Genomic DNA, 115,343 nt, shown 5'->3' with positions numbered 1-115,343 from the left:
AGAAACCCTCTCATCGACCTCGTCGCAGAGTCTACGCCGGCGGATCGTTCCCATCCCAGATTGGGGTTGTGTCGATGCTGGGCACTTCGGTACCGGTACGAACTCGGCGAACAGTTCGTCGTCGAACCGATCGGTCGCGTTGCGACTCGTCGGGCTGCCGTCGACGGGATTCTCGAGTGTATGGAACTCATCAACGCGTCGATCGACGATATCGCCGATCCGGTGGCATTGCACGACCTGCTCTCTCGAGTTCGCCTTTCGGATGGCGTTCCGGAGCTATAGGCGCTCTCCAGTGACGCTACTGTGTCCGTGGCGACTCGACACCCTCGAATTTTGTATTGCAGTATATGGTTTATTAGGCCATATCGAGTGACTTCGAAACGAACGGGCCAGTGAGTGTGGACTTTCTACCGATCACGTTCGAAGCCGACAGGTTGCGTCGACGGCCGGTTCGACTGGCTTTGGTGACTACTCGTGTCCTGTTCGTACACCTGCGATGAGGGTGGTGTGTTCTGGAATCTCTCCTGGCCAAACGCGCGTTCCATCGTTGCTGGTCCCTTGATGTATCTGTTCACCACTGGTTCGAGTCCGCTCTCGTCCGGGATCGTGTTGTATGGCGTGTGCGAAGCGTTTCTTGACCGGGTTCTCGAACTCGAGTACTAAACCGGAGGATGAGACTCTCGGGGCGCGGACGATTCGCTCGGTTGAAGCCCGGCTACGAGACGCGAATTGTCCCTCCGGAGTTGTGACTCGAGTGTCGCGTACTCGTCGTCGCGTTCTGTGACAGATCGGATCATATTGTGGCCAGTCTCGAAACCGGAATCACCGCTGTCAGCAGTTACAGGTCGCCAGCAGAAGGTGTTGTGCGTTCGCCATGGTGTGAGTCAGAACTCCCGATTCCCGGGTGATAAACTCTATGCCGGGATATGGAATGCTCTAACTCGCCACACCGCGGCGCTCAACAGAGTGCTTATACGCTCGTCCGTGAATGGATGGTTCACGAAGTCCCCCAGTGGTCCCATGACAACGTTGCTCCCCTTCGCTATCGACTTTCACGTCCACTCAGACGATTCCTACGACGGTCACGAACCGATCGAACTCATTCTCGAGCACGCGGCCGACATCGGGCTCGACGGGGTCGTTATCACCGACCACGACGAGATCAGCGAGTCGCTCCGGGCCGCCGAAATTGCGCCCGAGTACGGCCTGATCGGCATTCCCGGCGTCGAAGTCTCGACTCGCCACGGTCACCTGTTGGCAATCGGTGTCGAAGAACGACCGGACCCCGGCCAGCCGTTTATGGATACCGTCGAAGCCGTCCGGGCGCGTGGCGGTATCGCGATCGTTCCCCACCCGTTTCAACGCAGTCGCCACGGCGTCCGTAAGCGACATATCGAGGATGCCGACGCGATCGAGACGTACAACTCGATGGTCTTTACCGGCTACCGAAATCGCCGCGCACGGACGTTCGCTCGCCGTCGCAACTATCCGGAGATCGGTGCGAGCGACGCTCACTATCTCCCGAACGTCGGGAAGGCCTACACCGAAATCATCGTCGCCTCCGAGGACGCTTCGGCGACGAAAGCAGACATCGACGGCGACGCCCTCGTCGACGCCATCCTCGAGGGTCGAACTCAAATCCGGGGCAAACGCACGCCGATTCACAAGAGCACGATTCAGTACACCAAGGGGGCGATCCGCAAGTCGTCGTATCTGGTGACCAAGCGAACGCCGCTCATCCCGACGATTCCGTCGTCGATGGATCGATCCGAACCTCGTCGGAGCTAACCGCCCGGTTCAGGAGAGTTGTTCGCCGACGATTTCGTCTGCACGCTCGAGAAACTCCATTTCGTCACCTTTCGGTACCGTCGCGCCGGCGGCCACGTCGTGACCACCGCCATCGCCGCCGACCGCTCGAGCGGCCTCACCGACGACGACGGAGAGATCGAGTCCCTGCCGGACGAGCGCGTGCGTCCCGCGCGCCGAGACTTTCAGTTTGCCCCCGTCGTTCTCTGTCGTGGCTTCGCCGCTTTGGTCCGCTGCCTGGGCGTCCGCACTTTTTCCCGCGGATCGTGGGTTCGCGCTCTTTTCCGCGAACGCGAGAATCGGTTTCGAGCGACTGATTCCCTGATTTCCCATCGCCATGCCGGCGACGATGCCGACGATGGTTTCGCGGATCTCGTCGCCCGCGTCGAACCACTGGAGGTTGTCCTCGTGGGTGACGCCTTTTTCGGTGACGAGGTCGATGCCGTTCGAGAGGTTTCGGCGGTGGTCCCGCAGGAGTTTTCGCGCGCGCTCGAGCGCCCCGTCTCGGTCGCCGAGGCAGACGCCGAGGCCGACGTCGGCACGTTCGTAGCGGGCGGTCGCGTTGAGCAGCGTCGAGAACTCGCTGGCGTCCCGGAGTTCGGTGCCGACGGGTTCCTCGGGGAGGACGTACGCCGTCCCGACGAGTTGGTCGATCTTCGAGGCTGGAACGCCCTTCGAGACGGCACGCTGGACGAGCGCGCTGGCGATCGTCTGCTTCTCGTCGCTCGAGAGGCCGGACCACCGTCGCCACTCGCCGTCGCGTTTCAACTCGAGGTCGAGTTCGTCCAAAAATCGTAGTGCGCCGCGTTCGCTGTTCGAGATTCCCGGAATCTGTACGTCGGTCGCGTACTCGAGGAGTTTCGGCAAGGGACGGGTCTGTTTGCCGTAGAGCGCGAGGTCGGTTCCGGTCTCGAGGACGCCGGCGTCGACGCCCTCCTCGACGATCTTCGCGTTCGCGCCGTGGAGTTCACCGCCCGAGGCTTGCATGTCGCCGACGGCACCGACGACGGCCAGTGCGGCGAGATCCCGATTGTCCGCACGTGGATTCGTCGCCGTCGTAGCTGTTTCGGCCGGCTTCGTGCCGCCGTCGGTCGCTGTTGTCGACGAGACATCGGCGAGCGCCCGCGCGAGGACGTAACTCGCACCCGCACCGGAGAGTTCCGAAGCACCGTTGATCCCGAAGAGGAGCGGATTGAGGTGGAACTCCGTGTCGCGATCTGCAGGCTGGTGGTGGTCCGCGATGACGGGTGTGAACGCCCCCGCGTCTTCGTGTTCGCCAATAACGTCGAGTTGGCCGCTGCCGAAGTCGGTGAACAGGACGGTGTCGTACTCGGTCGCCGCGACTCGGGCGATCGCCGCCTCGTCGAGTTGCTTCTCGAAGACGGTCTCGAATGGAATCTCAGCACGCTCGAGCGCCTGCGCGGCGACGGCGGCGCTGGTCAGGCCATCGGCGTCGATGTGCGAGGCGAGGAGGACGCTGTCGGCCTCGAGAAGTCGATTTGCACACGCGACGGCTCGATCCTCGAGTGCTGGCACCGGCCCGGTCATCGGTTCATCGCTCGATACTGGGGCGGCATCCGGGATAAACCTCTGGCCTCGAGGGCGGAGTGCGAGGCTGGGGGCAAAAATGAGTCATTTCGAACGTGAGACTCACACGCCGAGAAACTCCGGTAACGGCTCGTGGAACACCAGGAGGAGGACGTTGTTCGTGACGAAGACGATGTAAAGGAGGACGACAAGCCCCACGAATTTGATGTCCAACGGATCGGAGAGGATGTGACCGATGAAAACGACGAGCGCAGCGTAGCAGGCGGCTGCGAGGACGACGCCCGGTAGACCGAAGACGTGGTAAAAGAAGACGGTCACGGGATTCAATTCGGTTGCATGCGGGACGACGAAAAACAGCGTTGCGGCGATGGTGTCCATCGCCCAGAGGACGAAAAACGTGATGCGAAGCCCAACAGAGTTCGGCGGATCTGGAGCTCGCTTACGAAATGATCCAACTTCCATGCACACTACAAACCGCGGTTCTCTCGCGTGTAGCTATTGACCTTGCCAACTCCGGTTTGTAACACTCTCCCACGCTCGAGTGGCCCGAGTCTCGCAGTGTGGTTCAGGCTGCTCGTCGATCACTGACTGGCGCGACTAACGGCCGCGATCGTCTCCCGGGCGAGCGCGTCGAACATCGCGTCGTCGGGGATCACGTCGGCGTCGATCCCCAGCGATCGAGCGGTCTCGGCCGTCGGCTCGCCGATGACGCCGACGGTCGCGTCAGCGAGTCCTGCAAGCGCGTCCTCGCGAACGCCGCGTTCGTCGGCTGCCTCGAGGAAGTGCTCGACGGTCAGCGACGAGGTGAAACACGCGGCGTCGAGTGCTCCGTTGGCGGCCAGTTCGACCGATCTACCGCTTCCCTCGGGTCGAATCAGCCGGTAGAGGATCGTCTCGTGGACGTAGGCCCCGGCGTTCTCGAACCCCTCGAGCAGGACTGGGCTGCCGTGGTCGCTGCGGGCGACCTCGATACGAGCGCCGTCGATGTCGTCGGCTAACTCGGCGACGAGACCGCTCGAGGTGTACTCCTCGGGGACGACGTCGACGGCGTACCCCTCCGTACGGAGCGCGTCGGCCGTCGCGGGACCGATCGCACAGACGGTCTGTTCGCCGGGATCCCAGCCCGCTTGGGAGACGAGTTCCGCGCCGGTCTTGCTCGTGAGGACGACGTACTCCGCGTCGGTTCGTGGGGTCGCGTTGGTCGCCTCGACGGCGAGCATCGGATCTGTCACCGGGTCGGATCCGAGGTCATCGAGCAGGCTGACGGCGGCTTCGAGTCGCTCATCGTCGGGACGAAAGACGGCGACGGTTGGTGTTTCGCTCATCGTTTGGCTCACTTAGGTATCCTCACTCTCGACGCTGTACTCGTTTTGGAGCAATTCGACGACCGACTCGCGGGTGCCGGCGACGTCGCCGATGACAGTCACGGCAGGCGGCGAAATGTCGTGTTCGTCGCGAACGTCGACGATGGTCTCGAGGGTCCCGGTCGCGACGCGCTGGCCGGGCCAGGTGCCACGTTCGACGAGCGCGACGGGTGTTTCGGAGGCCATCCCGGCCTCGAGGAGTTCGGTCGTGTAGTCGGGCAGTCGACCGACGCCCATCAGGACGACGATGGTTCCACCCGTCGCCGCGAGCGCGTCCCAGTCGACCGACGACTCGTCTTTCGTCGGGTCCTCGTGTCCGGTGACGAACGAGACCGAGGAGGCGTGATCGCGGTGGGTGACCGGAACACCGGCGACGGCGGGGGCGGCGATAGCAGACGTGACGGCGGGGACGACCTCGAACGGCACGTCGTGGGCCGCGAGGTACTCCGCCTCTTCGCCGCCGCGGCCGAAGACGAACGAGTCGCCGCCTTTGAGTCGAACGACGCGCTTGCCTTCTCGGGCGAGTTCGACCAGTCGCTCGTTAATTTCTGGCTGGGACGTTCGCTCGCCGCCGGCGCGCTTGCCGACGTCTTCGCGTCGGTCCTCGGGGAGCATCTCGATGATTTTCGGGCCCGGGAGCTTGTCGTGAAGAACCACGTCGGCCGTCTCGAGCAGCCGCTTGGCCTTGACGGTCAACAGCTCCGGGTCGCCGGGGCCGCTGCCGACGAGGGAGACGGTACCGGTCTCGAGGTCGGCGCCGGAGGTGGCGTCGGCCTCCGAGGCGGCGGTCGCGTCGGATTCGGAGTCGGGGGACTGATCTGACATGTCCGTGTGTCCCCTCACTTCCCCTCCGGCTTATCTTGCTCGGAGACGGGTCCGTCACCGCCGTTCTCGCTGGCTTGTTCGATCAACGCAGCAGCGCCGCGGTCGGCGAGATCCTGTGCGAACTCGCGAGCAGCCACGGCGTGGTTATCGGCGGGGAGGTCTCGGCTGGCGGCGACCGACTCCTCGCCGTCGCGGTCGAAGACGCTGACGCTGGTGTGGACGTACTCGCCCTGCACGACGGCGTAGATTCCGACCGGGGCGATACAGCCGCCGCCGAGTTCGGCGAGAACCGTTCGCTCGACCGTCGTCTCGACGCGACTGCGCGGATGATCGATCGCGGACTGTATGTCGCGGGCGGTCTCGCCGTCGATCGCGGTCACCGCGAGTGCACCCTGGCCCGGTGCGGGGACGAACGTGTTCGTCGAGAGCGAGTGTGTATCGACGTAGTGAGCGAGGCCGCTTCGCTCGAGGCCCGCTTCCGCGAGTACGATCGCGTCGTACTCAGTTTCGATCTCGCGGCCGAGAGCTTGCTTCTCGAGTTCGGAGAGGCCGTCGAACCAGTCGTCGACGGTCTGGTCGAATTCGGGTTCGAAGTCTTCGTCACCCGTCTTTCCTTTGCGCTCCTTGTCTGCCTCCGTCCGCTCCTCGTGTTCCGCCTGCAGGGTGGGCGCGAGGAGTTTCTCGAGTCGCGTATCGACGTTTCCGCGCAGCGGTTCGACCGTGAGATCCGGCCGTTCGGAGAGCAGTTGCGCGCGACGGCGGAGACTCGAGGTGCCGACGGTCGCGCCGTCTGGGAGTTCCTCGAGCGACGATCCGTCGGGGGTCACGAGGAGGTCCCCCGGCCGGCCGCGCTCGGGAACGGCGGCCGTGACGAGTTCCTCGGGCTGTTCGGTCGGCATGTCTTTCATCGAGTGGATCGCGCCGTCGAGGTCGCCCTCGAGGACGCGTTCGTCGAGTTCGCGAACGAACGCGCCGGTCTTCCCCAATCGATGGATCAGTTCGTCTCTGATCTGATCGCCCGTCGTCTCGACGGAGACGAGTTCGACCTCGTACCGTCGATTCTCGAGGGCCTCTTTCACCAGCGAGGCCTGCCGCCGAGCGAGTGCGGACCCCCGTGTCGCCAGTCGTAGCGTCCCGCGCGTTCTCATGACTATGGGTCATCGCCTCGGGTATGAAAAGCGCACGCTTGACGCCCGCTGACTGGTCGTGTGGCTTATGCTGTTCGTCGGATACGTTCGAGCGATCGGTCGAACCTATCGTTCGCCGCTGGAGGGGGTGCTCGAGGTGGGTTTACGAATCTCCGTCGAGATATATGTTGTGTCACTTCCAACTCCGTTAGATGTCGATGGAGACTTATAGCGCATCTGTCCGTAGTCGCGTGTAGATGAGCGAAACACTGTACGACCGACTTGGAGGCGAAGACGCGATCGGTGCCGTCGTCGAGCGCTTCTACGAACGCGTGCTGGCAGACGAGCAGGTAGCCCACTACTTCGACGACGTGGACATGCAGAACCAACGCGCCCACCAGACCCAGTTCATCAGCGCCGTTGCCGGTGGTCCCGTCGACTACTCCGGCGAGGATATGGAGACAGCACACGAGGACCTCGGCATTACGACGGCCGATTTCAACGCGATCGCCGCTCACCTCGAGGCGACGCTCGAGGCGTTCGAGGTCGACGCAGACGACCGAGACGCCGTTCTCGCTGCAGTCGGTGAGTACGAAGACGACATCGTCACTGTCACGGCTTGACAGGGAAAACCCGACGGTCTTTTCATCCCGACCCTGCTATCGACACCCAATGGTCGCAGTTACGTTGGGTCCCGAAGGAACCTACTCGCATCGTGCGGCGACGGCTGTCGCGAACGGCGACGAGATTGACTTTCGCCAGTCGGTGACGGCCATCGTCGACGCCGTCGCCGGCGGCGAGTACGACCGTGGCGTCATCCCGATCGAGAACAGCATCGAGGGCAGCGTCACCGAGAGCCTCGACGCCCTCTCGGAGTACGACGTCGCCGTCGTTCGCGAGGTCGTCACCCCGATCAAACACGCGTTGCTCGCCCAATCCGACGAGTTCGACACCGTCGCCAGCCACTCTCAGGCGCTCGCGCAGTGTCGATCCTACCTCGAGCGAGAACACCCCGATGCCACCGTAGAGGCCGTCGCGAGCACCGCACAGGGCGTCGAATTCGCCCGTGGCGACGCCTCGATCGCCGGGATCGGCCACCCCGACAACGGCGGCGATGGCCTCGAGGTCCTCGCCGAAGACATTCAGGATCAGGACTCGAATGCGACGCGGTTCTTCGCGCTTGCACCGGCCGAGGAGCGCTCGAAGGGCGGCGGCAAGAGTTCGCTCGTCGTCTACCCCAACGCGAACTACCCCGGATTGCTCCTCGAACTCCTCGAGCCGTTCGCCGACCGCGACATCAACATGACGCGCGTCGAGTCCCGCCCCAGCGGCCAGCGACTGGGCGATTACGTCTTCCACATCGACATCGAAGCGGGCCTGTACGAGGCTCGGACGAAGGAAGCGATCGAGGACCTCGAGGGATTGACCGAGAAGGGCTGGGTGCGGCGACTGGGATCGTACGATACGGAACACGTAGTCGGGTAGGAACGGATGGACACCTGAACGAGTTCTTCAGTACTGTCCCGATCAGTGGCGACGACGCGACGCCCCCGTGTAACCCAGACGACTACCGTTCCACCACAAACGACGACCGGTCCACCACAAACGACTTTTCTCCCCCCTGCGGGAGTATACACGTATGCCACTCGAGGACGGAGCCGACGCGCCGACCGTGACCGCACAGAACCAGGACGCAGCGGAGGTAACCCTCGAGTTCGAGGAGCCGACGGTCGTCTATTTCTACCCGAAAGACGACACGCCCGGCTGTACGATCGAGGCGAACCAGTTCCAGCGCGAACGCGAGAGCTACGAGGACGCCGGCGTCGAGGTCTACGGCGTCTCGATCGACGACGTCGACTCGCACGAGGACTTCTGCGAGCAGGAGGGCCTCGAGTTCGATTTGCTGGCCGACCCCGACGCCGAGGTCGCCGAGGCGTTCGACGTGGCGTTGCGCGACAGCGGTGTGACGTCGCGGACGACGTTCGTCCTCGCCGACGGCGAGGTGAAGTCGGTCTACGAGAACGTCGATCCCGACGGCCACGCACGAGACGTCCTGTTCGACGCACTCGAGGACGGCCTCGTAACGCTTCCAGAGTAGCTCTCGTCTCTACGCTCGAAATCGACCGACTCGAGGCGCGGACGGGTTGCCGCCTCAAGGTCGTGTTCTGACCTTCCGTCGCGGGCAGAATTTATCCTGCTCGAACTCGTAGGTTCGCGTATGCGAGGAAATCCGTTCGACGAAATCGAGGAGATGCTCGACCGCGTCAGCAAACAGGTCGAATCGGGGATGACCAGCGGTGGGCTGCAGGTCCCGGGCTCCGTCCCGGCCGACGTCGTCGACACCGGCGAGGAGTACCTCGTGACGGCCGATCTGCCCGGCTATGATACGGACGATATCGAACTGACGCTCTCGGAGGGGACGCTTCGCCTCGAGGCCGACCGGGAGGACGAATCGGAAGCGTCAGTCGACGGCCGATTCCTCCGTCGCGAACGGACGCGAACGTCCGCGAGTCGGCGCATCCGTCTACCAGAGCCCGTCGAAGAAGACGAGGTCTCAGCCGGCTTCGAAAACGGCGTGCTGACCGTCCGACTCCCGAAAGTGACCGGCACCGAGACGTCGAAAGAGATCGATATCGAGTAATCGAGAGAGCGCCGCGTCCAGCGATCGACCTCGAGTCACTACCCTGCTCGAACTCGTAGGACGACGAGTCTTCGGACGTCTCGACTCAGTCGTGGCCGATCGGTGAGTCGTTTGCGCGGCGCATGAGGTCGGCTGCGTCCGCCGGAAGCAGATAGCCGTTCTCGACGGCTTTGTCGGTTGCTGTCGCCATTTTTGTCAGGTACTTATGAGGCGTCGGATACAGCTTTGAGAGCGTCTGCTCGTCGAATCGGTGCGTTTGCCCGAACAGCTCACAGCTCATCGCGTCGTACTCCGCGACGGGGACGTCGATCGGCGGCAGGCGAACGCCGCCCCTGGCGTTGCCGTACTCGTCGCGGGCGACGCCGTCGTCCGCTCGCTCGATTTTTGGCGTTCTCTCCGGCTTCTCGCCGGTCTTCACCCACTCGTTCAGGTGCTCGAGGGCCGACCGATAGGCGTAGCGCATCGGGAAGTAGTTGTACTCACACTCGCCGTAGACGCCGTCCTCGAGTTCGCCGTACTGGCCCGCGATGGCTGGCTCCCACGGGATCGCTTCGCCCTCGAGGTCGCGGGCGAGGGCGATCTCGACGTAGGCCGAGAGCCAGCGGTTGACGTGAGAGGCTCCGGCGACTTCCCAGAGCCGGAACTGGCCCTCGTCGGGTCGTTGCTCTGTGTCGGCCTCGTCCTCGGAGTTCAGCCACAACACGGGGGCGACGTCGTCGCGCACCGGCTGTTCGTCGATGATCGTGCCCGCCGTGGTGGGCAGGAAGCCGTCGATCAGGCCGAGGTGCTCCTGGAGCGCGTTGATGTAGGTGTGCAGGTAAACGGCCGACTGGGAGACGCCCGTCGCGAGCACTCGTTTCGGCTCGAGTCCGGCCATCGGATCCGGATCGCCCTTTCGGCGCTTCGGGTCGCCCCGCAGCGTCCGGATCGCCTGCGAAAAGATGTCGAACGCGTAGTCGTCGCCCGGATGGTGGAGGTCGCCGTAGCGTTCGGGATCCCACGTCATGAGGTCCATCTCCTCGGCGGAGTCCTGTACGCCGACTTCCTGTGCCGAGATCATCGCGACCGCGTAGCCCTCGCGCATGAGGTAGTCGTCGGCGTTGATCCAGGTGACGGGAACATCGACTTGCGTCGAGACGTTCGGCCAATCGGCCAGCAACGTGCCGTTGAACTTCGAGCGGTGGGCCGGCCGCCAGACGACGATTCGGGTCGTGTACGACGCGTCGTCTCGCTTCCCACCAGAAAGCGACTCGAGGCCGTGAGCACGGCCGGAGATGAAGTACTCCTCCTCGACGTAGCCATATTTCGACAGATCAGTGACAGCCGCCAGCTGTGGCTCGCCGGTCGCACTTCCACCACTGATCGGGCCATCGACCTTTGGCGCTGGTCCCTTCGGTGGTCCCTCGTTCGCACCTGATATGGATTCGTCGCTGGAGTCCGCACTCCCGGTACCCGTCATGAACGAAGTCGCCGAAAGTGTGCCCAGTGTCCCCAAGACATATCGTCGGGTAGACGAACTGACGGCTGCTCCGTCCGTCGCTATGGGGCTTGTCCGTTTCTCACTTGGACAGGACTGACACTCGCTTAATTCCACACTCTCTGAGTTTTTACCACCATTTGACATGGCGGGTAGAAACAAAATAGGTGTGTAGGCATGGTGATTACCCCGTCCCTCAGATTGTGAGTTTAAGGGGCAACTACTTGTCAAAATAAATTACTTTGGGACAGTCTCGACTCGAGTGAGGATGCTGAGACGGAACCCGTTCGTCGGATTTCACGAATTTCGAGCAGTCGCGACCTGCTGTGTCGATAGTGGTATGGAAAGCTATAGGGCGACGACGCCCGGACACGCATACAAGAATGAGCGACGCGGGATACGACCATGCGGCGGTCGAACGACGCTGGCAGGAGGCGTGGGACGACGAAGACGCCTATCGGACGCCGGACGACGTCGAGGATCCAACGTACGTCCTCGGCATGTACCCGTATCCGTCGGGCAAACTCCACATGGGTCACGTCCGAAATTACACGATTACGGACGCCTACGCCCGATACCGGCGGATGCAGGGCGAGGAGGTCCTCCACCCGATGGGCTGGGATGCCTTCGGCCTCCCCGCAGAGAACGCGGCCAAAGAGCGCGACACTAACCCCCGCGACTGGACGTTCGACTGTATCGACACGATGCGCGAGCAGATGACCGCGATGGGCTTTGGCTACGACTGGGAGCGCGAAATCGCGACCTGCACGCCCGAATACTATCAGTGGAACCAGTGGCTCTTCTCCCGGTTCCACGACGAAGGACTCGTCGAGCGTCGCGACGCCGAGGTCAACTGGTGTCCCCACTGTGAAACCGTGCTGGCCGACGAACAGGTCGAAGGCGAGGCCGAACTCTGCTGGCGCTGTGACACCCCTGTCGAACAGCGCGAACTCGAGCAGTGGTTCCTTCGGATCACCGAGTACGCCGACGAGTTGTTGGAAGCGATCGACGACCTGGAGGGCTGGCCGAACTCGGTTCGCCAGATGCAACGCAACTGGATCGGCCGCCAGTACGGCACGGAACTGGATTTCGATATTTCGGGTCACGGATCGGTGACGGCCTTCACCACCCGCGTCGACACGATCTACGGTGCGACCTTCTTCGCGCTCGCACCGGACCACCCGATCAGCGAGGCAGTCGCAGCCGAAGACGACGACGTTCGCCACTTCATCGAGGAAGAAGCCGACCCCGAGGGCGACGAGCCAAACGGCGTCGCGACCGACCTGACGGCGACGAACCCCGCGACGGGCGAGGAAATTCCCGTCTACGTCGCGGACTTCGTCCTCTCTGACGTCGGAACGGGCGCACTGATGGCCGTTCCGGGCCACGACGAGCGCGACCACGCCTTTGCCCAGAAGATGGACGAGAAGATCGTCCCCGTCATCGCACCCGAACCCGACGAGGGCGAGGAGCCAGAGAGTCCCGACGTCAGCGAGGCGGCGTTCACCGACGACGGCGTGCTCGTGAACTCCAGCGAGTACGACGGCCTCGAGAGCGAAACGGCTCGAGAGCGACTCACCGCGGACATCGAGAGCGCCGAGGAAGCGACTCAGTACCAGCTACGCGACTGGGGGATCTCCCGCCAGCGCTACTGGGGGACGCCGATTCCCGTCATCCACTGCCACGACGACTGTGGGGCCGTGATGGTTCCCGACGAGGACCTGCCGGTCGAGTTACCGGAGTTCATCAACACGACCGGCAATCCGCTGGACGCAGCCGACGAGTGGAAGCAAACGACCTGTCCGGACTGCGGCGGCGACGCCACCCGGGAAACCGACACGATGGACACCTTCGTCGACTCCTCGTGGTACCCGCTGCGGTTCGTCTCGCCGGACCTCGAGGACGCGCCGTTCGACCTCGAGCAGGCCAACGACTGGCTGCCAGTCGATCAGTACGTCGGCGGCATCGAACACGCCGTGATGCACCTGCTGTACTCGCGTTTCTTTACGAAGGTGCTCGCCGACCACGAGGGCTTAGCGCACCGCGAACCCTTCACGAACCTGCTGGCACAGGGGATGGTCCAACTCGAGGGCGAGAAGATGTCCAAGTCGAAGGGCAACGTCGTCTCGCCCCAGCGGATCGTCGAGGAGTACGGCGCTGACACGGCCCGGCTGTTCATGATGCAGGCCGCCCAGCCCGAACGCGACTTCGACTGGAGCGAGGAGGGCGTTCGGTCGACGTACGCCTACCTGAGCCGCCTGACGGAGATGGTCGCCGACATCACAGCGGACGAACCCGACGGCGAGGACGACGCCGTCGCGAGTTACGTCCGAGCCGAAATCGACGCGACCGTCGCCATCGCGAGCGCGGAGTACGACGAGTTGACGTTCAACCGAGCGCTGCGAGAGACCCAGGACCTGACGCGAACGCTCCGTCAGTACGCTGCCTACACCGACCCGCACGCCGAGACGTACCGCCGGGGCCTGTTGGCCGTCGTCCGTCTGCTCGCGCCCGTCGCTCCCCACCTCGCCGAGGAGCTGTGGGAGGACCTGGGCCAAGACGGACTCGTCGTCGACGCCGAGTGGCCTGCCGCCGAGATCGATCGCGAACACGTCACGAAGCGCCGACAGCTGGTCCAGAACACGCGCGAGGACATCCGCGACATCGTCGACGTGGCCGGTATCGAGGACCCCGAGGCGATCGAGGTCGTCGTCGCCCCCGAGTGGAAGTACGACGCCCTCGAGATCGCGATCGAGAGCGACGCCGACAACCTGATCGGCGAACTGATGCAAGAATCACACATCCGCGAGCAGGGCGACGCCGCCGCGAGCTACGGACAAGACCTGCAAGCCGAACGCGAGGCACTCTCGACGACGCTCGATTCCGAGGCCGAACACGCCACCCTCGAGTCGGCCGCGTGGCTGATCGAACGCGAGTTCGACGCGCCGGTATCCGTCGTTCACGCTGTGGAGGTCCCAGAGAGCGTTCACAAAAACGCCGAACCGGGCCGACCAGCGATCGAAATCGAGGACTGAGCGTTTTCCCCCGCCCGATCTCCACCGTTGTGTCACCCGCCGTCTTCCCTGTCTTCTCGCGCCCCGCCATCCCGGCCATCGCAAATAAACGATTTTCAACGAAATTCACCGGAACCTCCGGTTCGGTTACATGTGTGTCGGGTTCCCAATTGTACCGTGGACCCCGGCGACGACGCGTCCCGTCTCTGACCGACGGTCGACTATCTTCGACGGAGAGGGGTTCTCGAGTTCTATTTCTGGGTACGTGCCGATCGTTCATCTCTCTTATTGGTCCCATCTAATCGCGAATGCGACTCTCGATGCAGCGGTCGTTTACGATAATCGATACATTAACTTATCGTGACTGTCTAGTACAGATGATACGTTTCCGTATCGGGTTGATCGATACGGCCACGGACCACTATGGCACTCGAGGACTACACCCCAGACCGACTCAGACGATCGTACAGTGTGAAAATCGGCGTGATATTCGTCGCGGTAGCCGTGTTGACGATTTTCGTCTCCGCGCTCTTTTTCGCTCACGCGTCGGGCGCAGTCGGCGCGACGACCGAACAGCAGTTCACCGATCACGCAGCGGATCGAAGCGACGTCGCGGACGAGTGGCTCGAGACGAACGCCGCGACGGCCGACGGTCTCGCTGCGGACGCGAGCGTCGACGACGGTGATACTGACGCGATAGACGACCGCTTTGCAGACGTGCAAACCGATCGCGACGATCGAATCACCGAATTACATTATCTCGACGGCGACGGCGAGGTCCTCGCCAGCAGTGCAAGCGACGCGACCGGCGAGGATTTCGCCATTAGCGTCGACGGCGAAACGGACGGACCAACTGCGCCACACGACTCGCTCTCGAGTGACGAGGACGTCCTCTCACACGTCGTGAGTGCCCCCGCGGACGATGGTGAGGACCGATACGTCGCCCTCTCTGCACCGGCGAGTGGCCTCGAGTCCGTGATCGAACCGAACGACGACTACCGAACGGTCGTCACCGACGGAGACGGCGAGGTGCTCCTCACGGCCGGTACCGAAGCCGACGTGGGTGACGAGACCGTGCTCGCCGCACTCTCGGGTGACGACGCCGATATCGCCACTGGCATGCCCGACGACGCGACTCAGGAGTACGCTGGCACGACGGCGACCATCACAGACGGCGACACACCCCTTCAGCTCACGACCTACGGCGCTGAAGCGGACGTCTTCGGCGCGCACAACGTCGCGACGGCGAGCGTTGCGACGCTCGCGTTCATCTTCGTCATCAACCTCGGCTTCGTCGGCATCGTCCTCGGCGGCAACCTCTCGCTGAAACTCCGCCGCCTCGCAGACAAGGCCGAACAGATGGGTGATGGCAACCTCACAGTCGACCTCGAGACGAACCGGATCGACGAGGTCGGCAGTCTCTATGACTCCTTCGGCACGATGCGTGACGACCTCGACACGACGATGGCAGACCTCGAGGACGAACGCGAACGCGCACGCGAGGCCCAGCGCCAGACCGCGCGGCGAAACCGCGAACTCGAGGCCGAAGCCCAGCGCTTTGGCGACGTGATGTCCGCGTGCGCTGGCGGGGACCTTCAGCAGCGACTCGAGGCCGAAACGGACCACGAGGCGATGGTCGAGATCGCCGACTCGTTCAACGAGATGATTACGGATCTCGAACGGGCGGTGGCCCAGGTCGAGCGCATCTCCCAGGATGTCGCGCACACGAGCACCGAAGTTCAGACGAGTTCCGAGGAGATTAGCCGAGCCAGCGAGGAAGTCAGCGCGTCGATTCAGGAAATTTCGGACGGGTCCTCCGCGCAGGCTGAGGACCTCGAGACGGCGACGACGGAAGTCAAGGAGCTGTCGGCGACCGTCGAGGAAGTCGCCGCGGCGACGAGTACGATCGCAGACCAGTCGAGTCAGGTCGACGACCTGGCGACGGACGGCCAGGTGGCGGCGACGGAGCTCACCGACGAGATGCACGATGCCGGCGAGCGAACTGACACCGTCGCGTCGACGATTCACGACCTCGAGCGCGAGGCCGAGCAGATTCAACAGGTCGTCGAACTGATCGACGACATCGCGGCGCAGACGAACATGCTGGCGTTGAACGCGGCGATCGAATCCGCCCGCTCTGGGAGCGCGTCGGGAGACGGCGAGGGATTCCAGGCCGTCGCAGACGAGGTCAAGGAACTCGCAGAGCAGACCCAAGAAGCAGTCGACGACGTCGAAGCAATGATCGAATCGGTACAACAGCGGGCGACGACCAGTGTCGAACAGATCGAGGCGACCGAGGAAACGATCGGCGCTGCGACCCACCAGGTCGAAACGCTCGCGGACGGCCTCGATCGGATCGCCTTGGAGATCGAACAGGTGACTGCGGGTGTTCAGGAAATCGACCAGGCGACGGACGAACAGGCGACATCCACCGAGGAGCTCGCGACGATCGTTCAAGACGTCGCGAGCGTGGCCGCAGAGACGACCTCACAGGCCCAGCAAGTCGCTGCTGCGGCCGAAGAGACGACGGCGACGATCACCGACGTCTCCGCAGAAGCGACTCGACTCGACGACCGAGCAATGGAACTCGCCGACGCCGTCGACCAGTTCAGCGTTTCTGCAGACGAAGGCGACGACGACGGTTCACACCTCGTCTTTTCCGACGCCGGAGGTGAGGACCGATGATTCCCGAACTCGAGATGTACCGAATCGGTGCGGCAATCACGGCGCTCGCGACGGTCGCGTTCCTCGTGTGGGTCGCCCGCAAGCCGGCGGGCCTCCGTCGGTACTACCTGCCGGTGCCGATCATCTGTGGAACGCTCTCGCTCGCGTACCTCGGGATGTCACTCGAGTTGCTTCGGTTTACAACGCCTGACGGCGAGCCGGTCGCGTTGACGCGGTACGTCGAATACTACGTCGCGACGCCGATCATGGTCGTCCTCGCCGGTATGATCGCCGGCGCGAGTCGGCGACAACTCGTCACGCTCGTCGTTCTCGTGTTCGCGTGGATCAGCGTGACGATCGTCGGCGTCTTCCAGACGCCACCGGAGGCGCTGGTGCTGAACGGACTGACAGTCGTCGTCCTCGGAGTGCTCATCTACACGCTCGTCTGGCCGATAACGGCACGTTCGGGCCAGACGAGCGGCGAACGGGTATTGCTCTTCGGAAAGCTCCGCAACCTGTTGTTGTTGCTCTGGGTCGGCTACCTCGTGATCGGCGTCATCTCTCGGCAGGGAATTGGCTTGCTCGACGCCTTCGGCGGCATCTTCGTCGGTGCGTACCTCGACATCGCGACGCGGATCGGATTTGGCATCCTCGTCCTCCGGGCGACGGACGCGATGGTCGACCTGCGAGACGCCAGAACGGGTGGGGACTCCGACGGCACCGACGTCACGTTCTCGGACTCGAGTGCGACGGACACCGAGATTGGCTCCGGTAGCGACCCCGACATCGAACCGGCCGACTGAGGCGGACAGCGGACCGAATCCGCTCGTTCGACTCGAGTGGTCGGATTCGGTCGCGTGTCTACTCGAACTCCGCCACAAGAACTGACTGGTAGCTGGCTTCTTTATGCTCGTTCCCGTCGTAGTGTCGCTGACAGCACGTCTGTTCACACTCGAGGATGACATATCAAGAAGAGATACGGACACGACGACCGACACGGAAGCGAACCAGCCCGTTCCGATGGACGTTCGCAGACGGATCGTCACCGATCACACCGCACGTCGTCTCGATGACGTGGCGAAATGGATTGTTCGTCAACTGGCCCGTCGATCCCGACGCGTTGCGTCCACACGTCCCCGACGAGTTGACACTCGAGACGCGCGATGGCGAGGCCTGGGTGAGCGTCCTGCCGTTCGTCCTCACGAACGCAGGGATTCGTGGAACGCCGCCCGCGCTTCGGACGGCGGTCGCCGAACTCAACGTACGGACGTACGTTCGATATCGCGGCGACCCCGCGCTGTTTTTCTTCAGTATTGACGTTGGAACGCCACTCGTCGCGGGTGTGGTCGGTCGCACGACCAGACTCCCGGTCTTTCACGCGCACATGCGAGTCGGGGCGACCGAGGAGTCGGTCGCGTTCTCGAGCGTGCGGAGTCAACTCGCAGCGGGTGCTCGTCCACAGTTCGAGCGAACGACCGCCGCTCGGTTCTCGGCCAGCTACCGGCCCGAGGGGGACGTGTTCGAGCCAAAGCCGGGCTCGCTCGCACACTGGCTCGTCGAGCGCCGTCGGTTCTACGCCCCCGAAGCCGGTGGCGTGTTGGCCGGTGAAATCGCACACGACCCCTGGCCGTTACAGCCCGCACACGTGACGATCGAAGAAAACACGATGCTCGAGGCGAACGGACTGCCGGAGCCGACGGGTGAGCCGGTCGCTTACTACTGTGAGGAACTACCGATGACGGGATCGATTCCTCGACGACTTCGCGATCGCTGAGTGAGGGGAGAAGAACGGTTACGTCGAGGAACCGACGCCGACGAGGTCGAATGGGTGGCCGTCCGTCGCCTCGCTCGCATTCTCGTAGACGACGTGGGCGGCGGCGACGTCCTGAATCGCGAGCCCCGTCGAATCGAAGACGGTGACGCCGGTCTCATCGGTTCGACCCGGCTTCGAGCCGACGACGACTTCGCCGATCTCGCCGTGAAGATCGTTGTCGGTCAGCGCCCCCTCGCTGTAGGGGACGTTGATCTCGCCGGAGTGAGTGCACTGTTCGTGGTCGTCGATGACGATCGCCGCCTCGGACAGGAGGTCGTCGCTCAGTTCGTGTTTTCCCTCGGCGTCGGCACCGATCGCGTTGACGTGCGTGCGTTCGCCGATGTCGTCGAGGCCGACGATCGGGTCTTCGACCGGTGTCACTGTCGAGAGAACGTCACAGTGGCCAGCGTCTTCGATGGAGCCGGCTCGAACGTCAAATTGGTCCTCGAAGGTGTCGACGAATCGTTCGACACGCGCTTCGTCCGGATCGGAGACGACGACCGTCGAGATGTCCCGAATTTCGGTAATCGCTCGCAGTTGCGTGTAGGACTGAACGCCAGCGCCGACGAGGCCGAGACTCGAGGCGTCGTCGACGGCGAGGTAGTCGGTGGCGACGGCGGCCGCCGCGCCGGTTCGTTTCATCGTCAGCGTCGTGCCGTCCATCACCGCGAGCGGGAAGGCCGTCTCGGGATCTGAGTAGATCATCGTCCCCAGCACGGTCGGCAGGTCGTGATCCGTCGGGTTGTCGGGGTGGACGTTGACCCACTTCAACCCGGCGGCGTCCCACTCCCCAGTCTCGAGGTACGCCGGCATCGACCGAAAGTCGCCGTTGTACTGTGGCAAGTCGATGTAGGACTTCGCAGGCATCTGTGTATCACCGCGCTCGAAGGCCGCGAAGGCCTGCTCGACGGCGTCGATGACGTCCTCGAGGCGTGCGTACTCCTCGACGTCCTCGCTATCCAGCAGAAGCGTGTTCATGGTGGCGAATATTGCGGGAACCTACTTAATTCGTCCTGATTGGTCGGACAAATGGGTTCTGCGAGTGACAAACTGGTGTCGAACGCGTGTCTCGAGTCTAAATTTGGTCCAACTCGAGTGAGAACGAAAGATCGATAACGAATCTGCAGGTCCAACGTAGCGGTATTGGGCCGACTCGAGTCGTGAACGGGTGCTCGAGTGGTAGTGAACGAACCTCCCTCAGCCAGCGATCTGTAAATCACTCCACAGCGGTTTGTCGGCGAGTGAGCGGTTCGGAGAACCCGAACGAAGCCGTTCCCCGAGCGCGGCAGAGCCGCGCTCGGGCCGACGACTGATGTGAAGGGACGCTTTGCGTCCCGTAACGGACGGAGGAGGCTTTTATACTAAATTTTGCCGAGGGCCGCCGAAGGCGGCCTGCAGAGCAAAATTTAGTTTTACATCGCGGGTCACTACGTTCCCCGCTCGTGTTCGGAGGTTCTCGGTCTACGACCTCCGAACCTCCCTTACATCATGCCGCCCATGCCACCGCCCATACCGCCCATACCGCCGCCCATGCCACCGCCTGGTGGCATGTCTTCGCCGTCGTCGTCGTCGGCGACGGCGAGGTCGCCGGCAGCGATGACGTCGTCGATGCGAAGCAGCATGACTGCAGCTTCGGTTGCGGATTCGATGGCCTGTGTCTTCACGCGAAGCGGCTCGTAGACGCCTTCCTCACCCATGTCGATCGTGTCGCCGGTGTAGGCGTCGAGACCGGAGGCCGTGTCGCCGCCGTCGTGGTCGGCGCGCAGTTCGACGAGCGAGTCGATGGGATCGAGGCCAGCGTTCTCGGCGAGCGTTCGTGGGATGACTTCGAGTGCGTCCGCGAAGGCTTCGACGGCGAGTTGCTCGCGGCCGCCGACGGAGTCTGCGTAGTCACGAAGTGCGAGCGAGAGGTCGACCTCTGGGGCACCGCCGCCGGCGAGGACTTTGCCGTCCTCGAGGGTCGTGCGCACGACGCCCAGCGAGTCCTCGATGGCGCGGTCGACCTCGTCGATGACGTGCTCGGTGCCACCGCGGAGGATGAGGGTGACGGCCTTGGCGTCGTCGACGTCTTCGACGAAGATGCGCTGATCGCCAGCGATCTCCTTCTGGGCGACGCTACCGGCGAAGCCGAGGTCGTCCTCGCTGAGGTCGTCGACGCTGGTGACGGGCGTCGCGCCGGTCGCGCGTGCCAGCTGACTCTGGTCGCTGGATTTGACGCGGCGGACGGCGATGATTCCCTCCTGTGCGAGGTAGTGCTGGGCCATGTCGTCGATGCCGCCGTCGACGAAGACGACGTCGGCACCGGCGTCTGCGACCTGCTCGGCCATCTCGCGCAGTTGGGTCTCCTCTTGCTCTAAGAACTGCTCGAGTTGGTCGGGGTCGGTGACGTTGACTTCGGCGTCGATTTCGGTCTCTTTGATCTCGAGGTCGCCGTCGACGATGGCGACGGAGGCGTCTTCCGCGAAGTACGGCATGTTGTCGGAGACGCGCTCCTTGTCGACGATGACACCCTCGACGAGTTCGGACTCGTCGATGGAACTGCCGACGACCTTCTCGACTTTGATGTTGTCCGTGTCGATGTCGTCGCCGTCGGCGACCGACTGGACGGCCTCGACGACGAGTTCCGAGAGGAGGTCGCGGGCGTTCTCCGCGCCCTTGCCCGTCATCGCGGTCGCGGCGATCTGCTCGAGGATTTCGGTGTCGTCCTCGTCGACGTCGATGGCGATCTCTTCGAGGGCTTCAGTGGCTTCCTCGGCGGCCTGACGGTATCCCTGTGCGAGCGTGGTCGCGTGGATATCCTGCTCGAGGAGTTCTTCGGCCTGGCTGAGGAGTTCACCGGAGATGACGACGGCGCTCGTGGTGCCGTCGCCAACCTCGTCCTCCTGAGTCTCGGCGACTTCGACGATCATGTCGGCGGCTGGGTGATCGATCTCCATCTCCGAGAGGAGGGTGACACCGTCGTTCGTGACGATGACGTTGCCCGAGGAATCGACAAGCATCTTGTCCATTCCTTTCGGACCGAGTGTGGTCCGGACGGACTCGGCAACGGCCTTGCCGGCCTGTACGTTCATCGACTGTGCGTCTTTGCCGGACGTCCGCTGGCTATCCTCCGAGAGAACGATGAGAGGCTGGTTGCCCATCTGTTGTGCCATAGTCAGACGAAGGATTGTTTGGGGTTCTATAAAAAGCTTTCGTAACGTGTGGTTTCGTTTGCCTCCCTTCTGGCGGTCGCCCACGCTCGCTAACCGCTCGGTAACACTAATCAGTGTACTACGTTTGTGCTTGCCCAAGCAGTGCGTTTGTGCTCGCTCGAGTCGTCTCCGGTCGAGTTGGGGCTGTCGAGTCGCCGACAGCGGTGTGGAATCTGAGACCACGATTAGCAACTGCTGACAATTGCGCCGACTCCTCCGAGCTATGAACTTGTCCAGTGGGAGTTATATTTATAAAAAACCGATCGATAACTGCGGGACGCGTTCGCATTGTCGTTCGTTCCCCGTCAGCTGTGGGTATAGACGCATGCCTATCCTGGCTCTACGAATACTATATAATCTATTGTATATAGGACATTTCTTCTGCTTTCACCTTATATAATAATGAATGCTTTTATCTTGTGAGTGTATGTCTGACATACAGGAGTCTTCAGAGGCACAGATGACCCCGGTTCAACGGTTCGGGGAAGGGATCGCTGACAGGGTGGAACGATGGATGCCGAGTCCGTTTCTGTTCGCGATACTGCTCACGTACGTCGCGGCGGTGATCGCTTTCCTATCCGAGGGCGCAGGCGCGACGGAAATCGCACTCTCGTGGTACGGCGGATTCTGGGATCTGCTCGACTTCGCGATGCAGATGGTGTTGATTCTGGTAACCGCGTTCGTCGTCGCGTACCATCCGTGGGTAAAGGGAGTAATCGACCGAATCGTTCGGCTCCCCAACAACGGAAAACAGGCCGTCGTCGTGGTCGGCGTCGGCGCGATGATGGTCGGGTGGATCTCCTGGGGGCTCGGACTCATCTTCGGTGCGATTCTCGCTCGAGAGATGGGGAAGTACGCCGAACAGAACGGGATGCAACTGCACTACCCGCTCGTCGCCGTCGCCGGTTACCTTGGCATGAGCCTCACCTGGGGGTGGGGGATGTCCAGTTCGGCGGGACTGCTCCAGGCGACGGAGGGTAACGTCTTCATGGAACAGGGTGTCGTCGACACCGTCATCCCGGCGACGGAGTGGGTTTTCCACCCGTACCCGTTGATGTTGACCGTTCTCGCCATCGTTTACGCGTCGATCTGTCTCTACTTGCTCACTCCACCAGGGGAGTACGCACGAGGGATGAGCCAGTACCTCAGTCGCGAAGAGATGAACGATGGCGAGGAGGAGTCCTCGGACGACTCGAGTGCGGACGCTGACGGGGATGCCGACGTAGCGGCTGATGGCGGGAGCCAGCAGGCTGACCTCGCGGACAAAGAATCGCCGAATGAGGGCGACATGCGTCCGGAAGAGGAGTCGTCAGCGCCGGCGGACAAAATCAACAACAGCAAGGTAATCGGCGGGGTACTCGCGCTGACGGGTGTCGCGCTGTTCGTTCGAGCGTTCTTCGTGCAAGGACTCGACGCACTGGATCTGAACGTGCTCAACTTCGGATTCATTATGGTCGGACTCATCCTGTACACGAGTCCGATCGACTACCTCGAGGAGTTCTACGACGCGGTCCACTCGAGTTCCGGGATCATCCTGCAGTTCCCGTTCTACGCGGGGATCATCGGGATCATGGAAGGGACCGGGCTGGTGGATACGATGACGGAGTTCCTGCTGTCGATCGCGACGCCGGCGACGTTCCCGGTCATCGCCTGGATCACTGCCGGTATCCTCAACGTGTTCGTGCCGTCTGCGGGCGGCGAGTGGACCATCGTCGGCGGGCCAATGATGAGTGCAGGTGCGGAACTGGGCATTCCACACGGCCAGACGATCGCCGCCTACGGAGTGGGTGACGCTCACACGAACCTGCTGAACCCGTTCTGGGCGATTCCGCTGCTCGCGATCACCGGACTTCGTGCACGTGATATGTTCGGCTACGCGATCACGATGATGATCCTGCTGACGCCGTTCCTGGCGATCGCGCTGTACGTCGTCCCGTACTGATCACTCGAACACTGCCGTCGACCGAGGCGGCACCGCCGTTGCCGTTCACAACACTTCTTTCGCTGGCATCGTCTCGTCACCGCTCAGTTTCGACTCACACCTAACCGCTAACTGATCCTTTAAGAATACTGCGTGACATTCACACCTATGCCTAGCGAGAGCGACGAAGATGGGTTCTATTACGGTTGGATCGTCGTCGTCGCGTGTTTTATCGGAACGTTCGTCGTCTTCGGACTCTCGTACTCCTTCGGCGTGTTCTTCGAGCGAATACTCGCCGAGTTCGGCCACTCTCGAGGCGTCACGTCGATCGCGTTCGGTCTCCAGACGTTCACGCTCTACATCGGCGCGGTACTCGTCGGTGCGCTCGTCGATCGATACGGAACGCGTCAGATTCTGCTGGCTGGAACGGGACTCCTCTGCGTCGGACTCCTCGGAACCAGTCAGGCCGAGTCGTTGCTCGCACTGTTTCTCTTCTACGGTGTCATCACCGGTTTCGGCATGTGTGCAGTGTACGTCGTCTCGTACGCGACGGTTCCGCGCTGGTTCGATCGACACGTCGGCCTCGCCGGCGGTATCGCCTCCGCCGGCCTCGGTGCGGGAATGCTCTTCGTCGCGCCGGCGTCGACTGCGCTCATCGAAGAAACGGGCTGGCGAACGGCGTTTGTACTCCTCGCCGCGGGCGCGACCGCGTTACTGCTCGTCGCGGCCGTCTTAATCCGGGACGATCCACTCACTGCCGACGTGACGCCGCCGGAAGACGAGTTCGTCGGCGAGCCGACGCCGGCCACCGACGAGAGCTTACGTGAGCAACTCGAGGCCGTCCGGCGAATCGCGTTCACGCCGTCGTTCTTTTGCTTGTTCGTCGGCTGGGTCGCCATCTACACCACGTTGTACGTCGTGTTCTCGCACATCGTCGTGCACGTGACGGACCTAGGGATTTCGGCGGCCGTCGGCGCGATGGTGATCGCGATCATCGGCGGCGCGAGTGCCGTCGCTCGAGTCGGAATCGGTCACATCGCGGACGCAGTCGGCCGCACGGCGGTGTTCGGAATCTGCTCGGCGGTTATGGGTCTCGCGACGGTTGCACTGCCGTTCGCGACGAGTAGTTGGGCACTCCTCGCCTTCGCGTTCGTCTATGGCATCGGCTACGGTGGGAACGGAGCGCTGCTGTCGCCGTTGACCGCGGACCTGTTCGGTCGAGAAAACATCAACGCGGTGTTCGGCCTGATTTCCGGGTCGTTTGCCATTTCTGGCCTTATCGCACCGTATATCGCCGGACTCGGGTACGATTCGATCGGGACGTATAATCCGGTCTTCATCGCAGCCGGAATCGCCGCCGTTGGCGGAGCAGGATTGATCGTGCTCGCTGACCGACTCGCACAGAGTCGAACGCTAGAGACGGCCTACGATTCGCCGCCAGGGTAGCGGTGGTACTGCATCCCCTGGTGTTTCATCTCGTTGTGTCGCTCCTCTAAGAAGGAGTAGACGGTCCCGTGGGGTGCACCGTCGAGGAGCATCTCGGCAGCGGTTCGAACGGCGTCGACCTCCTGTGGTGCGCCGATGATGCCGAGCGTCGAGCCGTAGATGACGACGTCGGCACCTCCCAGCTCTTCCATGAGTTCTCGCGTGCGCCCGTCCTCGCCGATGAGTCGGCCCTTCTTGCGTTTCATATCGTTCGTGTTTCGGGCAACGCTGTCGATGTCGACGATGTCGAACATCATCATATCGTCGTCGAGCAAGCGAAGCGCCGCGTCGGGTGCAAAGCCGCGACCGACTGCGCGAACGATATCCGGCGCTTTGAGGCCGCGAACGGGGTCGCCGACAGTCTCGATCGCGACGGAGCCGTTCTCAGAGTCGATATCGAGTCGCACCTCGGCTTCAGCCTCGATTTCACGCATCGTCTCGCCACCCTCTCCGATGAGAACGCCGATGCGGTCCTGCGGAATCTTCACGTGTTGCATACTCCACGCTACTGGCTGGGTGAGGTTAAGACCTTTGTCCACCCGTCTGTGCCACGTCCCCACCCCACGCAACCCCTTCGTTTCCACTCGAGTTCGAGGGCCTTACTCGAGGACGGATCGGAACTGAACTGACTCCGTGCGGGTGTCGACGATGGCGACCGTTCGGTCCGCCTCGGACTTCGCGAGGACGTGCGCGCCGGGGTTGAGGACCGTCGTTCGCCCCTCCTCCGACAACTCGCGTTCGTGGTGGTGGCCGTAACAGACGAAGTCAAACGTCTCGCCGGCCGCAATCGCCTCGACCTCGTCTTTGTGCTCGCCGTGAAGCATCGCGAACGAGAGGCCGTCGAACTCGAGGCTGGCGAATCGGCCGTGGAGTTCGCTCTCGTCGCCGAGGTCGTCGAAGACCGACTGGAGGGTGGCGGCGTCGCCGTCGTTGTTCCCGAGGACGCCGTGGAGTTCGAACTGGCCGAAGTAGTTGAGCATCAAGGGGGCGACGAAATCCCCGCAGTGGAGGACGATTTCGACGCCTTCCTCCTCGAAAATCTCGATCGCGCGTTCGATTGCCTCGACGTTGTCGTGCGTGTCGGAGATGATTCCGATGTTCATGATGGATGACGCGACTGCGAGCACCAAAGGCGTTCGGGAGAGGGTGCTCGTCGAGACGGTCGACTGTGGCCGTCCCGTCCATACTCGAGCATCCCCTCGAGTTCGGCGATCCCCTCGAATTCGGACGTTCCACCGGCGACAGCCGGGGGTTCGAATTGTTTCAGGTCGTGGGAGAGTCTCGGTAGCGTTTGATCCAACCCGCACTTATATGTAACTTGTATAGAAGTGTGGAGCTATGTCGAAGGGGTTACCCAACGAAATCGACCGACGAGGAGTACTACAGTACGCGGGCGTGGCTGGCGTGGCCGCACTCGCCGGTTGTTCGGACGCGAGTTCCGACGACGAAAACGGCGACGGTGACGAGGAGACGACGAGTCTTCGAATCATCCACGATACGCACTTTCACGGCCTGCTCGGAGAGTCCGAGGAGCCACTGAACGTCGCGAACTACTTCGGCCTGATGGAGGAACTGTACGAGGACACAGAGAACGCGTTCGCGGTCGGCAACGGCGACGACCTGCACATGTCCGTCGAGTCCTCCGTCTTCGAGGGCGAACACATCACGAGCGTGCTCAACGAGAGCCCGGTCTCGCACAACGCCATCGGGAACCACGAGTTCGACAACGGCCCGGAGAGCCTACGCGAGAACATCGCGGACAGCGAGTTCACGTGGCTGAGCGCCAACGTCCTCGAGGACGAGACGGGCGAGGCGTTCGCCAGCGAGGAGGGCGCGGCCCGGTACGTCGTCGAAGCAATCGACGGCGTCGACGTCGGCTTCACCGGTCTCGCACCCGAAGACACGCCGGAGATCACGTCCGTCGGCGACGATGTCGAGGTGATCGATCCGGTGACCGCAGCCGAGGACGTCGTCGCTGACCTCGAGGAGGAGGGAGCTGACATCGTCATCTTGCTTTCACACCTCTCGAGTCCGGTCGCCGAGGATCTCGTCGCCGAAGTCGACGGCATCGACGCCGTCGTGGGCGACCACGCGGCGTTCGTCGAGGAGGAGCCACTCGAGGAGAACGAGACGATCATCTCGGTCGTCGGCGACGAGTTCGACTACGTCGGCCAACTCGACCTCGAGATCGCGGGCGACAAAATTTCGGAGTATGCGTTCGAGAAACACGACCTCGAGGAACTGGTCGACGCGGACGAAGTCGATCCCCACGATGAAATCGAGGACCGCCTCCTCGAGTACGAGGACGAACTCGACGACGAACTCGAGGAGGTCATCGGCGAGACGACGGAGGAGTTAGACGCCAGAAACGACACCGTCCGCAGCGAGGAGTCGAACCTCGGCAACTGGCTGACCGACGTGATTCGCGAGGACGTCGACGCGGAGATCGCTATCCAAAACGGCGGCGGCATCCGCAGCGACGAACTGTACGACGCCGGCGACTTGACCCGCGGCGTCGTCGTCGACATTCTGCCGTTCCCCAACGAGACGGTGAAGATCGAGATCACCGGCGAGAACCTCGAGGAGGCCATCGAAACCGGTGTGAGTTCGGTCGAAGACGGGCACGGTCGATTTCCGCAGGTCAGCGGAATGTCGTTCACCTACGACGCCGACGCCGAGGCGGGCGAGCGGGTCGAGGAGATCACGGTCGGCGGCGAGGACGTCGACCCCGAAGCGACGTACGAACTCGGAACGAACGACTTCCTCATGGAGGGTGGCGACGGATACGAGTCGCTCACGGAGGGCGAGGTCATCGTGCCGCCTGACGAAGGCACCGTCATCTCGGCGCTCGCCATGAACAGACTCGAGGACGAAGGTACGATCTCGCCCGAACTCGAGGGACGAATCGAGACGGTCTGAGTCGGTCGCAGGAGTCGTTTTTCGCCGTTAGTCTCGCGAGGGGTCCGGTTCGGGACTCGTGACGAACTCGAGTAACTCGTCCGCGTCGGTGTCGACGCCCTGTCGGGAGAAGAAACTCGCGACGTTCTCGCAGTCTCGCTCGAGGAAGTCGCGGCTGTTGGGGTGGTGGACGGTGACGGCCTGGCCGACGTCGATGACGACGAGTTGACCTTCGTCCTCGTCGAAGACGACGTTGTACTCGCTCAGGTCGCCGTGGATAATCCCGGCGGAGTAGAGTCGGCGCATGTACTCGCGCATGACTCCGTAGGCGGTCTCGGGATTCTCGATGTGGACCTCGCCGAGTCGCTTCGCGCGGCCGTCGTCGGTCCCGATGTACTCCATGACGAGGACGTTGCGCTCCGTTGCGAGTGGCTCCGGAACCCGGACGCCCGCCTTTCTCGCTCGCTCGAGGTTCGCGAGTTCCTTTTTCGTCCACGCGAGGACGACGTCTTTCTTCTTGCCGCCGAGGCCCTCGAAGCGCGGGTCGCCCTCGAGGTAGTCGCGCATCTGGCGGAAGTTCGAGGCGTTGATTCGGTAGATCTTCACGGCAACCTCGCGGTCGTCGCCGAGGGCGTGATAGACGTTGGCCTCCTTGCCCGTCGAGAGCGGGCCGCCGAAGGCCTCGACGTAGCCGTCTTGGACGAGTTTGTACAGCGCCGCCAGCGTCGCGTCGTCGAACACCGACTGCTCGACTTTGAACTGATCGGCGTCCTTGATCCGCTCTTCGAACTGCTCGAACTCGCGGTCACGCTTACGAGCGATCCGATCGGCCTCGGTCTCCGAGATGTCGATCTCCTCCCACTCGTCGCCGGGGGTTTCTGCCTCATCGAGGTCGACCAGTCCGAACTCCGAATCCGTTCCCTGTCCCATCTATCCGACCGTAGGCGGCCTGACGGGTAAAGTGCTGGGGCTGGTCGCTCGACGCGTCACTTTTCGTTCAGTTTTCGCCAGCGCTCCGGGTCGAACTCGTGACCGACGGCGCGACGGTAGCCTTGGACGACGAGGCCGCCGCCGAGGACGAAGCCGAGAACCGTCGCTCCGGACTCGAGCCAGAGCCACGGGCGCAGTTCTTCGCAGAACGATTCGTCGCTCCCGAGGGTGATTCCGCAGTCGGGTTCGGCGAGGGATCCGCTGTAGGAGTCGTTCTGTGCGAGCAGGTAGTACTCGTCGTCGGACTCGAGCAGTTGATTCTCCGACAGTCGATCGGTCGTTCGCGCCTGCCCGTCTTCGATGACCGATCGTTCGTCGTCGGTCAGTCGCGCCTCGTCGACTGCGAGGTCGTTGAAGACGGTTTCCGCGTCGACGGACTCGAGTGCCATCACCGTCTCGTCGTCGACCTCGTCGGTAGTGAGTACGACGAACTCCGACTCGTTCCAGTTGTACCCGTACTCCGTCGGTTCGGTGATGCCCATTCTCTCCGTTTCGATCTCCGCGCCGTCGTCGAGTGCGTGCACGAACGAACAGAGTTGTCCGTTTCCGTCTTGATAGTCGCCACACAGAACGCCGTCGATTCCTTCTGGCGGATCGATCTCGCTCTCGCGTTCAGCGTGTACGGTGCTCAACCCGTCCTCGTCGTGGTCGACCTCGATCGCGTCGTACTGATAGTAGTCGTCGGTGAGCGTGATACCCGGCGCGTAGAGGGCACTCGCGAGCAAGAGTGGGACACCGAGGCCGAGCAAGAGGTGGACGCGGTATGTTCGGTAGACGGTCCGGGCGGATCGCATTGAATCGGGTTTTGGGAGTCGCGTAATATGTTTTCCGATTGATCTGTTGTCCGCACCTCGAGGAGGTGGTAACCCTTTTTGAGCGAGAGTAGAAACGGTGGTACAATGCCTGCTGCCGACGAGAGCGCGGAGGAAGCCAACCCGTACGTGAGAGATCCCCCGACCGAGTTCGACCCGGTCGACGAACTCTCGGCGGCCGACGCCGAACGTCAGGTCGAACTGTTGCGCGAGGCGATCCGCGAGCACGACCGCCGGTACTACGTGGAGAACGACCCGATTATCGCCGATCGAACCTACGACACCCTCTTCGCACGGCTGCAGGACCTCGAGGACGCGTTCGACCTTTCCCATCCCGACAGCCCGACCAGAAGCGTCGGGGGCGAACCGATCGAGGCGTTCGAGACGGTCGAACACGTCGCGCCGATGCTCTCGATCGACCAGAGCGGCGAGGCCGCGGACGTACGGGAGTTCGACGAGCGCGTTCGCCGGGAAGTAGAATCCGTCGAATACGTTTGTGAACCCAAGTTCGACGGCGTCTCGATGGAATTCGTCTACGAGGACGGCTCGCTCGAGCGGGCGGTCACCCGCGGTGACGGGCGCGAGGGCGACGACGTGACGCGAAACGCCCGGACGATCGGGTCGGTTCCCCAACAGCTCCACGGCGACTATCCAGACTTTCTCGCCGTCCGCGGCGAGGTGTACATGCCCAAGGACGCCTTTCAGGCGCACAATCGCGAGCGAATCGAACGCGGCGAGGAGCCGTTCGCGAACCCCCGAAATGCGACCGCTGGGACGATCCGTCAGCTCGACCCCTCGATCGTCGCCGACCGGCCCCTCGAGGTGTTCTACTTCGACGTGCTCGAGGCCAGCGACCTCGAGGATAGCCACAGCGCGGAACTCGAGCGCTTCCCCGAGTGGGGGCTGCGGGTGACTGAGTACGTCGAATTTGCGGAGGGCGCGGAACCACGTTCCGCGAATCAGTCGAGCGGCGACGAGCCGCGAGACGCAATCGACGAGGCCATCGACTACCGCGACCGAATGCTCGAGTTGCGCGACGACCTCAACTACGAGATCGACGGCACCGTTATCAAGGTCGACGACCGCGAGGCCCGCGAAGAACTGGGTCGAACGGCCCGCCACGACCGCTACGCGTTCGCCTACAAGTTCCCCGCCCGCGCCGAAGTGACGCCGATCGTCGACGTGGCCGTTCAGGTGGGCCGAACTGGTCGGCTCACGCCCGTCGCTTTGCTCGAGCCGGTCGACGTGGGCGGAGTGACGGTCTCTCGAGCGAGTTTGCACAACCCCGAGGAGATCGCGGAGAAGAACGTCAACGTCGGAGATACCGTTCGCGTGCAGCGTGCGGGCGACGTGATCCCCTACGTCGAGGAAGTCGTCGAGAAGGGGAGCGAGGGTCACTACGAGTTCCCCGAGCACTGTCCCGTCTGTGACAGCGCTGTCGAACGAGACGGCCCGATGGCCTTCTGTACGGGCGGCTTAGCGTGTGACGCCCAACTCCGTCGATCCATCGAGTACTACGCGAGCGACGACGGGCTGGACCTCGAGGGGCTCGGAGAGAAGAGCGTTCGTCAACTCGTCGACGCCGAGTTGTTGGAATCCGTCGCGGACCTCTACGAACTCGAGCACGAGGACCTCACCGACCTCGAGGGGTGGGGTGAGACGAGTGCCCAGAACCTACGCTCGGAACTCGAGGCCGCCCGTGAGCCGCCCCTCGCCGACTTCTGTTCGGCGCTCGGTATTCCCCACGTCGGCCCGACGACGGCCCGCGAACTCGCCCGCGAGTTCGCCACGTTCGAAGCGTTTCGCGAGACGGCTGAAACCGACCCGGAGCGACTCGAGGGAGTCGACGACGTCGGCGAAACCGTCGCGACACAGATCCACGAATTCTTCACGAGCGAGGCGAACGCCGAGGCCGTAGACGACCTGCTCGAGCACGTCTCGCCACAGGAGGCGGACACCGACGCAGGTGGCACAGAACTCGAGGATCTGACGTTCGTCTTCACGGGGTCGCTCTCCGAGGTCACTCGCGGCGAGGCACAGGAGACGGTCGAAGCCCACGGCGCGAACGCGACGGGCAGCGTTTCGGGGAACACGGACTACCTCGTCGTCGGCGAGAGTCCCGGCCAGACGAAACGCGACGACGCCGACGCGAACGACGTCCCGATCGTCGACGAAGACGAGTTCCGCGAGCTATTAGCGGCGTACGGAATCGCTCTCGAATAGCGACTCGAGGCGTTAGAGCGCTACCGAAGCGTTCGAGCAACGAGCGAAAATAGTGGCTACGTTCTTAGAGATCGACGCGATCGAACCGATAGAGCGCGATGGCGGTCGGCACGACGATCCAGGCGAGCAGGATGATGATCGAGAACCAGTTCTCGAGGTAGAACGGCACGCCGTCGGCGAACCAGGTCGATGGGTAGGCCGTGCCCAGTTCGTCGCCGCCGGCGGAACTGAGCATGGTAATCACGTTCTGGAACGCGTTCCCCGGATCGATCATGTCGATGAACAGGACCCAGTCGGGCAGTCGCTCCATCGTCTGTTCGGTCATTCCATCGGGGCCGGGCACCTCTCCCGTATAGGTGACGCCGTCGATCGTGCCTCGATTCATCAGCATTCGGAACACTTCCTGAATCATGTTCCAGACGAGGTAGAAGGTGAGGAAGACGCCGAACATTGCGGCTCCGGCGACGGTCGTGGATCGAGTGATCGACGAGAGCGAGACCGCGATGCTCGTGTAAGCGATGCCGTAGACGATCGCCATGAGCAACAAGCTGCCGTAGTCGACGATGTCGAAGCCGCCGAGGAGGATTGCGACGATGGCGGCCGCGAGGACGAATCCGACGACGAGCGACAGCGAGAGGACCGCCGACCGTCCGATGAGTTTGCCGAGCAAGACGTCTTTTCGGGAGTGTGGCAACGAGAGCAGAATCTTGATGCTCCCCGTCTCTCGCTCGCCGGCGATCGCCTTCCAGCCGAGGAGCAACGCGATTAGCGGGATCGCGAGTCGCGTAATCTGACTGACGTACAGAACCAGAACCTCCGTTGTCACCCCTTCAGCGGCGATCTCTTCGTTGAAATACGAGATTCCCCCCGTTACCGAGACCAAGAGGAAGAAGAAAAAGAGGCTCAGGCCCCAGAACATCCACGAACGGACCGAATCCTGAAAGTCCTTCTTCGCGATCGCGCGGACGCTCTCGAGGTTGATCGAACTCGAGGGAGATCCACTTCCCGAACTCGCCGCTTCAGTATCGGTTCCGGTTCCCGTATCCGTGCTCATTGCGCTTCCACCTCCGTACCCGTGGTGTACGACTGGAAGACGTCCTCGAGGGAGGCCTCCCGCGTCGAGAAGTCACGAACCTCGATGCCTCGATCTTCGAGTTCACCGAGGACGGCGGTCTTCGAGCCGTCGACCTGGGCGACCAGCACCGGTGGGTCCTGGCCGTCGACGGTGGCGGTGGTGACGTCGGGGAGTGACTGAACTGCCTGCAACGCGTCGTCGTCGATCCGGTCGACGGTCACTCGCAGCGTCGTCGCACCGCCCGCGGAGTCGCGAAGCCCTTCGACGGTGTCGACGGCGACCATCTCGCCGTTCCGGAGAATGCCGACGCGGTCACAGACCGCTTCGACTTGCTCCATGATGTGACTCGAGAAGAAGACGGTCGCCCCGCGAGCGTTCTCCTCGCGGACGATTTCTCGCATTTCGCGGGCCCCGTTGGGGTCGAGCCCCGTCGACGGCTCGTCCAAGATGAGGAGGTCGGGTTCGCCGACGAGTGCCATCGCGAGCATGAGTCTCTGTGACATCCCTTTCGAGTAGCCGCCGGCCTTCTTGTCGATCGCATCGAGCAGGCCGACGCGCTCGAGGAGTGCTTCGGGATCGTCCGTCGTCCCCTTCGAGTCGATGGCGAACTCGAGGTGTTGGCGCGCGGTCAGGCGGTCGTACGTTTCGACGCCTTCGGGGAGGACGCCAGTTCGCGCGCGGATGTCGCGACTGTGTGCCTGTGCGTCCATCCCGAGGACCGTGACCTGCCCGTTCGTCGGGCGGATGAAGTCCAGAATGACGTTGATCGTCGTCGACTTGCCGGCTCCGTTAGGTCCCAGAAACCCGAAGACTTCGCCCTCTTCGACCTGAAACGAGAGGTCCTCGAGTGCGAGGGTTCGACCGTAGGATTTGCTCAAGCCATCGACTGTGATCGCTGGCATGGCTGTGTGCTCTCGGCGTTGGCCGATAAACGTTGTCACTCATTGATACTTGCTGTGACACGTCCGTCGATGAGACCGAATTTTGGACCCGCGTTCGTACAATTGGTGGAGTGAGTCCGGTCTCTTCGTCGGTTACAGTTCGTCGTCTGGATCGTACTGCTCGGCGACCCGTTCGGCTTCCGTCGCGTAGCGCGTCTGAGTCTCCTCGTCGGGAACCCCCTCGAGTTCGTCCTCGGGAATCGAGGTCGCTGCGGTGACGGGGGCACCGGTGCGAAGCGACGTCGCCGACCGTTCGCGTTGTTGGTATCGCGATCCGTCCGGCGTCGCGTAGACGATCGTCACGAGATTCCGATCGTCGAACGTCCGCTCGACCAGCCAGCATCGGACTGTCGAATCACTCATAGCGGTCGTTTCGGCCTCGAGACTCGAGAAAGTACCGTGTCCGATTCGATGCAACGCTTGGCTGTGTGGTGAGTTTCCATAGTACATTCGCCGTGCACGAGAGACGCCGCGAGCTACTTGCCACTCGAGAACGAACACTTCGAAGACGACCTACTGATGCTCGGGACTTGGAGCGAACACGTCGACGAGTTGCTTTACGATGGCGAGCGCGTCCGAAAGCGCGTCGACCTCGAGTCGGCGACCATCGTGGTCACGAACGAGCGCGCGCTTGTGTTCACGGAAGGCGGCAACGGGTCGAACTACACGCACGTTGACCGCCCGAACGTCGGGCGGGTGTCGGTCGAAAACGAAAGCGAACTCGGACACCTCATCTGGGGAACGATCGTTCTGTTTCTCGCGATCGGGTTATTCCTGCTCGCAGCGACGTACGACCTCGCCGACGCCGTCGATGGCGTCGACCCTGGGGATTCAACGGGTCTCGCCGGCAGTGTGATCGATGTCGTCGAAACACTGCTCACCGTCTTCGACCTGACGGTGTTCGCAGCAGGTGGCGTGGTGGCTCTGATCGGCGCGATCTTCTTCGTCCGATACATCCGCTCGCGCTCGCGCCACCTCGTCCTTCGCGTCTCCGGTGACGACGACATCGTCTTGCCGGTCACCGACGCGGACATCGAAGCCGACCGACCGGTCGACTTGCACGAGGCGATCGGCCCCGGATCGGACGGTGTGGACGACGCCCCTCCGGAAGCTGCTGTCGGTTCCCGCGAGTCGACGGGCGATGCCGACGAGCACGCGAGCGCTGACGATGTCGCGTCCGACGAGGATCCGTCCACCGACGACGCTGACGAGACAGCCGGATCGGAGTCCCTCCTGTTGGACGATCCGGAGGGTGAAACGACGATGGGGAGCGACCCACAAACGAAATCAGAAGACGAATCGCTCGCCGACTCCGAAGGGAGCGACGAGCGGGGAGATTTCGAGGAGGGTGACGCACCCGACGACCGACGCGACTCGAGCGACGACCGGGCGAACTGACTCGAGCGACGAACGAACTCGACGACCGAGCGAATCGACCCAACGAACGCGAGAACCGACCTGGGGACCGCGATGAGGGGAGAAGCGGACGCAACTCAGCGGCCGACCCCGATGAGTCAGGCTGAAAGCCACTGAGGAACTAGGGCCGCCGATGAACGCCGAGGAGGTACGCGAGCGGGCGAAATCGTTGCCACGTGAGCCCGGCGTCTACCAGTTTCGAGTCGACGGGACCACGCTCTACGTCGGCAAGGCGGTCGACCTACGCAGTCGCGTTCGCTCCTACGCCGACCCGCGGAGCGCCCGAATCCGGCGCATGATCGAGCGAGCCGACGAAATCGAACTCGCCGTCACCGACACCGAGACGCAGGCGCTGTTGCTCGAGGCGAACCTCATCAAGCGCCACCAGCCCCGCTACAACGTCCGGCTCAAAGACGACAAATCGTATCCGATGGTGCAGCTGACGGCTCACGACGCGCCGCGGATCGAGATCACTCGTGACCCGGACGGCGAAGCGGGGAGTTCGGCTGCGGCGAGCGGGCCGACCGTCTTTGGTCCCTACACGAACAAGGGACAGGTCGAAACCGTCGTGAAGGCGCTCAGAGAGACCTACGGCGTTCGAGGCTGCTCGGATCACAAGTACTCGGGTCGGGATCGCCCCTGCCTCGACTACGAGATGGGCCTCTGTACGGCCCCCTGTACGCGAGAGATCGACCTCGAGTCCTACGCGGAAGACGTGAGTCTGGTCGAACGCTTCCTCGAGGGCGAGACGGGAATTCTCGCGGACCCGTTGCGCCGCGAGATGGAGGCCGCTGCCGAGGAACAGAACTTCGAACGCGCGGCGAACCTCCGCGATCGACTCGAGACCGTCGAAGCGTTCCACGGCGAGGGCGGCGAGGCGGTCCAGACGCGAAGCGACGAGCGAGCCGTCGACGTCCTCGGCGTCGCCATCGAAGGCGAGGACGCTACCGTCGCTCGCTTGCGCGCCGAAACCGGCAAACTGGTCGACAGAGACCGCCACACGCTCGAGGCACCGGGCGCTGAAACCGCGGGACAGCTGAACGACGGGACGGCCGACGGGGCTGCGGAGGGGGGCGTTCCCGCCGTGCTCGCCGCGTTCATCGTCCAGTACTACGCGGAACGAGAGCTACCCGACGCGCTCCTCTTGCCCGAACGCCACGGCGACAGCGAAGTCGAAGCCTGGCTCGAGGCCGAAGGCGTCTCGGTGCGCGTCCCGGGTGCGGGTCGGGAGGCCAAACTCGTCGAACTCGCGCTCAAGAACGCCCGACGAAACGTCGGCGGGCGCGACGAGTGTGGGATGCTCGCCGACGCACTCGAGATCGACGCTGCCCGGCGAATCGAGGGCTTCGACGTGAGCCACGCCCAGGGGAAAGCGGCGGTCGGCAGCAACGTCACCTTCGTCGAGGGAAGCGCAGAGAAAGCCCACTACCGCCGAAAGAAGCTGACCGACCAGAACGACGACTACGACAACATGCGCGCCCTCCTCGAGTGGCGGGCCAGCCGCGCCGTCGAGGGGCGAGACGATCGTCCGGATCCCGATCTGCTGGTGATCGACGGCGGCGAGGGCCAACTCGAGGCCGCCAGAGACGCGCTCTCGGAAGTCGGATGGGACGTCCCGACCATCGCCCTCGCGAAGGCCGAAGAACGCGTCGTAACGCCGGACCGAGAGTACTCGTGGCCCAGCGACGCGCCCCACCTGCACCTGCTCCAGCGCGTTCGCGACGAGTCCCACCGCTTTGCCGTCCAGTACCACCAGACCGTGCGCGACGAGGTCAAGACTGTGCTCGACGACGTGCCCGGCATCGGCCCCGAAACCAGAAAGCGACTACTCGGACGCTTCGGCAGCGTCGAGAACGTTCGCGAGGCGAGTCTGGACGACCTCGAGAGTATTCCCGGAATCGGAACGAAAACGGCTGAGACCCTCAAATCGCGGCTCTGACCTGCCGTTCGAAAACGGATTCACCTCCTGATATCTGCAGACGGCGTCATCGCCTATTGTTCGAAGACGGCCTCGCCGTAGGGGTAATCCATCTGCGCTGCGACCGTTTCCCGTGTCTCTCGGTCCGTGAGCTCTTCCACGATATACAGCCCGAGGTCGACGCTCGCCGCGACGCCGCCGCCCGTGATCACGTTTCCGTCCTGCACCACTCGTTGCTCGACGACGGTCGCGTACTCGGCAAGCGTCTCGAACTCGCCGGGGTGCGTCGTCGCTCGCTTTCCTTCCAACAGGCCCGCACCGCCGAGCAACAGTGAGCCGGTACAGACGGACGTCAGGTACTCACACTCCGCAGCCGTCCGAATCCACTCGAGGAAGTCCCCATCATGTCGAAGCTCACGGGTCGCGTAGCCACCGGGCAGGAAGACCAGGTCGTACTCGCCTAGATCGGGCTCGACGCGGTCGACCTCGAGCGTGAGTTGGGTCCCCGTCACCGACGCCGTCGGGGCGCAGACGTCCCACTCGAGCGGACTGAGATCCATTCGCTCAAGGCGGGTAATCGCGTCGTACGCGCCGACGAAATCGAGGGCCGTCATGCCATCGTAGAGACAAAATGCAATGTTCATAGAGGACACTTCCCACGAGGGAAGGTATCAATTTCGTCTTCGGACCAGCGTGATTAGAAATGATTACACTATCTCCCCGATCGAGTGCGCTGGCACTTCGGTATGGCCACCTGCTCTTACTACTGTGCTCTCTCGAGGGCTGTAACCGGTACATTCGACACACGTTTGTACTCGGCCGGCGTTAATCGACGAAATACGCGACAGCGTCCGATTCGCCACTTTAGCCCGCGCGAACCGTCGCTCGAGTCACGTTTCGTTCTTGAAAGCCGCTCGAACTCGTCTGATTGTCGACGGTTGGTCTCGGTACTCGGCTATTTCATCGGTATCCATCGAACTGCCCGCACATTCGTCCACGAGCAAGCAACTCTCGAATTAGTCAGTATCACCGCCGTCTTCCCCAGTATAGCTGATGTATGTGTATATACTTTTAAATCTACTTGCGCTTCATCTGGGGATTACATTTCTATGGTTGTAATCGCACCCGCGTCGTTCGATTTTTGGCCGATAACGCGGTTGTTGGCTTGTTTGCCGGACTTTTGCCAGAGCTACCGATGTTGATGAACGACTTTCGAACACGCGGAACGACGATGCTCGGCTCTTCCGACGAGACGGGAGCGGCCGGTAACTGCGATATGCTGGCCGAGAACGACGGATTCGAATTTTCTTGCGAGAACCGACGTCGACTGAACATGGTCAAGTTGGGAGCGTTCGTGCCTATCGTAACGAAAAACGATACGTGGGGAACGTTCGATTGGCCGAACAGGCCGTTCGATATGTTCGAACTTCAGGAGTGCGTGATGTTGAGTTCGAGTTCGTTTGCCGTGCCCAACAACCGATCCGGTAGCTCCGATTGAATACGCTCGCCTTTGAGTCGGTGAATCGGACCGGAGACGCTGAACGCGCCGATAACGCCTTCTGTGGGGCTTTTGACGGCGACACCGACGGCGTAGAGTCCGTTGAGATTCTCCTGTCGATTGAACGCGTACCCGCGTTCGCGGATCGTCTCGAGTTCCTCGAACAACGATTTGGTATCTGTTATCGTATGCTCCGTGAGCGAATCGAAGTCGGTTTGTTCGATTATTTCGAACCGGCGGGATTCCTCGAGGTTCGCGAGAATCGCCTTTCCGGCGGCCGTCGCGTGAAGCGGGATTCGACTGCCGATTCCGGGGTCGGTTCGGATGGCGTGTTCACCGAACGAGCGGTGCAAGTAGACGCCTTCGCCGTGTTCTTCGACGATAAACTGTGCTCGCTCACCGGTTGCAGCGGCGATCTGGTCGACTTTCTCTCTGGCCAGCTCGTACCCGTTTCGGCGCGTGCGGGCGTGCTGGCCGAGGTCGACGAACCGTAACCCCACGTGAAACTCGTTGCCCTCCTTGACGGCGTAGCCCATCTCGGTCAGCGTCGAGAGGTGGCGATGAACGGTGCTTTTCGCGTAGCCGAGTTCGTTCGCCACCTCCGTGATCGTGGCTCCATCCTGTTCTTTGATGTACTCGACGATCACGAACATCGTTTGTGACGTCTGTACCGTCCCTGCTGTCTGTCCCCCGTCGTCCTCTGGCATGTCAACACAGTCGTCGAGAACGGGTAAATATCGTTCGATTATACGGAACGAAGATCATCACTGGCCCGGATCGTGACAGTACTTTGCAAGGGATCGGAGTGGGGGACCGTCGGTTCGTCCCCTCGAGAGCGCCCTCGCCAGCAAACGCCGGATATGAGCACGTACGAGACGGTCCGTAGCCGATGAGTGCATAGCTTTAATACGCAGACTCCCACAGGTTCACACGCTCGAATGGTACAGAGAGATACGGTCTCGTTGACCGACCAACAGCAACTGGTCCGAGACTCGATCCGAGACATTTGTGCAGATTTTGATGACGCGTACTGGCGCGAACACGAAGCGGCCGGCGAGTATCCACAGGAGTTCGTGGACCAACTCTCCGAGAACGGCTGGTTCGGCGCGTTGATCCCCGAAGAGTACGACGGTGCCGGCATGTCGACGGAGGAAGTCGTCGTCATGATGGAAGAGATTGCCGCCAATGGCGGCGGCTTCAGCGCCGCCCAGGCCATTCACGGCGGGATCTACAACTCCGTCCCTCTCGTCACGTACGGCCACGAGGAGATGAAGGCGGACCTCCTCCCGAAGGTCGCTCGCGGCGAGACGTCGATTCAGGCGTTCGGACTCACCGAGCCAAACGCCGGTTCCGACTCGACGTCGATCGAGACCACGGCCGAGCGAGACGGCGACGAGTTCGTCGTCAACGGTCAGAAGATCTGGATCTCGCGCGTCGACGCCAGCGACTACATCGTGCTCATGGCGCGAACGACGCCGAAGTCCGAGGTCGAGAAACGCACGCAGGGCATGACCATGTTCCTCGTCAACCTCGAGGACGCCTACGATCAGGGAGCCCTCCAGATCGAACAGATCGAGAAGACGGCGAGTAACCTCGTCCACTCCTACGAGATGTGGTTCGAGGACCTCCGTCTCGCTGAAGACGCCGTCATCGGCGAGGAAGGCGAGGGCTTCTACCAGATGCTCGACGGCCTCAACGAGGAGCGACTCGTCATCGCCGCGGAGTGCGTCGGCTTGGGCGAGGCCGCACTCGAGGCGGGCGTCGAGTACGCTTCGGAACGAGAGGTCTTCGGTAACCCGATCGGCCAGAATCAGGCGATCCAACATCCACTCGCGGAAGCGTACGCGCGGGTGCAGGCCGCAAAGCAGATGGTCTACACCGCCGCGAGCGCCGTCGAGAACGACGCCAATCCGAAAGCGATCGGCGCTCGAGCGAACATGTCGAAGTTCCTCGCGGCCGACGCGGCCTTCGACGCCGCCGACGCGGCGGTCCAGACTCACGGTGGCTTCGGCGTCGCTCGAGAGTACGACGTCGAACGGTACTTCCGCGAGGCGCGGCTGACTCGATTGGTGCCAATCACCCAGCAACTCGTCCTCAACTACGTTGGGGAGAACGTGCTGGGGCTACCGCGTTCGTACTGAGGATTCAACGACCGAGGTAGCGAGCGAACGCAGTGCTAACGGACGCGCAGTGCGACCGAAGCCAGAATCGGCACGCAAACCACCACCGCAGACCGAACACATACCATGACAAACGATAACACTGCAGAAGGCGAACAGGATCGACGACTTGTTTCCGGCTGGGAAGGCCGCTACTACGAAGATTTCACCGTCGGTGACGTGTACAAACACCCCTACGGCCGGACGGTCACCGAGACGGACAACGTCTGGTTCACCAATATCACGATGAACCTCAATCCGATGCATTTCAACGAGGCCTACGCCGCCGAGACCGAGTTCGGCGAGCGCCTCGTCGACGGGACGTTCGTTATCGCTCTCGCCGTCGGGATGAGCGTCATCGACATCTCGGCGAACGCGACCGCGAACCTCGGATACGACAAGATCCGCCACCACGGTCCCGTCTACCACGGCGACACGCTCTTCGCCGAGAGCGAAGTCATCGAGAAACGCGAGAGCGACTCTCGAGATCACGTGGGAATCGTAACGACCGAACTCCGAGCGTACAACGAGGACGGCGAGCAGGTACTCTCGCTCGAGCGGACGCCGATGGTCTTGAAACGCGAGTACGCACAACCATCCGCGGCACAGCCGACGGGCTGGCCGGAGGGGGTCGGCACGCAACCGGAGGAGTTAGAGTGACGGTCCCGTCGGAACGCCTCTCGGGCGATTTGCCCGTCGTCGACGCCGAATCGGTCGTCGACCAACTCGAACCCGATGCAACCGTCCTCGTCAGCGGCTTCGGCCGCGTCGGCTACCCGAAGTCGATTCCACTCGCCATCGCCGATGCCGACGAGGAATTCGGGCTCACGGTCGTCAGCGGCGGCAGCGTCGGCGACGAAATCGACGAGGCGATGGTCGAAGCGGGCGCGATCGACCGGCGCTACCCCTATCAATCCGCCGGCGCGGTCCGACGATCGGTCAACGACGAGACGGTCGCGTTCGCGGATCGACACATCGCCGCACTCGCTGACGACGTTCAGTACGGTGGTTTCGTCGACCCCGACGTCGCCATCGTCGAGGCGACCGCCGTCGGCGAAGACTGGCTGATCCCTTCGACCTCGATCGGCCACACCCCGGCGTGGGTCGAGAGCGTCGACCAGATCATCGTCGAGGTAAACCGGGCCCAGCCCCTCGAGTTGACGGCCTTCCACGACAACTATCGACCGGGAACGCCGCCGAATCGTGAGCCGGTTCCACTGTCGGCTCCTGACGGGCGAATCGGCGGCCCGCGCATCGAGTTCGATTCGGAGGCACTGACCGCCGTCGTCGAAACTGAGACGCCGGATTCGCCCTACGAGTTCCGCGATCCGACCGACGACGACCTCGAGATCGCGTCGAATCTGCAGTCGTTCCTCGTCGAGGAAGTCAGGGAGTCGTCGCTGTACGACGACTCGGTTCGCATCCAGTTCGGTGTCGGCAGCCTCGGTAACGCGCTCATGGGCGCGCTGGCCGACGCGGACTTCGGCGATCGAGACCTCGTCTACTTCGGCGAGGTGATTCAGGACGGCCTGCTCGATTTGCTCGACGAGAACCAACTCCACGCCGCGAGCGCGACCTCCTTCGCGCTCTCGAGCGACGGTCAAGAGCGTCTGTTCGAGAACGCGGCCCGCTACGCCGAAGACGTCGTCCTCAGGCCGGCCGACCTCTCGAACAGTCCGACGCTCGTCGACCGATTCGGCGTCATCGCGGTCAACAGCGCGCTCGAGGTCGACCTCTACGGACACGTCAATTCGACGCACGTCAACGGCTCGCGGATGCTCAACGGCATCGGCGGCAGCGGCGACTTCACCCGCAACTCGCCCTTGTCCGTGATCACACTACCCTCGACGGCTGCGGAGGGGGACATCTCGAGAATCGTCCCGATGGCCCCACACGTCGACCACACCGAACACGACGTCGACGTCGTCGTCACCGAACGCGGCGTCGCGGACCTTCGCGGGACCTCGCCGCGCGAACGCGCCCGCGTGATTCTCGAGTCGTGTGCTCACCCCGACTTCGAACCCGACCTCGAGTCCGCCCTCGAGCGAGCGGACGCGAACGGCGGCCACGAACCACACGACCTCGAGACGGCCTTCTCCTGGCAGGAGTAGACCCGATCTACCCGCTTTTAGTCAGCTGTCGAACGAGCGACGCGTCTCGATGGACGACGGCGACGTCTCGAGTCGGGATCGATCGAACCCGTCTCGATTTGCGAACAGATGTTGTCCCACCCAGCCACCGTGCGACGCAGCCACTCAGTTTCGCACGACGAGCGAGAGGGCGAGTAGACAGCCCGTTCCGGCGAAACAGGCGAGGACGAGGAACAACGCGTTCGCGCTCGCGTAGGTGAGCACGAATCCGGCGATGGTCGCGCCGAGCGAGCCGATGCCGAAGATAGCGAGGAACGTCCAGCCGAAGGAGAGGCCGCGGGCTTCCGCCGGCGAGTAGGCCGCGATGGTCGCCTGCGTGAGGGGTTGCATCGCAAAGAGGAAGATTCCGAGCAGCGCGCTGACGACGAGGAGCGGCCCGAAGCCGGCCGTCGCAGCGGGCACGTACGTAATTCCGAGTATCGTGAGTGCTCCCAGTGCGATGACGAGCCCTCGTTCGGTCGGAATCCTGCTCGTCAGAATGCCGCCGATGTACTGGCCGAGGATGCCGATCATCAGGAGGCCGACGTAGACGTACTGCGCGAGGTCGAACTCTTCGGCGTAGGGGCTGTCGGGATCGAAGAGGTCCAGATGGATGTCGAGGTCGGCCAAGAACCCGCCGAGCATGTCCGGCAGGAACGTGAGCACGCCGCGGTAGTAGAGGCCGTTGAACATGACGATCGCGAAGACGGTCAGAAACCCGACGGTCACTAACAGTCGCGTATCGGAGACGAACGACGAGGGAGTAATCTCGCCTTTACTCTGCTTTCCGCCGCCATCGGTCGCCGTCACCTGTGCCGTCTCGTCGAACGAGAGCGTGAGTCCGATGCCGATCGTGATCACGGTCGGGACGACGAGCAGCGCCGCGACGAGTCGCCAATCGAACGCGAGCAACAACAGGGCGGTCGCCAACGGGCCGAACGCGATACCGACGTTGCCCGCCATGCCGTGGTAGGCGTACGCCCACCCGGGATCCGAGACGCCTTTGCTGATGAGCGTCAGTCCGGCGGGGTGGTGGACGCTCGCGGCAATCCCCCACAGTCCGAGCGCGAGCGCGACGACGTAGACGTTACTCGCGATGCCGAGTAAAAGAAACGAGAGCGCCATCCCGATGAGACACGCGAAGATGAGCGGCCTCGAGCCGAATCGATCGACGAGCATCCCTGCTGGAAGTGCGCCCACGCCGAACAGGAAGTATCCCACCGTGACGACGGCCCCGAGCGTCGCCGCCGTGACGGAAAACTCGAGCAGCCAGACCGTCATGAGAATCGGGACGGCAAACTCGTACGTGTGGACCATCATGTGCGACAGCGAGACGAACGTGACGATCGAGCGGTCGTTATCGTCCATCCGTTCGATCACCGTTGCGCGTCGTTCCAGTCATTGGGGGATGTTGGTGTATACCATAAGTTGGCTCTTTTGTTTTTCGCGCCGTCTACTGCGTTCGACAGTCAGCGGCGGATAATCTGGTGTGCAGTGAGCGATTGCCCCGTGGGCTCTCGAGCGTTTCTATCGAGGGTCCCAGCCGACGAAGTCGTCGCCGTCCTCGAGGTCGACGTCGAGGGCGTCGATGACGCGTCCGAGACCGAGGTAGCCTGCCGCGACGGTTGCGGCACCGACCGTCGCCTCTTCGCCGACGTATTCGACGACGGCGTCGTGGAGGGAGTCGGTGACGCGTCCGCGCACGACCGCTCGAGCGTACGCGATGATGGCTTTCTCGTCCTCCGCGAACGGCTCCCGGTCGTCTCGAGCGAGTGCGGCGATTTCCGCGTCCGTAATGTCGGCGTTTCTGGCGATGTTGACGTGTTGGTGCCACTCGTAGCCGACGCCGATTTCGTGGGCTGCCGTGAGGATCACGAGTTCTCGCTGTCGGTCGCTCAGTCCCGAGTGTGACCACAACGAGCCCAGAAATTGCCTGAGTCCCTGTAAGACCGGCGGATTCGTCGCGACTGCGCTGTAGACGTTTACCGCCTTTCCTGGCTGGAGCGAAGAGACGACCAGATCTTCGTATTCGGACTCGAGTTCGTCTGCGCGAACGTATGAAACGCGTGCCATATCGGGTAAGTGAACGGGAGTATAATAATTGTTCCCCACTCACACGGCGCATTTGGACGACCAAACCAGCGGACGGCGAGACGGTCGCCACAGTTGGTTCGATGAACCTGACACGTTTTAGCAGACCGTGACAATACGCGGAGAAAAATTGGCTCAGAGCCGTCGACAGTTCGCGACCGATCAGTTCGATTGCGAACCGCGGAGTTTGTCGAGTGGACTCGATTCACCGACGGCCGCTTGCGTCAGGAAGAGGAAGACCCCGACGCCGAGCGCACCGAGTTGCACGACCGTCTCGGGGTAGACCATCGCCGTGACACCGAGACCGAAGAAGACGGCTCGGAGGCCGTAGGCGGTCACTCTCGAGCGGTCGAACCGGTAGTTCAGTCCGTGGATGATGAGCAATCCGCCGAAGAGGATGATCGCACTCGTCATCAACACCGTTGCCGACACGTCACCGCCGTGGTCGACGATGTCGGGGTGGTAGATGAACGAGAATGGCAGGACGAACAGCGGGGCGGAGATTTTCACGCCCTCGAAACACGTTCGCCAGAAGTTCGATCCGGCGATCCCCGTAGCGACTGCCACACAGGTCGCAATTGGCGGTGTGAGCCCCGCCAGAATTGCGGCGTAGAAGACGAAGAAGTGCCCGGAGAACTCGGGTAGCATGAACTGTTCGACCAGCGTCGGCGCGACGAGCATCGCCACGATCGTGTACGCGGCCGTCGTCGGCATCCCGAGTCCGAGGATGATACAGATGATCATCGCCAGGATGGCCGCGATCAGCAGTACGCCACCAGAGAGGTCCATGAGCGCGAGTGCGATCGATCCTGGAACGCCGGTCGCTTCGAAAATGTCGACGACACCGTTGATGGACGCCAGGATGATCGCGACGGGTGCGAGGACGATGACGCCTTCGCGGAACCCGTTGATCGTCTGGCCGCCAGTGTAGACGAACGCCCAGAACGTTTCCCGAACGTCGGTCGTTTCGTACGCCCGCTTCACCGTCGGAATCGCCATCCCGAGTGTGATCATCGTGATGACCGTCCAGAACGCCGACGTTCCGACGGTCCAGCCGACGACACCGAGCAGGTAGACGAGAATCACGATCGGGACACCGAACTTGATCCCCTCGAGGACCATTTCGCCCGTGGTGAGTGATTGGTCGTAGAGTTCGTCCATATCCGGATCTTCGATCTGCGGTCCGGCAGCGTAGTGGACCGCGACGAAGACCGTGACCATGAGGATCGCCGCCGGAATCAAGCCGGCGACGATGACGTCGAGGTACGATGCGCCCGTAATGAGTTGGGCCATGACGAACGCGCCGGCGCCCATGACGGGCGGAAGAACCTGGCCCGACGTGGATGCGACGGATTCAATCCCGCCGGCAGTAGCCGGCTTGACGCCGCTCTTTTTCATCATCGGGATCGTGAACGAACCGGTCATGCCGGCGTTCGCCGTCTGACTCCCGTTAACGGACCCGATGACCGCGCTCGCGATGACCGCCGTCTGTGCGACGCCGGAGTCGATATACTTCGCTGATCGAGTCGCAACGCGCAAGATGAGTTCGAACGCCCCGTAAGACTTCAACAACCCGGCGTAGAGCAAGAACAGGGCGATCCAGGCTGCCGTTAACTGCGTCAGGAAGCCGAAGAAGCCGTCCATGCTGATAACCAGAATTCGGAGCGTTCGCTCCGGCGAGATTCCGGTGTGGCTGAGCGTCCCGGGAACCACGGACCCAAACAGGCCGTAGGCTATTCCTGCCAACAAGACTGCGAGGAACGTGGCCCCGAACGCTCGCCACGTGATGTAGATCATCACGAGCGTGAACGACAGTGCCATCACCTCCTCCGGCGTCGACGCCCCACCCCGCCCGGCGAGGTCGAGGGCGTTTATGTAAATGTACACGACGGTCGGCGCCATGAGAGCGACCGAGATGAGGAGTAACGACGTATCGAGCCGGTTTTCTTTCGAAACCAGTTCTTTCACGTCCTTGCGGTAGTGTCGTTTCCCACCACCGACGCGTTGGATCATCTCGTAGAGCGCGTACAACACGATGACTCCGCCGAGGAACCCGGCACCGAACTGGGCTCGAGACGGTGCCGTCCCGATAATCGCCGACTGCAGGTACGCCATCCACATGACGTACAACCAGAACGGAACGGACAGGAGCGCCAAAAAGCTCCACAACGTCATTTTCGATTGCAAACGGTCCCACGAGAGACGGTTACTAATCTCCTCTCTAATCGGGCGATCAGTCACCTCGTCGTCGATATCGATGCCTTTCCCATCAATATCGATATCTGCCGCGTCTTCTGTGTCATCAGCCGGTGGTTGTTCTGCCATAGTTATTTAATCCAGATATCGTCGTATATTGGTAGCACGAAAGTTGCAGTGAGGACCAATTCGGTGGTACCCTCGAGTTAGTCGTCAGTGTCGGCTTCGCCCTCGCTCCACTCGTCGTCCCAGACGTCGTGCTCCTGGAAGAATTCGGCGGCTCCTGGGTGAATGTCGATCTCTGGCAGGACTGCTTCGGTCATCACTTCCACGTCGTCGTAATCGAGCGTCGTCGGGTCGGAGTCGCGCATCTCGTCGTGTTCTTCGTGGGCGAGTCGACACAGCTCGTAGACTGCGTCCGGGTGCACGTCCGGTCCGAACGCCCACTGACCGTCGAGGACCCAACTCGTAACCTCGTCGGTCTCGAGGTCCTGCTCGTAGCCGTACGGTTCGTGGGTTTCGACGCGAACACCGTCGTTCGCCTCGAGCGTCTCCTGGAACTCGTCATCGACATCGACACCGTACAGTTGGCCGTCACTGCGAACGTCGACCTCTGCGGACCAACCGGCGAGTTCGACGCGGTTCGATCCGTAGAGGACGAGGGCGTCGACGGTTCCCTCCTCGACGACGCCCGGAATGTCGTCGGTGTCCTCGTTGTTGATATCGTTTGCGTCCCAGATACCGTCGTCTCGGAGCAGTTCTTCAGTGATCAGTCGCGTCCCAAATCCTGGTTCGATCGGGTAGATGGTGTAGCCACCGTCACGAAGGTCGGCTGTCGACTCGATCCCCGACCCGTCCATCGCGACCCAGTGCATCTCGAGGCTGTCGAAGAGGAACCCCTGCATCGGCATGTCGTCGACGGGGTCCTCGTCGAACGGATCTTCGTCGTTGAGTGCCGCTGCGAGCGAGTTGTTGTCTACGCCGATGGTGCTGAACTCGCCGTCGTCGAACTCGGTAAGGTTTGCCGTCCACCCTGAGGTAACCTGCACGTCGACGTCGACGACGTCGCTGTCGTTCGCCACGAGCGAGAGCGCCTGTCCGGCCGCCTGCGTTGCACTCCCACTCGAGGTTCCGGCAATCGCGACCGAGTGATCTGCACCCCCACCAAGACAGCCGGCGAGTCCGACTGCGCCTGTTGCAGCAGTAGCTTTCAAGACAGTTCGCCGTGAAACATTGTCATCCCTTGGCATACAAGCCCATGCTTACGAAGGCCGATACTTAACCCTTTCTACTATGGCGAAAGTCTATGATAATCATTATCGTTCGTAATGGATCCATAGAGGCGGCTAACGCAACATGGTGGCCGTCTGATGGATTTTTTCACGATCGATATACGACGACAATTTTTATCACAGATTACTGCCTTTATGTTCGGTTCAACGGCTGTGATTCTCACGACTGCATTAGAGTTGACGGCGAGCGAGAACTAAGAGCGCGAACGCGACAACGGTACTTACACCGAGCATTGCCCACGCAGTGTCGTATCCGGACGTGTCGACGAAGAATCCGAATACTGGGGGTGCGAGTAATGCCCCGCCGTTGAGGGCGAGTTGTCCCCCCGCAGTCGCGCTCCCGATTTCGTCTGCGTCGACCATCGAGCCGATACAGGAGTAGTAAATTCCCGTGAACCCGAGGACGAAGAACCCGAGGAAGACGAAGTAGACGAGCGAGGTCAGATTCGTCTGGACTTGCGTCGCGAGGAAGAACAAGACGCTCGCGCCGGCCGCCTGAAAGAGCAGGATACGGAGCGTCGAAATCGCGAGCGGTGCGGCGAGTTTGTCCGCGAGCCACCCGAACGCGATCCGACCGACGCTGCCAGATCCCTGGGCGACGGCCAGCGTAATCCCGGCGAAGACGACGCTCGCGCCGATCGACTCCTCGACGAAGAGGATCGTGTATCCGGTCGTCGTAAAGAGCCCCGCTCCGAGGAAGAACCCGGCGGCGGTGAGCAGTGCGTACTCCGGTTTCGCGAAGTGGCCGCGAATATCGAGGGCGCTCGCGTCACTGCCGGCTCCCCCCGCGCCGTACATGAGTCGGAACACGCCGGTGACGACGACCGCGAGGATCCCCGTCAGCAGAAATCCGACTTCCCAGCCGAATCGCGTCGCGCCGAACCACGGGATAACGATCGAACTGATGCCGCTACCCGCCGTGACGCCGACTTGTTTGATCCCCATCGACGTGTTGAGGCGGTCGTCGGGGATCACGTTGAAGACGGCCTTGTTCGTCCCGGGAATCGCAGTCGCGTAAAAGCCGCCGATGACGAACACCGTGCCGAGGACCGTCGCGTACGTCGGCGCAGCAGTGATCCCGACCGCGCCGCCGGCCAGTCCGAGGAGGCCGACGACGAGCGTTCGTCCCTCGCCGTAGGTGTCGATAATCGCCCCTGCCGGCACGAGAAATAGCGTGTAGCCGAGCATCATCGCCGTCACCATCACGCCGATGAGCGTCGCGGAGAGGCCAAACTCGTCACGTACGAAAGGCGTGACCGCGTAGACTGCATAAAAGCAGATGCTTGCAGAGACCTGCCAGAGCAAGATCAACAACGTATTGGCCTGCCAACTACGGCCGTGAGCAGATTGGGTAACAGCGGTCATCGAGGAATCATCGCCTCACTCGAGGCCCGAGCCTACGCGTTCGATAGTCGCGCTCGAGACGGTCGTCGTCTCGAGTCGATTCATCCGTCGTGTTGTCGTCTCCGTCGATCATGTGTCCGTCTCTCCTCGTCGTCGTGGAGTTCGGCCGCTCGTCGTCTCGAGTGTCGGTCGATCTGACCTGCGACTTAGACTGTCTCGTTCGTATTCCATGCACTGCCTCGTTCGTATTCTGCACTCATTCGTGTGTATACCGCCTGCTCTCCGCCCGCTTCGCTGACAAACATCGCTGACGGCGAGGCGTCGACGTCGGTATCGATGTCGATGACTCTCGAGACGGCCACGGTAGTTCTACCGGTACACGTCCGGTTCTATCGTTTGTCGACGATCGACGCCGAGCGTGTGTCGGTGTGCGCGTGGTGTGTGGCTGTTCGGAATCGCTCGTGCATCTGTCACTCGCAGATCACGGGGTGGCGACCAGTACTGGACGGTCGCTATCGATGATTACTCCCTGTGCGACGCTGCCGAACACCACTTTTCCGACTGGCGTTTGGCTTCGCGTTCCGACGACGATCGAATCGACGTCGAACTCCTCGGCGACCTCGAGAATCGCGCTGACCGGTTCGCCGGTGATGTCGTGAATCTCCGCTTCGATTCCCGCGCTCTCGAGTTCTTCGGCGGCGATTCCGACCGTATCCGGGGTTCCCTGAAGATCTTCGATCCGCTCGTTGAGTTCGCGGATGTAACTCGTTCCGGCTTCGTCGCCCGGGGCGTCGATCTCTTCGTGAACGTGCAATAGATCGACGCGGACCGATTCGGCTGCCTCCGGCAGGTCGCGAATGGCTTCGATCTGGGCACGCGTGCGCGGTTCGTCCGAATCGATCGGCGCAAGTACGCGGTACATATGAGCCACCAATGAACGGAGGTATATCAATGTACGTGAGCCGGGAACACTGAGCACGGATCGATACCGGCCACAGCAAGGGACACACCACCAGTTCCTCGAGACTATTTGTTACCTATATTATGTATAGCAGATAGTGTAGGGATAGTGACAATTACTTGTCCACACTATCTGGCTCGTCGGCGTCAACGACCCAATACGGATTCTATCTGACTGCGGACAGTCCGTACAGGCTCGTGTACCGACTAATATCACTCTTTGAGTTGTTCTAACGGGTGAGCCTGCTCGCTCTCTCAGTGGCGTTGTTATTTCGCCGTCTCCACCTAATTCGTCGACCCACGACACCGACAGTCCGCCCTCAATAGGACATTACCTCCTGATGCGTAGCGATTTCGGATACGTACGCTTCTCGTGTATGCGTCGACCGCCGAAGCGTCGACGCGCCGACACACCGACACGATTCATTTTAGCGTCTGTGCTAGGCACACGTTGTCGAAGTGGCGGACAAATAACATGTGTGCCGTATAGATAGTATCGCTCCGCTCGATCCGTTGCAAGCGCAAGGTCAGGGCTAACCTCGTCCGTCGCCACGCCAACATATGGCAAGTGACGACGAACTCGAGGATTTACTCGACGAACTCGACAGTCAGGGCGATCTCGAGACGTCACAGCAGCAACTCTCGATTCGAATGGAGCGTCGACGATACGACAAACCGGTGACGATCGTCGAGGGATTCGACCTCGAGACCGCCGATCTACAGTCGACGGCGTCGGAACTCAAGCGCTCGTTGGGGACCGGTGGCACGGTCAGCGACGGGCGAATCGAACTGCAGGGAGACCACCGCAACCGCGTTCCGTCGTTGCTTCGCGAGCGCGGGTTCGACGTCGAGGGGTGAGACGGCCGCGTTCGACGTGTCGAATCGTCTGAAGCGGCTGTGAGCCACGACACAGACCGCTCAGTCGACCTCGCCATCAGTGCATGCCAACTGGTAACGTATCGAAGTCACTTTATGGTATCCCCCTCCACGTACACGTATGAAAATCCGTCCGGCGGAGGCTGCCGATTTTTCGGCCATCAAAGCGGTCGCTCGAACGACCTGGCACGATACGTACGACGAACTCGAGGCCGAGTTGATCGACCGGACCGTCGACAGGTGGTACACCGACGACTCGATGCCACTCGGGGCTCCGGGAACGGTCGTCCTCGTCGTCGAGATCGACGGGTCGGTCGTCGGCTTTACCCACGCAGTGGCACAGGGCGAAACTGCCGACATCCTCCGAATGTACGTCGAACCCGGCTGTCAGGGCGACGGCGTCGGAACCGACCTCCACGAATGCCTCATCGAACAACTCGAGGTCTACGACGTCGAACGGATTCGGGCGTTCGACTTCGCCTTTAACGACACCAGTCGGCAGTTCTACGAAAGTCAGGGGTTCGAACAGACCGACACCGGCGAGGTCGAAATCGACGGCGAGTTCTACGACGAAGCGGTCTACGCTCGGGACCTGTAGCGTTCGACGGTATTCGTCGTTGGTCGCGCTTGGTCGTTGGTCGCGCTTGGTCGTCGGTCGCGCTTCATTGTCGGCCGCGTGATACCCAACTGTGGTGGGTGATAGCACTTTGTCACTCGCGGTCCTCGATTAGCGTATGGAGATCCGACCAGCGACTGTCGACGACTACGAGGCGATCAGAACGGTCGCTCGAGCAACCTGGCACGAGACGTACGACGAACTCGAGGGGGAGACGATCGACGAGACGGTCGACGACTGGTACGGCGACGAGCGACTCGAGGCAGCCCTCTCGAAACCGGGGACGGCGTTTCTCGTCGCCGAGACGGCCGACGAAGGGGTCGTCGGCTTCACGCACGGCGTCGTCAGCGAGGCGGAAGGCGACGTCCTCAGAATGTCGGTTCATCCCGACCACCAGGGCGAGGGCATCGGGACGGCCCTCCACGATCGACTCCGGGCGGACTTGGAGGATTTCAACATGGAGCGAATGCAGGCGATCGACCTCGCCTCGAACGACGGTGGTCAGCAATTCTACGAGAAACAGGGCTTCGAGCGGACCGGCGAGGGGACGGTCGAAATCGGCGGCGAAGAGCGCCAGGAGGTCGTCTACACGCTCGAGTTGTGAAGGCACTAGGAAGGACTCGACCGTCGTTCGCGGTTAGAACTCCTCGGTCGGCGGGGCGATCCCCTCGTCGTCGCCCGCGAGTTCGAACTCCTCGCGTACCTCTCTAATCCGATCGCGGATGTCGGCTGCGAGTTCGAACTCGAGGTTGCTCGCGGCTTCGTCCATTCGATCCTCGAGTTCGGTGATGTAGCGTTCGGCTTCGTTCTCGTCGGCGATGTCCTTCCCGGAGACGCTCGAGGTATCGGTCTTGCTGCCGGGCAGGTTGGTCTCGCCGACGTCTTTCTCGATGGTCGTCGGCTCGAGGCCGTGTTCCTCGTTGTACTCGCGCTGAATTTCACGGCGGCGTGTGGTCTCCTCGATAGCAGACTCCATCGCGTTCGAGGGCTCGTCGGCGTAGAGGACGACCTCGCCGTTGACGTTTCGGGCCGCCCGCCCCATCGTCTGGACGAGCGTCGTCTCGCTGCGGAGGAAGCCCTCCTGGTCGGCGTCCAGAATTGCGACCAGCGAAACTTCGGGGATGTCGAGTCCCTCTCGCAGAAGGTTGATTCCGACGAGCACGTCGATCTCACCGAGTCGCAGCGAGCGGATGATCTCGTGGCGCTCGAGCGTGTCGGTCTCATCGTGCATGTACGCGACGTTCACGCCGGCTTCCTCGAGGTACTCCGTGAGGTCCTCGGCCATCCGCTTCGTGAGCGTGGTCACGAGAGTTCGCTCGTCGCGCTCGATTCGGTCGTCGATGCGATCCATGAGGTCGTCGACCTGCCCGCTGGCCGGCGAGACCTCGATCGCGGGATCGACGAGGTGTGTGGGGCGGACGATCTGCTCGACGATCTGGTCGCTGTGCTCGCGTTCATAGTCGGCAGGCGTCGCCGAGACGTAGAGCGTCTGGTCGGTCTTCTCTTGGAACTCTTCGAACGTCAGCGGCCGGTTGTCGTAGGCCGTGGGGAGTCGGAAGCCGTTCTCGACCAGCGAGTCCTTTCGGGACTTGTCGCCGGCGTACTGCCCGCGAACCTGCGGGAGGGTCACGTGGGATTCGTCGACGACGGTCAGGAAGTCCTCGGGGAAGTAGTCCAGTAAGGTGTAGGGAGCCTCGCCGGATTCTCGATCCGAGAGGTAGACGGAGTAGTTCTCGATGCCCGAACAGTAGCCCGTCTCCTGCATCATCTCGAGGTCGAAGGAGGTTCGTTCCTCGATGCGCTGGGCGGCGACGAGGTCGCCCTGGCGCTCGAAGTACGAGATCCGTGAATCCAGATCGTCGCGGATCTCGTCCATCGCGTTCTCGAGTTTCGTCTGCGGAATCGAGTAGTGCTCTGCGGGGTGGACGAGGACGGCCTGTTGCTCGCCCTGGGTCGTCCCCTCGAGTGGGTCGACTTTGACCATGCGGTCGATTTCATCGCCCCAGAGCTCCACGCGGACGGCGTAACGGCCGTACATCGGGTAGATTTCGATGGTGTCGCCCCGGACGCGGAACGTACCCTGCGTGAAGTCCACGTCGTTTCGCTCGTAGTTCAGATCGACCAACTGGGCGAGCAGTTCGTCCCGACCGATCTCCTCGCCGACCTCGAGTCGCAGGGACATGTCGATGTAGTTTCGCGGGTCACCCAGCCCGTAGATGGCCGACACCGAGGCGACGACGATGACGTCCTCGCGGGTCAGAAGCGAGCGCGTCGCGGAGTGGCGCAGCCGATCGATTTCGTCGTTGACCGAGGCGTCCTTGTCGATGTAGGTGTCGCTCTGTTCGACGTAGGCCTCGGGCTGGTAGTAGTCGTAGTAGGAGACGAAGTACTCGACGGCATTGTTGGGGAAGAGCTCCCGAAACTCCTCGTACAACTGGGCGGCGAGCGTCTTGTTGTGGGCGATGACCAGCGTCGGCTTCTGGACTTCCTCCATGGTCCAGGAGACGGTGTTGGTCTTACCTGATCCCGTCACGCCGAGGAGGGTCTGTTTGTCCATGCCCGACTGGAACCCGTCGGCCAACTGCTCGATGGCTTCGGGTTGATCCCCCGCAGGCTCGAAGGGAGCGTCGACCTCGAAGGGACGATCGACGTCGGGTCGGTCCGGCTGAAGCGGGCCTCGAGAGTCGGAGTCACTCATTATCAGGTTCAGGGCGTCGAGGTACTTTACGCGCTCGCATCTCGAGTGGTCGTACTCGAGTCCATCGGCGAGGCGGACTTCGACTCGGCCACCCGAACGTGGCGACTGCCCGCCAAATCGTTATGAGGCGACTCGAGGAGTGTCCATGTATGACCGAGCAACTCCAGCAGGCCCGCGACGACTTAGAGGAGGCGGCGAAGTCAGCGGACGACGACGACATTCGTGAGGACATCCGCGAAACGAGTGAGGCGTTCTCCGACTACGTGATGAGTGATAGCGAACCCGATCACGCTATCCTCGACGAACGCCTCAACACGCTCCGATTGGCTCGCGAGGAGGCCGACGGAAACACGAAGGCGAAACTCGAGTCGGCCATCGAGACGACCGAAGACTATCGAGAGACGCTCGAGCAGGCCTGAGCGGTAGTGCTGGTGCTGGTGCTGGTGGTGGTAGTATCGGTCGCGGTAGCGGTAGTGTCAGTAGCAGCAGCGGCAGCGTCGATAGTGTCGGCATCGGTAGTGTCGGTCGCGGCTACTCGAACTCGCATACGCACTTTCACTTGCACTGTTGCTTTCACTTGCACTCGTACTCGCACTCGCACTCGAGTAGTGCTCTCGAGTGTACCTCACCGTGACACGACAGCCATTGGACTGTCCCCGGCACCTCACTGAACCCTGATACTGTATCACCCCTGTCATTGAATTGTTGACACTACAGTGGCCGCTACTAGCTTCCAACAGCTTCCAACAGCTGCCAGTAGCTGCCAGTATTTTCCAGCAGCTGTCAGTCGTTTCTATTCGACTTGCAGAAATTCCTGCTCGGCCTGTCGGGAGTTTTGTGCAACCTGTAGTGCGACCGTGGTCACGGGGTTTCCACACCCTCCCCAACCGAGTCGTTCACTCGCGGGTTCCCCGCTCGCTCACTCCTCCCTCGCGAGTCGCGTCGCGTCTCGCTAGCGCTCTCCGCGACGCCGCGCGCCACTGTTACATCGACACTCGTTATCCGCCGAGAAGGTGAGTTGCGGGCGTTTGGTCGGCGACTGCTCAGCTGATCCTGGTCTTCCGTGTGGTCGTTTCCGTTCGTCGGCCGGTTCGTGCCCTCGTGGTGCCTCCGTGAAGTGTCCAGCGAACCCGACAAACGCCTTTTCTACGCCCGTCTGTCACTGAACGACGATGAGTACGTACGAAGCGGCGCTCGTTATCATCGCCGTGGGACTACTGGGGGCGATCGTCTTGCCGCGTCTGCTCGCCGGCAAGCCACTCTCCCTGCCGATGTTCTACGTCGCCCTCGGTGGCGTGCTCTTCACCGTCGTCCCGACTGCGCCGACGATTGACCCGGTCGCCAACTCGACGGTAACCGAACACCTCACCGAACTGGTGGTGATCATCGCCCTGATGGGTGCTGGATTGAAAATCGATCGACCGTTCGACGTGACGAGTTGGTCGGCGACGTGGCGATTGATCGGTATTACGATGCCGCTGACGATCGGCGCGGTCGCGCTCTTGAGTTGGATGGTGCTCGGACTCCACCCGGCGACGGCGATCCTGTTGGGAGCCGTCCTCGCGCCCACAGATCCCGTTCTCGCCTCTGACGTGGACGCCGGCGCACCGTTGACCGAACTCGAGAAGGAAGCTGCACCGGCCCACCGGTGGGGGTCAGTTCGCTTTTCGCTGACGTCGGAGGCCGGCCTCAACGACGGGTTGGCGTTTCCATTCACCTACCTCGCGATCGCCGTCGCTGCGGCAGACAATACGACGACGCACGTGTGGCTCGTGGAGTGGGCGCTCGTCGACGGACTGTACCGGGTTGCCGTGGGGCTCCTCTTGGGGTACGCGATCGGGAACCTAATGGCTCGACTCGTTTTCTACGCACCGGCGCCGTCACACCGAGCCGAAATAATGGCGGGTGCTGAGGCCATCGTGGCGACGTTACTCGCCTACGGCGTCACGGAACTGCTTGGGGGATACGGATTTATCGCGGTGTTCGTTGCGGCGCTCGAGTTACGACGATACGAGTGGGAACACGAGTATCACCGCGAGTTGCACGATTTCGCCGCGCTCGTCGAGCGGCTCCTGATGGCGGCGGTTCTCGTCCTCTTTGGCGCTGCGATCGCAGACGGACTCCTCGCCCCGTTGACCGGGACTGACGTCCTCGTCGGCTTGGCAGTGATAGTGCTCGTCCGGCCCCTTGCTGGGTTGCTCGGATTCGTCGGATCCGACGCGCCGTGGAGCGATCGAACGGCAATCTCCTTTTTCGGCATTCGCGGAATCGGCTCCTTCTATTACCTCTCTTTCGCGCTCGCACACGTCTCGTTCGAAGAACTCGAGTTACTCATCGCGGCGGAACGACTGTGGGCTCTCGTCGGCTTGGTGGTGCTGGCTTCGATCGTTCTCCACGGAGTGACTGCGGGTCCCGTGATGAACGCACTCGAACGGCGTCGGAATCGACCGACGCCACCAGACGACACAACTGAGAGGAGGCTGGCTGACGAACGGACCGATTGAATCACTCGAATCGAACCCAACTAAACGGTTGGTCCCACAGCACTCGAGCGCTTTGACTCACGCATCGAGGTCAACTCGAGGGCGAACGACCCCCTCGAGCGACCGATCGAGAACGCCGAACTCGACCGCGACGGTCTCGAGTACGCCCGTCGAGACGAGATTGCAAGGTGACGGTTTTCAGTGACGGTCGTACAATCGTCCGGTAGATGGCCGACAGTACCGCGACACGGTGGGAATACGAGACGGTTCGTCCGCCGCGGGACCCGACGATGGAGGAGGCCGCGGATCCGGAGAAGGAACTGAACGAGATGGCTGCCGACGGCTGGGAACTGGTCGACACCATCGACTACAGCGGCGGTGGAACGAAGTTCCTCGTCTTCAAGCGGCCGGCTGACGAGGGCGACGATGGGTAACGACGAGGACGGCCCGGGAACGGCGAACACGATGCGCGAGCGGGCCGGTGAGAGCCGATTCAAGTTCTGGTTCCTGCTCAAGGCAAATCGGCTCGTGCTCACCGGCTTGCTCACGGTCGTCTTTTTCCTCGCGTTCATGACAGGCGTGTTCGTCGATCCGGTGCTCTCGGACATGGTCGCCGAGCGGGCGGTCATCGAGGCGATGTTCTCGACGATGATCAGCGCGCTGATCACCGGCATCACCCTCGTCGTCACGATCAGCCAGCTAATCATTTCCCAGGAGAACGGGCCACTCGGCGATCAGCGCCAGCGAATGAGCGAGGCGCTCGACTTCAGAACCTACATCAAGGAAGTGACCGGCAAACCCGCGCCGGCGGACCCGTCGGCGCTGCTCCGCGAAATCGTCGACACCAGCGAGAACCGAGCCAACGATCTCGAGGAGTCAGTGGAGAAACTCGACGATCAGGAACTCATCGACGACGTCAACGAGTTCACGGAGAGCATCACCGGAAACAGCGATGCCGTCCGGGAACAACTCGAGGGACAGCAGTTCGGGACGTTCGACGTGGTCAACGCGGCGCTCGACTACAACTACTCGTGGAAGATGTTCCAGATCGATCGCATGGAAGACGACTACCAAGACGTCTTAGAGGACGAGCAGATGACGGCGTTCGCCGACCTCCGGACGTCGCTGGCGATGTTCGGGCCGGCCCGCGAGCACGTCAAGACGCTGTACTTCCAGTGGGAGTTGATCGACCTCATGCGGCTGATACTCTACGCCGGTATCCCCGCCCTACTCGTCTCGGGGATGATGCTGACGTTCGTCAACGAGGCGACGGTTCCCGGCTCGACGCTCGGCGTCAGCAACCTGCTCTGGCTCGTCGGCGCGGCGTTTTCGGTCACACTCGTCCCGTTCTTGTTGTTGACGACGTACGTCACTCGAGTGGCGACCGTCGCCAAGCGAACGCTCGCGATCGGTCCGCAAATCCTTCGACAGTCACAGCGTTGATCGGGCTGGGAGAACTCAGTCAGGTGGGGATCCGCGCCCGACTCACTCGAGTCGGTCTAAGACGGCGTCTTTCTCGTAGGATAGTGAAAGCGACCGCGAGCGGCCGCGGCCGTCGACGTCGGCGTAGTCGGCGTCGATCAGGCCGAGTTGATCGAGTTTGTTGACGATTTCGGAGTAGCGCGTGTAGCCAAGGTCGGTTCGCTCGTGAAACGTCTCGTAGACGTTCCCGGCTTGCTCGCCGTCGTTGTTGGCGATGACCTCGAGCAAGGCCCGTTCGGTGTCGGCGAGCCCCGAGAGGCTTCGTGAGAGGTTGATGTATTTGGATTTCTCGTAGGCCGACTCCACGTCTTCGCGCTCGACGGTGCGACTGGCGCGCATTTCTGCGTTGAGTCCGGCCCGTCGCAACAGGTCGATGCCGACGCGAAGGTCGCCGCTTTCGGCGGTGAGATCGGCGACGTACTCGAGGGTCTCGCGGGCGATCACGCCGTCGTGAAAGCCGCGTTCGACGCGTTCTGAGAGGATGTCGACGATTTCGGATTGGCCGTAGACGGGGAAGTAGACGTCCTCGGGCCGGAAGACGCTCTGGACTCTCGAGTCGAGTTCGTCGATCACGTCGAGTGCGGGATCGGAGGAGACGACGATGACACCGATCTTCGCACCGGGATACTCCTCGTGGGCTCGCAGGAGCGAGTACAGCGTGTCCGAGGCCTCGTTTTCGTAAAAGAGGTAGTTGACGTCGTCTAAGGCGACGACAAGCACGCGGTCTTCCTCGACGAGCTTCTCGGCAATCTGCCCGAAGAGTTTCTTGAAGGAGATGCCCGACGACGGCGGTTCGTAGTCGAACGTCCCTTCGAAGAGCCGTGAGAACACCGAGTAGCGCGTCGCGTTAACCTGGCAGTTGACGCGAATCGTTCGCACGTCGCTGGTCTGGGCACCGACCTCGTCGAACAGTTTCTGAATCGACGTCGTCTTCCCGGTTCCGGGCGGTCCACGGACCATCACGTTGAGTGGTCGCGACCCGCGCACCGCTGGCCGGAGCGCGTACGTTAGGCCCTGTGTCTGGCTCTCGCGGTGTTTGAACGTCTCGGGAAGATAGTCGATCTCGAAGACGTGTTCGTTCTTGAACACGGATTCGTCCCACGACAACATCCCCCCGTCGGGGTCGTCCACCATCACTTTCACCACGCTCTCGTAGCTACTTAGTTCTTCGCCGCAGTTTCACCGTTCTGGCCGTGTAACGTGGCGTTTCACCTTACGCCGCCTCGATTCGTTCGACTTCGCGCTCGAGGTCGGCCGGATCGATTCGCCCGTTGTGCGTCATCCGGACGTGCGCTCGAACCAATCGTTCGACCTCATCGGCGCTGCTCGAGCGAATCAGGAACTGACAGGGCCCCGTCGAACACTCGAACTGGTAGGTCACGACATACCATTATCTGGGAACCGACGTAGAAATTGCACTTGCAGTTGCCCACCGTTTCGTCGACGAACAGCGCGTGGACCCCCTCAGTCGAACTTCTCGAGCAACCGATCGTAGAAGACAGGCGACTCGGCCGGTCTCCCACCGTTTGCCGCGACTGGCTCCTCGGCGGCTTCGTCGGCCAGTTTTTCGACGATCAGTTCGGGTGTCGAACGAGCCAGGTGGTCTTTGACCGGCGAGCGATTCACCTCGAGTGCTCCGTCAACGAGACCGACGGCTTCGATGCCGTCAACGGTCACGTCGTAGTCGGCCATCTCGCGAATCTCGCCGGCCAAGTGCGAGACAAACACTCCCGTTGCGCCGTTTTCGGAGAGCGCCTCGAGGATGCCCGCGATGATCTTCGCCGACGCCCCGGGTTCGGTGATGCTCTCGAGTTCGTCGACGAGGACGAGCGAGCCCTCGCCGCCCTGTGCGAGGTCCGCGAACTCTCGGACGGTCGACTCGAACGCGCCCGCGTCGAGCGTTCCCTGCGTCTTCGCGTGGTAGTGCAGGTCGTCGAATCGCCGCACCTCGACGTCTTCGGCGGGGACGGGCAGTCCCATGTGGGCGAGCACGACGACGCTCGCGACCAGATCCAGCGTCGAGGTCTTCCCGCCGCTGTTGACCCCCGAAAGTAATGCGACGCCCGAGACCTCGTAGTCGACGGGATCGATCGCCTCGAGTGACTCCTCGAGCAGGGGCGAGCGCCCGCCGTCGATGGCAAACCCGGCAGACCTCTCGCCGTCGAGGTCTGCCGGATCCACGACCGTCGGCATCGTACACTCGAACTCGCTCGCGAAGCGGGCGATAGCCAGTTCGACGTCGAGTTCGAGGGCGTCTCGAACCAGTCGGCGCGCGTCCTCGCGCTGGTCTGCGAGATCCGCGGCGAGTTCGCGTTTGAGCCGACCCGCCCGTCGTTCCTTCGTCGCCGTCAGGTCTTCTCGCAGCCGCGAGATCGTCTCCTCGTCGCGCTCGACGGGGAACGTCGGCTCGTCGCTGAACGCCCGCCGAGCGATTTCGGCTTCCCCCGAATCCAATTCGAGGGCGTCAATCAGGTGCTCTCGCGCCGCGTCGACGGCGGTGGCGTACTCGTCTGCAAGCTCTCTCGAGAGCAGCGAGTCGACGCCGGCACCGCGTTCGACGAGCGAGAGCAGGTCCGAGCCCTCGATCGTCACGTCCTGTGCTTGGATCGCTTCCCGGAGGCGATCGTTGGCCACGCTCTCGGCCGCGCCCGCTGCGGTGTCCAGATCGTCGACGGCGACCGTCAACCGATCAAGTTCGTCGTCGCCGGCGACGGTCCCGTCCGCCTCGAGCCGGGAGAGCCCGTCCTCGAGCGCGTCGAGGTCACACGCTGGCTCGAGATCCGCCTCCCGGTGTACCTCGATCGCCGCCTGCAGTCGGGTTCGGTTGCGCGCGTAGAACGCGAGCGGACGCTCGGGGACGACGTCCGCCGGGTTCTCGAGGGCGTCGGGTCTGACTTGCACGTCGCCGTCGATGGTCACGCCGGCGAACGATTCGTCCAGCGCGATCACCGTCGAGTAGCCGCGGGCGAGTTCAGCCAGCCCCTGTGCGTCTTCGACGATTTCGACCGACAGCTCCGGAATCGCTTCTCGCGCCGTTGAATACCGCTCGGCGTCGGTCGTCGCGAGACAGCGCTCACGGACCCGAACGTCACCCGGCGTCCGGAGCGATTCGACGTCCCCGAGGGCCGTTCGGACGTCGGCCGAGTCACACTCGCGGTCGATCGCTCGCCGGGCGAACGCCTGCACGTCCTCGATTCGAGACCGGCTCGGACTGGGATAGATCGTCTCGAGTCGCTGAGCGGCGTAGTCGGTGACTGTCCGCGCTTTGAGCAGGGCTAACAGTTCGCGATACACGTCGCGAGCACGGTCGGTCGCCAAAAAGCCGCCTGGGTCGTCGTGTTGTCGCCTAATTGCGCCGCGGACGATTCGAGCGGCGCGCCCCTGTGACATTCCCGGCGCGCTCGCGACGGTCGCGACATCGCCGCGTTGCAGTGCGCGCTCGGGGTCGTCGAGCGTTTCCAGCGCCCGGGCGGTCTTTTCGCCTACACCCGGGATCGACTCGAGGTCCATGCTTCGTGAGCAGCGTATCAAACCGGAGCGAGAAAAAGCTCCCGCCCGCGGCGGCGTTCGGCTTGCGCCTTCCGGGTCGGCCGTTATTCGACGCGGTTCCCAACGCGTGGTATGGTACTCAAACGTCTGCTCGGCTCGACGGCGACCCGGTCGCTCACGGTCGTCTCGGTGCTTTCAGCGGCACGAACCGCGTTCAGCAACGGAAAGCGCATCCGCGCGATCGCCTTGCTCGGCGTCGCCGTTCTCGCCTGGAAGTGGATGCTCATCGGGCTGGCCGCACAGGGCCTGCTCAAAGTGATCAGCGGCGGAAAATCGTCGGCGTCCAAATCGGCGTAACGGTTGCCGTGGTTCTTCGACCCGTCGTTCGACACTCGAGTCGACTCTTCTGAAACGCTCGAACGCTAGGTCGGTACTGACGGCATCGACGGTGTCACCGCCTCGAGCGTCGCCGCCGCATCGAGGACCGTCGCGTCGTCGAATCGAGAGCCGACGAGCATGAGTCCGACGGGGAGGCCGTCGACCTCGCCGACGGGAACGCTGATCGCGGGGTGGCCGGTTCGGTTGAACGGCGTCGTATTGGCGACGACGATCTCTTCTCGCAGTCGGTCGAATTCGTCCATTTCGGGGACAGTCTCCGGCGCGGTGTCGAGTGTCGTCGGCATCGCCAACAGGTCGTGTTCCGCGAGCAACGCGTCGTAACGTTCGGTGAGTTCGACGACGAGGTTCATCCCGTCGGCGTAGTACCGCGAGTGATAGGTCTCGTTCGCGTACGCGCCCATCAGCACGGACAGCTTCAGCGGTGCCGGAAAGTCGTCGGCCTGAACCCGACGCGCCGAGCCGAAGAACTCGATCCAGGAGGTGTTGTACCAGGCCTTCCAGCCGTGGCCCATCCCCTCGCCGATCATCGCGTCGAGCAGTCCCTCCGCCGTGCAGACGGTGTGAATGTCGCCCGCATCGCGGTGCATCGGCTCGGAAACGTCCTCGAGCGAGGCTCCCTCGTCCGCGAGCGCGTCGAGGGCCGTTCGAACGCGCTCGAGGACGCCCTCGTCGGCTTCGGCCCGATCGAACCCTTCCTCGAGCACGCCGATCGAGAGGTCGGCCGCGTCGCCCTCGAGACGCTCGTGATACGGCTCGACTGGAACAGGCGCGTGCGAACGCAGATCTCGCTCGTTGCTCCCGGCGATGACGGAGAGCAGCCGAGCGGTCGTCTCGACGTCCGGGGCCATCGGTCCGGGGTGGTCGATCGCGTGTGCGAGGCCGATGCAGCCGGTGTAGGGAACCAATCCGTAGGTCGGTTTGTGGCCGACGATCCCACAGAGGGCGGCCGGAATCCGAACGCTCCCACCTTGATCGGTGCCGATCGCCGCATCCGCGTCGCCCGTCGCGACGAGGACCGCACTACCGCCGCTCGAGCCCCCTGCGAGGTAGTCGTCGTCGTGTGGGTTCGTCACCGATCCGAACGTGCTGTGGCCCGTCCTCGTCATCGCGAAGTCGTCCATGTTCGCCTTACCGACGACGTCCGCCCCGGCCTCGAGCAGCCGCGTAACGATTGTCGCGTCCACGTCTGGTACGTAGCCCTCGACGACCTGTGAGCCACAGGTCAATTCGACGCCGGCGACGCAGACGTTGTCCTTGATCGCCACCTCGAGTCCGTCCAGCGCGCCGCCATCGTCACCGGCGACGAAACAGCGACTCACCCAGGCGTTGTGAGGATTCTCCTCGTCTGGGACGCGGATTCCAGCGCTTCGCTCACGCCGGTCGAACCCGCCGAGTCGAGACGCGGGATCGTACGACCGAACCGTCTCGTACGCGCTCACGCGGGATTCGGCCAGTGAGACGAATTGCTCGAGTTCCTCGTCGGTGAGGTCGAGAAACAACGATTCGCCGAGTTCGCGCAGCGTCGCTTTCGTTGGCGGTCGAATCGGCATACGGAGGTACTCGAGACGCCCAGTAAAGTCGTTAATTGACGCCGAATACGAACTTCACGGATTCGTGAACGCACTCGAGTACGTAGTTCCGGGCGCGTGATTCGAGACGGACTGTGTCGTCGCGGTCGCCCGCCGATCTCGCCACAATCGTCTGTCGGTGTCACCTCAGTCGTCGCTCGGAGAGGTGGTGGCGGTCGTCGGCGCTGGCTGTTCGTCGACGATCCAGCCGTCTTCGGTCGCGCGTTCGGCGATGTGTGGCTGGAACACCCAGACGGTCAGCACCAGAAGCGGAATCATCGTGAGCGCGACGACGGCGTAGCCCACGTGGAGATTCGGCAGGAAGGGAGCGGCGAACAGGAGCGGATACACCGATCCGCCGACTGTTCCGATCCCGCCAACGATGCCCGCGACGGTTCCCGAGTTATCCGGGAACATCGCCGGCACCTGCGCGAAGATCGCCCCTTCGGAGAACGCACAGCCGACGCCGACCAGGAAGCCGGCGAACACGGCCAGATAGATGTTGCCGGACAACCCGGCAGCCGTCATGCCGAATAGGGCCACGACGACGAACACCATCGTGGCGAACGTCCACTGCTCGCGGTAGCGGCCCTCGAACCACGGGAGGATGTTCCGCTCGTTGCGCGCCAGAACATCGCTGATCCACCCGCCAAGCGGTCTGAGCAACCCGGCCGTGATCGAGAACGTGGCCGCGAACGTCGCCGCGATCACGAGGTCGCCTTCGCCGAACCCCTCGCGGTAGTAGGTGCCGAGCCAGCCGTTCATCGCGACCTCGAGACCGAAGGTCATGATGTAGGCGGCCGAAAGCACGACGGCACCGTGGCGCGTCGCGATGTAGAGCCACTGGGCCTTGGTGACGCCAGCTTTGGCAGCCTGCCGTCGTTCTTCGGTCCTGGCGGCGTCGCCGACGACGTAGTAGACGATTCCGAGAACGACGGCGAGCACACCAGTGTAGAAGAACGCCGCTCGCCAGTTCGAGGCGAACAGCGGTCCGGCGTACCCCTCGCCGAAAATCCGCGGCAGCGTAAAGTACGCCCCGAGGCCGGCACCGGCGTTGCCGACGCCGGCGAAGATTCCTTCGGCAAGGCCGAGGTTCTCCTCTTCGAACCACTGTGCGACGTGTTGGATGCCGATGACGAAGGTAATCCCCGCCAGCGAAGCGATGATCCGCGAGACGGTGAATATCTCGTACGTCGGCGCGAACGCGCTGAGAATCGAGAAGATTCCGACGACGACGAGCGTGACTCCGGCCGTCACCGGTGCACCCAGTTTATCGGTGACCGGCCCGATAACGATCCGGCCGAGGGGGACGGCGACCACGGCCGCACTCGAGACCAATCCGAGTTGGGCTACCGATAACCCGAACTCCGCGGCAATTTCGTCGGTAAAGGGGGCGAACGAGAACCAGATGACGAACCCCAGATTGAACATCGCGGTCGCGAGCAACAGGTTGATCCACTTTCGGTCGATCATCGCGTTCCCCCGTCGCTAGAACGACCGTTACGCTCGAGTGGCGTCGCGCTCGAGACGAACCGTTCTGTTGTACACGGCCACAATCTCTGGAGATTCAGAACACAAACCCTTTCGCAAATCGATATTCTATGGACGTTTGAACTCATCTCACGCTTTACAGTGGACGCACGGGGTCGGTTAAACGTATTTATTAGTCACACCCAATAATAACACGACGTGGGCATACCACTCATCCAACCTAGAGCCGTTTAAGGATCTGACAACTGTCTCTCGCAGCTCGAAAAACGACGATATCTCAGCTAATCGCTGCAATAATTCGACAACCCACACTCGAGGTGTGTGGAACGCGAAAGCACGTTCGAGGACAACGTTACTCTTCTAAGTGTTCGATGCCTTCCTTCGAGACGTTCGCTTCGGTGATCTCGTCGGGCATCCAGTTGGGCTTGTCGTCGGGTGCCGTTTCTTCCCACGCCCACCCCTCGTAGATGTGTACCTTGCTCGTTCCTTTCTCCCGTAGTCGGAGTTCGACACGTTCTGCGTCACTTTCACTCGAGCCCGGCTCGAGCCGTCGGGCCGCCTTGAGCGCCGCCTGACGGGGTGTATTACCCGAAAAGACGCTCGACTCGTCGCCGCCCGACTCGCGCAGTGCAAAGTTTCGTTTACCGTCTTCACGTACCATGGTTTTCGACTCCATGCCAATTCAGCACATGGTCCGACATAAAGATATCCCTGAAAACTGAGTGAACGTGCCACTACTTTTATGTAGATTGCCTGCGCCAGTGTTCTAAGAGTCTCTTCAGTCCCTCCGACTGTCGTCTTCACCGGTTCGGCCCCGGATGCGTTTCATGAGCGTACCGGTTATTCCTTGAGCCGTCGAAAACACTTAAGTATATCCTACGGCGAAGTTCGGAATAGAATCCCGCGATGGTACGGAAAAAGAAGCTGAGTCCAAGCGGTGCGAAAGACGAAGATGGCAACTATCACAACGTCCACCTCAATCTCCACGAGGACGAACTCGCAGTCGCGGGGATGGATATCGGAGACGAAGTCTTCGTTCGAGTTCGGGACGGCAAGATCATTATCCAGAAAGCCGACAAAGAGGACGTCGAACACGAATTCTAGAGAACGAAGTTTTGCGCTGTCGCTCGAGAGAGCCAAGCTCTCTCGTGATGACGAGACGCTTTCGGCGTCTCGAACCACGTTCTGGCACGCTGTCGGCAGCGTAGCTGCCGCCGAGCGTGCCGTCACTCGGCAAAAATTCGATTAAAAGCCTTCTCTTTCCTCTTCGCTCACTCCGCTCGCTTCGAGTCAATCGTCGGCCCGCTCGCTCGTTTCACTCGCTCGCGGTACAGTACGTCGGACTACCACCGTGGGTCGTCGCTATACACCGAAACTCGAGAACGACTCTCGACTACCGCAACGCCTCGAGATCGAACTCGAATGCCACGAACCCACCTTTTCCGCTCACGGCGTCGCCGTTCGCGCAAAATCTGGACCAAAAACCGTCGCTTGCCCTACCGAAGCGCCTCGAGATCGAATTCGAAGGCTGCAACTGGCACCTCGAGGTCGTGTTCGACGAGCACTTTGGGGTGAACCTCGCCGATCACGCCGACTTCTTCGCCGTCGACGACGATCGCTGCCGTTCGACCCGAAATGAAGGATGGGTGGTCGGTCGGCGGGGTCTCGAGGTCGCCGTCGAAATCGTCGACGACCGCCTGCAGTCGCGCCTTGGCGTCTTCGTACCCAGCATCGTGGTTCGCGAGGACGGCCCCGACGTGTCGACTTTCGCCGACGCCCGTGTTCTCGCCGTCGTCGAGTGCCGCGCGGAAGCCGATCTCAGAGAGGTGCTGTGGGTACGAGCGGTGGGTGTTTCGCTCGAGAACCATCACGAGCGAGGGGAGCACCCACGTCCGGAGCATCGTGTAGTCCTCGCTGTAGGGCTCTTTGATCGTCGCCGGCTCGCCGGCGCCGTAGGCCGCCGAATCGGGCTCGAGTCCGAGGCGCTCGAAATTCGCTTCCTCGTTGATCATGTGGAAGTTGAGCATGTCCTCGAAGCCGAGGCCGGTTAGCTGCGTGCGAACGGCCCGCTCGAGTCGCGAGCGTTCGTGACGGCCGCCGACGGTGCCCACGTCGGGGTACTTGGGCTCGAGGTCGTTGAAGCCGTAGGCGCGCCCGAGGTCGTCGATGACGTCGAGCGGGTGGAGCACGTCGACGCGGTAGGGCGGGATGGTGACCTCGTAGACGAGGTCGCCCGACGACGCGGCGTCGTCGGTTGCCTGGGGCGTGTCCGAGCTGTTCGCGGCGTCTCGTTTCTCGAGTCCATCTCGATCCTCCAGTGGCGTGATGCTCTCCTCGCCGTCGCCCGTCTCTTCGTCCTCGCGTTTCGTGGCCTCGAGTCCCGAGCGTTCGGCCAGGTCGATCACTTCCGCAGGATCGAAATCGATCCCGAGAATGGTTTCGATGCGGCTGTGTGCGACCGTCTTCGTCTTCGTCGAGAGATCCGGTCGTACCAACTCGTGATCGGGGTATTCGACGGAAACATCCTCGATCGTCGCCCCGCGCGCAGAGAGCGCGTAGCAGACGATGTTCAACATCTTGTCGATCGTCCACTGATCGGTGCCCGTCATCTCGACGAAGAGGTCTCGAGAGTCGGTCGAGACCTCGGTGCGCCGGCCGTTGATCACCGGCGGGAACGAGAACAGTCCGAGATCGTCGTAGATCGCAGGGTAGCGCTCGTAGCCGCTGACGAGGTCGGCGTACGTCTGGCCCGTCTGGTGGTCCTCGAGGACCTGCGCCGGCGTCATCTCGAGGTCCGAATCGAGCGGGACGAACGTGTCTTCTTCGGGGTCGACGCCGACGTACTGGATCGTCGACCCGCCGCCGTCCGTCGCCGTACTTCCTTTCAGCATCGTCAGGTCGTGAATCCCGATCGCGCCCTTCGCGCGTTTTCGCCCCATCGTCGCGTGGAGCTTCTCTTGGAGCTGGATCAGCGAGTCAAGCGCGTCTTCGTCGAGGTTCACGTCGCGGATAACGGCACCCGTGACGTAGGGGCGCTCGTCGGGGACGGACTTGTCAACTTCGATGGTCCACTCCGCCGAGTTCGGTGAGGGGACGTGTACGCCGCGAGCGTCGCCGTAGTGATAGCGCATCGAGCGAGCGACGCCCTCGACGGAGAGGCGATCGAGTCGATCCGGGGCGAACTCGAGTTCGAACTCGCCGTCTTCGGTTCGGCCTTCGAACTCGAGGCCGAGGCCGAAGAGGTCGTCGATGAGGTCGTCGTCGCTCGTTTCCTCGTGGCCGGTTAGTTCTCGGAGTTCGTCTGGGTCGATATCGACTGTTGGCATCAGTAGGTCACCTCCGCGTTTCGCAGGAACTCGAGGTCGGCGAGCGTGCCGTGGAGGTCGCGGATGTCCTCCGCGCCCGTTGTGAGCATGGCGAGGCGCTCTAAGGCGAGCCCCCAGGCCATGACGTCACAGTCGACGCCCAAGGGTTCTAACATCTCCTCGCGGAAGATACCCGAGTTGCCGATCTCGATCAGTTCGCCCGTCGTGGGGTGGGTGCCGAACAGTTCGAAGCTCGGTTCCGTGTACGGATTGTAGTGTGGCTTGAACTGGATGTCCTCGATCCCGAACTGGGCGTAGAACTCCTCGAAGGTGCCCATCAGGTCTCGAACGGAAAGATCCTCCGCCATCACCCAGCCTTCGATCTGGTAGAACTCGAGTAAGTGCGTCGCGTCTAAGGTGTCGTTTCGGTAGGCCTTTTCGACGCTGAAGAACCGTGCGGGCGGTTCGACCTCGCCGATTTCGGTTCCGGAGAGGTACCGCGTCGACAGCGAGGTGGTGTGCCCGCGCAGGGCGAGTGCCCGCGCGAAGTCCTCGTCCCACGGCGAGTGGTAGCCTTCGCTGTCCTCGCCGACACCCTCTCTGTGTGCGCGTTCGACACGCTCGACGAGGTCGTCCGGTAACTCGTCGATGTGGGTCGGTTGCTCGAGGGCGAACCGATCCCAGTGGGTGCGCGCGGGGTGGTCTTGTGGCATGAACAGACAGTCGTTGATCCAGAAGTCCGCGTCGGCGTGGGGGCCGTCCATCTCCTGAAAGCCCATGCCGACGAGCACGTCTTTGACGCGCTCGGACATCTGGCGGAGGATGTGGACGCGTCCGCCCTCGACCGACTCCGCGTCGGCCTCGACGTTGTACTCGGCAAATTCGACCGACTCCCACTCGCCACTGGTCAGGAGTTCGGGCGTGACCTGTCCGACCGTCTCGGCCGTCTCGATACCGGCCATCAGCTCCGTGACGCCCGCGTCGGTGAGCGTCACCTCGCGAACGGTCGATTCGTTCACCTCGAGCAAGCCCCGGCGCTCGAGGTGCTCGAGGGTGTCTTCGTCCACGTCGGCGCTCTCGGCGGGAACGCCATCCTCGCTGGCGAGCGTCTCGAGGGCGTTCGCCTCGGCGTCGGCGGCTGGCTCGGCGTCGGCATCGGCCGTAATCTCGCCGCTGTCGATGACGCCGTAGCCCTTCCGGGCGTAGTTCGAGAGGGCGATATCGACCTGTGGCCCCTCGAGGCTGCTCGTTCCGATCGCCTGACCCATTCCGATGGCGTCGGCGTCGGCTCCGGCCTCGAGTGCTGCCTCGTAGAGTCGGATCTCTGGGAGCTGTTCGTCGGCATACTCGCGTCCTTCGTCGGTGAGCGCGATCGTTTCGTCGACGCGTTCGTCGACGGCGACCAGTCCCTCCTCCTCGAGCGCGAAAACCGCGCCGGTGACGGTCTCGGGGGGAAGGTCGGTCGCCGCAGCGAGGGCGTCGACGGATTGGGCCTCGTCTGCGCTCGCGGCCTCGACGACCGCGACCTGTTGTTCGGGAAGTTGCATTCGCTTGTTCGTATGGCTGCGTGTCTCTCAGTTAGCGGTTCCGATACTCGTCGGGTGCTCCCGACAGCCGATTTAACGGTGCGGTTTCGCCCCGGATACACGATGTGTGCGTGCGGGGATCCACCGGCCCGGCGTCACCGGGCGAAGAAGAAACCGAATCCCCGTCTGTCACGCAGTCGTCTGGCGTCTCGCTTGACACGGGCGGGGGATTCGAGTGCCATGCCTCTCGTATTGCGATACCAGACAAAAAGTCTTGTGTCGCTCGATGTTTCGCGATTAGGGGCATCCCGAGGATCGAACGAACGGGGAGCCACTCACCCCAAAACCCGTTACGAGCGACGGCGTGGTGACTCGAGTTCGATATCCGCTTGCTCGAGCAAGTCCTCGACTTCCGCGCGCTTTTCCTGGTGTTCTGCGAGGAACTCCTTGATGAGTTGGGCGGCTTGTTCCTTACAGTCGCCACAGAGACGCTCGCCGCCGACGCACTCGTCGTAGACGCGTTTGGCGAACTCGTCGTCGTCGCTGGCCAGCAGGTAGGCGTAGAGTTCGTAGACGGGACACTCGTCGGCTTTCCCGCCCTTCTCGCGTTGTTCTTCGGCCGTCTCGCGGCCGCCGGTCGTCGCCGACTTCACCTTGTCGTAGCCGTCTTCGGGGTCGTCGAGCAGCGAGATGTGGCTCGCAGGAATCGAGGAGGACATCTTGCCACCCGTCAGCCCGGTCATAAATCGGTGGTAGATCGACGACGGTGGCTGGAAGCCGTGGCCGCCGTTGTCGACTTCGACCTGGCGAGCGAGTTCGCCTGCCTCCTCGAGTTCGATCTCGAAGGCGTCGATGTGACTCTCGTAGACCCGTTTCTCGCCCTCGATGGCGTCGATGAGGGCGTCGAAGGCGTCCTCGGTCGCCCGTCGATCGAAGAAACGAGTGCGGGGACGAACGGGTTCCATTCCGGCTTCCTCGAGTTTCGTGAGCACCGACGCGAGCGTGTCGGCTGGAACGTCGAGGTCCGAAAGCGGCGTCTCCTCGAGCGCCTCAGCGACGTGGACGCACCGAAGGTCGTCGTCATCGAAGTCGGCCGGATCGAGTCGCTCGTAGCAGTCGGCGACGAGGTCGCGCTCTGCGGGCTCGAGTTCGAAGCTGGCGTAGGCCTCGCTGACCTTGAAAAAACGCATTCGCTCGGCGAGGTCCCGGGCGAGTCGAACGTGAGGGTCCTGATCCGGGCCGACGGGGATGACGGTCGGCTTTGGCTCCTCGAGTTGGGGGTAGAGGATGTCGGCCATCTGGGTAACGACCGACTGCATGTGGGAAACGTCGGTCTCGCCGTCGAAGCCGTAGATCGCCTGGAACTCCGAGAAGTTGGCCTCGGCTCCGAGTTCGAACGCCAGATCCTGCAGTTCGCGGTTTTCAGACTGACGGTAGAGCGTGCCTTCCTCGGGGTCGAACCCGAGTGCGAGCAGGGAGAGCAGGTAGTCGCGACCGTGCTCGTCGATCTCCTCCCAGCTCATGCCGCGGGCGGCATTGGCCTCGAGATCGGCGATCAGCCCGTAGGCGTCGGCTCCCTGCTGTTGATGCCAGATGATCTCGTCGAAGACGAGCTTGTGGCCGATGTGGGGGTCACCCGTCGGCATGAATCCCGAGAGAACGGCTGCGGGCTCGTCGTTCCGGAGGGCCTCCGCGACCGGGCCGTACTCCCGGTGGCCGAAGATGACGCCTCGGCGCATCAGGTAGTGTGGGTGGGGGACCTCCTCGAGGACCTCGTCGAACTCCTCGATGCCGAACTCCTCGAAGAGGTTTCGATAGTCGGAGACGCTCGAGGAACCCCACGGATCGAGGGCAACGTCGTCGGCTCCGGCAGCGCCGCCGTCGGCACGAAGCGCTGACTGCGATAGCACGGAGCGTTCACCTCCATCGGTCGTCGGTTCCCCTGACTCGGCTCTCTCGAGTGGCTCGTCTCCGGTCATTACTGGTTTTCTTCGCGTTCGGGCGCGCAAAAGCCTTCGGCTTCGCCGTCGTGCGCCTCGACACTATCCGTGTAATCCATTACCTCGCACGTCCATATCGATATTAACTCATGGAGATCCAGCTATTCGACACGACGCGCGACATCGACGCGTCGCGGATCGACGCTGACCCGGCGACGATCCGCGAGCAGGTCCTGGAGTACGAGTCCGGCGAGCGCACCGAGTTCGACCTCAAGGTCGACTACCTCGAGGGGTTCACGGGCAAGGTCATGCGAGCCATGGCGGACATCCCGGCGGGTGAGACACGAACCTACGGCGAGGTCGCGACGGCCCTCGAGAGCGCGCCCATCGCCGTCGGGCAGGCTTGCGGACGGAATCCGATTCCCGTGATCGTCCCCTGTCACCGAATCGTGGGCGTCGACTCGCTCACGGGCTACGCTGGCGGCCTGGACCTGAAACGACGGCTTCTCGAGCACGAGGGAGCGGCGATTCCGGGCGAGCCGTAGCCAGCCACTCCCTGGGAATTGTCGCTCTAACTGTTATAGTCGCCGCGACCGACTGGTTCCGTATGTCCACCGTTTCGATCCTCACTGACGGCGATGTCTATTCACAGTACGACTACGAGCTGGTCGTCGACGCCATGCGAGACGCCTTCGCCGAGCGCGCCGCGGGGACGCTCGAGGCCCCGCCGCGGTGGCACGTCGACGCCGGCGAGGGCGACCTGGTGTTCACCGCGGGCGCGGCAACCGGCTCGACGAACGCGGCCGGTTTCCGAGTCTACGAGACCCATCCCGAGACCGGCGCGGACCACACGGAACTGGTAGCCGTCTTCGACGCGACGACCGGCGCGTTCAGGGGGCTCCTCCTCGGCCACGCCGTCGGCGGCCTACGAACCGGTGGGATCGGTGGCGTCGCGATCGACGCGCTCGCACCCGAGGACAGCGCCACGTTAGGCGTGTTGGGAAGCGGCTTTCAGGCTCGAGCGCAGGTCGGCGCGGCCTGTGCGGTCCGTGACTTCGAGGAGGTTCTCGTCTACAGTCCGACGCCGGACAGCCGACGGGAATTCGCGGAGACGGCCGACGACGACGTCGGCCCCTCCGTCCGTGCACTCGAGGACCCCGAACCGGTCGTTCGCTCGGCCGACGCGCTCGTCTGTGCGACGAACAGCACGGACCCGGTCTTCGACTCAGAGTGGCTCGAGTCGGGCACGCACGTCACGACCATCGGCCCGAAGTTCGAAACCGCACACGAACTGCCACTCGAGGTGCTCGAGCGCGCCGATGCAATTACGACGGACTCGATACCACAACTCGAGGCCACCGACCGACCGACGGTCGTCGGAAGCGAGCACGACGACGAACTCGTCGAACTCGCCGACGTACTCGCGGAACCCGACCGCGGGCGCTCGAGCGCGGCCGACCTCACGGTGTTCTGTTCGGTCGGGCTTTCCGGCACGGAGGTCGTCCTTGGAAACAGCTTTCTCGAGGCGTTTGGGTCGTCCGAGGAGTCCAAGGAGTGACTGTCACCCGCGCCCGCTGGCGGCCGTATTCGACCGTCGATTCGTGGCAGGGGTGACCGTCGATTCGTGGCGGAGGCGACCGTAATATCACACTACGCCTCGAAACGCCCCACGCCATTTTACCCCGTTCGCGCTGTCCACCCGCTATGGGAACCAATCGCTCTCGCCGCGCGTTTCTCGCGAGCAGCGGCGGGATCGGCGCGGCCACCATCGCCGGCTGTACTAACGTTCCGGAGACGGACTCCGAGGAGCGAGCGGACGCCGACGCAGGAACGGTCGTCTCCCAGCACCACCTCGCGACCGAGGCCGGTCTCGAGGTCCTCGAGGAGGGCGGAACGGCCGCCGACGCTGCTATCACCGTCGCCTGTGCCTTGAGCGTCGTCGAGCCCTGGTTTTCCTCCGCGCTGGGCGGGGGCAGCTGGGCGCTCTACTACGACGCCGATTCCGAGGAGGTGACCAGCGTGGACGGCGTCGGCCCCGTCGGCTCCGACGCCACGGTCGAGGACTTCGAGGAGCGCGCCGAAGAAGACGGCATGCACCAGGCCGTCGTCCCCGGTGCCTGGGATGGCTGGATGGTGTGGCTCGAGGAGTACGGCGCGCTCGACCTCGAGGAGGTGCTCTCGCCGGCGATCACCCTGGCTCGAGAGGGCTACCCGGTCAGCGAGGAGATGGCCAACTGGCTCGAGGACGAAGCCGCGCAGATCGAGGACAGATCCGACGCAGCGGACCTCTACATGCCCGAGGGAGACCTCCTTGCGGAGGGAGAGACGGCGTACCAAGAAGAGATGGCGGAGACGTTCGAGTCGCTCGTCGACGCGTACGATGACGAGCGAGAGGAGGGTCGAACCGAGGCGGTACAGGCCGCGAGAGACTACTTCTATCGTGGGCCAATCGCCGAGGAAATCGTCGAATTCTCCGATGAACACGACGGCTATCTCACGGACGAGGATCTCGAGGCGTTCGAAGCCGAACTCGCCGAGCCGCTCTCGATCGAGTACGACGAGGACATCGACGTCTATCAGAACCCACCGAACAGCCAGGGGATCACGCAACTGTTGGCGTTGGCAATCCTCCGGGAGTACGACGTGTCCGACCTCGAGCCCGACGACGCCGACGCGATTCACGTGCAAGTCGAGGCGATCAAACTCGCGTTCGCCGACCGAAACCACCACGTCGGCGACCCCGAGCGAGTCGACGTGCCGGTCGAGGAACTGCTCGAGGAGGAGTACGCGACGTCCCAGCGCGACCGGATCGACACGGACGAGGCCATGGAGTGGCCGATCGACTCCGAACTCGAGGATTCGGACTCGAACTCGAACTCGTCCGCATTCGCCTCCGTCGGCGACGCCGATCACACCTCCACCTTCCACGTCGTCGACGGAGACGGCAACGCGGCGGCCGTAACGACCAGTCTGGGCGCGCAGTTTCTGGTCGTCGGTGAGACCGGAATTCACATCAACAACCGAATGCGGATGCTTTCCCTCGAGGACGAGAATCCGAATCAGGTCACTCCCGGCTACAAGGTCCGACACACGTCGAATCCGTATCTGGCCCTCCGCGACGGCGACCCCTACATTCTGGGCGGAAACACCGGCGTGGATACCCAACCCCAGGGCCAGACCCAACAGTTTCTCAACGTCGCCGAATTCGGACTCGACGCACAAGACGCCATCTCCCACCCCAGATTCGTCAGTACCGCGTTTCCGGCGACCGACGTCCCCCACGACGCCGAAAACACGCTCGAGATCGAATCGTCGTACCCCGAAGATGTGCTCGAGATCGAATCGTCGTACCCCGAAGATGTGCTCGAGGACCTGGAGGATCGCGGACACGACGTCGTGGACGCGCCGTCCGTCGGAACCGCGACGATGCTCGTCCTCGAGGACGACGACGCGCCACAGATCGGTGCCGAATCGAGAATTACGACGGCCGACGGTGACACGCTGTCCGACTCCGAGTAGAGCGCGAGCGACGCGGACGTTATCTCGCGTCCGCCGCGTCACGCAGCTCCTCGAGTCGCTCCATCGGCCCGATACCGGCCAGAACGACGCCCGCGAACACCGTCTCGCCGTCGGGGCGTGGCGCGTCGCCGCCGAGAATGCTGGAGCCGTCGATCGCCGTCTGGAGCGTGCGTCGGCCGTCGGCGATCGCCTTCCGGTTGAGCCACGCCGGCGGGCCGCCGACGATCAACAACCCGCGGTCGGCGGCCTCGGGGTCGCACTCGATGCTGCGCTTGCCGCGAATCGCTTTCCTGACGACGGTTTCGACGGCGCTGACGGCCTCGGCGGTGTCGACGTCGCGATCCGTCGTGAGGAGCCCGAGCCCGAAACGCGAACTCGTCGTCTCGACGGCCTGTTCGGCGTAGCCGAGCGTGACGAACGCGGACTCGCTCCCCACGATCCGTTCGACGTCGCTCGCGTCGGTCACGGTCTGGGCGGTCGCCTCGCCCGACTCGCCAGAACCCCCCGAGAACACGGCCGCGACCTGCGTCGCAGCCTCCCGGTTGGATCGGTCTCGAGCGTCGCTCAGCGTTTCCCCCGGCCGGAGCCACGCCTCGTTGTCGAACAACACGATCGCACTCGCGAGTCCCTCGAGACGCTCGAGCGTCGCGAGGACGTTCGTCGCTGCCTCCGGACGCGGTGGTTCGGTGTCTGACGTGGCGGTTGCCGTTCTCGCGTGGCCGGCGAGACCCTCACTTTCGCCGGCTGACGCGTCGAACTCCCGATCGGCCGGCAGCGTCGCCAGTACGTACACTGGCTGTTTGTAGGTCCGCTGGAGTGTCGCGACGAGCGCCGGAACCGTTCCGCCACCGGTCGTCCCCCCGAGGCCGACCGTGACGAGAAACGCGTCGGCCGCCGAGGACTCCTCACGTCCTACCACCTCGAGCACGTCGTCGGCGCGTTCGTCTCCCTCCTCGAAACAGCGTTCGATCGCTCTCGAGCCGTCGCCGTCCCCACCGTCAGCACCTCCTTCGGCTGCGTTAGCCTCGCCGTAGCGATATCGGTTCGATTCGGGAACTACCGTCTGTCGGAGCGTTGTCTCGTCGGTATCGAATACGAAGACGTCGGTGAGAAATGGACGAGTCGCCGACTCCGCCGCACGGATCGCGTCGGCGAGCCGACAGCCCGCGCCGCCGACGCCGATCACCTCGAGTTGCATGCTCCCATGCTCGGCCGTCGGGGTTTTTATGGTTGCGCTCGCGCCGAAACAGCTTCCGTAAGGCCTCGAGTCGCTTCAGGGCGTCAATCGCTCGAGCGACCACCACTCGATTTCGCCGTCGTCGACCAGCGCGAACACCATCGTCTTACGGACGCCGTGGGCGAGGCGAACGTCGAGTGCGAGATCTCGCGGCTCGAAGACGTGATCGTCGGGATGGACCCGAATCAAGAGTTCGGAGTGGCCGAGGTTCTCGACCGACTCCACGTCGGCGTACGTTCGAAAGTCCGCGCCGAACTTGTAGCCCGTTTTGGGGACGATCTCTCGTTCGCGCAGTTCGGTGTACACCGCTAGTCGACGCCCGAATCGTTCGCCCTCGACGGCTTCGCCGCGCGCTCGCAGCGTCTCCACCTCGAGATCGATCGCGTCGCGTTCGGCGAGATAGGTCGCCTCGAGCAACGAACACTGTAGCGTCGGTTCCTCGTACTCTCGGCCCTCGAGTGGCTGGCCGTAGAACGTGGCTTCGTAGAGGTCGCGTGGTGGCTCCCAGACGATAACTCGGTCGGTCAGCAGGTCGGCCTCGCAGTTGTTCGGCAACGACGAATCTGGATTCGACGACCCCGTCGGATCCCGCGGTGAGACGTCGAAGTACGTAATCTCGCTCTCTTCGTCGACGACGGCGAGCACGCCGTCCTCGAGATCAGTTGCCGGCACGTCGGTTCGCTCACTGATCACGCGGAGGGCGTGCTCGATTTCGCCGTCTCCCGGCCCCTTGCCGCGAGGAAAGACGGCGAAGTCCGTCGGTCCCTCCGGCGGCGCGTCGATCCACGGCTCCGCGGCCGGCGAGAGGTAGAACCCTCGTGAGCGGAGGTCTGCGTAGACGAGAAACCGAACGCCGAAACGCTCGCCCGGTTCGCGGGCCGCGAACGAGCGAAAGTTTAGTCGATTCCCGCTCGAGTCGACGACCGCGTCGAGGTCTCCGCGGTAGAGCAGGTGTGCCGCCTCGACGGGTGCGAGGGCGATCTCGTTGCCCTCGAGTGGATAGCCGTAGCCTCGCGAGTCGTGATAGCGCTGGCGTGCGTCACTGCCGACGCGGATAACGCCAGCGTCCTCGTCGAATCGCCCCTCGAGTCCCATACCCGGCTTTTGGCGTGCGGGATTAAGTGCGTGCGGATCGATTCTCGCCGAGGACGCCTCGAGTTCGTGCTGCCCGACGCTCACTCGACCGGTAGCTGTGTTGCTCGCCGCTCATCCGCTCGTTAATCATCGGCCGTGGACTCGGCCTCGAGCGTCCGTGTTCGGACCTGCTCGCAGGTCGCGTCGAGACAGCGCGTTCCGCTGCGCGTTTCGAAGGTGGGCAGCCCGCAGGCACACTCGCCGTCGACGACGCCGGTAGGAACGACGAAGCCGGTGTCGCAGTCGGGGTAGTGTTCGCAGCCGGCGATGAGGCCGCCGCGACGGAGGATTCGGAGGTCGCCGTCGCAGTCATTCGCCGGGCACTCCCACTCGCGGTCGAAGGCCGTCGAAACGGCCTCGTCGAGGGACTCACAGTCCCGATCGAGACAGATGTCGAACGCGAGGCCGCGCTCGACGCGCATTCGGGGTAACCCACACGCACAGTCGCTGTGCTCGTCGCGGATCGTCGCATCCGAGGGGATGGCGTAGCGGGTTTCACAACTGACGCAGTGGACGCCGTTCGAGCGCACGAGTGCGCCCTCACACGCCGGACAGTATCCGATCGGCGTTCCCGCTCGAGAGACTGGATAGTTCGCGAAGCCGTCCTGATCGTGGGCGGCAATTCGCAGCGTCTGCGTGTCTTTTTTCGCGACCAGCGTGAAGTCGCCCGCGCGGTCGCTCGAGACGCTGTCGGCTCGGGTGAGCCACGCGACGGGCTGGTAGCCGTCGCTGTCGTGGACCAAGACGGTTTTGTCGGGTTTGACGATGGTGGTCACCCGTCCGCGGTACTCCTCGCGGTCGTCGGACTCGGCAATGACGGTACAGTCACCCGCGAGCACGCGAATCGCGTCGTCGATCATGCCACGGTTGGCCGCCCGTTCGTATTTAAACTCGAGGACGAGCGAAGCGTATCGGATCGTCAATTTGTCACGTTTCGCCGTCGCCGTCACCGCCGTCACTACTGCCCTCGAGTGCCGTTTCGACGGCGCTGACGAGATTACTCGCGCTCGTGTCGCCTTCGGTTCGCCAGTGAACCGTCCCGGCGTCGTCGAGGACGACCGTCGTCGGGCGAACGGCTATCTCGAGCGCGTCGGAGAGCGAGCCGTCGTCGTCGAACCCGATCGGCCAGTCGCCGTCGTGGTCGTCCCACCACTCGGCCAGTTCCTCCTCTGTAGGTCGTTCGTCGCTGTCGCCGTCGATCACGGAGAGCGTGTCGACGGTTTCGTCGGCCTCGATCGACTCGGATTCGGCGAGCTCCGCGCGAGCGTCGTCGATCTCCGTCAGTAGCCCCTCGCTGGTCGGACACAGTCGCCGCGTGAAGTTGACGAGTTGGATCCGTTCGGCTGCCGGGACGGCGACCGTTCCCGCCGTGCTCCCCGTCGCGTCGATCGTCTCGACCTCGTCGGACGACGCCTCGCGCGCAGCGTCGTCGCTGTCGTCGTCGCCGTCCGACCCGGGATCGGTTCCCTCGAGACAGCCGCTCAACGGCGTCAGTGCTATCGCGCCGACGCTGAGAACGACCGCTCGTCGGTGTGCACTCGATGGGGCTCGAATCGTCTCGCGTCCGTCGAACACGGTACTGACGAGAGCACGCGTTCGAGTCGGGTGTGTGTTTTCCTTGCGTAATGCAGCCGTCATTCAACGGATCGCTTTTGTTAATCTACGCTGAACGTCAGCCTATGAACGGTCTCGACGGCGACGAGAACGGCTCTCTCGAGCGACGACTCGAGGCACTCGAGGACGAACTCGCCACGCTTAGACGAACGCAGCGGACGAGTCACGAGGGCGGGTCGGCTCTTCGGACTCGAGTCGAAGCCGTCGCGGGCGAACTGCAGGCACTCCTCGCCGAGGCGAACGGCGGCCACGGGACGATCGACACGCGAACCGGCGGACGGATCACGCCCCTCGAGGCCGATCCCGACGCCGTTTCGCTCGACGACATTGCTCACGCACTCTCCAATCTCACCCGGTTTGCGGGCCAGGGGACGGAGTTCTACAGCGTCGCTCGTCACTCGGTTCACGTGAGCCACGAGGTCGAAGCGCGCGGGGGTAGTCGAGACGCGATCCGGTGGGGGCTCCTCCACGACGCCACCGAGGCGTACCTGGCGGACGTCCCCGCGCCGGTCAAGCGAAGTCTTCCGGGCTACACCCGTGTCGAAGCCGACCTCGCCGCGACGGTTCGCGACGCGTTCGAAATCGACCTCTCGAGTGCCGACGGACGGCTGGTTGAGGCGGCCGACAGCGCCGTCGGTCGGGACGAACTCGCGCGGTACCTCCCGAACGGCGACCACGAGAGACAGGCCCTCGAGTGCGAACCTCCCGTCCTCGAGCAGGAAGATGACGTCGCCGAGTTGTTCGTCCAGCGCGCTCGAGCGCTCGGCTGTGAGACGCACTCGAGTCGAGCGGAGTAGCTGGCTCGGCGGAAAACGGAGAAGAAAATCGCGGCGTTACTTGAGCACCGATTCGGCCATCCGTTGTGGGAGTCCGAGGACGAGTTCGACCAGTCCGTCGGCCTCTTCGTCGTCGCGGAGGTAGGATCGGAGCTGCTGGCTGGCCATCTCCACGAGGACGATCAGGACGAGGACGACGACGATACCGGCCATCATGTCCCCGTAGGCCCGCATTCCCTGTCGAGCCTGGATGATGTAGCCGATACCGCCACCGCCGAGCAGTCCGAGCGTGACGGCCTGCCGGACGTTCACCTCGAAGATGTACAGCGTCCACGCGATGAACGACGTCTTGACCTGGCTGAGCATTCCGAATACGACGGTCTGAGACCGAGATGCTCCCGTCGTTTCCATCGCTTCGATCGGCCCCGTTTTGACCTCCTCGAGTTCGTCCGTGAACAGTCGGCCGAGGTTGCCGACCGTGCTCACCGCGATAGCAATCGTCGCCGTCACGGCCGTCAGCCCGGCAAGGGGGACGAAGATCAGGAACCAGATCAACGCCGGAATCGCCCGTGAAATGCCCATGATCGTCCTGAACAGGAAGTTAAACGGGAACGGCATGACCCGTCCGCTTCCGAGGACGCCGAGTAGCAACGCGAACGGTATGCCCATGACCGTTCCGGCGAAGCCGATTGCGAGCGTAATGCCCGACTCGCGGAAGAGGTTCGCCTCACTGATGAATTCCCAGTTCGGGTTATACTGCTGGACCCGATCGATGAACGTCGGCATCTGGTTGACGAGGTCACCGACCGAGAAGTTGACCAACAGCAGCGAGCCGTAGAACGCGGCGGCGAAGGCGACCGCCAGAAACGCGTACGTAACCCACCGAATCCGGCGCGTCAGTTTGATCTTCTCGAGGCGCCGCTCGAGCGTGGAATCCGTACTCATCGTACCGCCTCGGTCGTGGTCTCGGTGTCGTCTCCAGAGAGGAACTGTTCCATATCGATACCGCCGTAGATGTCGTCGATCACGTCGAACGTGAGGTCGTCGCGATAGCCGTCGAAGACGAGTTGCCCGTCAGCGAGGCCGATAAACCGCTGTCCGAACTGGCGAGCGAGGTTGACCTGGTGGAGGCTGATCATCGCCGTCAACCCTCGCTCGTCGGCCGCCTCGAGGAGATACCGCATCACGTCCTGAGCGCTTCCCGGATCGAGGCTCGCAACTGGCTCGTCGGCCAGAATAATATTCGGGTTCTGAACGAGCGCGCGGGCGATTCCGACGCGCTGTTGTTGTCCGCCGCTCATCTGTCCGGCGCGCTGTTCGGCTTCGTCGAGCAGCCCGACGGTTTCGAGGGCGTCGAGCGCTTGCAATTTGTCCTCCCGGTCGTGAGTTCGAAGGAGGCTCGTCGTCAGTCCGTTCCGTCCCAGTGCGCCACTAAGCGCGTTCGAGTACGCGCTCATTCCGCCGATGATGTTGTGTTGTTGAAACACCATCGCGATCTCTTCTCGAGGTGAGACGACTGGTCCGTCCTGGATAACAACCTGTCCATCCGTGGGCTTCGTAAGCCCGTTGACACACCTGAGAAGGGTTGATTTCCCCGATCCCGAGATTCCGAGAACGACGGTGAACTCTCCCTCGTGGATTTCGAACGAGACGTTATCGAGTGCGACCGTGTCCCCGTACTCTTTGGTAAGGTTCTCTACACGAATGCCGGCCATTTTGTACTCTCTATCTAGTATTGCTGGCTGCCTGTTTAATCGCCGTCGAAATCCGCGGACGGTACCAACCGGTTAGTCCTCGTCGTCGAAGTCCTCGAACTCGAGGCCGAGGTCGTCGAAGACCTCGTCGACGTACTCGTAGTCGTCGCGGTCGGCTTCGTCGATACCCGTAAACCAGAGTTCGAGGTCTTCGTCGGTTCCCTCCGGAATGAGGTCCTCCTCTTCGGCGTCGATCAGCGCCTGTTCGATCTCGTCGCGGGCTGGATCGTCCCAGTTGCTTCGAGCCATGATCGGGGCTCGAGTCAGCGATTCCGAGACGTCGAGCAGTCGCAGTTCTGGATTGTCGTCGTCGTCGATGTCGCTGCCGGCACCCTCGTACTCGGCCGAGTGTTCGACGAACTCCTCGTACTCGTCGAACTGCTCCTGTGGAATCTGTGGCGCGGATGCGAATGCACCCGTCGTCGCCGCGACGATGTCCGGATCGTCCTCTAACTGTTGGCGCGCCGTATCGTGATCGTCAGCGACGTTGATGTCCAGATCGGGCGCGTCCTGCGTGTTCGGGAAATCGCCGATATCGAGGCCTGCGTCCTGCAGCATCAGCGCCGGCACGAGCGTTCCGCTCACCGAGAGTTGGGCTCCGACGGCGATCTGCTCGCCGTCGAGGTCTGCGAGTTCCTCGATATCGCTGTCTGGAAGCGTCACGATCGTCGAGAAGTACTGATTCCCGCCGAACGCCGTTCGCATCCCGATGACGTCCGCGAACCCGTCTCCGCCGGGGACGCCCGTCGGCGAGGTGTCGGCGAGCTCTCCCTGCTCGGTCTCGAGCGCTTCGAGCGTTTCGACGTAGCTTCCCGCCGGCTCGAGGTCGATCTCCTCGCCGGTTTCGTCCTCGAGGTACTCCTTCATCGGCGTGTACTCTTCGACGATGTCGGTCTGCTCTTCAGCCGGGTTGAGGATGAACCGAATTCCGTGGTCGGTTTCGCTCAAACAACCCGCCAGTCCGGCGAGCGAGATTGCACCAGTCGTTTTCAAAAACGTTCGTCGCGTGCCACTCCCACCGCGCGTGTGTTCCGGCATATGTAGTACGAGGATTCGGACACTATAAAAATAATGATAGTTGCGTACCGTCCGTCGACATATGTCTATGTCCATTCAAGTTGCGGTTGAATCGTGTGTTACATCCGCGAGCCTGCTATCGATTTCGGATCGTCGACATCTCTGTCGCGGTCGCTCGAGTCGGGTGGACGCACTCGAGAACCGGACCGGTTTAGTAGCCGTTTCCCTCACTAGCGCCCGTGACTCGCCCCACGCTCCTCGTCTACTGCGGGCTCCCGGGCGTCGGCAAGTCGATGGCGTCGTCGTACACGGCGGATCGATTCCCGGCGACGCGATATCGCAGTGACGCGGTTCGAAAACAGCTGTTCTCCGACCCGTCGTACACCGCCGATGAGAGCGCCGCGACGTACGAGGAACTCCTCTCGCGCGGACGTAACACCCTCGAGGCCGACGAACACGTCGTCCTCGACGCGACGTTCCAGTCGAAAGAGACCCGCGATGCGGCGGCGACCGTCGCAGCGGAGGCCGATGCCGAAATCCGCTTCGTTCACGTGACCTGTGCACTCGAGGTCGTCAAAGAGCGAATCGAGAGTCGGACGGAGACGATCAGCGACGCCGAATTCGAACAGCACATGCTCCTCCGAGAGTCGTTCGATCCGCTCGAGCGAGAACACGTCGTGATCGACAACTCGGAGACGATCGAGGAAACGCACGACCAACTCGAGCGACTGGTACTGTAGCGGACCGACAACTCGAGCGACTGATACTGTGGGCGGATCGGTGGCGGTCGCACGCCCGAACCGAGTGTGTACGCGTGTGGCCGCCGATCGCTGGCGAATGCGACGGATCCGACCGAGTTGTCGTCGAACCATCGCGTCTAAGACGTTCCCCTCGAGAGTCTACACATCTGCAGATGACGATGATCAAGGACAGCGTCCACGACTACATCGAACTCGGTCCGACTGCCGAGGCGCTCCTCGACACCGCAGCGATGCAACGACTGCGGTCGATCCGCCAGTTGAGCACGGTTCAACTCGTCTATCCCTCCGCGAACCACACTCGCTTCGAGCACAGCCTCGGCGTCTACCACCTCGCCTCGCGCGCCGTCGACCGACTGGAACTCGAGGCCGACCTCGCCAAGCGCCTGCGCGCCGCGGCGCTGGTCCACGACGTCGGCCACGGTCCCTTCGGCCACCAAACCGAAGCCGCCATCGAGCGTCACCTCGGGCGTCACCACGACGAGATCGAGTGGTTCTTGACCGACAGCGATCTCGGAGACACCCTCGAGGCGCAGGGTCTCGACCCGGAAGCCGTCGCGGCGACCGTCGACGGCCGGGGCCCCTTCGGCGAACTCGTCTCCGGCCCGCTCGACGTCGACCGACTCGATTACCTCGTCCGAGACGCCCACCACACGGGAGTTCCCTACGGCACCATCGATCACGCGCGATTGCTGTACTCGCTCCAGACCGTCGACGGGACGCTCGCCCTCGAGGCGGACGACGTCGCAACCGCCGAGAGCGCGCTGATCGCCCGGACGCTGATGAACGCGACCGTCTACCGCCATCACGTCTCGCGAATCGCGGGTGCGATGCTCGATCGTGCGAGCGAGCGACTCCTCGCCGACGGAGCGGTCGAGGCCGAACGGTTCGCCCGACTGACCGACGCCGAACTGCTCGCGACCCTCGAGGACCACGCACCGACGGCCGAGTTTTCGACCCGTCTGCGCGAACGCCGACTCTACAAGCGGGCGGTCTGGACCCGACGCGACGGCGTTGCCGACCGATTCGTCGGCCTCGAGTACGACCGGACGCGCGCCCTCGAGCGCGAAATCGCCGACGTAGCCGGCGTCGATCCCGCTGCGGTCATCGTCGACAGTCCGTCCGAACCGAGTTCGCCCGAATCCCGGGCCCGAATCGTCGTGGACGGCGAACTCCGGCGACTCGAGGAACGATCGTCGCTGGTCGCCGGATTGGATGCCTGTGCCAGCGAAATCTGGCGACTGGGCGTCTACGCGCGACCGGACGACCTCGAGGCCGTCCGGGAGGCGGCCTCGTCGGTGCTCGAGGTCGAGGCCGACGTGGTTCCGTAGCCGTCGTTTCCGATCGGTGTTGGAACGGCGTCGCGTCGCTTCGATTGCTTGATCTGCGGTGGCACGCGCTGGTGGCACACCCGAGTCTCACGAGGGTGCGCCATTGACACTGCGCGAGGGATGTGTGAGGGAGCGGAGTGACCGAACGAATCGGCTGGGGAGGACGTGGAAATCACCGTGTCCAGCAATTGCAGAGCACTCGTCGTCAGTACACTCGATCCAAGAAGCGAAACAGTAACTACTCACACGCACGTTCCGAATTCGACGTTTCGATTCCACACACTATCAAAGAGAGACGTAGTATTGTCGACCCTGAGACACTGGCACCTAGGGATTCCACACCCTCCCCAACCGATTCACTCGTTCGCACGCTCACTCGCTCTTCCCTCGCGTGCCTCTGTCCCGCGGCTCGCTGTTCGCTCGCCGCGACACAGCACGCGCCACCGCTCGAGGTCTGGTCGGTCCGAAGCGGAACCTCCGTCGCGGATCTCGTGGTCGAGATCCGGGGGTGATCCCAACAACCGTGCTACTCGCCCGAACCGGGCGTCTCGCGTCCGTCCAGTCGCTGCTCGTACTTTTCCAGCGCCTCCTCGAGTGCCTCGCCGGCGTCGATCTCGAGCGAGTCGGCCAGCGCGAGCAGTGCAAAGAGCACGTCGCCGATCTCGTCCGACTCGAGGGTCAGTTCCGCTGGAACGTCCCCGTAGCCGGTCGACGTGTTCGCGTCCTTTCCGAGTTCGCCGACCTCCGAGACGAGGTCGAGCAGTCGGAACTCGGGAGGCGTCTCGAGGCCGTACTCGTCGACGAACGTGGCAACTGTCTGTTGTTCGTCCATGGCTGTCGATCTTTCAGCCGAGTGAAAAACGAATCGGATTCAGTCGAGGCAGATGTACGTCCGAGTCGTCCCAACGCCCTCGAGCGGCCGAATGTCTGAGGTGACCGTCGTGAGAACGTCGTGTGGGTCGTCGCCCTCGAGGTCGGCAATCACGTCGAAGTCACCCGCGACGACGTGGGCCTCGAGGACGTCGTCGCTGTCGCGGACGGCTCGACATACCGAATCGGGCATTTCAGCCGCAACGTCGATCAACACGAATGCGCGAATCATGCTCTCGCAGACTCCGTCGCCGAGTGCCAAATAACGACCCGCGAGCCTCACGATTTCGGACGTGTCGACGAATCCGCCCGTCGACGCGCCGGCACAACACGTTTCCCCAAGCGAGCAGAGTTGTTCGACATGGCCGACACCACCGCAGAAATCGTGTTATTCGACGGCTTCGACGAACTCGACGCGATCGGTCCCTACGAGGTGTTCGAAAACGCCGCCCAGGCTGGCGCGGCCCTCGAGACGAGCCTCGTCACGCTCGAGGAATCCGACTTCGTGACGGCGAGTCACGACCTGCGCGTCGAGACACAGGGGACCCTCGACCAGCCCGATATCCTTGTCGTTCCTGGCGGCGGGTGGACGACTGCAAACGAGGGTGTTCGGGCCGTTGTCGACGACGGCGAGTTGTCGGACGCCGTCGACGAGCGCTTCACGAACGGTGCGACGGTCGCCTCGGTCTGTACCGGCGCGATGGTGCTGGCCGAGGCGGATTTACTCGAGGGCCGTCCCGCGGCGACCCACCCCGTTGCCGAGGACGACCTCGCATCCCACGCCGCGAACGTGGTCGACGAGCGGGTCGTGGACGACGGCGACGTGCTGACCGCAGGCGGCGTCACGTCCGGCCTCGACCTAGCGCTGTGGCTCGTCGAACGAGAATTTGGTGAGGACGTCTCGAGTACGGTGAGCGAAGAGATGGCCTACGAGCGCGACGAGATTTTCGGCTGATCAGGATTCTCGAGTGGGGACATCATTCCGCTCGAGTCCCCACCGATCACCCGGTTCAAGTTCCGGCAGGTCACTCGTTTCGAGTCCCCGCCGATCACTCGCTTCGAGTCTCCGTCGATCACTCGGCCCGAATTCTAGCCAATCACTCGCTTCGAGATCCAGCCTGCTCGAGGAGCAACAGTGCGCCACCGAGCAGAGCGACGTTCTTGAGGAAGTTAATCTTGTTCGCTTGGCGTTCCTCGCCGTCCATCGTCCAGAAGTCGTGAATGCCGGGCGTCGTCCCGAGGAAGAAGACGATGAGCGCGCCGGCGGACGCCCGCGGGAACTTCCAGAGCAAGATTCCGACGTTCGCGACGAAGAGCATGCCCGTGACGAACGGAACGAGGACGTCTGGCGCGGGAACGCCCTTCTCTCTAGCGACCTCGACGCGCTTCTCGTTGTTCTGGAAGCCGTCGATGGCCATGTAGGCCAGAATCCCGCTGTAGAGTGCCCGGCCGACGAACGAGGGTGGATCGGCTTGCGTGGTCCGATCCGTCATCGTTCCCCCTCCGAACCCGAATCAATTACCTCGAGTCGGCCGACGTTGGCTCCGACGCGGCCGACCGTCTCGTACTCGCCAGCATCCGTCCGACGCATGATCCGCCCGTCGACGTCGTCGCGCTGGTCGGGCACGTCGAAGAGCCCTGATCCGCAGATGACGTCCCCGTCGTGGACGGCCCACGCTTCGATAATCTCGTGTGGTTCGCCGGGGAACGAGACCCGTTCGAAGTCGCGGCCGAAGTTCGTCGACTCGAACAGCGCGACCTCGTGGTCGTCGTCGACCCACGCTGGCGGGGCCTCCTCGCCGCCACAGAAGAAGACGGTCCCGTCGTGGACGAACACGCAGCGGATGTACGAGAAGTCGTTGCCCTGATCGAGACGAGTCCACGTCTCGCCGCCGTCGGTCGTCCGGTGGAGGCCGCCCTCGCCGACCGCGTGGCCGAGTCCAAGGTTCTCGAGGTTGATGTCGAGGTACCCCGCCGTCGCCAACCAGACGTCCTCGGTAATCGGCAGGATCTGGTGGACGTCGTCGACGATGGTCTCGCGGCGATCGATCCATGTCTGCCCACCGTCCTCGCTCAGGTGGATCCCGCCGGCTTCGACGCCGGCGATCAGTTGCTCGGGTCGTCCCGGCACGGTCTCGAGCGCGCGCAAGCGCGCGTAGTGGGGATCGATCGGCGACTCCCAGTGGCCTCGAGACGGTAGGTCACGGAATCCCTTCAGCTCCGACCACGACTCGCCCTCGTCGACTGAGCGGTAGATGTAGGGGTCGTTCGTTCCGGCGTAGAGCGCGCCGTCCGCGGTCGCGAGGATCGACCACACCTCGCTCTCGCCGGCGTGCCAGAAGCGATCGCCCAGCGGCACGCCGAGGTCCTCCCACGTCTCTCCGCCGTCGAGCGACCGGTAGGCTCCGCTCGAGGACGCGACGAAGACGCCGTCGGTGTGGCCCCACGACCGGAGCGCGGTGACGACGCCACACTCGAGGACGCGTTCGGCCTCCTCACGCTCGAACGGCACGCTTTCGACTCGGTACAGACCGTCATCTGTCCCGATCAACAGTGGCATACTGTGTCTGTGTATCACTCGCACAATAAAGTTTTACCAGCCTGTAAAACGCTACGTGAGAGTAGCGCACGAGCGATCGAACGATCGAGTGACCTCGGCCTCCGTGGCGAGACGAAGGCGGACTGTCCGGACCGAACTAACGTACCCATGACCTCATCGCACCCGACCAAGCGTCCGACCGATGCAGCGCATCTCGACGACCGAGACGTCGACCTCCCGACGGAGCTTCTCAACCTCCCGTGGATCGACGTTCACAACCACGCACACACGCTCTCGTGGGACGACCGCGAACGCTACGCCCTCTCGGGGTGTCGATCCATGGTGATGGTCTCCTCGGGCTATCACTGGACGCCGTACAAACCCGTACGAGCGTCCGATATCCGCTATCTCTGGGACGACGCGATCAACCGGCGCGCGGCGATCGAACGGAACCACTTCTTCGAAGCCAAACTCGGATTGGGGATCCACACGGGCGTTCGGATCGAGAACCCTGACGAGGTACTCGAGGCGATGGCCGGCTACTGCGACCTCGAGGAGGTTGTCGCGATCGGCGAAACCGGCGTTACCCCCTCCCAGCACGTTAGTTCGTGGGATCTCGACGAACAGCGTGCGATCGTCCAGTCCCAAATGGAACTTGCGGACGCCCACGACCTGCCGGTACTCCTGCACACGCCGAACACCTCGAGCGATTCGGGTCGTTCCTACCGCCCAGAACTCGGAACGCCGGGCTACGAGAAGAATCCTGGTCTGGGACAGGAACCGGTGATCGACGCCGAGAATCCGGCGCTCGAGGCGACGAAGATCGACGTCGAAGCGGCCCGGGACGCGGGCCTAGACGAGGAGCGAGTCGTCGCCTCACACGCCGACGGTAACAACACCGAGTACCTGATGGAGGAGACCGACTGCTACCTGAGCTACACGATCGGTCACTCGTGGCTGATCGGCGTCGACGCCGCAGATGTCGCCGACGCCATCGACGAGTACGGCCCCGACCGGATCATGATCGACACCGACTGTGCGAACGTCCTGAGAACGGACCCGTTCGCGCTGAAACGAGCAATCTTCGAACTCTATCGTTACGGTATCGACGTGGACGCGATCAGGCAGGTAGTGTTGGAGAACCCGCGCGACGTGTTCGACATCGGCCAGTGATCCTCGAGAAAGGGTTCGTCGGCGCTTCGCAGTAGTTGGTAGTTCATTTTTGGATTCCGCCACGGTGACAAATCTGAGGTGGCTGATTCGGTAGGTAGAGAGTGCGGATAGAACGTTTCGGGGCGAATCTGCAGTACCGACCAACCGCCGTTGGGTGGGACTGAAAGGGACTGGCCCGCTCGAGGAGCGAGCAACAGCCGTCGAGCGGCAGGGGATTTCGCGGTAATTCCAACGGTTTTCAGGTCCTGTTCGCACGAACAGACGGGATCACCACACCCTCCCCAGCCGATTCACTCGGTCGCGTCGCTCCCTCGCTCATCCCTCGCGCAGTATCGCCGACCGGCCTCGCTCTCACTCGGTCGGTCGACAGCGCGCGCCACTACAAGAGGATGGTCGAATCGAAGTGAGACTTGGTTCCCCTGTTCTTCCCACGGGTTTGTGACCACCACTGAGTGGCGAAACCGTGCTCCTCTCTACGGTTAGTTGTCGAACGCGCAGGTGTTCGTCAACTCGCCGAGTTCGTCGATTCCGATCGTCACCTCGTCGCCGTCCTCGAGCAAGACAGGGGGCTCCCGGTAGACGCCGACACCCGGTGGCGTGCCGGTGAAGATGAGATCGCCCGGCTCGAGGGTGAACGCCTGGCTGCAGAATGACACCAACTCGTCGATCCCGAAGATGAGGTTGTCAGTGGTCGACTCCTGTAAGCGCTCACCGTTCACCTCGGCCCAGATCTCGAGGTCGTGAGGGTCTGACACTTCATCCGCGGTCACGAGTTCTGGCCCAATCGGGGCGAAGCCGTCGAGGCTCTTCCCCCGAACCCACTGGCCGTCGCCGTGTTGGAGGTCACGAGCCGAGATGTCGTTACCGACGAGGTAGCCCGCCACGTGCTCGAGGGCCTCGTCTTCGTCGACGCGGCGGGCTTCCGTTCCGATGACGACGACGAGTTCGGCCTCGTAGTCGACCTTCTCGGTGAGGTTGGGATCCCAGGAAATCGTGCTCCCGGGGCCGGTCACGGTCGTCGGAAACTTCGAGAAGAGCACGGGTTCGTCGGGGATCGGGTTGTCACCCTCCTCGGCGTGATCGCGGTAGTTGAGTCCGACGCAGACGACCTTCTGCGGATCGCCTACGGGAGCGTGCTGGTCCAGATCGTCGAGGTCGTAGACGCCGGTTCCCGTCTCCACGGCGTGCTCGAGGGCCAGTTGGGCCTTCTGCTGCCACTCCCAACCGGCTAGCAGTTCGGTGCTTTGCCGGGGCAAGTCGACGCCGGCGGCAGCGCCCGCCTCGGCGAGGTTGACGACCGTCTCGTCGTCGGTTCTGGCGCCACACCAGGGCTGTTCCGCGTTCGTCGTCGTGTATTGTCCGAGTCGCATCGTGAGTGAATTGGTGGGTGTGAGTTACTCGAGGTCGATTCCGGCCTCGTCGATCAGTCGCTCACCGGACGCGACGAAGCGGTCGAACTCCTCCTCGACGAGCGGATTGAGCAGTTCGCCGTCTTGCTTGACGGGTTCGCCATCGACGAGCACGGTGTCGATGTGAGAGGTGTCGGACTGGAAGACGACGGTCTGAATCGGGTTGTGACTCGGCGCGGTCATGAAGTCGTCCGTCCGAATCATCACGATGTCCGCGCGCTTGCCCGGCGTGAGCGTCCCGATCTCGTCCTCCAGGTTCAGGGCTCTCGCCCCCTCGATGGTGGCCATCTCGAGGGTGTCTCGTGCAGTGGTCTGGAGTTCCGTGACTTCCTCGTCTCCCTCGAGGATCGCCTGGTTCTCGAACATCCGCTGGACTTGCAGGCCGATCCGCATCTGGCTGGTCATGTCGCCGCTTATGTCCGAGCAGACGTCGACGCCCCACGTCGGCCGGCCACCGGCCTCTATGACCTTTTCGGTGACGGGGATGCCGTGGCCCATCTGCATTTCCACTTCCGGAGTAGACGAAAAGGAGACCTCTTGCTCGACGGCGTGGTCGATGTCCTCCTGGGAGAAGTGGTTCCCGTGGGCGACGTTGACGTCCGGGCCGAGCATGTCCTCGAGGCAGCCAAAGCCCTGGTAGTCGTCGCCGTAGACCGAGGACGGCCAACATGCAGCGCCCATGTGAAGCGTGGCGAGGGCGTCGAGTTCCCGGGCCAGTTCCAGATCGCCGCGGGCGGTCTCGTCGGTACAGAAATCCGGCCCTCGCAACCCGAGTGCGAGGGTGAGCAGGTCGTCGTCTTCGATCTTCTCGGCGTCGAACTCGCGGATTTGCTGTTCGGGGAGACCGACGTCGCTCTCGAACCACCACGTCGCCGCGTCGTCACCCGGCGGGCCGTAGGTGTACACTGCGCGCACCCCGGTATCCTGTAGCGCGTCGACGGCCCGTTCGGCGTGTTCGGGCGTGTTGGGATACGACCAATCCAAGACCGTGGTCGTCCCCGTATAGAGTTTCTCCAGCGCGCCGAAGAGGCCGCCGAGGTACATGTCTTCGGGCTGGTAGAGCCCGGTGATGTTGCCGAGCATATCGTCGAAGTAGTCGCCCATGAGCGACCAGTCCCCGGCGATACCCCGTACCTGCGTCTGTGCGAGGTGGATGTGCGAGTCGACGAACCCGGGAATCACGATGTGGTCGCTCGCGTCGATGACTTCCGCGTTCTCCGCGGATAGCCCCGCTCCGATTTCGACGATTTCCCCGTCCTCGATCAGGATATCCGCGTCGTCTACTTGTCCGATCTCCGGATCGAGCGAGACGACCGTCCCGTGTCGTATGATCGTACGTGCCATAGTCGGGTAGATAATCTAACCACGGGGGCAAAAATTTACCGTCTGGTAAAGAATTCCTCTCGAGCGTTTCTGGAACAAATTTGTTATATATCCATCACCCGCAGTAGGCGTATGAGCGATGCTCGAGAGGGGGAGTCCACCGCGGACACCAAGGAGGTGATCATGGAAGCGACGTTCCGTGCGCTGAGCGAGCACGGCTACAAGGACCTCCGAATGCGCGACATCGGCGAGGAAATGGACCTGACGCGGCAGGTAATCCACTATCACTTCGACGGCAAGTACGACCTCCTCTCGTCCTTTTTAGAACACGTCATCGAGCAGTACGAGGGAAGCGTGGAAGTCGAGGATGACGCCGACCCGCGCACGGAACTCGACGCGCGGATCGACCAGTGCCTGTTCGGCCCGGAGTTCGAGGAGTTCTCCCACTGGGATCGGATGAAAGTCTACCACGAACTGTACACATACGCCCAGAACGACGGCGAACACCGGAAAATCTTCACCGACCACTACGACCGAATTCGCGGGAGTATCGTCGACGTCATCGAGACGGGCATCGAGCAGGGTGCGTTCCGGGCCGTCGACGCCGAACTGATGGGCCAACTCGTGACGGACGTTATCCACGCCGCACGCGGCCGACGCATCTCGCTCGGCCACGAGGACGCCCCGGCGGAGGCTCGAGCGGCCATCGACGAGTTCATCCTCGACTCGCTGTACGCAGAGGGGTAACTCGACCCGCTTTCGAGGTGGAACGTGACCGCTTTCGAGGTGGAACGTGACCGCTTTCGAGGTGGAACGTGACCGCTCTCGAGGTGCAACGTGACTGCTCTCGTGGTGGAACGTGGCTGCTCCCTCGAGTCGCCAAACTCACCGGTTTTGGCCCCGGATGGCCGCCCGATCACTCCTCCTCTCGAGTGCCGAAGACGCCTTCTTCGGCCAACTCGTCGAGTTCGGCTTCGGTGTATCCCAGGTCCCGGAATACGTCTCGGTTGTGTTCGCCGAGAAGCGGCGGCGCACGGTCGAATCCGGTCTCCGCGCGGTCGAACTTCAGCGGGTGTTCGATGACCGGTACCGTTCCGAGTTCGGGGTGCTCGAGTTCGGTGATCGTGCCGCGGGCCTCGACCTGTGGATTCGTCAGCGCCTCCTCGACGTCGTAGACGGGGCCGGCCGGGACGCCGGCGTCCTCGGCGATAATCTCGATCCACTCGTCGGTCGTCTTCGTCCCGAGCGTGGCTTCGATTTCGGCTTCTAACTCCGCTAAGTGGTCGACGCGGTCGGCGTTCGTCTCGAATCGGTCGTCCTCGGGGAGGTCGGGTCGCTCGAGTGCCTCACACAGCTCACCCCAGAGCTTCTCGTTGAGGATACAGACGTTGAGAAACCCGTCTTTGGTCTCGAACGTTTGATACGGTGCGAGCACCGGATCTTTCGTCCCCATCCGCCGCGTCTCGTTGCCCGCGAAGACCTGTCCGGCCTGTTTAGTGAGCCAGGGAAGCGTCGACTCGAGCATCCCGAGGTCAATGTACTCGCCGTCGCCGGTCCGTTCTCGCCGGTAGAGTGCCGTCATCGCCCCGAAAGATGCCCACATCGAAGTGATGAGATCCGTCATCGGTAGCCCCGTTTTGACGGGTTGGCGACCTTCCTCGCCGGTCACGTCCATGATCCCCCCCATCCCCTGTATGAGCAGGTCGTAGCCCGCTCGCTCTCGCCACGGGCCGGTCTGTCCGAACGCGGAAATCGCGAGGTAGATGATGTCCTCGTTGTGTTGTGCGATCGTGTCGTAATCGACCTCAAGTCGCTCTGCGGTGCCCGGCCGGAAGTTCTGGATGAAGATGTCGGTCTCCTCGACGAGTTCGTACAACGCCTCCTTCGCTCGCGGGTTTTTCAGGTCGAGTTCGAGACTCTTCTTTCCGTAGTTGACGGTCCAGTAATATGGCGACTCGCCTTCGATAAACGGCGGTCCAGAGTGGCGAATCGCGTCCCCGTATCCGGGTTGTTCAATTTTGAGTACCTCCGCTCCCTGATTCGCGAGCATCGCCGAGCAGAACCCGCCGGTAACGAACGTCGAGAGATCCAGCACGGTGACTCCCTCGAGAATTTTATCGCGTTCGCTCATCCGTTCCCCTCGGTTCGATGCCTGTCGTTGGTGTGTTCGTATTCCATGGTACAGTGTAATCGACGTGGTCCGCTCGAGCGCGTTACTTGCGAACACACTCCCCGAGTACTTCTCCCGTGACAAACATTGCCTTACCGGTTGGTAAACCTATCGACGGAGGGGTTCGACCATAGGCACACCCGCTCTCGCAAACGAAACCCGAATCCAGCCCAACCGCTAAATGCGACGGTCGGGTACGCCCGGTCACAATGAAGGCAGTGTTGTTCGACATGGACGGCGTCCTCGTCGACAGCGAGACCTACTGGTCGACGTTCGAACACGAGGAGTTGTTTCCCGACGCCCTCCCCCACGAAGACATCGACCGCGCCGGAACCAGCGGCATGAACTTTCGCGACATCTACGACTACCTCGAGGGCGAGTACGGAACCGAAATCTCTCGGTCCGAGTGGATCGATCGCTTCGACGCGGCCGCCGAAACCATCTACACCGAACGCGTGTCCCTCCTCGACGGTCTCCACGACTTACTCGAGGAACTCGACGAACGGGGCGTCCACACGGCACTCGTCTCCTCCTCGCCCCATCACTGGATCGAACAGGTTCTCGAGCGATTCGACCTCGAGGGTTCTTTCGACCGCGTCGTCAGCGCCGACGACATCGACGCGCCGAGTAAACCGAATCCGGGCGTCTTCGAACACGCGGCGGCCGAACTGGACATCTCGCCTGCCACCTCACTCGTCGTCGAAGACTCCGAAAACGGGATCGAAGCCGCTTCTCGAGCCGGAACGACCGTCGTCGCCTACCGAATCGAGGCCCATGGCGACCTCGACTACTCGTCGGCCGACCACGTCGTCGAGACGCCCGCCGAGGTTCGAGAGACGGTGCTCGAGGAGGTACGCTAAGCGGCGGCTTCGCCCATCTCACGTGCGAGCGCTTCCGTGTCGCGTTCACCGTCGTTGCCCGCCTCGCTGGAACACGTTGTAGAGCCAACCGAACGTGATCCCCATCGCGAAGCCGTCGGCACCAGCCCAGACGACGCCGGCGAGGGTGCCGCCGTCGTCCGACTCGAAGCCGGGGTACATATCCGCGAACAGGCCTCGCCACTCCTCGGCGATACCGACTCGAGAGAGCATTCCGATCAGTCCGATGCTGAGTGCCATCGTCGTCCCGCAGGCGAACCCGAACGCCATCGGATCGAGGTCTTCGTAATCGCCGTCCAACTCGTCCATCGTCGGTGCCGGATCTCGCGGTCGATTCTGTGATTCCATCACGAGCATCTCCACTGCCCGACGTGAAAGTAACACGACGCGCGAATTCCGGCCTTCGCTCCAGAGCGGTGCACGCAGACGATCCGCCGTAAGCCAGTACCGGTGCGACTGCAGACGTGTCGAGGTTGCACCGGTACACGACCACGGCAGACCGTATCAGACGACGTCGACGGTCCGCGTCGACTCGAGTGGTAACAGCGACTCCTCGGGAAACGTGACGGTGACGGTGAACTCAAGTTCCTCGGCGTCGGCCCCGAAGACGCCCACGGGAACGGTCTCCTCGCTTCGCAGGTAGGTCTTCGTGCTGGTCATCTCGACGCCGTTGACGGTGACGCGGACGCCCGCGCGGGCGGGTTCACCCACGTTCCTGACGGTTACGTCACAGACCTCGTTCTCTCCGGTTGCGACGGTCTCGGGAAACTGTCCCCAGTCGAATTCGATCGAGGGCAGCGACTGGGCACCCTCGTAGACCGATTCGGCGACCCCCTCCGTCAGCCCCGCGTCGACGAGGCCACCGATTCCCGCTTCGACGAGGTCACCCGGCGTCGTCAGCCCCTCCGAGGCGAGTTTGCTCGCCCGACCCGGGCCAACCTGATCGATGGCCGTCAATCCGACCGCGTCTTCGGCGACGCCGTTCTCGATTCTGGCTTCGACTCGCTTGGCGAGGTTCGCCGCGTGCGGTCCGGCGAGTCGATCGAGGAAGGCTCCGAGCGCTGAGACGAGTCGCGTCGCGTTGCGTCGGATCACCCAGGCGTCGCTCGCGAGTTCTGTCGGCGTCGAGCCGTTCGCAGCACCTCGCAAAATTGCGAGCACCTTTCGCTGGCCCGCCTCGAGATCCTCGGTCTCGTGGCCGACCAACGTCGCGCTGATCGCGTCGCGCTCTGACTGACGAGCAGACACCGAGTCGAACTCCTCTGCCGTCGCGACGCCCTCGAGCACGTCGTCGGCCTCGAGAACCGCCCTGTCCTCGCTGACCCGATCACAGAGTTCCGCGAACGTCGCGGCCGTCTCGAGGCGCAAGTAGTACTTCGAGGCGAGGACGCCCCGAGGGGTCGGCTCGATCGAGAGATCGTCGGCGTCCATCTCGACGAAGCCGCGCTCGACCAGCCCCTCGAGGCAGTCTCGGACGCGCTGGCGGAGGTTTGGAAAGTCGTATTCTTCGGGTTTCGACTGGCCGCGGACGTAGTAGAAGGTCGTCTCGAGCCAGTCCATCACCTCCTCTAAGTCCGTGATCGTCCCCATCGCGATCTCGGCGTTGAGGTGGGTCTCGAGCGTCTCCGCGAGTCGGGATTCGATCTCCTTGCCGTCTCGGAGGAGCCGTCGGTACTTGTCCGCGTCCGAGCCGTCACAGACGACCCAGCCGTAGCCGACGTCGTCGTAGCCGGGGCGTCCCGCACGGCCGAGCATCTGGAGCACGTCGAGGGGACTCATGTCCACTTCTCCCTCGAGGGGGTCGTGGATCTTCGTGTCGCGGATCACGACGCAGCGCGCGGGCATGTTGACGCCCCAGGCCAGCGTCGAGGTCGAAAAGAGCAGTTCGATGTGACCCTCCTTGAACCACTGCTCGACGAGGTCTCGCTCCGTCTTCGAGAGGCCCGCGTGGTGGAACGCGACGCCGTCGAGGACGGAGTTTCGAAGGGTGTCGTTGTCGAGTGCGGCTTTCGACTCGTCGTGGAACTCGATGTCGCCGCGAACGCCCATCGGAACGTCTCGCTCGGCGATTTCGTCTCGAGCCTTCTTGGCCGCCTGCACGGTGTCCTGTCGGGAGGAGACGAAGACGAGCGCCTGGCCGTCCTCCCGGAGGTGTGGCTCAGCGAGGTCGATCGCGCGATAGAGCCGGCGGTACTTGTCCGCGAAGGAGTTCTCGCCGTGCGTGTAGGTCTTGACGCCCGCGTTCAGGTCGACCGGTCGGTACTCGTCGCCGAACTCGAAGGTCGTTTCCGCGGGGGCGTCGAGCCACGCCGCCACGTCGTCGACGTTCGGCATCGTCGCCGAGAGTGCGACCACGCGGGGATCACAGAGCCGACGCAGGCGAGAGACCGTCACCTCGAGCACCGAGCCGCGTCGGTCGGCGTCGAGAAGGTGGACCTCGTCGATGACGCAGACGTCGATATCGGTGACGAAGTCGTACCGGCGCGACTCGTGTTTTCGGGTCGCCGAGTCGAGTTTCTCCGGCGTCATCACGAGGATGTCCGCGCGTCGCGCGCGCCGCGGATTCAGATCCCGCTCGCCGGTGACGACGTAGACGGAGTAATCCAGACTCTCGAATCGGTCCCAGTCGTCTTCCTTTTCGTTCGTCAGCGCTCGCAACGGGGCGATAAACAGCGCCGTTCCGCCGTCGGCGAGCGCCTTACAGATCGCCAGCTCCGCGAGGGCGGTTTTGCCCGAGGCGGTCGGCGCGCTCGCGACCACGTTTTCCTCGGATTCGAGCAATCCGGGCAGTGCCTCGCGTTGCATCCGGTTGAACTCCTCGAAGGCAAAGGCGTCGGCGAATTCGGGGAGAACCTCGGCGACCTCCATCACACGAAAACGGGGAGTGGCGGGTCAAAGGCGTTTCCTTCGAGTCGCGAGTCCGACTCGAGTCACACAGCGAAACGGAGGCGTCTCGATCTCGCGACCCGACTATCGGCCGGTGAGGGTCGACGCGAGGACCGCTCCCGCGGTCGCGAACACCAGCGGGTAGAGGATGCCGGCGAGCAAGATCGCAGGGAGGAGTTCCGGTGCAATGCTTCCGCTCATCTCGATCGGTCCGAACGTCCCTTCGCTGCTGGATTCGGCGACGTGGGCGCCGATACTGACGACGATTGCGTACCCGATCGTAACCGGTGCAGCGGCGAGGACCGCGTCGCCGATATCACTTACGTGCCACTGAGCAGCCAGAATTGCCCCAATAGTGAACAACACGAGTGGCGGCAGCACGTACAGCAACGTTGCGCTCGTACTCCCGGATTCGGCGATGAGGTTGGCGGTATCCGTTCCGCCCCACGCGCCGAACTCGCCACTGGTCTCGATGTCGACGAGGTGAGCGTTGTAGAAGTACCAGGCGACGCCTTTCCAGTCGGCAACGTCGTCACCCACGGCCTCGCGGGCCTCATCGATGATGAGGACGTACGACGCGAGGTACCCAATCGCGGCCGCCAGCACGCCGAGTCCGGCACTCGCCGCGACACTCGAGCCACGCGATGCTGGACCGTCGTTGGCTGTCGCCAATCGTGACATTGTATCGGGTCCGAAAGCCAGTTGATATAATGAGTCTTGTGGTTTTCACGGAAATTTATGAAAAATATTCAACCATAGCAAACGCACTCTAAAGCGGTACTCTCCGGGGGTATGGCCACTTAGACGACCTGATCGTTCGACGATGTCTCGTCGAGTTGGTCACTCAGGAGACTCGAGGCCCGCTCCGGACTCGGCACGCGCTCGAAGGTCAGTTCGGGGTCGCCCGACCCGGCCGTGTACACCGTGAGATCGCCGTAGCCGAGTGCACGGCCGATCATCGACTGGTTGAGGCTCGTGTTCTGGACGCGATCGAGGCGAAACTGGGTCACGTCTCTCGAGATCACGCCGTATTTCTTGTACAACTCGGAGGTCGTGATCACGTAGCGGGTGTTCGTCCAGACGAGGTAGCGAGCGCCCGCGAGGGCGAGGCCACCGATCAGGAGGAGGACTCCCAGAACCGTCAGAACGCCGACGCCGTCGCTCGCGGTCCACCCGGCGAGGACGAATCCGAAGAGGGTGAGGACGAGTCCGGCGGGGAGCCCAACCCCCATCGTGATCGGATGTGGCCGACTCTCCCAGACGACGTCGTCTTCGTCGCTGATATGGAACCAGTCGGGAGTCGTGCTGAACGCCATGGACCGTGGCTATTCTACTCTCTCTGGTAAATCTACCGGGAGTACGATCCCCATACAGTCTTGATACCCTGAAATTCCTCCGCTCCAATCGAAACGAACGGGGTGGTTTCGATTGTAGCCAGCGACGATAGCACTGGTTTAGAAGTGGCTTGCCCGGAGGTGGAAACCAGTCCGTACTCGGGCTCGAGTCGGCTTCGTCTCGAAATTCCCGGTAGCCACGGCCCCCGGATCACCACGGTTTTTCACGGTGGGACCCTTCGTTCCGGTATGAGCACCACTCGCAAACCCGACTGGCTCAAGATGCGGCCGCCGTCGGGTCGGGAGTTCGCGGGGATTCGGGAGACGCTGCGCGAGCGGAACCTCCATACCGTCTGCGAGGAGGCCAACTGCCCGAACCTCGGTGAGTGCTGGTCCGGCGGGGCCGGAACGGGCGAGAGCTCGGGCGGCACGGCGACGTTCATGTTGATGGGCGATCGCTGCTCTCGAGCCTGCAACTTCTGTGACGTCCAGACCGGGGGAATGGAGGCCCTCGACCCCGACGAACCCGCGAACGTCGCGGACGCAGTCGCCGAGATCGGACTCGACTACGTTGTCCTGACGAGCGTCGACCGAGACGACCTACCGGATCAGGGGGCGGGCCACTTCGCGGAGACGATTCGCGAGATCAAGGATCGACACCCGGGGATTCTCGTCGAAGTCCTCATTCCGGACTTTCAGGGGGAGGCTCGCCTCGTCCGAAAGATCATCGACGCCGAACCGGACGTCATCGCACACAACATCGAAACCGTCGAACGCCTGCAATTTCCCGTCCGCGATCGCCGCGCGGGCTACGAACAGAGCCTCTCCGTCCTCGAGCAAGTCGAGCGCGAGTCTGACATCTACACGAAAACGTCGATCATGCTCGGCCACGGCGAGTACGACCACGAAGTCTACCAGACGATGGCGGACCTGCGCGAGCGCAGCGTCGACATCGTCACGCTCGGGCAGTATCTCCGGCCTTCGAGCGACCACCTCGAGGTGAAACGCTACGATCACCCGGACAAGTACGAGACGTGGCGTCGCGTCGCGGAAGACGAACTGGGCTTTCTCTACTGTGCCAGCGGACCGATGGTTCGCTCGTCCTACAAGGCCGGCGAACTGTTCGTCGACGCCGTCTTGCGCGAGGGCAAGAGCGTCGCGGAGGCGAGAGCGGATGCTCGAGGCGCATCCAGTGCCGGCCAGACGCACTCTCGAAGCTAACGAACTCGAGCGTTCGGTCTCGACCGATGGACGACGGTCTCGACGGACGGGCGTTCGTGGTTTTGCTGGCGTGTGGTTTCGAACCAGATATTCGCACTCGAGTTGTCCCCTTCTGTGCTGTCCGCTATTCTCACCCCACAAACGCGAACGCCACTCACCAGCGCGCCTCGGGCGACCGTCACACTCCCCGTCGAAATGTACCGGCCCCCAATTCGGACGATACTAGCCAAAACTGATCAAACACGTCCACTTTTGACGGACTCGAGTGGAAGAAATACCGCTCTGATACCCTATTTTGGGAAACTCCTTTATTGTGAGCGATTGTTCCCTAGGGTATGTACAGGTGGGTTTACCCGTGAGTACGCTACAACGCAGCCCCCGAGACCGAGTACAGATTCTCGACGAGTCTGGACGGGTCCTCGAGGATGCCGACGTCCCCGACCTGACCGACGAGGAACTCGTCCAGATGTACGAGCAGATGCGCCTGATTCGTCACTTCGATGAACGGGCCGTAAGCCTCCAGCGCCAGGGTCGAATGGGGACGTACCCCCCGTTGTCCGGACAGGAAGCCTCCCAGATCGCCAGTGCGTACGCACTCGCCGACGACGATTGGGTGTTCCCGAGTTACCGCGAACACGGCACCGCGCTGGTTCGAGGAATGAGCCTCGAGCGAACGCTGCTCTACTGGATGGGCCACGAACAGGGCAACCAGATTCCAGACGACGCGAATATCTTCACCGTCGCGGTTCCGATCGCGACGCAGATCCCCCACGCGACGGGGGCCGCCTGGGCCTCGAAGCTCAACGGAGAGGAAAAAGCGTTCCTCTGTTACTTCGGCGACGGCGCGACGTCGGAGGGTGACTTCCACGAAGGGCTCAACTTCGCCGGCGTCTTCGACACGCCGACCGTCTTCTTCTGTAACAACAACCAGTGGGCTATCTCCGTTCCGCGAGAGCGCCAGACGGCCAGCGCCACGCTGGCCCAGAAGGCCGAAGCGTACGGCTTCGAGGGCGTCCAGGTCGACGGGATGGATCCACTCGCCGTCTACAAGGTCACTCGAGACGCCGTCGAGAAGGCAAAGAATCCCGACGCCGTCGAGAGCGACGGCGCGGCCGGGCGAGCGACGCGCCCGACGCTGATCGAAGCCGTCCAATACCGCTACGGCGCGCACACGACCGCCGACGATCCCTCTGTCTACCGCGACGACGAGGAAGTCGAACACTGGAAAGGAAAGGACCCGATTCCGCGACTCGAGCAGTACCTCCGACACGAGGGCATCCTCGACGACGAGCGCGTCGAGCGAATCGACTCGGAAATCGAAGAGCGCGTCGCCGACGCGATCGACACCGCAGAGTCGGTTACACGCCCGGATCCGGAGGAAATATTCGCACACGTTTACGAGGGTATGCCCCGACGCTTACAACGACAGCTCGAATATTTCGAATCGATTCGCGAGCGACACGGCGACGACGAGCTCCTGGAAGGATAATATGGCAACACACGAGACACGATCGCAAACACACGACGAATCGGAGCGTCTCACGCTGGTCGAAGCAGTGAGAGACGGCTTGCACACCGAGATGGAACGCGACGACGACGTCCTCGTCATGGGCGAAGACGTCGGGAAAAACGGCGGCGTCTTCCGGGCGACGGAGGGCCTCTACGAGGAGTTCGGCGATGATCGCGTCGTCGACACGCCCCTCGCGGAGTCGGGTATCGTCGGAACGGCCATCGGAATGGCCGCCTACGGAATGCGCCCCGTCGCCGAGATGCAGTTTCTGGGCTTTATCTACCCCGCGTTCGACCAGATCGTCTCGCACGCTGCACGGCTACGCACGCGATCGCGCGGGCGATACACGTGTCCGCTGGTCGTCCGCGCGCCCTACGGCGGCGGAATCCGTGCGCCCGAACACCACTCCGAGTCCTCGGAGGCGATGTTCGTCCACCAGCCCGGGCTCAAGGTCGTCATGCCATCGACCCCCTACGACACGAAAGGCCTCCTCACGAGCGCGATTCGCGATCCGGACCCAGTGATCTTCCTCGAGCCGAAGCTCATCTACCGGGCGTTCAGAGAGGACGTCCCTACGGACTCCTACGAGGTACCGATCGGCGAGGCCGCCGTTCGCCGGGAGGGAAGCGACATCTCGGTCTACACGTGGGGGGCGATGACTCGACCGACGCTCGAGGCTGCGGAGAACCTCGAGGGCGAGATCGACGCCGAAGTGATCGACCTGCGGACGCTTTCGCCACTCGACGAGGAGACCATCGTCGAATCGTTCAAGAAGACGGGCCGCGCGGCGGTCGTCCACGAAGCGCCGAAGACAGGCGGACTCGGTGCCGAAATCGCCGCGACGCTCCAGGAGGAGGCCCTGCTCTATCAGGAAGCGCCGGTCGAACGGGTCACGGGCTTCGATACGCCGTTCCCGCTGTACGCACTCGAGGACTACTACCTGCCCGAACCGGCGCGCATCGAAGACGGCATTCGAGACGCGGTGGGGTTCTGAGATGGTCCGCGAGTTCAAGCTACCGGACGTCGGTGAGGGCGTCGCGGAGGGCGAATTGGTCTCGTGGCTGGTCGACGAAGGTGACGAGGTCACGGAGGATCAACCGGTCGCGGAGGTCGAAACCGACAAGGCGCTCGTCGAAGTCCCCTCGCCGGTCGACGGCACGGTCAGCGAGTTACACTACGCGGAAGGCGACGTGATCCCCGTCGGCAACGTCTTTGTGACGTTCGCGCTCGAGGGCGAGGACGACGCGGAGACGGCCGCCGAGGACGAAGCCGGCGAATCCGCAGCGACGGCCGGAGACGAAGAGACGGAACCAGCAACGGACGCCGAATCAGCGACGACGGACGAGGAGGGCGAGGCCGGCAGTTCTGGCGCGATCGGTGCCGAGACCGAGGAGACTGGGACGCCCCAGGATCGCGTCTTCGTCCCCCCCAGACTCCGTCGCAAAGCCCGCAAGGAGGGACTCGACCTCTCGAGCGTGCAGGGCAGCGGCCCTGGCGGTCGGATCACCGCGGCCGACATTCGAGCGGCGAGCGCAGCCGACGATGGCGGGCAGGCAACCCCTGATTCTGGGTCGAGTGACACGGAGACGGCTGACGACTCGAGTGACACCGGCGACGACCGAGCAGGGATGGAGGCGACACCGACGACTTCCCCCGCTTCCGGGGGTTCGTCCGCTCCATCGGCCGGCCTCGAGGACGCAGACCGTGAACAGACGCTGGCTGCGCCCGCAACTCGTCGGATCGCCGAGGAGGAAGGAGTCAATATCGACGCCGTCCCCGCTGTCGAAGAACGTGACGGCCAACCGTTCGTGACTCCCGACGCGGTTCGCGAGTACGCCGAGGCCAAGCGACAGGGGGCTGAGACCGAGGGACTCGAGGCCGGTGCAGCGGCTGATGCGACCGGCGTCGACTTCTCGGCTGGCGAGCGCGAACGCCGCGAACCCTTCGCCGGCGTCCGCAAACGGACCGCCGACGCGATGGTCGAGTCGAAGTTTACCGCTCCCCACGTGACCCACCACGACGAGGTCGACGTCACCGCTCTCGTCGAGGCTCGCGAGGACCTGAAGCCTCGCGCTGCTGATCGCGGGATTCAGCTGACCTACATGCCCTTCATCGTCAAGGCCGTCGTGGCAGCGTTGAAGGAGTACCCGGAGATGAACGCGGTCATCGACGACGACGCCGAGGAGATCGTCTACCGTGATTACTACAATATCGGCATCGCGACCGCAACCGACGCCGGACTGTTAGTGCCGGTCGTCGAGAACGCCGACCGGCAGGGGCTCTTAGCGCTCGCGTCCTCGATGAACGAACTGGTTCAGAAGGCTCGCGAACGTACGGTTAGCCCCACCGAACTGCAGGGATCGACGTTCACCGTCACCAACGTCGGTGGCATCGGCGGCGAGTACGCGACGCCGATCCTCAACTACCCCGAAGCGGGCATTCTCGCGGTCGGCGAAATCAAACGCAAGCCACGCGTCGTGACCGACGAGGAGGGCACCGAGACGATCGAACCGCGATCCGTCCTGACGCTCTCGCTGTCGTTCGATCACCGACTCATCGACGGTGCAATCGGCGCACAGTTTATGAACACCGTGATGGAGTCTCTCGAAAACCCACACTTACTACTGCTCGAGTGACCGTAGCAGAACTACCGACTACTACGACCTATGAACGCTGACACACAACACACGAGGGAGGGACCGAACTGATGGTCGTCGGAGACGTCACGACCGCGACGGACGTTCTGGTGATCGGAGCCGGCCCCGCGGGCTACGTCGCTGCGATCCGCGCCGGACAACTCGACCTGGACGTCACGCTCGTCGAGAAGGAAGCCTACGGAGGGACCTGTCTGAACCACGGCTGCATCCCCTCGAAGGCGCTGATCACGGCGACCGACGTCGCACACGGGGCCGCCACAGCCGAGGAGATGGGTATTCACGCCGATCCCGCGATCGACCTCTCGGGGATGGTCTCGTGGAAAGACGACGTCGTCGACCAACTCACGAGCGGCGTCGAGAAGCTCTGCAAGGCGAATCAGGTCTCCCTGCTCGAGGGAACCGCCACGTTCGTCGACGAGCACACCGCCCGAATCTCTCACAGCGGCGAGGGACAGGGCTCCGAGAGCCTCGAGTTCGAACACGCGATCGTCGCCACCGGTTCGCGCCCGATCGCCATTCCTGACTTCTCGTTCGACGCCGATCCCGTGATCGACTCGCGACAGGCGCTCGCACTCGATTCCGTCCCCGACTCGCTGGTCGTGGTCGGTGCAGGCTACATCGGCATGGAACTGGCGAGCGTCTACGCCAAACTCGGGACGGACGTCACCGTCGTCGAAATGCTGGATTCGATCCTGCCGGGATACGATGACGACCTCAAACGGCCGGTCAAACAGCGAGCGAACGATCTGGGAATCGAGTTCGTCTTCGAGCACACCGCCTCCGAGTGGTACGAACCGGACGAACACGTTCGCGTCGTCGCCGAACCCGTCGACGGTGCGGCAGCCAACGGCGGCAGCGCCGAAGCGATCGAGGAAGAACGCCTCGAACTCGACGTCGAGAAGGTCCTCGTCGCCGTGGGCCGCGAACCGGTCTCGGACACGCTCGACCTCGAGGCCGCCGGCGTCGAAACGGACGACCGTGGAATTATCCAAACCGATACGCGCGCGCGTACGAACGTCGACCACATCTTCGCCGTCGGTGACGTCGCCGGCGAGCCGATGCTCGCCCACAAGGGTAGCATGGAAGGACAGACCGCTGCGGAGGTTATCGCCGGCGAACCGGCCGCGATCGACCACCAAGCGATGCCCGCCGTCGTCTTCACCGATCCCGAGATCGCGACCGTCGGACTGACCGAATCCGACGCCGAAGAAGCGGGTTACGACCCCGTCGTCGGGCAGTTCCCCTTCCGGGCCAGCGGTCGCGCACTGACGACCGGCGACGCCGACGGCTTCGTCAAAATCGTCGCCGAGGAATCCGATGGATACGTCCTCGGAGCCAGCATCGTCGGCCCCGAAGCCTCCGAACTGATCGCCGAACTCTGTCTCGCGATCGAGTTGGGCGCCACGCTCGAGGACGTCGCGTCGACGGTCCACGCCCACCCAACGCTCTCCGAGTCGGTGATGGAAGCCGCAGAGAACGCGCTCGGTCACGCGATCCACACGCTGAACCGGTAGCCCGCCGTCGCGGCGAGATTTTGATTCGCCGACTCTCTCGTTTTCGGAACGTATCGTCCCGGTACGCGCTGGAATGTGCGTCGAACTTCTCGACCGATGGGAACTCTCGCTCCCATCTTCTCTCCCCAGTCCCAACTATCGACTGAAGCCATGACGCCCACCACTCCCCACCGAATCCGTCGGCGTACCGTCCTGTCGATCGCAGCCACGGGCACACTCGGTGGACTCGCCGGCTGTGCGTCGTTGCTCGAGAGCGACGACGATACCGGCGACACGGACGACGAAAACGACGACGACGACCCACTCACCGACTACGAGTACACCGAACCGCCACAGATCGTCGAGATCGCTGATCAGGGGTACGAATCGACCCTCCGGACGGTCCCGGCCCGATACGAACTCGTCAGTGCCGATTCGCCGGACGGTCCAGTCGAACTCCCCGAAGTCTGGGCCTGGCAGGCGGACGACCTCGGCCCGTCCGTTCCCGGACCCATCTACCGACTGTCCGAAGGCGACACGTTCGAACTCACCTACGACAACAGCGATCACAATCGTTCACACACCGTCCACGTCCACGCCGTCGGAAAATCATGGGAGGACGACGGCGCACCAGTCAGCACCCGCGAACACGTCAATGCTGGCGAGAGCCACACCTACACGCTCGAGGGCGACGTCCCCGGCACGCACGTCTACCACTGCCACTACCAAACGCACAATCACCTTGACATGGGAATGTACGGCATCCCCCGCGTCGATCCCGAGGGGTACGAGCCACCGGACCAGGAGTACTTCTTCACGCTGCGAGATTGGGATACCGACCTCCACGAGTGGGAAGCAGGCGGCGACGCCGAGTACGACCCGGTCGAACGATCCTCCGACGCGTACACGCTCAACGGCCGTAGCGCGCCGACGACGTTCCACCCCGAACTCGGAACGCCGCTGATCGTCTCGGAAGGTGACACCGTTCACCTCCACATCGCGAACAACGGCTACGAATCACACCCATTCCACACGCACGGTCACCGATTCACCGTTATCGAGAAAGACGGCGCACCAATTCCAGAAGCGGCCCAGCACGAAGAGGACGTCATCACCATCGGCCCCGCCGAACGCTACACCCTCGAGTTCGAAGCCGACGCCGACCCGGGAATATACCCGGCTCACTGTCACAAGGTCCACCACGTCACCACCGAGGGAAGTTATCCCGGTGGAATGGCGACCGCGATCGTCTACGAGGACGCCACAGAAACCGACGAATTCGCAGAAATCATGGAGGAAGCCGGCTACGACGGCTGAAAACGAATTCCAGATTCGTTCTTACTGCACGTACAGCGAGTACGCGATGACGACGAACCCGGCCAGAACGAGCAGGCTCTCGAGTAAGATTCCCGTCGCGAGTTGCACGCTGAGTAACTCATAGAGCAATCCCGCCAGCACGAGTCCGAGCGTCACGAGGCCGAACCCGAGCGCGAGCATTCCGAGCGCGCGCTGGCGCGTTCGCCTGTACGCCTTGAACGCGATGTAGGTGATCGCGCTCCCGACGACGAGGACGAGCGTCTTGACGACCGCGAGCGCGAGCGCAATTTCGGTTCCACCGACATCGATCGGACTCATGTTTCCTTTCGCACCTCCGACCACAACTCGGCCAATCGTTCGTCCGCCGTCCGGGCCGGTCGCTCGATCTGAACTGCGAGCGAGCGGTCGTCGTCTAACACGATCGTAATCTCGTTGAACGCAACCGCGTATTTGCTTGCGTGATGTCCATCCTGTCGAATTTCGGTCGACTCCTCGAGTAACGTCGCGTCGGTTAGCACCTCGAGTTTGCGATACAGCGTCGACTGTGGGATCTCACACGCGGACGTGAGCTCCGACGCCGTCATCGGCTCCTCGAGGCTCCGGATAATTTCACGACAATCGGGGTCGTCGAGCGCAGCGCAGATCTCCTCTGCTGGCGGCGTTGACTCCGACGCGATCGGATCCCGGACCATTCGTGTATCTCTTACGACGCGCGTGGTTTATCGGCATCGATGCATTCGCACGTACGCACCGACTCAGTCGCACTCGGTCACGACAGGTTCTTGCGCGTGCACGCTCGAGACCAATTTACGCGGGTCTCATTCGGCCCGACCGTGCCTGCAAGGGTGGAATGACCGGCCGACCTCCGCCCGCGTGATATTCTACACTGACCACGTGCTCGTTCTGGAGTCGCGACCGTACCCGAAATCCTCGAGAGCACGGTACGTCGATGGCAGTATTCTTCGAACAGTGTAAAATCGTCCCATGGTAGCGGGTTCCTATGGCCGTCTCGTTCGACGGCCTTATGTATGTACCCACCATCCGATAGTAATGCGAACGACGTGGCGCACTCCGCTACGTCCCCTCTGGCCGTTTCCCGGCACGGAGGTTGACACTCCATCCACCTGTACCGATCCCGCTGGTTCATCCAGTGGGTGTGTCGTATGGGGGTATCTGCCGTTGATCTGTTGGGCCGATGTCGATTGGCTCGGCGATCCGATGCCCTTATACGTCCCAGGGCGTTCAGATAGAATCGTAATCGCTCGCCGGATGCGACTTCCGGCGAGCTTCGATCCGACGCCCTTAAGTGTATAAGGCAACTCGGATGGAATGCAAAAGAAAATGTGATCGATGGGGCGTTCAACTCGCTCCATCAGCATGGATCACTCCGGTTCGAAGGGGTTATGTACCCCGGATGGCTTAGGAGTAGATCCGAAGGAAATGAGAATCCTACCCCTGCGGTCCGCCGTATAGATGGGATTTGATGTTAGCCTTGGTAGTTCGGTGTCGCTTGATCGGTCGGCGATCTGGGGGACATCGAACGTGGACCCATGTGTGAGTGTGTATCTTGGATACGACATTCACCGCCAAATTTAGCCCTCCCAGCTCATTGGGGCTGGGAGTTAGATAGCATTCCGGTTGATCCTGCCGGAGGTCATTGCTATTGGAGTCCGATTTAGCCATGCTAGTTGCACGAGTTTAGACTCGTAGCAGATAGCTCAGTAACACGTGGCCAAACTACCCTATGGATCCGAATAACCTCGGGAAACTGAGGCTAATGCGGAATACCGCTCGCTGCCTGGAAGTGGCGCGAGCGCGAAACGTTCAGGCGCCATAGGATGTGGCTGCGGCCGATTAGGTAGACGGTGGGGTAACGGCCCACCGTGCCGATAATCGGTACGGGTTGTGAGAGCAAGAGCCCGGAGACGGTATCTGAGACAAGATACCGGGCCCTACGGGGCGCAGCAGGCGCGAAACCTTTACACTGCACGCGAGTGCGATAAGGGGACTCCGAGTGCGAGGGCATATAGTCCTCGCTTTTCACCACCGTAAGGTGGTGGTGGAATAAGTGCTGGGCAAGACCGGTGCCAGCCGCCGCGGTAATACCGGCAGCACGAGTGATGACCGCTATTATTGGGCCTAAAGCGTCCGTAGCTGGCCGCACAAGTCTATCGGGAAATCTGCGTGCTTAACGCGCAGGCGTCCGGTGGAAACTGTGTGGCTTGGGACCGGAAGATCCAGAGGGTACGTCTGGGGTAGGAGTGAAATCCCGTAATCCTGGACGGACCGCCGGTGGCGAAAGCGCTCTGGAAGGACGGATCCGACGGTGAGGGACGAAAGCTCGGGTCACGAACCGGATTAGATACCCGGGTAGTCCGAGCTGTAAACGATGTCTGCTAGGTGTGACACTGGCTACGAGCCAGTGTTGTGCCGTAGGGAAGCCGTGAAGCAGACCGCCTGGGAAGTACGTCCGCAAGGATGAAACTTAAAGGAATTGGCGGGGGAGCACTACAACCGGAGGAGCCTGCGGTTTAATTGGACTCAACGCCGGACATCTCACCAGCATCGACAACGTGCCGTGAAGGTCAGTGTGATGAGCTTACTGGAGCCGTTGAGAGGAGGTGCATGGCCGCCGTCAGCTCGTACCGTGAGGCGTCCTGTTAAGTCAGGCAACGAGCGAGACCCGCACTCCTAATTGCCAGCAACACCCTTGTGGTGGTTGGGTACATTAGGAGGACTGCCAGTGCCAAACTGGAGGAAGGAACGGGCAACGGTAGGTCAGTATGCCCCGAATGTGCTGGGCGACACGCGGGCTACAATGGCCACGACAGTGGGATGCAACCCCGAAAGGGGGCGCTAATCTCCGAAACGTGGTCGTAGTTCGGATTGAGGGCTGAAACTCGCCCTCATGAAGCTGGATTCGGTAGTAATCGCGCCTCAGAAGGGCGCGGTGAATACGTCCCTGCTCCTTGCACACACCGCCCGTCAAAGCACCCGAGTGAGGTCCGGATGAGGCCCCTGTACGGGGGTCGAATCTGGGCTTCGCAAGGGGGCTTAAGTCGTAACAAGGTAGCCGTAGGGGAATCTGCGGCTGGATCACCTCCACAGACCGGGACTGGGGCGTCGCCCCAGCCCAGAAGCCGTGACGGTTTTCCGTCACGCAGTTCACGTTCGATCGCCCACCGTTAGGCCGATCGAGCACCTCAGAACTACCAAGGCTAACACTCACCTCGTGTCCACCATCGAGTGGTGGACGTGGGCCCATAGCTCAGTGGTAGAGTGCCTCCTTTGCAAGGAGGATGCCCAGGGTTCGAATCCCTGTGGGTCCATGACTCGGAGGAAATCACGGATCGTGTCCCTTAAGTGGGAGACGACCCGAGGATTGAATCCGAAGCAGAACCGATGCACCAGCCCGCGCAAGTGTGGCTGGGAAGGGTCAATGCAGGCCGGCCGTCTACCGGCGTGCAGATGAGACTGTGTGTACGTGTAGTCCAGGCGTCCACTGGACCCGTTCCCGGGTCACTTAACGATTACATCTTTGATGTAATCCCGATCCGATGAACGTGGCTACTGTGCCAGCTGGTGGATCGCTCGGCTTGAGAGCTGAAGACGGACGTGCCAAGCTGCGATAAGCCTGAGGGACCCGCACGGAGGGAAAGAACTCAGGATTTCCGAATGGGAATCCCCACCGCAATTGCTTCGCGCAATGGGGAACGCCGAGAACTGAAACATCTCAGTATCGGCAGGAAAAGAAAACGTAATGTGATGTCGTTAGTACTGGCGAAGGAACGCGATACAGTCCAAACCGAAGCCTTCGGGCAATGTGGTGTTCGGACTGACTAACACTCTCAGAGGATCTACAGGAAGTCTCTTGGAATAGAGCACGAGACAGGGTGACAGTCCCGTAGTGTAGATGAGTATGAGACGAGTCAGCTCCAGAGTATCGGGGGTTGGATATCCCTCGTGAATATCCCAGGCATCGACTGGGAAGACTAAACACTCCTCAAGACCGATAGCGAACAAGTAGTGTGAACGAACGCTGAAAAGTACCCCCAGAAGGGAGGTGCAATAGGGCGTGAAATCAGTTGGCGATAGAGCGACGGGGCACACAAGGTCCTGTGAGTAATGAATCAGGTGCGAACCTGTAGTAAGCATCACGGGAAGCCGGTGTTCCGTCGTACGTTTTGAAAAACGAACCAGAGAGTGTGCCTGATTGACGAGTCTAACCCGAGTATCGGGGAAGGCGTAGGGAAACCGACATGGCCGCAGTGCTTTGCACAAGGGCCGCCGTGTTCAAGCGCGGGGAGTCAATCGGGCACGACCCGAAACCGGACGATCTAGGCATGGGCAAGGTGAAGCGTGGCGAAAGCCACGTGGAGGCCTGCTAGCGTTGGTGTCCTACAATACCCTCGCGTGACCTATGTCTAGGGGTGAAAGGCCCATCGAGTCCGGAAACAGCTGGTTCCAACCGAAACATGTCGAAGCATGACCTCTGCCGAGATAGTTCGTGGGGTAGAGCAACGGATTGGGGGATCGCACTCCGAGAGGAGTGTGCCCCCCTGTCCAACTCCGAACCTACGAACGTCGTTTGACGCAGGGAGTCCGGTGCGCGGGGTAAGCCTGTGTACCGTGAGGGAGACAACCCAGAGCTGGGTTAAGGTCCCCAAGTGTGGACTAAGTGCGATCGAAGGTGGTCTCAAGCCCTAGACAGCCGGGAGGTGAGCTTAGAAGCAGCTACCCTCTAAGAAAAGCGTAACAGCTTACCGGCCGAGGTTTGAGGCGCCCAAAATGATCGGGGCTCAAGTCCACCACCGAGACCTAGCGGCACTCTTGACGGAGTGATCCTGTAGGTTGGCGTACTGTTCGGGCGGAAGCACGGCCGAGAGGTCGTGTGGACCGTGCAGTAACGAAAATTCTGGTCATAGTAGCAGCGTGAGTCGGGTGAGATCCTCGACGGCCAAACGAGTAAGGGTTCCTCAGCAATGCTGATCAGCTGAGGGTTAGCCGGTCCTAAGTCAGCCCGTAAGTCGAAGCTGACAACAGGGAAGTAGGTTAATATTCCTACGCCAGTGTGCACTCAAAGCCGACGCTTTGGGGCCGCCTCTACCGGGTTTTCGCCCGGTCGAACAGTCGAAGATCGTGGAAGCCGTAATGGCAGGAAGCGATCGAATGGCTGGATAGCGAAAGAGAGGTCAACCTAGAGCCCGTGAAAAGGCAAGCACACAGTCCGTACCGAGATCCGACACAGGTACTCGTGGCAGCGAAAGCCAAGGTCTGTCGGGAATAACCGACGTTAGGGAATTCGGCAAGTTAGTCCCGTACGTTCGCAATAAGGGATGCCTGCCTCGGAAAGAGGCAGGTCGCAGTGACTCGGGCGCTCCGACTGTCTAGTAACAACATAGGTGACCGCAAATCCGTAAGGACTCGTACGGTCACTGAATCCTGCCCAGTGCGGGTATCTGAACACCCCTTACAAGGGGACGAAGGACCCGTTAACGGCGGGGGTAACTATGACCCTCTTAAGGTAGCGTAGTACCTTGCCGCTTCAGTAGCGGCTTGCATGAATGGATCAACGAGAGCGCCACTGTCCCAACGTTGGGCCCGGTGAACTGTACGTTCCAGTGCGGAGTCTGGAGACCCCCAAGGGGAAGCGAAGACCCTATAGAGCTTTACTGCAGGCTGTCACTGAGACGTGGTCGCCATTGTGCAGCATAGGTAGGAGGCATTACACAGGTAGCCGCGCTAGCGGCTCACCGAGCCAGCATTGAAATACTACCCGATGGTGACTGCGACTCTCACTCCTGGCGGAGGACACTGGTAGCCGGGCAGTTTGACTGGGGCGGTACGCGCTTGAAAAGATATCGAGCGCGCCCCAAGATTTCCTCACCCGCGTCGGAGACGCGGGAAAGAGCGCAAGAGCATACGGAAGTCTGACAGTGTCCGGCACAACGACGGACGCTGACGCGAAAGCGTGGTCTAGCGAACCAATTAGGCTGCTTGATGCGGCCAATTGCTGACAGAAAAGCTACCTTAGGGATAACAGAGTCGTCACCCGCAAGAGCACATATCGACCGGGTGGCTTGCTACCTCGATGTCGGTTCCCTCCATCCTGCCTGTGCAGAAGCAGGCAAGGGTGAGGTTGTTCGCCTATTAAAGGAGGTCGTGAGCTGGGTTTAGACCGTCGTGAGACAGGTCGGCTGCTATCTATTGGGGGTGTTACGGTATCTGACGAGAACGTTCGTATAGTACGAGAGGAACTACGAATGGGTGCCACTCGTGTACCGGCTGTCCGAGAGGGCACGTGCCGGGCAGCGACGCACCACGGGGTAAGAGCTGAACGCATCTAAGCTCGAAACCCACTTGGAAAAGAGATACCACTGAGATCACTCGTAGAAGACGAGTTCGATAGACTCGGGGTGTACGCGCCAAGGCAACGAGGCGTTGAGCCCGCGAGCACTAATCGATCGAGCCACACAGTCATACATTATCGCATTGGATCCGTGACGCGGAGAACGGGTCCGGACGCAAACTGGACTACACATACACACGGTCAGAGGCCACCGATTACGGTTTAGCGACGGTTCGAGTCCGTTGATCGGCATTACGGCGGCCAGAGCGACGAGGTGCCTCCCGTACCCATCCCGAACACGGAAGATAAGCTCGTCTGCGTATCGGCACGTACTGGAGTGCGCGAGCCTCTGGGATCCCCGATTCGCCGCCTTCACTCATACT

97 protein-coding genes, 1 tRNA gene and 3 rRNA genes (1 of these 101 running past the window's edge) are annotated in these 115,343 nt (G+C 62.6%); 48 read left to right on the top strand and 53 right to left on the bottom strand.

The window, feature by feature from the left end; all coding sequences use genetic code 11:
- Together BLW62_RS15630 and BLW62_RS15625 are read left to right on the top strand one after the other, a co-directional pair.
- Positions 1–282 carry the 3' portion of a hypothetical protein gene (locus BLW62_RS15630; RefSeq protein WP_090508115.1) on the top strand. 93 nt of this gene lie to the left of the window's left edge, so only the last 282 of its 375 coding nucleotides appear in the window; its start codon lies beyond the left edge, outside the window; its stop codon occupies positions 280–282.
- Positions 283–1,020: 738 nt separating this feature from the next.
- Positions 1,021–1,788: a CehA/McbA family metallohydrolase gene (locus BLW62_RS15625; RefSeq protein WP_090507972.1), complete on the top strand. Its 768-nt coding sequence runs from the start codon at positions 1,021–1,023 to the stop codon at positions 1,786–1,788.
- Positions 1,789–1,797: 9 nt separating this feature from the next.
- Here the strand turns inward: BLW62_RS15625 and BLW62_RS15620 are convergent, their stop codons facing one another.
- The 5 genes from BLW62_RS15620 to hemC form a co-directional block, all read right to left on the bottom strand.
- A complete protein-coding gene (locus tag BLW62_RS15620; protein WP_090507971.1) occupies positions 1,798–3,354 on the bottom strand; it encodes a RecJ family nuclease in 1,557 nt (518 codons plus the stop codon).
- A 102-nt stretch (positions 3,355–3,456) separates the two neighbouring features.
- On the bottom strand, positions 3,457–3,816 hold the full coding sequence (locus BLW62_RS15615; RefSeq protein ID WP_090507970.1) for a hypothetical protein: 360 nt from the start codon (positions 3,814–3,816) through the stop codon (positions 3,457–3,459).
- Between the two features lie 119 nt (positions 3,817–3,935).
- Positions 3,936–4,679 (bottom strand): uroporphyrinogen-III synthase, encoded by a 744-nt coding sequence (locus tag BLW62_RS15610; protein ID WP_175459771.1) that lies wholly within the window; start codon positions 4,677–4,679, stop codon positions 3,936–3,938.
- A 12-nt stretch (positions 4,680–4,691) separates the two neighbouring features.
- A complete protein-coding gene (gene cobA, locus BLW62_RS15605) occupies positions 4,692–5,543 on the bottom strand; it encodes a uroporphyrinogen-III C-methyltransferase (RefSeq protein WP_090507968.1) in 852 nt (283 codons plus the stop codon).
- A gap of 14 nt (positions 5,544–5,557) precedes the next feature.
- Positions 5,558–6,691 carry a hydroxymethylbilane synthase gene (gene hemC, locus BLW62_RS15600; RefSeq protein ID WP_090507967.1) on the bottom strand — a complete coding sequence of 378 codons (1,134 nt, stop codon included), beginning with the start codon at positions 6,689–6,691 and terminating at the stop codon, positions 5,558–5,560.
- 236 nt (positions 6,692–6,927) lie between these two features.
- Here hemC and BLW62_RS15595 point away from each other — a divergent pair, with 236 nt between their 5' ends.
- From BLW62_RS15595 to BLW62_RS15580, 4 genes are all read left to right on the top strand, one after another.
- Complete coding sequence (locus BLW62_RS15595) at positions 6,928–7,293, top strand: group I truncated hemoglobin (protein WP_090507966.1); 366 nt, start codon at positions 6,928–6,930, stop codon at positions 7,291–7,293.
- Positions 7,294–7,342: 49 nt separating this feature from the next.
- Positions 7,343–8,155 (top strand): prephenate dehydratase, encoded by an 813-nt coding sequence (gene pheA, locus BLW62_RS15590; protein ID WP_090507965.1) that lies wholly within the window; start codon positions 7,343–7,345, stop codon positions 8,153–8,155.
- 154 nt (positions 8,156–8,309) lie between these two features.
- Complete coding sequence (locus BLW62_RS15585; protein ID WP_090507964.1) at positions 8,310–8,768, top strand: peroxiredoxin; 459 nt, start codon at positions 8,310–8,312, stop codon at positions 8,766–8,768.
- Positions 8,769–8,888: 120 nt separating this feature from the next.
- Entirely contained in the window at positions 8,889–9,311 is a 423-nt protein-coding gene (locus tag BLW62_RS15580) for an Hsp20/alpha crystallin family protein (RefSeq protein ID WP_090507963.1), read from the top strand.
- An 85-nt stretch (positions 9,312–9,396) separates the two neighbouring features.
- Here BLW62_RS15580 and BLW62_RS15575 read toward each other — a convergent pair whose 3' ends face one another.
- Positions 9,397–10,770 (bottom strand): alpha/beta hydrolase domain-containing protein, encoded by a 1,374-nt coding sequence (locus BLW62_RS15575; protein ID WP_090507962.1) that lies wholly within the window; start codon positions 10,768–10,770, stop codon positions 9,397–9,399.
- A 401-nt stretch (positions 10,771–11,171) separates the two neighbouring features.
- Between BLW62_RS15575 and leuS the strand changes: the two genes are divergently transcribed.
- From leuS to BLW62_RS15555, 4 genes are all read left to right on the top strand, one after another.
- Positions 11,172–13,823 carry a leucine--tRNA ligase gene (leuS, locus tag BLW62_RS15570; protein ID WP_090507961.1) on the top strand — a complete coding sequence of 884 codons (2,652 nt, stop codon included), beginning with the start codon at positions 11,172–11,174 and terminating at the stop codon, positions 13,821–13,823.
- Positions 13,824–14,225: 402 nt separating this feature from the next.
- Positions 14,226–16,487, top strand: a complete 2,262-nt coding sequence (locus tag BLW62_RS15565) for a methyl-accepting chemotaxis protein (RefSeq protein WP_090507960.1) — start codon at positions 14,226–14,228, stop codon at positions 16,485–16,487.
- Entirely contained in the window at positions 16,484–17,269 is a 786-nt protein-coding gene (locus BLW62_RS15560) for a bacteriorhodopsin (RefSeq protein ID WP_090507959.1), read from the top strand. The genes BLW62_RS15565 and BLW62_RS15560 overlap by 4 nt, the downstream gene beginning before the upstream one ends.
- A 155-nt stretch (positions 17,270–17,424) precedes the next feature.
- Positions 17,425–18,240, top strand: coding sequence for a YqjF family protein (locus BLW62_RS15555; protein ID WP_090507958.1), 816 nt, complete (start codon positions 17,425–17,427; stop codon positions 18,238–18,240).
- 18 nt (positions 18,241–18,258) lie between these two features.
- Here the strand turns inward: BLW62_RS15555 and BLW62_RS15550 are convergent, their stop codons facing one another.
- Both BLW62_RS15550 and thsA read right to left on the bottom strand, forming a co-directional pair.
- The gene (locus BLW62_RS15550) at positions 18,259–19,257 is read right to left on the bottom strand and encodes an ornithine cyclodeaminase family protein (RefSeq protein WP_090507957.1); all 999 of its coding nucleotides are present in this window, start codon (positions 19,255–19,257) and stop codon (positions 18,259–18,261) included.
- 503 nt (positions 19,258–19,760) lie between these two features.
- Complete coding sequence (thsA, locus tag BLW62_RS15545; protein WP_090508114.1) at positions 19,761–21,419, bottom strand: thermosome subunit alpha; 1,659 nt, start codon at positions 21,417–21,419, stop codon at positions 19,761–19,763.
- A 478-nt stretch (positions 21,420–21,897) separates the two neighbouring features.
- Between thsA and BLW62_RS15540 the strand changes: the two genes are divergently transcribed.
- Positions 21,898–23,412 (top strand): short-chain fatty acid transporter, encoded by a 1,515-nt coding sequence (locus tag BLW62_RS15540; protein WP_175459770.1) that lies wholly within the window; start codon positions 21,898–21,900, stop codon positions 23,410–23,412.
- Between the two features lie 147 nt (positions 23,413–23,559).
- Entirely contained in the window at positions 23,560–24,837 is a 1,278-nt protein-coding gene (locus BLW62_RS15535) for an MFS transporter (RefSeq protein WP_090507956.1), read from the top strand.
- On the opposite strand, the gene BLW62_RS15530 is transcribed toward BLW62_RS15535, so the two are convergent.
- Together BLW62_RS15530 and BLW62_RS15525 are read right to left on the bottom strand one after the other, a co-directional pair.
- The gene (locus BLW62_RS15530; protein ID WP_090507955.1) at positions 24,816–25,373 is read right to left on the bottom strand and encodes a KH domain-containing protein; all 558 of its coding nucleotides are present in this window, start codon (positions 25,371–25,373) and stop codon (positions 24,816–24,818) included. The two genes, BLW62_RS15535 and BLW62_RS15530, sit on opposite strands and share 22 nt — an antisense overlap.
- Positions 25,374–25,475: 102 nt before the next feature.
- The gene (locus tag BLW62_RS15525) at positions 25,476–25,979 is read right to left on the bottom strand and encodes a metallophosphoesterase (RefSeq protein WP_090507954.1); all 504 of its coding nucleotides are present in this window, start codon (positions 25,977–25,979) and stop codon (positions 25,476–25,478) included.
- A 235-nt stretch (positions 25,980–26,214) separates the two neighbouring features.
- On the opposite strand from BLW62_RS15525, the gene BLW62_RS15520 reads away from it, so the two are divergent.
- Positions 26,215–27,795: a bifunctional metallophosphatase/5'-nucleotidase gene (locus BLW62_RS15520; RefSeq protein ID WP_090507953.1), complete on the top strand. Its 1,581-nt coding sequence runs from the start codon at positions 26,215–26,217 to the stop codon at positions 27,793–27,795.
- A gap of 27 nt (positions 27,796–27,822) precedes the next feature.
- Here the strand turns inward: BLW62_RS15520 and rio1 are convergent, their stop codons facing one another.
- Both rio1 and BLW62_RS15510 read right to left on the bottom strand, forming a co-directional pair.
- Positions 27,823–28,704 (bottom strand): serine/threonine-protein kinase Rio1, encoded by an 882-nt coding sequence (rio1, locus tag BLW62_RS15515; protein ID WP_090507952.1) that lies wholly within the window; start codon positions 28,702–28,704, stop codon positions 27,823–27,825.
- Between the two features lie 56 nt (positions 28,705–28,760).
- On the bottom strand, positions 28,761–29,558 hold the full coding sequence (locus BLW62_RS15510; protein WP_090507951.1) for a DUF8127 domain-containing protein: 798 nt from the start codon (positions 29,556–29,558) through the stop codon (positions 28,761–28,763).
- Positions 29,559–29,663: 105 nt separating this feature from the next.
- Here BLW62_RS15510 and ligA point away from each other — a divergent pair, with 105 nt between their 5' ends.
- The gene (gene ligA, locus BLW62_RS15505) at positions 29,664–31,799 is read left to right on the top strand and encodes an NAD-dependent DNA ligase LigA (RefSeq protein ID WP_090507950.1); all 2,136 of its coding nucleotides are present in this window, start codon (positions 29,664–29,666) and stop codon (positions 31,797–31,799) included.
- Between the two features lie 64 nt (positions 31,800–31,863).
- Here the strand turns inward: ligA and BLW62_RS15500 are convergent, their stop codons facing one another.
- From BLW62_RS15500 to BLW62_RS15490, 3 genes are all read right to left on the bottom strand, one after another.
- Positions 31,864–32,853 carry an ABC transporter permease gene (locus BLW62_RS15500; RefSeq protein WP_090507949.1) on the bottom strand — a complete coding sequence of 330 codons (990 nt, stop codon included), beginning with the start codon at positions 32,851–32,853 and terminating at the stop codon, positions 31,864–31,866.
- A complete protein-coding gene (locus BLW62_RS15495; protein WP_090507948.1) occupies positions 32,850–33,776 on the bottom strand; it encodes an ABC transporter ATP-binding protein in 927 nt (308 codons plus the stop codon). The genes BLW62_RS15500 and BLW62_RS15495 overlap by 4 nt, the downstream gene beginning before the upstream one ends.
- A 132-nt stretch (positions 33,777–33,908) precedes the next feature.
- The gene (locus BLW62_RS15490) at positions 33,909–34,178 is read right to left on the bottom strand and encodes a DUF7967 family protein (protein ID WP_076583337.1); all 270 of its coding nucleotides are present in this window, start codon (positions 34,176–34,178) and stop codon (positions 33,909–33,911) included.
- 117 nt (positions 34,179–34,295) lie between these two features.
- Here BLW62_RS15490 and BLW62_RS15485 point away from each other — a divergent pair, with 117 nt between their 5' ends.
- Positions 34,296–35,213 (top strand): hypothetical protein, encoded by a 918-nt coding sequence (locus BLW62_RS15485; protein ID WP_175459769.1) that lies wholly within the window; start codon positions 34,296–34,298, stop codon positions 35,211–35,213.
- 151 nt (positions 35,214–35,364) lie between these two features.
- On the top strand, positions 35,365–37,170 hold the full coding sequence (locus BLW62_RS15480) for an excinuclease ABC subunit C (RefSeq protein ID WP_090507947.1): 1,806 nt from the start codon (positions 35,365–35,367) through the stop codon (positions 37,168–37,170).
- Positions 37,171–37,223: 53 nt separating this feature from the next.
- On the opposite strand, the gene BLW62_RS15475 is transcribed toward BLW62_RS15480, so the two are convergent.
- Both BLW62_RS15475 and BLW62_RS15465 read right to left on the bottom strand, forming a co-directional pair.
- Positions 37,224–37,793, bottom strand: a complete 570-nt coding sequence (locus BLW62_RS15475; RefSeq protein WP_090507946.1) for a DJ-1/PfpI family protein — start codon at positions 37,791–37,793, stop codon at positions 37,224–37,226.
- Between the two features lie 784 nt (positions 37,794–38,577).
- Positions 38,578–39,354, bottom strand: coding sequence for an IclR family transcriptional regulator (locus tag BLW62_RS15465; RefSeq protein WP_090507944.1), 777 nt, complete (start codon positions 39,352–39,354; stop codon positions 38,578–38,580).
- A gap of 231 nt (positions 39,355–39,585) precedes the next feature.
- Between BLW62_RS15465 and BLW62_RS15460 the strand changes: the two genes are divergently transcribed.
- The 3 genes from BLW62_RS15460 (at position 39,586) to BLW62_RS15450 (ending at position 42,917) form a co-directional block, all read left to right on the top strand.
- Positions 39,586–40,788 carry an acyl-CoA dehydrogenase family protein gene (locus BLW62_RS15460; protein ID WP_090507943.1) on the top strand — a complete coding sequence of 401 codons (1,203 nt, stop codon included), beginning with the start codon at positions 39,586–39,588 and terminating at the stop codon, positions 40,786–40,788.
- Positions 40,789–40,893: 105 nt separating this feature from the next.
- On the top strand, positions 40,894–41,466 hold the full coding sequence (locus BLW62_RS15455; RefSeq protein ID WP_090507942.1) for a MaoC family dehydratase: 573 nt from the start codon (positions 40,894–40,896) through the stop codon (positions 41,464–41,466).
- Positions 41,463–42,917, top strand: coding sequence for an acetyl-CoA hydrolase/transferase C-terminal domain-containing protein (locus BLW62_RS15450; protein WP_090507941.1), 1,455 nt, complete (start codon positions 41,463–41,465; stop codon positions 42,915–42,917). The genes BLW62_RS15455 and BLW62_RS15450 overlap by 4 nt, the downstream gene beginning before the upstream one ends.
- Positions 42,918–43,061: 144 nt before the next feature.
- On the opposite strand, the gene BLW62_RS15445 is transcribed toward BLW62_RS15450, so the two are convergent.
- From BLW62_RS15445 to BLW62_RS15420, 6 genes are all read right to left on the bottom strand, one after another.
- Positions 43,062–44,303 carry an MFS transporter gene (locus tag BLW62_RS15445; protein ID WP_090507940.1) on the bottom strand — a complete coding sequence of 414 codons (1,242 nt, stop codon included), beginning with the start codon at positions 44,301–44,303 and terminating at the stop codon, positions 43,062–43,064.
- 159 nt (positions 44,304–44,462) lie between these two features.
- The gene (locus BLW62_RS15440) at positions 44,463–45,008 is read right to left on the bottom strand and encodes a carboxymuconolactone decarboxylase family protein (RefSeq protein ID WP_090507939.1); all 546 of its coding nucleotides are present in this window, start codon (positions 45,006–45,008) and stop codon (positions 44,463–44,465) included.
- A gap of 180 nt (positions 45,009–45,188) precedes the next feature.
- Entirely contained in the window at positions 45,189–47,351 is a 2,163-nt protein-coding gene (locus tag BLW62_RS15435; protein ID WP_090507938.1) for a TRAP transporter permease, read from the bottom strand.
- Between the two features lie 77 nt (positions 47,352–47,428).
- Entirely contained in the window at positions 47,429–48,472 is a 1,044-nt protein-coding gene (locus tag BLW62_RS15430) for a TAXI family TRAP transporter solute-binding subunit (RefSeq protein ID WP_139305422.1), read from the bottom strand.
- A gap of 213 nt (positions 48,473–48,685) precedes the next feature.
- A complete protein-coding gene (locus BLW62_RS15425) occupies positions 48,686–49,879 on the bottom strand; it encodes an MFS transporter (protein ID WP_090507936.1) in 1,194 nt (397 codons plus the stop codon).
- 460 nt (positions 49,880–50,339) lie between these two features.
- Positions 50,340–50,780, bottom strand: coding sequence for a universal stress protein (locus BLW62_RS15420; protein ID WP_090507935.1), 441 nt, complete (start codon positions 50,778–50,780; stop codon positions 50,340–50,342).
- A gap of 599 nt (positions 50,781–51,379) precedes the next feature.
- On the opposite strand from BLW62_RS15420, the gene BLW62_RS15415 reads away from it, so the two are divergent.
- From BLW62_RS15415 to BLW62_RS15405, 3 genes are all read left to right on the top strand, one after another.
- Positions 51,380–51,676 carry an SUI1 family translation initiation factor gene (locus BLW62_RS15415; protein ID WP_076583044.1) on the top strand — a complete coding sequence of 99 codons (297 nt, stop codon included), beginning with the start codon at positions 51,380–51,382 and terminating at the stop codon, positions 51,674–51,676.
- A gap of 139 nt (positions 51,677–51,815) precedes the next feature.
- On the top strand, positions 51,816–52,292 hold the full coding sequence (locus tag BLW62_RS15410; RefSeq protein ID WP_090507934.1) for a GNAT family N-acetyltransferase: 477 nt from the start codon (positions 51,816–51,818) through the stop codon (positions 52,290–52,292).
- A 136-nt stretch (positions 52,293–52,428) separates the two neighbouring features.
- The gene (locus BLW62_RS15405) at positions 52,429–52,914 is read left to right on the top strand and encodes a GNAT family N-acetyltransferase (protein WP_090507933.1); all 486 of its coding nucleotides are present in this window, start codon (positions 52,429–52,431) and stop codon (positions 52,912–52,914) included.
- A 33-nt stretch (positions 52,915–52,947) separates the two neighbouring features.
- Here the strand turns inward: BLW62_RS15405 and uvrB are convergent, their stop codons facing one another.
- Positions 52,948–55,008, bottom strand: coding sequence for an excinuclease ABC subunit UvrB (uvrB, locus tag BLW62_RS15400; protein WP_090507932.1), 2,061 nt, complete (start codon positions 55,006–55,008; stop codon positions 52,948–52,950).
- Between the two features lie 149 nt (positions 55,009–55,157).
- Between uvrB and BLW62_RS15395 the strand changes: the two genes are divergently transcribed.
- The 4 genes from BLW62_RS15395 to BLW62_RS15380 all read left to right on the top strand — a co-directional run bounded on the left by BLW62_RS15395 (position 55,158) and on the right by BLW62_RS15380 (position 58,934).
- A complete protein-coding gene (locus BLW62_RS15395) occupies positions 55,158–55,427 on the top strand; it encodes a DUF7553 family protein (RefSeq protein ID WP_090507931.1) in 270 nt (89 codons plus the stop codon).
- A 753-nt stretch (positions 55,428–56,180) separates the two neighbouring features.
- Positions 56,181–57,512 carry a cation:proton antiporter gene (locus BLW62_RS15390; protein WP_090507930.1) on the top strand — a complete coding sequence of 444 codons (1,332 nt, stop codon included), beginning with the start codon at positions 56,181–56,183 and terminating at the stop codon, positions 57,510–57,512.
- Positions 57,513–57,718: 206 nt separating this feature from the next.
- On the top strand, positions 57,719–57,925 hold the full coding sequence (locus BLW62_RS15385; protein WP_090507929.1) for a Sp36 family protein: 207 nt from the start codon (positions 57,719–57,721) through the stop codon (positions 57,923–57,925).
- Positions 57,918–58,934: a DUF7972 family membrane protein gene (locus BLW62_RS15380; RefSeq protein WP_090507928.1), complete on the top strand. Its 1,017-nt coding sequence runs from the start codon at positions 57,918–57,920 to the stop codon at positions 58,932–58,934. The genes BLW62_RS15385 and BLW62_RS15380 overlap by 8 nt, the downstream gene beginning before the upstream one ends.
- Positions 58,935–58,976: 42 nt before the next feature.
- Here the strand turns inward: BLW62_RS15380 and BLW62_RS15375 are convergent, their stop codons facing one another.
- The 3 genes from BLW62_RS15375 to BLW62_RS15365 form a co-directional block, all read right to left on the bottom strand.
- Positions 58,977–60,107, bottom strand: a complete 1,131-nt coding sequence (locus tag BLW62_RS15375) for an ORC1-type DNA replication protein (protein WP_090507927.1) — start codon at positions 60,105–60,107, stop codon at positions 58,977–58,979.
- A gap of 79 nt (positions 60,108–60,186) precedes the next feature.
- A complete protein-coding gene (locus BLW62_RS15370; RefSeq protein WP_090507926.1) occupies positions 60,187–60,354 on the bottom strand; it encodes a DUF1059 domain-containing protein in 168 nt (55 codons plus the stop codon).
- 83 nt (positions 60,355–60,437) lie between these two features.
- Positions 60,438–62,483: a MutS-related protein gene (locus BLW62_RS15365; RefSeq protein WP_090507925.1), complete on the bottom strand. Its 2,046-nt coding sequence runs from the start codon at positions 62,481–62,483 to the stop codon at positions 60,438–60,440.
- A 111-nt stretch (positions 62,484–62,594) separates the two neighbouring features.
- On the opposite strand from BLW62_RS15365, the gene BLW62_RS15360 reads away from it, so the two are divergent.
- Positions 62,595–62,819 (top strand): hypothetical protein, encoded by a 225-nt coding sequence (locus BLW62_RS15360; RefSeq protein WP_090507924.1) that lies wholly within the window; start codon positions 62,595–62,597, stop codon positions 62,817–62,819.
- 65 nt (positions 62,820–62,884) lie between these two features.
- Here BLW62_RS15360 and BLW62_RS15355 read toward each other — a convergent pair whose 3' ends face one another.
- From BLW62_RS15355 to BLW62_RS15345, 3 genes are all read right to left on the bottom strand, one after another.
- Positions 62,885–64,411 (bottom strand): amidase, encoded by a 1,527-nt coding sequence (locus BLW62_RS15355; RefSeq protein ID WP_090507923.1) that lies wholly within the window; start codon positions 64,409–64,411, stop codon positions 62,885–62,887.
- 165 nt (positions 64,412–64,576) lie between these two features.
- A complete protein-coding gene (locus tag BLW62_RS15350; RefSeq protein ID WP_090507922.1) occupies positions 64,577–65,902 on the bottom strand; it encodes an MFS transporter in 1,326 nt (441 codons plus the stop codon).
- A 370-nt stretch (positions 65,903–66,272) separates the two neighbouring features.
- Positions 66,273–66,581: a non-histone chromosomal MC1 family protein gene (locus tag BLW62_RS15345; RefSeq protein ID WP_076583332.1), complete on the bottom strand. Its 309-nt coding sequence runs from the start codon at positions 66,579–66,581 to the stop codon at positions 66,273–66,275.
- A gap of 245 nt (positions 66,582–66,826) precedes the next feature.
- On the opposite strand from BLW62_RS15345, the gene BLW62_RS15340 reads away from it, so the two are divergent.
- Positions 66,827–67,024, top strand: coding sequence for a hypothetical protein (locus BLW62_RS15340; protein ID WP_076583016.1), 198 nt, complete (start codon positions 66,827–66,829; stop codon positions 67,022–67,024).
- 392 nt (positions 67,025–67,416) lie between these two features.
- Here the strand turns inward: BLW62_RS15340 and BLW62_RS15335 are convergent, their stop codons facing one another.
- From BLW62_RS15335 to BLW62_RS15325, 3 genes are all read right to left on the bottom strand, one after another.
- A complete protein-coding gene (locus BLW62_RS15335) occupies positions 67,417–69,246 on the bottom strand; it encodes a tRNA ligase subunit PheS family protein (protein WP_090507921.1) in 1,830 nt (609 codons plus the stop codon).
- Positions 69,246–70,772 (bottom strand): phenylalanine--tRNA ligase subunit alpha, encoded by a 1,527-nt coding sequence (gene pheS, locus BLW62_RS15330; protein WP_090507920.1) that lies wholly within the window; start codon positions 70,770–70,772, stop codon positions 69,246–69,248. The genes BLW62_RS15335 and pheS overlap by 1 nt, the downstream gene beginning before the upstream one ends.
- Positions 70,773–71,101: 329 nt before the next feature.
- Positions 71,102–72,730 carry a tryptophan--tRNA ligase gene (locus BLW62_RS15325; RefSeq protein WP_090507919.1) on the bottom strand — a complete coding sequence of 543 codons (1,629 nt, stop codon included), beginning with the start codon at positions 72,728–72,730 and terminating at the stop codon, positions 71,102–71,104.
- Between the two features lie 110 nt (positions 72,731–72,840).
- Between BLW62_RS15325 and BLW62_RS15320 the strand changes: the two genes are divergently transcribed.
- From BLW62_RS15320 to BLW62_RS15310, 3 genes are all read left to right on the top strand, one after another.
- Positions 72,841–73,236: a methylated-DNA--[protein]-cysteine S-methyltransferase gene (locus tag BLW62_RS15320; protein ID WP_090507918.1), complete on the top strand. Its 396-nt coding sequence runs from the start codon at positions 72,841–72,843 to the stop codon at positions 73,234–73,236.
- A gap of 62 nt (positions 73,237–73,298) precedes the next feature.
- Positions 73,299–74,249 carry an ornithine cyclodeaminase family protein gene (locus BLW62_RS15315; RefSeq protein ID WP_090507917.1) on the top strand — a complete coding sequence of 317 codons (951 nt, stop codon included), beginning with the start codon at positions 73,299–73,301 and terminating at the stop codon, positions 74,247–74,249.
- A 146-nt stretch (positions 74,250–74,395) separates the two neighbouring features.
- The gene (locus tag BLW62_RS15310; RefSeq protein WP_090507916.1) at positions 74,396–76,210 is read left to right on the top strand and encodes a gamma-glutamyltransferase family protein; all 1,815 of its coding nucleotides are present in this window, start codon (positions 74,396–74,398) and stop codon (positions 76,208–76,210) included.
- A gap of 19 nt (positions 76,211–76,229) precedes the next feature.
- Here the strand turns inward: BLW62_RS15310 and BLW62_RS15305 are convergent, their stop codons facing one another.
- The 4 genes from BLW62_RS15305 to BLW62_RS15290 form a co-directional block, all read right to left on the bottom strand.
- A complete protein-coding gene (locus tag BLW62_RS15305; RefSeq protein WP_090507915.1) occupies positions 76,230–77,408 on the bottom strand; it encodes an FtsZ/tubulin family protein in 1,179 nt (392 codons plus the stop codon).
- A 75-nt stretch (positions 77,409–77,483) separates the two neighbouring features.
- A complete protein-coding gene (endA, locus tag BLW62_RS15300; protein WP_090508112.1) occupies positions 77,484–78,542 on the bottom strand; it encodes a tRNA-intron lyase in 1,059 nt (352 codons plus the stop codon).
- A gap of 122 nt (positions 78,543–78,664) precedes the next feature.
- A complete protein-coding gene (locus BLW62_RS15295) occupies positions 78,665–79,441 on the bottom strand; it encodes a DUF91 domain-containing protein (protein WP_090508111.1) in 777 nt (258 codons plus the stop codon).
- Positions 79,442–79,508: 67 nt separating this feature from the next.
- On the bottom strand, positions 79,509–80,156 hold the full coding sequence (locus BLW62_RS15290) for a TlpA family protein disulfide reductase (RefSeq protein WP_139305421.1): 648 nt from the start codon (positions 80,154–80,156) through the stop codon (positions 79,509–79,511).
- A gap of 104 nt (positions 80,157–80,260) precedes the next feature.
- On the opposite strand from BLW62_RS15290, the gene BLW62_RS15285 reads away from it, so the two are divergent.
- Complete coding sequence (locus BLW62_RS15285; RefSeq protein WP_090507913.1) at positions 80,261–80,992, top strand: hypothetical protein; 732 nt, start codon at positions 80,261–80,263, stop codon at positions 80,990–80,992.
- A 36-nt stretch (positions 80,993–81,028) separates the two neighbouring features.
- Here BLW62_RS15285 and phnE read toward each other — a convergent pair whose 3' ends face one another.
- From phnE to BLW62_RS15270, 3 genes are all read right to left on the bottom strand, one after another.
- Positions 81,029–81,916: a phosphonate ABC transporter, permease protein PhnE gene (gene phnE / locus BLW62_RS15280; RefSeq protein WP_090507912.1), complete on the bottom strand. Its 888-nt coding sequence runs from the start codon at positions 81,914–81,916 to the stop codon at positions 81,029–81,031.
- Complete coding sequence (gene phnC, locus BLW62_RS15275) at positions 81,913–82,686, bottom strand: phosphonate ABC transporter ATP-binding protein (protein WP_090507911.1); 774 nt, start codon at positions 82,684–82,686, stop codon at positions 81,913–81,915. The genes phnE and phnC overlap by 4 nt, the downstream gene beginning before the upstream one ends.
- Before the next feature lie 72 nt (positions 82,687–82,758).
- Positions 82,759–83,763, bottom strand: coding sequence for a PhnD/SsuA/transferrin family substrate-binding protein (locus tag BLW62_RS15270; RefSeq protein WP_090507910.1), 1,005 nt, complete (start codon positions 83,761–83,763; stop codon positions 82,759–82,761).
- Positions 83,764–83,981: 218 nt separating this feature from the next.
- Here BLW62_RS15270 and BLW62_RS15265 point away from each other — a divergent pair, with 218 nt between their 5' ends.
- Together BLW62_RS15265 and BLW62_RS15260 are read left to right on the top strand one after the other, a co-directional pair.
- The gene (locus BLW62_RS15265; RefSeq protein WP_090507909.1) at positions 83,982–84,482 is read left to right on the top strand and encodes a P-loop nucleotide/nucleoside kinase family protein; all 501 of its coding nucleotides are present in this window, start codon (positions 83,982–83,984) and stop codon (positions 84,480–84,482) included.
- 173 nt (positions 84,483–84,655) lie between these two features.
- Positions 84,656–85,831 carry an HD domain-containing protein gene (locus BLW62_RS15260; protein WP_090507908.1) on the top strand — a complete coding sequence of 392 codons (1,176 nt, stop codon included), beginning with the start codon at positions 84,656–84,658 and terminating at the stop codon, positions 85,829–85,831.
- A 526-nt stretch (positions 85,832–86,357) separates the two neighbouring features.
- On the opposite strand, the gene BLW62_RS15255 is transcribed toward BLW62_RS15260, so the two are convergent.
- Entirely contained in the window at positions 86,358–86,663 is a 306-nt protein-coding gene (locus BLW62_RS15255; protein WP_090507907.1) for a MazG nucleotide pyrophosphohydrolase domain-containing protein, read from the bottom strand.
- Positions 86,664–86,702: 39 nt separating this feature from the next.
- Complete coding sequence (locus BLW62_RS15250) at positions 86,703–86,933, bottom strand: Lrp/AsnC family transcriptional regulator (protein WP_076582990.1); 231 nt, start codon at positions 86,931–86,933, stop codon at positions 86,703–86,705.
- 129 nt (positions 86,934–87,062) lie between these two features.
- Between BLW62_RS15250 and BLW62_RS15245 the strand changes: the two genes are divergently transcribed.
- On the top strand, positions 87,063–87,656 hold the full coding sequence (locus BLW62_RS15245; protein ID WP_090507906.1) for a DJ-1/PfpI family protein: 594 nt from the start codon (positions 87,063–87,065) through the stop codon (positions 87,654–87,656).
- 142 nt (positions 87,657–87,798) lie between these two features.
- On the opposite strand, the gene BLW62_RS15240 is transcribed toward BLW62_RS15245, so the two are convergent.
- A complete protein-coding gene (locus tag BLW62_RS15240) occupies positions 87,799–88,194 on the bottom strand; it encodes a DoxX family protein (RefSeq protein ID WP_090507905.1) in 396 nt (131 codons plus the stop codon).
- Positions 88,191–89,261, bottom strand: a complete 1,071-nt coding sequence (locus tag BLW62_RS15235) for a WD40/YVTN/BNR-like repeat-containing protein (protein WP_090507904.1) — start codon at positions 89,259–89,261, stop codon at positions 88,191–88,193. Before BLW62_RS15235 ends, BLW62_RS15240 begins: the two co-directional genes overlap by 4 nt.
- A gap of 147 nt (positions 89,262–89,408) precedes the next feature.
- On the opposite strand from BLW62_RS15235, the gene BLW62_RS15230 reads away from it, so the two are divergent.
- Positions 89,409–90,413, top strand: a complete 1,005-nt coding sequence (locus tag BLW62_RS15230; protein ID WP_090507903.1) for a TatD family hydrolase — start codon at positions 89,409–89,411, stop codon at positions 90,411–90,413.
- Between the two features lie 479 nt (positions 90,414–90,892).
- Here BLW62_RS15230 and BLW62_RS15225 read toward each other — a convergent pair whose 3' ends face one another.
- A complete protein-coding gene (locus tag BLW62_RS15225) occupies positions 90,893–91,783 on the bottom strand; it encodes a fumarylacetoacetate hydrolase family protein (RefSeq protein ID WP_090507902.1) in 891 nt (296 codons plus the stop codon).
- Between the two features lie 24 nt (positions 91,784–91,807).
- Positions 91,808–93,166, bottom strand: a complete 1,359-nt coding sequence (locus BLW62_RS15220; protein ID WP_090507901.1) for an amidohydrolase family protein — start codon at positions 93,164–93,166, stop codon at positions 91,808–91,810.
- Between the two features lie 111 nt (positions 93,167–93,277).
- Here BLW62_RS15220 and BLW62_RS15215 point away from each other — a divergent pair, with 111 nt between their 5' ends.
- Positions 93,278–93,892, top strand: coding sequence for a TetR/AcrR family transcriptional regulator (locus BLW62_RS15215; RefSeq protein WP_090507900.1), 615 nt, complete (start codon positions 93,278–93,280; stop codon positions 93,890–93,892).
- A 169-nt stretch (positions 93,893–94,061) separates the two neighbouring features.
- Here BLW62_RS15215 and BLW62_RS15210 read toward each other — a convergent pair whose 3' ends face one another.
- A complete protein-coding gene (locus BLW62_RS15210) occupies positions 94,062–95,276 on the bottom strand; it encodes a CaiB/BaiF CoA transferase family protein (protein ID WP_090507899.1) in 1,215 nt (404 codons plus the stop codon).
- Between the two features lie 248 nt (positions 95,277–95,524).
- On the opposite strand from BLW62_RS15210, the gene BLW62_RS15205 reads away from it, so the two are divergent.
- On the top strand, positions 95,525–96,175 hold the full coding sequence (locus tag BLW62_RS15205) for an HAD family hydrolase (RefSeq protein ID WP_090507898.1): 651 nt from the start codon (positions 95,525–95,527) through the stop codon (positions 96,173–96,175).
- Positions 96,176–96,220: 45 nt separating this feature from the next.
- Here BLW62_RS15205 and BLW62_RS15200 read toward each other — a convergent pair whose 3' ends face one another.
- The 4 genes from BLW62_RS15200 to BLW62_RS15185 all read right to left on the bottom strand — a co-directional run bounded on the left by BLW62_RS15200 (position 96,221) and on the right by BLW62_RS15185 (position 100,395).
- Positions 96,221–96,541, bottom strand: a complete 321-nt coding sequence (locus BLW62_RS15200) for a bacteriophage holin (protein ID WP_139305420.1) — start codon at positions 96,539–96,541, stop codon at positions 96,221–96,223.
- A 156-nt stretch (positions 96,542–96,697) separates the two neighbouring features.
- Positions 96,698–99,061 carry a DEAD/DEAH box helicase gene (locus BLW62_RS15195; protein ID WP_090507896.1) on the bottom strand — a complete coding sequence of 788 codons (2,364 nt, stop codon included), beginning with the start codon at positions 99,059–99,061 and terminating at the stop codon, positions 96,698–96,700.
- Between the two features lie 102 nt (positions 99,062–99,163).
- The gene (locus tag BLW62_RS15190; RefSeq protein ID WP_090507895.1) at positions 99,164–99,760 is read right to left on the bottom strand and encodes a DUF7978 family protein; all 597 of its coding nucleotides are present in this window, start codon (positions 99,758–99,760) and stop codon (positions 99,164–99,166) included.
- Between the two features lie 119 nt (positions 99,761–99,879).
- Positions 99,880–100,395 carry a PH domain-containing protein gene (locus BLW62_RS15185; RefSeq protein WP_090507894.1) on the bottom strand — a complete coding sequence of 172 codons (516 nt, stop codon included), beginning with the start codon at positions 100,393–100,395 and terminating at the stop codon, positions 99,880–99,882.
- Positions 100,396–100,662: 267 nt separating this feature from the next.
- On the opposite strand from BLW62_RS15185, the gene lipA reads away from it, so the two are divergent.
- The 6 genes from lipA (at position 100,663) to BLW62_RS15155 (ending at position 108,611) form a co-directional block, all read left to right on the top strand.
- Positions 100,663–101,634 (top strand): lipoyl synthase, encoded by a 972-nt coding sequence (lipA, locus tag BLW62_RS15180; RefSeq protein WP_090507893.1) that lies wholly within the window; start codon positions 100,663–100,665, stop codon positions 101,632–101,634.
- A 355-nt stretch (positions 101,635–101,989) separates the two neighbouring features.
- Positions 101,990–103,123, top strand: coding sequence for a pyruvate dehydrogenase (acetyl-transferring) E1 component subunit alpha (pdhA, locus tag BLW62_RS15175; protein WP_090507892.1), 1,134 nt, complete (start codon positions 101,990–101,992; stop codon positions 103,121–103,123).
- 1 nt (position 103,124) lies between these two features.
- Entirely contained in the window at positions 103,125–104,138 is a 1,014-nt protein-coding gene (locus tag BLW62_RS15170; protein WP_090507891.1) for an alpha-ketoacid dehydrogenase subunit beta, read from the top strand.
- A 1-nt stretch (position 104,139) separates the two neighbouring features.
- A complete protein-coding gene (locus BLW62_RS15165) occupies positions 104,140–105,780 on the top strand; it encodes a dihydrolipoamide acetyltransferase family protein (RefSeq protein ID WP_090507890.1) in 1,641 nt (546 codons plus the stop codon).
- Positions 105,781–105,851: 71 nt separating this feature from the next.
- A complete protein-coding gene (lpdA, locus tag BLW62_RS15160) occupies positions 105,852–107,315 on the top strand; it encodes a dihydrolipoyl dehydrogenase (RefSeq protein WP_090507889.1) in 1,464 nt (487 codons plus the stop codon).
- Positions 107,316–107,465: 150 nt separating this feature from the next.
- Positions 107,466–108,611, top strand: a complete 1,146-nt coding sequence (locus BLW62_RS15155) for a multicopper oxidase domain-containing protein (RefSeq protein WP_175459768.1) — start codon at positions 107,466–107,468, stop codon at positions 108,609–108,611.
- Positions 108,612–108,632: 21 nt separating this feature from the next.
- On the opposite strand, the gene BLW62_RS15150 is transcribed toward BLW62_RS15155, so the two are convergent.
- Together BLW62_RS15150 and BLW62_RS15145 are read right to left on the bottom strand one after the other, a co-directional pair.
- Positions 108,633–108,929: a DUF7521 family protein gene (locus tag BLW62_RS15150; RefSeq protein WP_090507888.1), complete on the bottom strand. Its 297-nt coding sequence runs from the start codon at positions 108,927–108,929 to the stop codon at positions 108,633–108,635.
- Entirely contained in the window at positions 108,926–109,303 is a 378-nt protein-coding gene (locus tag BLW62_RS15145; protein ID WP_090507887.1) for a winged helix-turn-helix domain-containing protein, read from the bottom strand. Before BLW62_RS15145 ends, BLW62_RS15150 begins: the two co-directional genes overlap by 4 nt.
- Positions 109,304–110,242: 939 nt before the next feature.
- On the opposite strand from BLW62_RS15145, the gene BLW62_RS15140 reads away from it, so the two are divergent.
- The 4 genes from BLW62_RS15140 to rrf all read left to right on the top strand — a co-directional run bounded on the left by BLW62_RS15140 (position 110,243) and on the right by rrf (position 115,335).
- Positions 110,243–111,716, top strand: a 16S ribosomal RNA gene (locus BLW62_RS15140).
- A gap of 152 nt (positions 111,717–111,868) precedes the next feature.
- Positions 111,869–111,940 (top strand) — tRNA-Ala (locus BLW62_RS15135).
- Positions 111,941–112,169: 229 nt separating this feature from the next.
- Positions 112,170–115,089: ribosomal RNA gene (locus BLW62_RS15130) — 23S ribosomal RNA — on the top strand.
- Positions 115,090–115,213: 124 nt separating this feature from the next.
- Positions 115,214–115,335, top strand: a 5S ribosomal RNA gene (rrf, locus tag BLW62_RS15125).
- The 16S, 23S and 5S rRNA genes sit together here with 1 tRNA gene alongside, the layout of an rRNA operon.
- Positions 115,336–115,343: the final 8 nt, after the last annotated feature.

The organism is Natronorubrum sediminis, assembly GCF_900108095.1.
GTDB classification, from domain to species: domain Archaea; phylum Halobacteriota; class Halobacteria; order Halobacteriales; family Natrialbaceae; genus Natronorubrum; species Natronorubrum sediminis.
Note: the sequence above shows the minus strand (reverse complement) of the source record. Positions and strands in the feature narration are given on the sequence as shown.

Bases quoted from the DNA above. Each gene is read 5' to 3' on its own strand.
- BLW62_RS15625 (WP_090507972.1), top strand. From the start codon at position 1,021: ATGACAACGTTGCTCCCCTTCGCTATCGACTTTCACGTCCACTCAGAC.
- BLW62_RS15620 (WP_090507971.1), bottom strand. From the start codon at position 3,354: ATGACCGGGCCGGTGCCAGCACTCGAGGATCGAGCCGTCGCGTGTGCA.
- BLW62_RS15615 (WP_090507970.1), bottom strand. From the start codon at position 3,816: ATGGAAGTTGGATCATTTCGTAAGCGAGCTCCAGATCCGCCGAACTCT.
- BLW62_RS15610 (WP_175459771.1), bottom strand. From the start codon at position 4,679: ATGAGCGAAACACCAACCGTCGCCGTCTTTCGTCCCGACGATGAGCGA.
- cobA (WP_090507968.1), bottom strand. From the start codon at position 5,543: ATGTCAGATCAGTCCCCCGACTCCGAATCCGACGCGACCGCCGCCTCG.
- hemC (WP_090507967.1), bottom strand. From the start codon at position 6,691: ATGAGAACGCGCGGGACGCTACGACTGGCGACACGGGGGTCCGCACTC.
- BLW62_RS15595 (WP_090507966.1), top strand. From the start codon at position 6,928: ATGAGCGAAACACTGTACGACCGACTTGGAGGCGAAGACGCGATCGGT.
- pheA (WP_090507965.1), top strand. From the start codon at position 7,343: ATGGTCGCAGTTACGTTGGGTCCCGAAGGAACCTACTCGCATCGTGCG.
- BLW62_RS15585 (WP_090507964.1), top strand. From the start codon at position 8,310: ATGCCACTCGAGGACGGAGCCGACGCGCCGACCGTGACCGCACAGAAC.
- BLW62_RS15580 (WP_090507963.1), top strand. From the start codon at position 8,889: ATGCGAGGAAATCCGTTCGACGAAATCGAGGAGATGCTCGACCGCGTC.
- BLW62_RS15575 (WP_090507962.1), bottom strand. From the start codon at position 10,770: ATGACGGGTACCGGGAGTGCGGACTCCAGCGACGAATCCATATCAGGT.
- leuS (WP_090507961.1), top strand. From the start codon at position 11,172: ATGAGCGACGCGGGATACGACCATGCGGCGGTCGAACGACGCTGGCAG.
- BLW62_RS15565 (WP_090507960.1), top strand. From the start codon at position 14,226: ATGGCACTCGAGGACTACACCCCAGACCGACTCAGACGATCGTACAGT.
- BLW62_RS15560 (WP_090507959.1), top strand. From the start codon at position 16,484: ATGATTCCCGAACTCGAGATGTACCGAATCGGTGCGGCAATCACGGCG.
- BLW62_RS15555 (WP_090507958.1), top strand. From the start codon at position 17,425: ATGACATATCAAGAAGAGATACGGACACGACGACCGACACGGAAGCGA.
- BLW62_RS15550 (WP_090507957.1), bottom strand. From the start codon at position 19,257: ATGAACACGCTTCTGCTGGATAGCGAGGACGTCGAGGAGTACGCACGC.
- thsA (WP_090508114.1), bottom strand. From the start codon at position 21,419: ATGGGCAACCAGCCTCTCATCGTTCTCTCGGAGGATAGCCAGCGGACG.
- BLW62_RS15540 (WP_175459770.1), top strand. From the start codon at position 21,898: ATGTCTGACATACAGGAGTCTTCAGAGGCACAGATGACCCCGGTTCAA.
- BLW62_RS15535 (WP_090507956.1), top strand. From the start codon at position 23,560: ATGCCTAGCGAGAGCGACGAAGATGGGTTCTATTACGGTTGGATCGTC.
- BLW62_RS15530 (WP_090507955.1), bottom strand. From the start codon at position 25,373: ATGCAACACGTGAAGATTCCGCAGGACCGCATCGGCGTTCTCATCGGA.
- BLW62_RS15525 (WP_090507954.1), bottom strand. From the start codon at position 25,979: ATGAACATCGGAATCATCTCCGACACGCACGACAACGTCGAGGCAATC.
- BLW62_RS15520 (WP_090507953.1), top strand. From the start codon at position 26,215: ATGTCGAAGGGGTTACCCAACGAAATCGACCGACGAGGAGTACTACAG.
- rio1 (WP_090507952.1), bottom strand. From the start codon at position 28,704: ATGGGACAGGGAACGGATTCGGAGTTCGGACTGGTCGACCTCGATGAG.
- BLW62_RS15510 (WP_090507951.1), bottom strand. From the start codon at position 29,558: ATGCGATCCGCCCGGACCGTCTACCGAACATACCGCGTCCACCTCTTG.
- ligA (WP_090507950.1), top strand. From the start codon at position 29,664: ATGCCTGCTGCCGACGAGAGCGCGGAGGAAGCCAACCCGTACGTGAGA.
- BLW62_RS15500 (WP_090507949.1), bottom strand. From the start codon at position 32,853: ATGAGCACGGATACGGGAACCGGAACCGATACTGAAGCGGCGAGTTCG.
- BLW62_RS15495 (WP_090507948.1), bottom strand. From the start codon at position 33,776: ATGCCAGCGATCACAGTCGATGGCTTGAGCAAATCCTACGGTCGAACC.
- BLW62_RS15490 (WP_076583337.1), bottom strand. From the start codon at position 34,178: ATGAGTGATTCGACAGTCCGATGCTGGCTGGTCGAGCGGACGTTCGAC.
- BLW62_RS15480 (WP_090507947.1), top strand. From the start codon at position 35,365: ATGAACGCCGAGGAGGTACGCGAGCGGGCGAAATCGTTGCCACGTGAG.
- BLW62_RS15475 (WP_090507946.1), bottom strand. From the start codon at position 37,793: ATGAACATTGCATTTTGTCTCTACGATGGCATGACGGCCCTCGATTTC.
- BLW62_RS15465 (WP_090507944.1), bottom strand. From the start codon at position 39,354: ATGCCAGAGGACGACGGGGGACAGACAGCAGGGACGGTACAGACGTCA.
- BLW62_RS15460 (WP_090507943.1), top strand. From the start codon at position 39,586: ATGGTACAGAGAGATACGGTCTCGTTGACCGACCAACAGCAACTGGTC.
- BLW62_RS15455 (WP_090507942.1), top strand. From the start codon at position 40,894: ATGACAAACGATAACACTGCAGAAGGCGAACAGGATCGACGACTTGTT.
- BLW62_RS15445 (WP_090507940.1), bottom strand. From the start codon at position 44,303: ATGGACGATAACGACCGCTCGATCGTCACGTTCGTCTCGCTGTCGCAC.
- BLW62_RS15440 (WP_090507939.1), bottom strand. From the start codon at position 45,008: ATGGCACGCGTTTCATACGTTCGCGCAGACGAACTCGAGTCCGAATAC.
- BLW62_RS15435 (WP_090507938.1), bottom strand. From the start codon at position 47,351: ATGGCAGAACAACCACCGGCTGATGACACAGAAGACGCGGCAGATATC.
- BLW62_RS15430 (WP_139305422.1), bottom strand. From the start codon at position 48,472: ATGCCAAGGGATGACAATGTTTCACGGCGAACTGTCTTGAAAGCTACT.
- BLW62_RS15425 (WP_090507936.1), bottom strand. From the start codon at position 49,879: ATGACCGCTGTTACCCAATCTGCTCACGGCCGTAGTTGGCAGGCCAAT.
- BLW62_RS15420 (WP_090507935.1), bottom strand. From the start codon at position 50,780: ATGTACCGCGTACTTGCGCCGATCGATTCGGACGAACCGCGCACGCGT.
- BLW62_RS15415 (WP_076583044.1), top strand. From the start codon at position 51,380: ATGGCAAGTGACGACGAACTCGAGGATTTACTCGACGAACTCGACAGT.
- BLW62_RS15410 (WP_090507934.1), top strand. From the start codon at position 51,816: ATGAAAATCCGTCCGGCGGAGGCTGCCGATTTTTCGGCCATCAAAGCG.
- BLW62_RS15405 (WP_090507933.1), top strand. From the start codon at position 52,429: ATGGAGATCCGACCAGCGACTGTCGACGACTACGAGGCGATCAGAACG.
- uvrB (WP_090507932.1), bottom strand. From the start codon at position 55,008: ATGAGTGACTCCGACTCTCGAGGCCCGCTTCAGCCGGACCGACCCGAC.
- BLW62_RS15395 (WP_090507931.1), top strand. From the start codon at position 55,158: ATGACCGAGCAACTCCAGCAGGCCCGCGACGACTTAGAGGAGGCGGCG.
- BLW62_RS15390 (WP_090507930.1), top strand. From the start codon at position 56,181: ATGAGTACGTACGAAGCGGCGCTCGTTATCATCGCCGTGGGACTACTG.
- BLW62_RS15385 (WP_090507929.1), top strand. From the start codon at position 57,719: ATGGCCGACAGTACCGCGACACGGTGGGAATACGAGACGGTTCGTCCG.
- BLW62_RS15380 (WP_090507928.1), top strand. From the start codon at position 57,918: ATGGGTAACGACGAGGACGGCCCGGGAACGGCGAACACGATGCGCGAG.
- BLW62_RS15375 (WP_090507927.1), bottom strand. From the start codon at position 60,107: ATGGTGGACGACCCCGACGGGGGGATGTTGTCGTGGGACGAATCCGTG.
- BLW62_RS15365 (WP_090507925.1), bottom strand. From the start codon at position 62,483: ATGGACCTCGAGTCGATCCCGGGTGTAGGCGAAAAGACCGCCCGGGCG.
- BLW62_RS15360 (WP_090507924.1), top strand. From the start codon at position 62,595: ATGGTACTCAAACGTCTGCTCGGCTCGACGGCGACCCGGTCGCTCACG.
- BLW62_RS15355 (WP_090507923.1), bottom strand. From the start codon at position 64,411: ATGCCGATTCGACCGCCAACGAAAGCGACGCTGCGCGAACTCGGCGAA.
- BLW62_RS15350 (WP_090507922.1), bottom strand. From the start codon at position 65,902: ATGATCGACCGAAAGTGGATCAACCTGTTGCTCGCGACCGCGATGTTC.
- BLW62_RS15345 (WP_076583332.1), bottom strand. From the start codon at position 66,581: ATGGTACGTGAAGACGGTAAACGAAACTTTGCACTGCGCGAGTCGGGC.
- BLW62_RS15340 (WP_076583016.1), top strand. From the start codon at position 66,827: ATGGTACGGAAAAAGAAGCTGAGTCCAAGCGGTGCGAAAGACGAAGAT.
- BLW62_RS15335 (WP_090507921.1), bottom strand. From the start codon at position 69,246: ATGCCAACAGTCGATATCGACCCAGACGAACTCCGAGAACTAACCGGC.
- pheS (WP_090507920.1), bottom strand. From the start codon at position 70,772: ATGCAACTTCCCGAACAACAGGTCGCGGTCGTCGAGGCCGCGAGCGCA.
- BLW62_RS15325 (WP_090507919.1), bottom strand. From the start codon at position 72,730: ATGACCGGAGACGAGCCACTCGAGAGAGCCGAGTCAGGGGAACCGACG.
- BLW62_RS15320 (WP_090507918.1), top strand. From the start codon at position 72,841: ATGGAGATCCAGCTATTCGACACGACGCGCGACATCGACGCGTCGCGG.
- BLW62_RS15315 (WP_090507917.1), top strand. From the start codon at position 73,299: ATGTCCACCGTTTCGATCCTCACTGACGGCGATGTCTATTCACAGTAC.
- BLW62_RS15310 (WP_090507916.1), top strand. From the start codon at position 74,396: ATGGGAACCAATCGCTCTCGCCGCGCGTTTCTCGCGAGCAGCGGCGGG.
- BLW62_RS15305 (WP_090507915.1), bottom strand. From the start codon at position 77,408: ATGCAACTCGAGGTGATCGGCGTCGGCGGCGCGGGCTGTCGGCTCGCC.
- endA (WP_090508112.1), bottom strand. From the start codon at position 78,542: ATGGGACTCGAGGGGCGATTCGACGAGGACGCTGGCGTTATCCGCGTC.
- BLW62_RS15295 (WP_090508111.1), bottom strand. From the start codon at position 79,441: ATGATCGACGACGCGATTCGCGTGCTCGCGGGTGACTGTACCGTCATT.
- BLW62_RS15285 (WP_090507913.1), top strand. From the start codon at position 80,261: ATGAACGGTCTCGACGGCGACGAGAACGGCTCTCTCGAGCGACGACTC.
- phnE (WP_090507912.1), bottom strand. From the start codon at position 81,916: ATGAGTACGGATTCCACGCTCGAGCGGCGCCTCGAGAAGATCAAACTG.
- phnC (WP_090507911.1), bottom strand. From the start codon at position 82,686: ATGGCCGGCATTCGTGTAGAGAACCTTACCAAAGAGTACGGGGACACG.
- BLW62_RS15270 (WP_090507910.1), bottom strand. From the start codon at position 83,763: ATGCCGGAACACACGCGCGGTGGGAGTGGCACGCGACGAACGTTTTTG.
- BLW62_RS15260 (WP_090507908.1), top strand. From the start codon at position 84,656: ATGACGATGATCAAGGACAGCGTCCACGACTACATCGAACTCGGTCCG.
- BLW62_RS15255 (WP_090507907.1), bottom strand. From the start codon at position 86,663: ATGGACGAACAACAGACAGTTGCCACGTTCGTCGACGAGTACGGCCTC.
- BLW62_RS15250 (WP_076582990.1), bottom strand. From the start codon at position 86,933: ATGATTCGCGCATTCGTGTTGATCGACGTTGCGGCTGAAATGCCCGAT.
- BLW62_RS15245 (WP_090507906.1), top strand. From the start codon at position 87,063: ATGGCCGACACCACCGCAGAAATCGTGTTATTCGACGGCTTCGACGAA.
- BLW62_RS15240 (WP_090507905.1), bottom strand. From the start codon at position 88,194: ATGACGGATCGGACCACGCAAGCCGATCCACCCTCGTTCGTCGGCCGG.
- BLW62_RS15235 (WP_090507904.1), bottom strand. From the start codon at position 89,261: ATGCCACTGTTGATCGGGACAGATGACGGTCTGTACCGAGTCGAAAGC.
- BLW62_RS15230 (WP_090507903.1), top strand. From the start codon at position 89,409: ATGACCTCATCGCACCCGACCAAGCGTCCGACCGATGCAGCGCATCTC.
- BLW62_RS15225 (WP_090507902.1), bottom strand. From the start codon at position 91,783: ATGCGACTCGGACAATACACGACGACGAACGCGGAACAGCCCTGGTGT.
- BLW62_RS15220 (WP_090507901.1), bottom strand. From the start codon at position 93,166: ATGGCACGTACGATCATACGACACGGGACGGTCGTCTCGCTCGATCCG.
- BLW62_RS15215 (WP_090507900.1), top strand. From the start codon at position 93,278: ATGAGCGATGCTCGAGAGGGGGAGTCCACCGCGGACACCAAGGAGGTG.
- BLW62_RS15210 (WP_090507899.1), bottom strand. From the start codon at position 95,276: ATGAGCGAACGCGATAAAATTCTCGAGGGAGTCACCGTGCTGGATCTC.
- BLW62_RS15205 (WP_090507898.1), top strand. From the start codon at position 95,525: ATGAAGGCAGTGTTGTTCGACATGGACGGCGTCCTCGTCGACAGCGAG.
- BLW62_RS15200 (WP_139305420.1), bottom strand. From the start codon at position 96,541: ATGGAATCACAGAATCGACCGCGAGATCCGGCACCGACGATGGACGAG.
- BLW62_RS15195 (WP_090507896.1), bottom strand. From the start codon at position 99,061: ATGGAGGTCGCCGAGGTTCTCCCCGAATTCGCCGACGCCTTTGCCTTC.
- BLW62_RS15190 (WP_090507895.1), bottom strand. From the start codon at position 99,760: ATGTCACGATTGGCGACAGCCAACGACGGTCCAGCATCGCGTGGCTCG.
- BLW62_RS15185 (WP_090507894.1), bottom strand. From the start codon at position 100,395: ATGGCGTTCAGCACGACTCCCGACTGGTTCCATATCAGCGACGAAGAC.
- lipA (WP_090507893.1), top strand. From the start codon at position 100,663: ATGAGCACCACTCGCAAACCCGACTGGCTCAAGATGCGGCCGCCGTCG.
- BLW62_RS15170 (WP_090507891.1), top strand. From the start codon at position 103,125: ATGGCAACACACGAGACACGATCGCAAACACACGACGAATCGGAGCGT.
- BLW62_RS15165 (WP_090507890.1), top strand. From the start codon at position 104,140: ATGGTCCGCGAGTTCAAGCTACCGGACGTCGGTGAGGGCGTCGCGGAG.
- lpdA (WP_090507889.1), top strand. From the start codon at position 105,852: ATGGTCGTCGGAGACGTCACGACCGCGACGGACGTTCTGGTGATCGGA.
- BLW62_RS15155 (WP_175459768.1), top strand. From the start codon at position 107,466: ATGACGCCCACCACTCCCCACCGAATCCGTCGGCGTACCGTCCTGTCG.
- BLW62_RS15150 (WP_090507888.1), bottom strand. From the start codon at position 108,929: ATGAGTCCGATCGATGTCGGTGGAACCGAAATTGCGCTCGCGCTCGCG.
- BLW62_RS15145 (WP_090507887.1), bottom strand. From the start codon at position 109,303: ATGGTCCGGGATCCGATCGCGTCGGAGTCAACGCCGCCAGCAGAGGAG.